95 protein-coding genes, 1 rRNA gene and 1 pseudogene (1 of these 97 running past the window's edge) are annotated in these 115,343 nt (G+C 41.0%); 40 read left to right on the top strand and 57 right to left on the bottom strand.

Annotated features, from left to right (window positions below; genetic code table 11):
• Window positions 1–548, top strand: the end of a protein-coding gene (locus PAUR_RS04585; protein ID WP_192506644.1) for a dipeptidyl-peptidase 3 family protein. Its footprint begins 1,132 nt before the window's first position; the window shows 548 of its 1,680 coding nt (coding positions 1,133–1,680); its start codon lies off the left edge, out of view; it ends in the stop codon at window positions 546–548.
• 33 nt (window positions 549–581) lie between these two features.
• Here PAUR_RS04585 and PAUR_RS04580 read toward each other — a convergent pair whose 3' ends face one another.
• The gene (locus PAUR_RS04580; protein WP_192506643.1) at window positions 582–977 is read right to left on the bottom strand and encodes an HIT domain-containing protein; all 396 of its coding nucleotides are present in this window, start codon (window positions 975–977) and stop codon (window positions 582–584) included.
• Window positions 978–1,087: 110 nt separating this feature from the next.
• On the opposite strand from PAUR_RS04580, the gene PAUR_RS04575 reads away from it, so the two are divergent.
• Together PAUR_RS04575 and PAUR_RS04570 are read left to right on the top strand one after the other, a co-directional pair.
• A complete protein-coding gene (locus PAUR_RS04575; protein ID WP_192506642.1) occupies window positions 1,088–3,310 on the top strand; it encodes a S9 family peptidase in 2,223 nt (740 codons plus the stop codon).
• A 206-nt stretch (window positions 3,311–3,516) separates the two neighbouring features.
• Complete coding sequence (locus tag PAUR_RS04570) at window positions 3,517–5,151, top strand: methyl-accepting chemotaxis protein (RefSeq protein WP_192506641.1); 1,635 nt, start codon at window positions 3,517–3,519, stop codon at window positions 5,149–5,151.
• Window positions 5,152–5,276: 125 nt separating this feature from the next.
• On the opposite strand, the gene PAUR_RS04565 is transcribed toward PAUR_RS04570, so the two are convergent.
• The 3 genes from PAUR_RS04565 to dinB all read right to left on the bottom strand — a co-directional run bounded on the left by PAUR_RS04565 (window position 5,277) and on the right by dinB (window position 9,724).
• Window positions 5,277–6,809 carry a M17 family metallopeptidase gene (locus tag PAUR_RS04565; RefSeq protein ID WP_192506640.1) on the bottom strand — a complete coding sequence of 511 codons (1,533 nt, stop codon included), beginning with the start codon at window positions 6,807–6,809 and terminating at the stop codon, window positions 5,277–5,279.
• A gap of 95 nt (window positions 6,810–6,904) precedes the next feature.
• On the bottom strand, window positions 6,905–8,590 hold the full coding sequence (locus PAUR_RS04560; protein WP_192506639.1) for a carbon starvation CstA family protein: 1,686 nt from the start codon (window positions 8,588–8,590) through the stop codon (window positions 6,905–6,907).
• 72 nt (window positions 8,591–8,662) lie between these two features.
• Complete coding sequence (gene dinB, locus PAUR_RS04555; protein ID WP_192506638.1) at window positions 8,663–9,724, bottom strand: DNA polymerase IV; 1,062 nt, start codon at window positions 9,722–9,724, stop codon at window positions 8,663–8,665.
• 140 nt (window positions 9,725–9,864) lie between these two features.
• Here dinB and PAUR_RS04550 point away from each other — a divergent pair, with 140 nt between their 5' ends.
• From PAUR_RS04550 to PAUR_RS04535, 4 genes are all read left to right on the top strand, one after another.
• The gene (locus PAUR_RS04550; protein ID WP_192506637.1) at window positions 9,865–10,917 is read left to right on the top strand and encodes an aldo/keto reductase; all 1,053 of its coding nucleotides are present in this window, start codon (window positions 9,865–9,867) and stop codon (window positions 10,915–10,917) included.
• A gap of 115 nt (window positions 10,918–11,032) precedes the next feature.
• Complete coding sequence (locus tag PAUR_RS04545) at window positions 11,033–11,557, top strand: NUDIX hydrolase (RefSeq protein WP_192506636.1); 525 nt, start codon at window positions 11,033–11,035, stop codon at window positions 11,555–11,557.
• Between the two features lie 176 nt (window positions 11,558–11,733).
• Window positions 11,734–12,426, top strand: coding sequence for a hypothetical protein (locus PAUR_RS04540; protein WP_192506635.1), 693 nt, complete (start codon window positions 11,734–11,736; stop codon window positions 12,424–12,426).
• A gap of 101 nt (window positions 12,427–12,527) precedes the next feature.
• The gene (locus PAUR_RS04535; RefSeq protein WP_192506634.1) at window positions 12,528–13,340 is read left to right on the top strand and encodes a substrate-binding periplasmic protein; all 813 of its coding nucleotides are present in this window, start codon (window positions 12,528–12,530) and stop codon (window positions 13,338–13,340) included.
• Here PAUR_RS04535 and PAUR_RS04530 read toward each other — a convergent pair.
• Entirely contained in the window at window positions 13,291–14,004 is a 714-nt protein-coding gene (locus PAUR_RS04530; protein ID WP_192506633.1) for an SIMPL domain-containing protein, read from the bottom strand. The genes PAUR_RS04535 and PAUR_RS04530 overlap by 50 nt on opposite strands.
• Before the next feature lie 134 nt (window positions 14,005–14,138).
• Between PAUR_RS04530 and PAUR_RS04525 the strand changes: the two genes are divergently transcribed.
• Both PAUR_RS04525 and PAUR_RS04520 read left to right on the top strand, forming a co-directional pair.
• On the top strand, window positions 14,139–16,814 hold the full coding sequence (locus PAUR_RS04525) for a bifunctional acetate--CoA ligase family protein/GNAT family N-acetyltransferase (RefSeq protein ID WP_192506632.1): 2,676 nt from the start codon (window positions 14,139–14,141) through the stop codon (window positions 16,812–16,814).
• Window positions 16,811–17,758 (top strand): ion transporter, encoded by a 948-nt coding sequence (locus PAUR_RS04520; RefSeq protein WP_404821671.1) that lies wholly within the window; start codon window positions 16,811–16,813, stop codon window positions 17,756–17,758. The genes PAUR_RS04525 and PAUR_RS04520 overlap by 4 nt, the downstream gene beginning before the upstream one ends.
• Here PAUR_RS04520 and PAUR_RS04515 read toward each other — a convergent pair.
• From PAUR_RS04515 to PAUR_RS04505, 3 genes are read right to left on the bottom strand one after another with little or no spacing between them, the layout of a single operon-like run.
• Window positions 17,755–22,242, bottom strand: a complete 4,488-nt coding sequence (locus tag PAUR_RS04515; protein WP_192506631.1) for an EAL domain-containing protein — start codon at window positions 22,240–22,242, stop codon at window positions 17,755–17,757. The genes PAUR_RS04520 and PAUR_RS04515 overlap by 4 nt on opposite strands.
• A gap of 16 nt (window positions 22,243–22,258) precedes the next feature.
• Entirely contained in the window at window positions 22,259–22,666 is a 408-nt protein-coding gene (locus PAUR_RS04510) for a GNAT family N-acetyltransferase (protein WP_192506630.1), read from the bottom strand.
• Between the two features lie 3 nt (window positions 22,667–22,669).
• Window positions 22,670–22,876 (bottom strand): DUF3283 family protein, encoded by a 207-nt coding sequence (locus PAUR_RS04505; protein WP_192506629.1) that lies wholly within the window; start codon window positions 22,874–22,876, stop codon window positions 22,670–22,672.
• 125 nt (window positions 22,877–23,001) lie between these two features.
• Between PAUR_RS04505 and PAUR_RS04500 the strand changes: the two genes are divergently transcribed.
• Entirely contained in the window at window positions 23,002–23,679 is a 678-nt protein-coding gene (locus PAUR_RS04500) for a type 2 periplasmic-binding domain-containing protein (RefSeq protein ID WP_192506628.1), read from the top strand.
• Here PAUR_RS04500 and PAUR_RS04495 read toward each other — a convergent pair.
• From PAUR_RS04495 to zntR, 4 genes are all read right to left on the bottom strand, one after another.
• Window positions 23,676–23,924: a DUF1289 domain-containing protein gene (locus PAUR_RS04495; protein ID WP_192506627.1), complete on the bottom strand. Its 249-nt coding sequence runs from the start codon at window positions 23,922–23,924 to the stop codon at window positions 23,676–23,678. The genes PAUR_RS04500 and PAUR_RS04495 overlap by 4 nt on opposite strands.
• A gap of 207 nt (window positions 23,925–24,131) precedes the next feature.
• A complete protein-coding gene (locus PAUR_RS04490) occupies window positions 24,132–25,226 on the bottom strand; it encodes a 1-acyl-sn-glycerol-3-phosphate acyltransferase (RefSeq protein ID WP_192506626.1) in 1,095 nt (364 codons plus the stop codon).
• Window positions 25,227–25,331: 105 nt separating this feature from the next.
• Complete coding sequence (locus tag PAUR_RS04485; RefSeq protein ID WP_192506625.1) at window positions 25,332–26,444, bottom strand: SO_0444 family Cu/Zn efflux transporter; 1,113 nt, start codon at window positions 26,442–26,444, stop codon at window positions 25,332–25,334.
• The gene (gene zntR, locus PAUR_RS04480) at window positions 26,428–26,841 is read right to left on the bottom strand and encodes a Zn(2+)-responsive transcriptional regulator (protein ID WP_192506624.1); all 414 of its coding nucleotides are present in this window, start codon (window positions 26,839–26,841) and stop codon (window positions 26,428–26,430) included. The genes PAUR_RS04485 and zntR overlap by 17 nt, the downstream gene beginning before the upstream one ends.
• 72 nt (window positions 26,842–26,913) lie before the next feature.
• On the opposite strand from zntR, the gene PAUR_RS04475 reads away from it, so the two are divergent.
• Window positions 26,914–27,861 (top strand): D-2-hydroxyacid dehydrogenase, encoded by a 948-nt coding sequence (locus tag PAUR_RS04475; protein ID WP_192506623.1) that lies wholly within the window; start codon window positions 26,914–26,916, stop codon window positions 27,859–27,861.
• 151 nt (window positions 27,862–28,012) lie between these two features.
• Window positions 28,013–28,393: a DUF3192 domain-containing protein gene (locus PAUR_RS04470; protein ID WP_192506622.1), complete on the top strand. Its 381-nt coding sequence runs from the start codon at window positions 28,013–28,015 to the stop codon at window positions 28,391–28,393.
• 48 nt (window positions 28,394–28,441) lie between these two features.
• On the opposite strand, the gene PAUR_RS04465 is transcribed toward PAUR_RS04470, so the two are convergent.
• From PAUR_RS04465 to PAUR_RS04455, 3 genes are all read right to left on the bottom strand, one after another.
• Entirely contained in the window at window positions 28,442–29,344 is a 903-nt protein-coding gene (locus PAUR_RS04465; RefSeq protein ID WP_192506621.1) for a GGDEF domain-containing response regulator, read from the bottom strand.
• Window positions 29,345–33,064: an ATP-binding protein gene (locus tag PAUR_RS04460; protein ID WP_192506620.1), complete on the bottom strand. Its 3,720-nt coding sequence runs from the start codon at window positions 33,062–33,064 to the stop codon at window positions 29,345–29,347.
• A 135-nt stretch (window positions 33,065–33,199) separates the two neighbouring features.
• Complete coding sequence (locus PAUR_RS04455; RefSeq protein ID WP_192506619.1) at window positions 33,200–34,606, bottom strand: PhoH family protein; 1,407 nt, start codon at window positions 34,604–34,606, stop codon at window positions 33,200–33,202.
• A gap of 280 nt (window positions 34,607–34,886) precedes the next feature.
• Here PAUR_RS04455 and rapA point away from each other — a divergent pair, with 280 nt between their 5' ends.
• Entirely contained in the window at window positions 34,887–37,781 is a 2,895-nt protein-coding gene (rapA, locus tag PAUR_RS04450) for an RNA polymerase-associated protein RapA (RefSeq protein WP_192506618.1), read from the top strand.
• Between the two features lie 93 nt (window positions 37,782–37,874).
• On the opposite strand, the gene PAUR_RS04445 is transcribed toward rapA, so the two are convergent.
• Window positions 37,875–38,936: a hypothetical protein gene (locus tag PAUR_RS04445; RefSeq protein WP_225738288.1), complete on the bottom strand. Its 1,062-nt coding sequence runs from the start codon at window positions 38,934–38,936 to the stop codon at window positions 37,875–37,877.
• Window positions 38,937–39,231: 295 nt separating this feature from the next.
• Between PAUR_RS04445 and PAUR_RS04440 the strand changes: the two genes are divergently transcribed.
• Both PAUR_RS04440 and rluA read left to right on the top strand, forming a co-directional pair.
• A complete protein-coding gene (locus PAUR_RS04440) occupies window positions 39,232–40,368 on the top strand; it encodes a LamG-like jellyroll fold domain-containing protein (protein ID WP_192506616.1) in 1,137 nt (378 codons plus the stop codon).
• 144 nt (window positions 40,369–40,512) lie between these two features.
• Window positions 40,513–41,166: a bifunctional tRNA pseudouridine(32) synthase/23S rRNA pseudouridine(746) synthase RluA gene (rluA, locus tag PAUR_RS04435; protein WP_192506615.1), complete on the top strand. Its 654-nt coding sequence runs from the start codon at window positions 40,513–40,515 to the stop codon at window positions 41,164–41,166.
• 256 nt (window positions 41,167–41,422) lie between these two features.
• Here the strand turns inward: rluA and PAUR_RS04430 are convergent, their stop codons facing one another.
• On the bottom strand, window positions 41,423–42,748 hold the full coding sequence (locus tag PAUR_RS04430; RefSeq protein ID WP_192506614.1) for a M20 metallopeptidase family protein: 1,326 nt from the start codon (window positions 42,746–42,748) through the stop codon (window positions 41,423–41,425).
• A 191-nt stretch (window positions 42,749–42,939) separates the two neighbouring features.
• On the opposite strand from PAUR_RS04430, the gene PAUR_RS04425 reads away from it, so the two are divergent.
• Window positions 42,940–44,868, top strand: coding sequence for a GGDEF domain-containing protein (locus PAUR_RS04425; RefSeq protein ID WP_192506613.1), 1,929 nt, complete (start codon window positions 42,940–42,942; stop codon window positions 44,866–44,868).
• On the opposite strand, the gene PAUR_RS04420 is transcribed toward PAUR_RS04425, so the two are convergent.
• On the bottom strand, window positions 44,855–45,187 hold the full coding sequence (locus tag PAUR_RS04420) for an HIT domain-containing protein (RefSeq protein WP_192506612.1): 333 nt from the start codon (window positions 45,185–45,187) through the stop codon (window positions 44,855–44,857). The genes PAUR_RS04425 and PAUR_RS04420 overlap by 14 nt on opposite strands.
• 62 nt (window positions 45,188–45,249) lie before the next feature.
• A complete protein-coding gene (locus PAUR_RS04415) occupies window positions 45,250–45,975 on the bottom strand; it encodes a helix-turn-helix transcriptional regulator (RefSeq protein ID WP_192506611.1) in 726 nt (241 codons plus the stop codon).
• Between the two features lie 263 nt (window positions 45,976–46,238).
• Here PAUR_RS04415 and PAUR_RS04410 point away from each other — a divergent pair, with 263 nt between their 5' ends.
• From PAUR_RS04410 to PAUR_RS04400, 3 genes are all read left to right on the top strand, one after another.
• A complete protein-coding gene (locus PAUR_RS04410) occupies window positions 46,239–46,487 on the top strand; it encodes a helix-turn-helix domain-containing protein (protein ID WP_192506610.1) in 249 nt (82 codons plus the stop codon).
• 46 nt (window positions 46,488–46,533) lie between these two features.
• A complete protein-coding gene (locus tag PAUR_RS04405) occupies window positions 46,534–47,136 on the top strand; it encodes a 1-acyl-sn-glycerol-3-phosphate acyltransferase (RefSeq protein ID WP_192506609.1) in 603 nt (200 codons plus the stop codon).
• A gap of 88 nt (window positions 47,137–47,224) precedes the next feature.
• On the top strand, window positions 47,225–48,490 hold the full coding sequence (locus tag PAUR_RS04400) for a Xaa-Pro dipeptidase (RefSeq protein ID WP_192506608.1): 1,266 nt from the start codon (window positions 47,225–47,227) through the stop codon (window positions 48,488–48,490).
• Window positions 48,491–48,772: 282 nt separating this feature from the next.
• Here PAUR_RS04400 and PAUR_RS04395 read toward each other — a convergent pair whose 3' ends face one another.
• Window positions 48,773–50,767: a S8 family serine peptidase gene (locus tag PAUR_RS04395; protein ID WP_192506607.1), complete on the bottom strand. Its 1,995-nt coding sequence runs from the start codon at window positions 50,765–50,767 to the stop codon at window positions 48,773–48,775.
• Window positions 50,768–51,209: 442 nt separating this feature from the next.
• Between PAUR_RS04395 and PAUR_RS04390 the strand changes: the two genes are divergently transcribed.
• From PAUR_RS04390 to phaC, 5 genes are all read left to right on the top strand, one after another.
• Window positions 51,210–52,994, top strand: coding sequence for an ABC transporter transmembrane domain-containing protein (locus PAUR_RS04390; RefSeq protein WP_192506606.1), 1,785 nt, complete (start codon window positions 51,210–51,212; stop codon window positions 52,992–52,994).
• A 164-nt stretch (window positions 52,995–53,158) separates the two neighbouring features.
• Window positions 53,159–54,127 (top strand): LNS2 domain-containing protein, encoded by a 969-nt coding sequence (locus PAUR_RS04385; RefSeq protein ID WP_192506605.1) that lies wholly within the window; start codon window positions 53,159–53,161, stop codon window positions 54,125–54,127.
• A gap of 298 nt (window positions 54,128–54,425) precedes the next feature.
• Window positions 54,426–55,175: an acetoacetyl-CoA reductase gene (gene phbB / locus PAUR_RS04380; protein ID WP_192506604.1), complete on the top strand. Its 750-nt coding sequence runs from the start codon at window positions 54,426–54,428 to the stop codon at window positions 55,173–55,175.
• 79 nt (window positions 55,176–55,254) lie between these two features.
• On the top strand, window positions 55,255–55,605 hold the full coding sequence (locus tag PAUR_RS04375; protein WP_192506603.1) for a phasin family protein: 351 nt from the start codon (window positions 55,255–55,257) through the stop codon (window positions 55,603–55,605).
• 156 nt (window positions 55,606–55,761) lie between these two features.
• Window positions 55,762–57,531 (top strand): class I poly(R)-hydroxyalkanoic acid synthase, encoded by a 1,770-nt coding sequence (gene phaC, locus PAUR_RS04370; protein ID WP_192506602.1) that lies wholly within the window; start codon window positions 55,762–55,764, stop codon window positions 57,529–57,531.
• Between the two features lie 269 nt (window positions 57,532–57,800).
• Here the strand turns inward: phaC and PAUR_RS04365 are convergent, their stop codons facing one another.
• The 5 genes from PAUR_RS04365 to PAUR_RS04345 all read right to left on the bottom strand — a co-directional run bounded on the left by PAUR_RS04365 (window position 57,801) and on the right by PAUR_RS04345 (window position 60,885).
• The gene (locus tag PAUR_RS04365; protein WP_192506601.1) at window positions 57,801–58,103 is read right to left on the bottom strand and encodes an AzlD domain-containing protein; all 303 of its coding nucleotides are present in this window, start codon (window positions 58,101–58,103) and stop codon (window positions 57,801–57,803) included.
• The gene (locus PAUR_RS04360) at window positions 58,100–58,846 is read right to left on the bottom strand and encodes an AzlC family ABC transporter permease (RefSeq protein ID WP_225738287.1); all 747 of its coding nucleotides are present in this window, start codon (window positions 58,844–58,846) and stop codon (window positions 58,100–58,102) included. Before PAUR_RS04360 ends, PAUR_RS04365 begins: the two co-directional genes overlap by 4 nt.
• Window positions 58,847–58,888: 42 nt before the next feature.
• Window positions 58,889–59,737 (bottom strand): helix-turn-helix transcriptional regulator, encoded by an 849-nt coding sequence (locus PAUR_RS04355; RefSeq protein WP_192506600.1) that lies wholly within the window; start codon window positions 59,735–59,737, stop codon window positions 58,889–58,891.
• A 373-nt stretch (window positions 59,738–60,110) separates the two neighbouring features.
• Entirely contained in the window at window positions 60,111–60,410 is a 300-nt protein-coding gene (locus PAUR_RS04350; protein ID WP_192506599.1) for a transcriptional regulator, read from the bottom strand.
• The gene (locus tag PAUR_RS04345; protein ID WP_192506598.1) at window positions 60,397–60,885 is read right to left on the bottom strand and encodes a hypothetical protein; all 489 of its coding nucleotides are present in this window, start codon (window positions 60,883–60,885) and stop codon (window positions 60,397–60,399) included. The genes PAUR_RS04350 and PAUR_RS04345 overlap by 14 nt, the downstream gene beginning before the upstream one ends.
• A 250-nt stretch (window positions 60,886–61,135) precedes the next feature.
• Between PAUR_RS04345 and PAUR_RS04340 the strand changes: the two genes are divergently transcribed.
• The gene (locus PAUR_RS04340; protein WP_192506597.1) at window positions 61,136–62,827 is read left to right on the top strand and encodes a hemolysin D; all 1,692 of its coding nucleotides are present in this window, start codon (window positions 61,136–61,138) and stop codon (window positions 62,825–62,827) included.
• 94 nt (window positions 62,828–62,921) lie between these two features.
• Here the strand turns inward: PAUR_RS04340 and PAUR_RS04335 are convergent, their stop codons facing one another.
• Window positions 62,922–64,589: an alpha/beta fold hydrolase gene (locus PAUR_RS04335; protein WP_192506596.1), complete on the bottom strand. Its 1,668-nt coding sequence runs from the start codon at window positions 64,587–64,589 to the stop codon at window positions 62,922–62,924.
• A 156-nt stretch (window positions 64,590–64,745) separates the two neighbouring features.
• The gene (locus tag PAUR_RS04330) at window positions 64,746–65,834 is read right to left on the bottom strand and encodes an MBL fold metallo-hydrolase (RefSeq protein WP_192506595.1); all 1,089 of its coding nucleotides are present in this window, start codon (window positions 65,832–65,834) and stop codon (window positions 64,746–64,748) included.
• 319 nt (window positions 65,835–66,153) lie between these two features.
• Between PAUR_RS04330 and PAUR_RS04325 the strand changes: the two genes are divergently transcribed.
• Window positions 66,154–66,747, top strand: a complete 594-nt coding sequence (locus PAUR_RS04325) for a TetR/AcrR family transcriptional regulator (protein WP_192506594.1) — start codon at window positions 66,154–66,156, stop codon at window positions 66,745–66,747.
• Window positions 66,748–66,976: 229 nt separating this feature from the next.
• On the opposite strand, the gene PAUR_RS04320 is transcribed toward PAUR_RS04325, so the two are convergent.
• Complete coding sequence (locus PAUR_RS04320) at window positions 66,977–69,673, bottom strand: Ig-like domain-containing protein (RefSeq protein WP_192506593.1); 2,697 nt, start codon at window positions 69,671–69,673, stop codon at window positions 66,977–66,979.
• 1,001 nt (window positions 69,674–70,674) lie between these two features.
• Here PAUR_RS04320 and PAUR_RS04315 point away from each other — a divergent pair.
• Complete coding sequence (locus PAUR_RS04315) at window positions 70,675–72,090, top strand: endonuclease/exonuclease/phosphatase family protein (RefSeq protein ID WP_192506592.1); 1,416 nt, start codon at window positions 70,675–70,677, stop codon at window positions 72,088–72,090.
• Window positions 72,091–72,304: 214 nt separating this feature from the next.
• Here PAUR_RS04315 and PAUR_RS04310 read toward each other — a convergent pair whose 3' ends face one another.
• The 6 genes from PAUR_RS04310 to PAUR_RS04285 form a co-directional block, all read right to left on the bottom strand.
• A complete protein-coding gene (locus PAUR_RS04310) occupies window positions 72,305–73,417 on the bottom strand; it encodes an RNA polymerase sigma factor (protein WP_192506591.1) in 1,113 nt (370 codons plus the stop codon).
• Window positions 73,418–73,621: 204 nt separating this feature from the next.
• Window positions 73,622–74,638: a hypothetical protein gene (locus tag PAUR_RS04305; protein ID WP_192506590.1), complete on the bottom strand. Its 1,017-nt coding sequence runs from the start codon at window positions 74,636–74,638 to the stop codon at window positions 73,622–73,624.
• A 205-nt stretch (window positions 74,639–74,843) separates the two neighbouring features.
• Window positions 74,844–75,689, bottom strand: coding sequence for an HDOD domain-containing protein (locus PAUR_RS04300; RefSeq protein ID WP_192506589.1), 846 nt, complete (start codon window positions 75,687–75,689; stop codon window positions 74,844–74,846).
• Window positions 75,690–75,761: 72 nt separating this feature from the next.
• The gene (locus PAUR_RS04295; RefSeq protein WP_192506588.1) at window positions 75,762–76,199 is read right to left on the bottom strand and encodes an SRPBCC family protein; all 438 of its coding nucleotides are present in this window, start codon (window positions 76,197–76,199) and stop codon (window positions 75,762–75,764) included.
• Window positions 76,200–76,306: 107 nt separating this feature from the next.
• A complete protein-coding gene (locus PAUR_RS04290; protein WP_192506587.1) occupies window positions 76,307–76,621 on the bottom strand; it encodes an SRPBCC family protein in 315 nt (104 codons plus the stop codon).
• The gene (locus PAUR_RS04285) at window positions 76,612–78,132 is read right to left on the bottom strand and encodes a CYTH and CHAD domain-containing protein (protein WP_192506586.1); all 1,521 of its coding nucleotides are present in this window, start codon (window positions 78,130–78,132) and stop codon (window positions 76,612–76,614) included. Before PAUR_RS04285 ends, PAUR_RS04290 begins: the two co-directional genes overlap by 10 nt.
• A 164-nt stretch (window positions 78,133–78,296) precedes the next feature.
• On the opposite strand from PAUR_RS04285, the gene PAUR_RS04280 reads away from it, so the two are divergent.
• A complete protein-coding gene (locus tag PAUR_RS04280; protein WP_192506585.1) occupies window positions 78,297–78,932 on the top strand; it encodes a TIGR04211 family SH3 domain-containing protein in 636 nt (211 codons plus the stop codon).
• A 74-nt stretch (window positions 78,933–79,006) separates the two neighbouring features.
• Here the strand turns inward: PAUR_RS04280 and PAUR_RS04275 are convergent, their stop codons facing one another.
• Entirely contained in the window at window positions 79,007–79,486 is a 480-nt protein-coding gene (locus PAUR_RS04275; protein WP_192506584.1) for a winged helix-turn-helix transcriptional regulator, read from the bottom strand.
• Window positions 79,487–79,797: 311 nt separating this feature from the next.
• On the opposite strand from PAUR_RS04275, the gene putA reads away from it, so the two are divergent.
• Together putA and PAUR_RS04265 are read left to right on the top strand one after the other, a co-directional pair.
• On the top strand, window positions 79,798–83,601 hold the full coding sequence (gene putA, locus PAUR_RS04270) for a bifunctional proline dehydrogenase/L-glutamate gamma-semialdehyde dehydrogenase PutA (RefSeq protein WP_192506583.1): 3,804 nt from the start codon (window positions 79,798–79,800) through the stop codon (window positions 83,599–83,601).
• Between the two features lie 148 nt (window positions 83,602–83,749).
• Window positions 83,750–84,958 (top strand): HD-GYP domain-containing protein, encoded by a 1,209-nt coding sequence (locus tag PAUR_RS04265; RefSeq protein WP_192506582.1) that lies wholly within the window; start codon window positions 83,750–83,752, stop codon window positions 84,956–84,958.
• Window positions 84,959–84,985: 27 nt separating this feature from the next.
• Here the strand turns inward: PAUR_RS04265 and PAUR_RS04260 are convergent, their stop codons facing one another.
• Both PAUR_RS04260 and PAUR_RS04255 read right to left on the bottom strand, forming a co-directional pair.
• Window positions 84,986–86,047, bottom strand: coding sequence for a general secretion pathway protein GspB (locus PAUR_RS04260; RefSeq protein ID WP_192506581.1), 1,062 nt, complete (start codon window positions 86,045–86,047; stop codon window positions 84,986–84,988).
• A 9-nt stretch (window positions 86,048–86,056) separates the two neighbouring features.
• Window positions 86,057–86,971, bottom strand: a complete 915-nt coding sequence (locus PAUR_RS04255) for an ExeA family protein (RefSeq protein ID WP_192506580.1) — start codon at window positions 86,969–86,971, stop codon at window positions 86,057–86,059.
• 117 nt (window positions 86,972–87,088) lie between these two features.
• Between PAUR_RS04255 and PAUR_RS04250 the strand changes: the two genes are divergently transcribed.
• Window positions 87,089–88,192 (top strand): tRNA nucleotidyltransferase, encoded by a 1,104-nt coding sequence (locus PAUR_RS04250; RefSeq protein ID WP_192506579.1) that lies wholly within the window; start codon window positions 87,089–87,091, stop codon window positions 88,190–88,192.
• Window positions 88,193–88,630: 438 nt separating this feature from the next.
• The gene (locus PAUR_RS04245) at window positions 88,631–91,534 is read left to right on the top strand and encodes a TonB-dependent receptor domain-containing protein (protein ID WP_192506578.1); all 2,904 of its coding nucleotides are present in this window, start codon (window positions 88,631–88,633) and stop codon (window positions 91,532–91,534) included.
• 256 nt (window positions 91,535–91,790) lie between these two features.
• Here the strand turns inward: PAUR_RS04245 and PAUR_RS04240 are convergent, their stop codons facing one another.
• Genes PAUR_RS04240 through folB form a run of 3 tightly spaced genes read right to left on the bottom strand, consistent with a single transcriptional unit; the run spans window position 91,791 to window position 93,435 of the window.
• Entirely contained in the window at window positions 91,791–92,594 is an 804-nt protein-coding gene (locus PAUR_RS04240) for an undecaprenyl-diphosphate phosphatase (RefSeq protein ID WP_192506577.1), read from the bottom strand.
• Window positions 92,595–92,599: 5 nt separating this feature from the next.
• Window positions 92,600–93,079 (bottom strand): 2-amino-4-hydroxy-6-hydroxymethyldihydropteridine diphosphokinase, encoded by a 480-nt coding sequence (gene folK / locus PAUR_RS04235; RefSeq protein WP_192506576.1) that lies wholly within the window; start codon window positions 93,077–93,079, stop codon window positions 92,600–92,602.
• A 2-nt stretch (window positions 93,080–93,081) separates the two neighbouring features.
• Window positions 93,082–93,435 carry a dihydroneopterin aldolase gene (gene folB, locus PAUR_RS04230; protein WP_192506575.1) on the bottom strand — a complete coding sequence of 118 codons (354 nt, stop codon included), beginning with the start codon at window positions 93,433–93,435 and terminating at the stop codon, window positions 93,082–93,084.
• A 106-nt stretch (window positions 93,436–93,541) separates the two neighbouring features.
• Between folB and plsY the strand changes: the two genes are divergently transcribed.
• Window positions 93,542–94,129, top strand: a complete 588-nt coding sequence (gene plsY, locus PAUR_RS04225) for a glycerol-3-phosphate 1-O-acyltransferase PlsY (RefSeq protein WP_192506574.1) — start codon at window positions 93,542–93,544, stop codon at window positions 94,127–94,129.
• Here plsY and tsaD read toward each other — a convergent pair.
• From tsaD to PAUR_RS04210, 3 genes are all read right to left on the bottom strand, one after another.
• On the bottom strand, window positions 94,126–95,139 hold the full coding sequence (tsaD, locus tag PAUR_RS04220) for a tRNA (adenosine(37)-N6)-threonylcarbamoyltransferase complex transferase subunit TsaD (protein ID WP_192506573.1): 1,014 nt from the start codon (window positions 95,137–95,139) through the stop codon (window positions 94,126–94,128). The two genes, plsY and tsaD, sit on opposite strands and share 4 nt — an antisense overlap.
• Window positions 95,140–95,221: 82 nt before the next feature.
• Window positions 95,222–95,812 (bottom strand): YjaG family protein, encoded by a 591-nt coding sequence (locus tag PAUR_RS04215; RefSeq protein WP_192506572.1) that lies wholly within the window; start codon window positions 95,810–95,812, stop codon window positions 95,222–95,224.
• Complete coding sequence (locus PAUR_RS04210; RefSeq protein WP_192506571.1) at window positions 95,805–96,128, bottom strand: putative signal transducing protein; 324 nt, start codon at window positions 96,126–96,128, stop codon at window positions 95,805–95,807. The genes PAUR_RS04215 and PAUR_RS04210 overlap by 8 nt, the downstream gene beginning before the upstream one ends.
• Before the next feature lie 38 nt (window positions 96,129–96,166).
• On the opposite strand from PAUR_RS04210, the gene PAUR_RS04205 reads away from it, so the two are divergent.
• The 3 genes from PAUR_RS04205 to PAUR_RS04195 all read left to right on the top strand — a co-directional run bounded on the left by PAUR_RS04205 (window position 96,167) and on the right by PAUR_RS04195 (window position 99,160).
• Window positions 96,167–96,562, top strand: a complete 396-nt coding sequence (locus tag PAUR_RS04205; RefSeq protein ID WP_192506570.1) for a DUF2721 domain-containing protein — start codon at window positions 96,167–96,169, stop codon at window positions 96,560–96,562.
• A gap of 64 nt (window positions 96,563–96,626) precedes the next feature.
• Window positions 96,627–98,153, top strand: a complete 1,527-nt coding sequence (locus PAUR_RS04200; protein WP_192506569.1) for a DUF3369 domain-containing protein — start codon at window positions 96,627–96,629, stop codon at window positions 98,151–98,153.
• A 110-nt stretch (window positions 98,154–98,263) separates the two neighbouring features.
• Entirely contained in the window at window positions 98,264–99,160 is an 897-nt protein-coding gene (locus tag PAUR_RS04195; RefSeq protein WP_192506568.1) for a LysR family transcriptional regulator, read from the top strand.
• A gap of 124 nt (window positions 99,161–99,284) precedes the next feature.
• Here the strand turns inward: PAUR_RS04195 and ubiA are convergent, their stop codons facing one another.
• A complete protein-coding gene (ubiA, locus tag PAUR_RS04190; RefSeq protein WP_192506567.1) occupies window positions 99,285–100,157 on the bottom strand; it encodes a 4-hydroxybenzoate octaprenyltransferase in 873 nt (290 codons plus the stop codon).
• 1 nt (window position 100,158) lies between these two features.
• Window positions 100,159–100,686, bottom strand: a complete 528-nt coding sequence (locus PAUR_RS04185; protein ID WP_192506566.1) for a chorismate--pyruvate lyase family protein — start codon at window positions 100,684–100,686, stop codon at window positions 100,159–100,161.
• Between the two features lie 201 nt (window positions 100,687–100,887).
• On the opposite strand from PAUR_RS04185, the gene PAUR_RS04180 reads away from it, so the two are divergent.
• Window positions 100,888–101,256 carry a flagellar basal body-associated protein FliL gene (locus PAUR_RS04180; protein WP_404821670.1) on the top strand — a complete coding sequence of 123 codons (369 nt, stop codon included), beginning with the start codon at window positions 100,888–100,890 and terminating at the stop codon, window positions 101,254–101,256.
• On the opposite strand, the gene glpG is transcribed toward PAUR_RS04180, so the two are convergent.
• The 6 genes from glpG to PAUR_RS04150 form a co-directional block, all read right to left on the bottom strand.
• Window positions 101,237–102,073 (bottom strand): rhomboid family intramembrane serine protease GlpG, encoded by an 837-nt coding sequence (gene glpG / locus PAUR_RS04175; RefSeq protein WP_192506565.1) that lies wholly within the window; start codon window positions 102,071–102,073, stop codon window positions 101,237–101,239. The two genes, PAUR_RS04180 and glpG, sit on opposite strands and share 20 nt — an antisense overlap.
• A complete protein-coding gene (gene glpE / locus PAUR_RS04170) occupies window positions 102,070–102,387 on the bottom strand; it encodes a thiosulfate sulfurtransferase GlpE (RefSeq protein ID WP_192506564.1) in 318 nt (105 codons plus the stop codon). Before glpE ends, glpG begins: the two co-directional genes overlap by 4 nt.
• A gap of 63 nt (window positions 102,388–102,450) precedes the next feature.
• Window positions 102,451–103,476, bottom strand: coding sequence for an L-threonine 3-dehydrogenase (gene tdh, locus PAUR_RS04165; protein WP_192506563.1), 1,026 nt, complete (start codon window positions 103,474–103,476; stop codon window positions 102,451–102,453).
• 44 nt (window positions 103,477–103,520) lie between these two features.
• Entirely contained in the window at window positions 103,521–104,717 is a 1,197-nt protein-coding gene (locus PAUR_RS04160; protein WP_192506562.1) for a glycine C-acetyltransferase, read from the bottom strand.
• A gap of 157 nt (window positions 104,718–104,874) precedes the next feature.
• A complete protein-coding gene (gmhB, locus tag PAUR_RS04155) occupies window positions 104,875–105,432 on the bottom strand; it encodes a D-glycero-beta-D-manno-heptose 1,7-bisphosphate 7-phosphatase (protein WP_192506561.1) in 558 nt (185 codons plus the stop codon).
• A gap of 7 nt (window positions 105,433–105,439) precedes the next feature.
• Window positions 105,440–106,483, bottom strand: coding sequence for a glycosyltransferase family 9 protein (locus PAUR_RS04150; RefSeq protein ID WP_192506560.1), 1,044 nt, complete (start codon window positions 106,481–106,483; stop codon window positions 105,440–105,442).
• Window positions 106,484–106,606: 123 nt separating this feature from the next.
• Here PAUR_RS04150 and PAUR_RS04145 point away from each other — a divergent pair, with 123 nt between their 5' ends.
• Window positions 106,607–107,326, top strand: coding sequence for a 3-deoxy-D-manno-octulosonic acid kinase (locus PAUR_RS04145; RefSeq protein ID WP_192506559.1), 720 nt, complete (start codon window positions 106,607–106,609; stop codon window positions 107,324–107,326).
• A gap of 4 nt (window positions 107,327–107,330) precedes the next feature.
• Here PAUR_RS04145 and hldE read toward each other — a convergent pair whose 3' ends face one another.
• Genes hldE through PAUR_RS04130 form a run of 3 tightly spaced genes read right to left on the bottom strand, consistent with a single transcriptional unit; the run spans window position 107,331 to window position 110,872 of the window.
• The gene (gene hldE, locus PAUR_RS04140) at window positions 107,331–108,776 is read right to left on the bottom strand and encodes a bifunctional D-glycero-beta-D-manno-heptose-7-phosphate kinase/D-glycero-beta-D-manno-heptose 1-phosphate adenylyltransferase HldE (protein WP_192506558.1); all 1,446 of its coding nucleotides are present in this window, start codon (window positions 108,774–108,776) and stop codon (window positions 107,331–107,333) included.
• Window positions 108,776–109,366 carry an SIS domain-containing protein gene (locus PAUR_RS04135; protein ID WP_192506557.1) on the bottom strand — a complete coding sequence of 197 codons (591 nt, stop codon included), beginning with the start codon at window positions 109,364–109,366 and terminating at the stop codon, window positions 108,776–108,778. Before PAUR_RS04135 ends, hldE begins: the two co-directional genes overlap by 1 nt.
• 54 nt (window positions 109,367–109,420) lie before the next feature.
• The gene (locus PAUR_RS04130) at window positions 109,421–110,872 is read right to left on the bottom strand and encodes a capsule assembly Wzi family protein (protein ID WP_192506556.1); all 1,452 of its coding nucleotides are present in this window, start codon (window positions 110,870–110,872) and stop codon (window positions 109,421–109,423) included.
• A 148-nt stretch (window positions 110,873–111,020) separates the two neighbouring features.
• Between PAUR_RS04130 and waaA the strand changes: the two genes are divergently transcribed.
• Both waaA and PAUR_RS04120 read left to right on the top strand, forming a co-directional pair.
• On the top strand, window positions 111,021–112,295 hold the full coding sequence (gene waaA, locus PAUR_RS04125) for a lipid IV(A) 3-deoxy-D-manno-octulosonic acid transferase (protein WP_192506555.1): 1,275 nt from the start codon (window positions 111,021–111,023) through the stop codon (window positions 112,293–112,295).
• Window positions 112,292–112,843 (top strand): DUF1415 domain-containing protein, encoded by a 552-nt coding sequence (locus tag PAUR_RS04120; protein WP_192506554.1) that lies wholly within the window; start codon window positions 112,292–112,294, stop codon window positions 112,841–112,843. Before waaA ends, PAUR_RS04120 begins: the two co-directional genes overlap by 4 nt.
• 261 nt (window positions 112,844–113,104) lie before the next feature.
• On the opposite strand, the pseudogene PAUR_RS23965 reads toward PAUR_RS04120, so the two are convergent.
• The 3 genes and pseudogenes from PAUR_RS23965 to rrf form a co-directional block, all read right to left on the bottom strand.
• Window positions 113,105–113,698 (bottom strand): annotated as a pseudogene (locus PAUR_RS23965) (IS256 family transposase).
• Between the two features lie 216 nt (window positions 113,699–113,914).
• Entirely contained in the window at window positions 113,915–114,061 is a 147-nt protein-coding gene (locus PAUR_RS23960) for a transposase (protein ID WP_404821691.1), read from the bottom strand.
• Window positions 114,062–115,230: 1,169 nt separating this feature from the next.
• Window positions 115,231–115,343, bottom strand: a 5S ribosomal RNA gene (gene rrf / locus PAUR_RS04110); the annotation flags it as partial.

Here is a 115,343-nt window from a genome sequence, read left to right as displayed (position 1 = left end):
TTGCCAATATCATGTTTCATGAAGTCGCACATGGACTGGGAATTAAAAATACCATTACTAATAAAGGTACCGTTCGTCAATCATTACAAGAGCATGCAAGTGCACTAGAAGAAGGCAAAGCAGATATTCTTGGCTTATACATGGTCGAGCAGTTACTTAAAAAAGGTGAGATAACAGACGGGACATTGGAAGACTACTACACCACGTTTATGGCTGGGATTTTCCGCTCTGTACGTTTCGGCGCATCAAGTGCCCATGGCAAAGCCAATATGATCCGCTTTAACTTCTTCAAAGAGCAAGGGGCATTCTCTAAAAATGCACAAGGTCTTTACAAAGTAAACATGGAGGAAATGGCAACTGCGATGCAAAACTTATCACAGTTAATTCTTACTCTACAAGGTGATGGTGACTACGAAAAAGTAAGCCAACTTATTGCAACACATGGAAGTATTAAAGCAGAGTTGAAAGCAGATTTAGCAAAATTGTCTGCAGCCAACATTCCAGTAGATGTCACATTTACGCAAGGTAAAAAAGTGCTCGGTTTGTAATTCGGTACTTTAAATTTAACACCATAATGGGCGCTACAACGCTAGCGCCTTTTTTAGTGATATAAGTTGCTCATTTGAATAAGGCACTGCTGGATGTAAGCCCCAAACTGGATTCGGCCATGCAATATCATTTGTAAACCGTGCAATGTGATGCACATGTAATTGCGGCACCATATTACCTAATGCAGCAATATTTAGCTTATCAGGATTAAATACTTCTCGTAATAACTCACTAAGCTTCGCTGATTCGGACCAAAAAAGGCTTTGTTGAGATTGACTTAAATCAATGATCTCTTTTAAATTATCAACTCTTGGTACTAAAATAAACCACGGGTACTGGCTATCGTTCAGCAATAATACTTTGCATAACTGCCAATCAACTAACTCGATACAATCACGCTTCAATTCTGGGGCGAGCTCAAATGTCATAATTACCTCCACTTACACTTATTATTATGTGAACTCTATCCCAATTTGTTGCCATTGCCTATGCTTGCCTATAACATCCAACCAACAAATCACTTTGATAAGGCCCTCTTGTGCGAGTTACTCTTTCGTCTTTAGCGTTATGTCTGCCGCTTATATTGTGCAGTGCAACCATTGCAGCAAAACCCCTCTCCCTTGAACGTATTTTTGATGACCCAAACTTAGCAGGCAAAGCCCCTGTTAAACTCAAATTTTCTCCTGATGGCAAACGTGTCACGTATTTACAAGGTAAAACAAACGACTATAACCGTTACGACCTTTGGGAGTACAACCTAAAAGACAAATCTAACCGATTGTTAGTTGACTCAGCCGCGCTGTTTTCAGGGCCTGAAACTTTATCTGACGAAGAAAAAGCCCGTCGTGAACGACAACGGGTTTTTGGTCGCGGTATTCTCGAATACACATGGTCAAACGATGGAAAAGCCTTATTGTTTCCTTTAAATGGCGACCTATATCATTATCAAATAGACTCTGGAAAAAGTAACAAACTAACAAATACACCTGCTTTTGAAACCGATGCTCGCTTCTCTCCAAAAGGCAACTATGTCTCATTTATTCGTGAGCAAAATTTATACGCTCTTGAACTTGCCAGTGGTAAAGAAATTGCGCTCAGCACGGATGGCGGCGGCGTCATCAAAAATGGCATGGCTGAATTTGTTGCGCAAGAAGAAATGAGTCGTATGACCGGGTACTGGTGGTCAGGTGATGAGAAAAAAATCGCCTTTACTCGTATCGATGAAAGCCCTGTAGAAGAAGCAATTCGTAACGAAATTTATGCTGATGAAGTTAAACTATTCAATCAGCGTTACCCATTCACAGGTACAAGTAATGTCAAAATAGCCCTAGGTGTAGTTAAGCTGAATAACCAACAGGTTGACTGGATTGACTTAGGTAAAAATGAAGATATTTACATTGCCCGCGCTAAATGGCTTAAAGATGATAAAACACTGTCATATCAATGGCAAAATCGCTCTCAACAAGCATTAGAGCTGCGCTTTTATAATACCAAAACAAAACAGCAAACGGTTGCGCTAACAGAGCAAAGTGATACTTGGGTTAACTTACACTTTGACTTACGCTTCCTAGCCGACAAAAAACACTTTGTGTGGGCCTCTGAACGTGATGGATATAAACATTTATACCTCTATCGAACCAATGGCCAACTCATTCGCCAAATCACCAAAGGGGAGTGGATTGTCGATAGTATAAAAGGTATTGATGAGACTAAAGGGATCATCTATTTTGCTGGTCGTGCAGATACACCTCTAGAACAACATTTATATAGCGCCCCTATATTCACATCAGGCAATACCAAACGCATCACACAAACGGGCAGCTATCATAAAGTCGTTGTCGCCAAAGATGCTAAAACATTTATTGATAATAGCTCCTCAGTTAACAAACCCAACTCTGTCGCGCTACGCAAAGCAAATGGAGAGTTCATTACTTGGCTAGAGCAAAACAAGTTAGACGGTACTCACCCACTTACACCTTATTTGAGTAAGTTGGCGGAACCTGAGTATGGCACCATTAAAGCCGAAGACGGACAAACATTGCATTACCGTATTTTCAAACCTACAAATATGGAAAAAGGTAAAAAGTACCCTGTTATGGTCAATGTATACGGTGGACCACACGCACAGCGGGTTACCAACAGTTGGCGTAGTAAAAACCTTTACTTTCAATACATGGCACAACAAGGGTATGTGATTTTCCAATTAGATAACCGTGGTTCATATAACCGTGGGACAGCCTTTGAAGCGCCAATATATAAAAAGTTAGGTGTTGTCGAAGTAGCTGACCAAATCAAAGGTGTTGAGTTCTTGCGCTCGCTTGATTACGTTGACCCGACAAGAGTTGGTATTTACGGTCACAGTTACGGTGGGTATATGGCACTTATGGCTATGTTTAAAGCTGGTGATTATTTCCAAGCAGGTGTTTCAGGTGCCCCAGTGACTGATTGGGCTTTATACGACACCCATTACACTGAGCGCTACCTAGGGCACCCGCAAAGTAACGCAACAGGCTATGCACAAAGTGCTGTCTTCCCTTTTGCTGATAATTTAAATGGTCCATTGATGATTTATCATGGTATGGCTGATGACAACGTGTTATTTACTCATGCAACTAAACTCTTTAAACAGCTTCAAGACAATGCGAAACCATTCGAGATGATGACATACCCAGGTTCAAAGCACAGCTTACGCGGAAAGAAAGTGCAAACCCATTTACATCAAACGATCACAAACTTTTTTAACCGTCACTTCAACATGTAAATTTAGCCAAAAAGCCCATATTTGTGGGCTTTTTCTTAGACCAAAATCTAATTGTATTCCTTGTTAAACAAAAACAAATAACCCTTTGCTTTTAAAGATAAAAACATCTTAAAAATGTACTGACAGACTCTCTTTATTTCTTTATCTTAAAACCTCGCCCGTTATCTTTATGCACAGGACTGTGTATTTTTAGCAAGGAGATTGATATGCAGATTTTAAGACGATTTACGATTTTTCAACGCCTTATGATGTTACTCATGGTAGTCATATTAGGACTAATTATTCTAAGTCTGACAAATTTAACTCAGCAGTACGCCACTCTAAAAAAACAACAATATGAAAAAACCAAAAACTTGGTCGAAACTGCACACAGCTTACTCTCTGTATATCACCAACGACAAGTAACAGGCCTCTTAACAGAAGCTGCCGCTAAACATGCTGCGTTAACCGCAATCAAAGGGCTTACATATGACAGTGATAACTACTTTTGGGTCAATGATTTCACCCCAACGATGATTATGCACCCACTGAAACCACAGCTCAATGGAAAAAATTTAACGAATAGCAAAGACCCTGACGGGACCCCTTTATTTGTAGAGATGGTGGACAAGGTTGTCAATCACGGGGAAGGGTTTGTGCCTTACAAATGGCCTAAACCTGGCGCAAAAACACCGGTAGATAAAATATCATTTGTTAAAGGATTTCTCCCATGGCAATGGATAGTCGGTTCTGGGGTCTATTTAGATACCATAGATGACGCATTTTCAGAGCTTCGCTGGCGTATGATCATAGATGTTATTATCATCGTTATTGTTTTAGCCATCCTTTGCACCATTATTAGTAACAGCATTTTAAATCCAATTCGCCTGGCAACAAACATGATGAAAGATATCTCTCAAGGCCAAGGAGACTTAACCCAACAGCTGAACGAGCAAGGCAACGACGAAATTTCTCGGCTTTCACGGTACTTCAATTTATATACTGAAAAAATGCGCCAATCCATTTCTCAAGTCGCTGAGAGTGCTGCACATTTGGGCCTCTTTGCTAACCAAGTAAATGAAGCAGGCGCCATAAACTTAACCCACATAGAACTACAAAATGACAATAGTCAGCAGGTTGCTACTGCCGTTGAACAAATGAGTACACAAATAACGGCAGTCAATGAAAATGCTCGCGCTGCTGAAGTCGCAGCCGCTGATGCACTGCTAAATAGTGAGCAGGGTAAGCTAGTTGTTGCAAATACCATTACTGCCATTCAAACTCTGTCAACCCATATCCAAAGCGTAAGTAAAGTATCTGCAATTTTAGCAACCGAGAGTAATAACATTGGTTCTGTACTGGATGTCATTCGTGGTATTTCAGAGCAAACAAATTTACTTGCTCTTAATGCGGCAATTGAAGCAGCCAGAGCCGGAGAACAAGGCCGAGGGTTTGCGGTCGTAGCCGATGAAGTGCGCACCCTAGCAAGTCGCACTGGGCAAAGCACAGACGAAATCCAAAAAATGATTGAAAAGTTGCAAAAAAATGCCCAAGAAACGGTGAAGGCCGTGCAGTTATGCCAAGAAATATCAACCAGTACAGTAAAACAAGCTAGCGGCACTGACCAATCCCTAGATGAAATAGGAAGGTTAATCAAAGTGATAAGTAAAATGAATAGCCATATTGCAAGAGCAACTCAAGAACAAAGCAGTGTTGCGCAAGAGGTCAGTTTACGTATTACCGATTTATCTAAAGCTACCCACCAGTCTCTAGACACAACTCATTCCCTAACGGATGCCAGCCTTGATCTAAAACAATCCAGTCATCATTTGGATGACATCGTGCAGCGATTTAAGATTTAACCTATCCCAAGGTACATTACAACTAGGCAACAAATAATTACATTCGCTGCCTAGTGTAATTTGGAGTAATTGAACAAACCACTGACGAAGTACAGACGTCAGATTAACTGTTCACCACTCAACAGCTATAGGCAATAGCGTGCAAATAGGCTAGATACCGTTGCAGCAGTTGGTTTTCCATGCTGCCAATCTCCCCCTTCAACACCACTTCCTGCAATGTCCATATGAACATATGGAATAGGCTGCTGTGCATCACAGCCGTGTTTATCTAGCCCACCTACTAACGCTAAAAATGCCATTGGAAATTGATGACCCCTCGCAGTGATAGCGGATGGCGCATTATTACTTGAAATAACGTCATCAGCCAAAGTGCGTGGTTTTATAAAGTCATAATCTTCACGACGACTACGCGATAGCTCTGCACCATCAGCCCACAAATCTCCCATATCAGCTAATTGACGAGATATTTTTGCTGTACGTGCCGGGCCGTTTTCAACATAAGCACTATATGGACCCACTGCGCGTGCTGCATGCCCCGTCAGTGTCGCGACTGTAAATAGTTCAGGGTTAACTTGAGATTTAGCCAAATCCTTCATTTCACTCAGTAAGTCGCCCATGGCTAAACGTCCTTCAGCATCGGTATTACCTATCCGAACATTAAGACCTTCACGGCATGTTACAATTTCATCTGGTACAAAACAATCTGAGCCAATTGAGTTACGTACAACGGCTAAGTAAGCAATAACTTTGACGCCTTTAGGTTGATATTCAGCAACGGCTTTCATAAAACCTGCTACAGATGCTGCCCCGCCTTTGTCTCGGCTCATACCAGCCATAAAACCACCCACTTTCAAATCAGCACCACCAGTATCGTATACCAAGCCTTTACCAACAAACATTAGAGTACGGGTTACTTCATCTGTAGGCGTATACTCCAACTTAACAACACGAGGGTGATGACGTTCAACAGCATAAGACGCACGCGCTACCATACCCAGCATGGGGTAGTCATTTTCAATTTTATCAATATCTGATATCACTTCAACGGCCACAGAGGTGTTCACAAATAATGCTTCACAGTAATCAGCAAAACGTGGCGGTGCCATTCTTTCTGGCTCTGTGCCACATAAATCTCTGGCAGCATATTGACCTGCAGCAATCGCATTTAATTGCTTCGTCTGCATTTCAGTCGCCCCGACCATATGTATTACAGTAATAGGCTCAATACTCTCACCACGATATTCACGTGCTTCAAGCGGTTGCCACAATGCTTGACAAGTGCCTAAAAAAGCCACTTCTAATGCGTTTTTGTAGCGCTCATCAGCAGGTAATCCTACAACCATCAATGCTGGGTTTGTTATACCGGCTGCTTTTGCTTCTGTAATCGCCGATTTAGCTGCGTCAAATACGCGGCGTACATCATCATAATCGCGGTGCAATGGTCCAGTAGGCGACACAATCAAACGTTTGCCAGGTAAGTCATTGGCAAGCACTAACGTTGCTTTATTGGCGATACGTTGATCGACCGCCAAATAAGGGGCCAAAGTGGCGTTCAATTGAGTATGACCAAGATCATGCACATTGGCTGTAATTACAATCACTGCATCTGCATCTTGAGTTAAAAAATCATGACAGGGTAACGCGAGAGGGAAAGACATAAAAAGGGCCCTTAAAGAGTAACTTAAGGGCCCAATTATCAGCTATTGAGTGGGGGTTTACCAGTTTGTGCGATAAACCTCAAATTGCGTTTGTATCACTGAGTTTGCTTATGCGTAGCGTTATCTTTCCTAAGCCGAGTTATTACTGACCAAGCTTCTAACATCACTAACACGCTCACAACGAGTACGACAATATCTAAACTCACCAATAACCAATTTCCTTGCTCATAATATTCAACAAGCTTAATTAACCCAGCAAAAAAAGCCATCACCAGCACAAAGCTCATTGGGATCAAAGTAAATTTTGCAGGACGACCCAGCTTAATTAAATATACAGAAATCACCAATAACGTTAAGCTGGCTAATATTTGATTGGTTGAGCCGAATAATGGCCAAATGATCATTCCACCGCTACCTGACGCCCCACCAGCACCAAAAGCGAGTAACAAACAACATGCGACGGCGATAAACGTCGCGATTACACCATTTTTGAGCAATTTCAGTTGATAAATATCCCCCCACTCTTGGATAATGTAACGCTGTAATCTCACCCCTGAATCCATCGTCGTTCCAGCAAACAAAACCACCATCACAGCGAGTAAAGTCGCTGCTATTTCAGCTGAAATCCCCCATCCATTACTGATTAAATTCGACCCCCCAGTAATAAATGCAGACACACTCCCAGCGCCCAAATGACTATATATCTCATGCCACTCTTCAGGTGATACAGCAAGCATCACGCCACTCACAGCAACCAATGTGATCAAAGCCAAACACCCTTCACCTACGGCGCCCAAATACCCGACAAACCGACCATCGGACTCTTTGTTTAATTGCTTTGAACTGGTGCCAGAAGAAACAATGCCGTGAAAGCCAGATACAGCACCACAGGCAATCGTGACAAATAACAAAGGAATGATACTTGGCGTATCAACAACGGTTTGCGTATTAAACGCCGGCGCCGTGATATCTGGCATTACCACAAACACCGCTCCGTACAAGAGCACTAAGCCAACCAAGAGTTGCATACCATTAATAAAATCTCTCGGTTGCAATAGCATCCATACAGGTAGTAAGGACGCCACTGCGGCATAAATAAATAAGATCACAATCCAGTTCGCTTTGTCTGTCAGTCCGAGCAACTCACTTGGCAACGAAATTGGCGCACCTGACCCTATGTAAATTGTTGCATATAAAACAGCCACACCGACTATACATAATGGGACTAAGGGGATTTTTCGCTTCAACAATTGGCCAATCACTAAAGCTACAATAATGGCAGACCAAGCAGGTAATACCGCAGTTGGGTTCGCGACAAATGAATTCGCGATCACCACACCAAATACCGCATTTACCATCAGTAGCACTAAGAATACGACGATCATAAATAATGCGCGCGTGCGTTTACCAATAACCGTTTCTGAGAGTGCGCCCATTGACTTGCCTTTATGGCGCGTACTTGCCCATAAAGCGCCCATATCATGCACGCCAGCAAAGAAAATTGTGCCTAAAACAACCCATAAGACCGCGGGTACCCACCCCCAATACACCGCTATGGCAGGCCCTACGATAGGTGCAGCCCCTGCTACAGACGTAAAGTGATGCCCCCATAAAACAACTTTGTTGGTTGGCACATAATCAACACCATCGTTCAACTCATGGGCTGGAGTGATAAAGCCATCATCCATTTTAAATATTTTTTCAGCAATGAACTTCGAATACACAAACCATCCAAATATCATTCCGGCAATACCAAACAGTACAATCATAATCGATTGCATAGCGGGCTCCTGTTAATTATTATTTTTTGTTAACTTTACGTTATCATAAATACAGCTCACAGCACTTATCTTTTAGTCTAAATCAAATAAACCGAGTTGAGGTTGGCTGTGCTTTGAATCTAATAACCCAATCTGAATACCGATAAGCCGGACGGGTTTGTGTCGATAACGCGCCAGTAACTCATTCAATAAGTTGCACAACACATTGGCATCTAACACATCGAATTGACACTCTTTGCTGACTTGTTGAAAATCGAAAAACTTAACTTTCACCCCCAACTTAGCAATACCCCGCTCTTGAATATGCTTAACAGCCCGACGATTGAGCTCTGGTAGTAAATCATTGACTAAACGCGCTTTTAGTACTTCGAATTCACTCGTATCTTCACTAAATGTGGTTTCTACCCCTACTGATTTTCTTACCCTATGAGTCTCAACTCCACGCTCATCAATCCCCTGACATCGACGCCATAACACACCACCAAATTTACCAAAACGCTGAGTTAAAAAATGCTCTTCACACGCTTTGATATCTTTCCCGTACGCCAACCCCATCGCTTGTAGCTTTTGTTGCGTCACCTTACCAACACCAGGTATTTTTTTAAGCGCAAGCGTATCAATGAAATCGCCCACCTCTGATGGGGTGATCACAAACTGTCCATTGGGTTTATTTTCATCACTGGCTATTTTGGCTAAAAACTTAATTGGGGCAACACCAGCAGAAGCCGTTAATCCGGTTGCATCAAAAATATCTGCACGAATTTTTTCAGCAATTAACGTCGCACTGCCAGCGCAGTGCCGACTGTCAGTCACATCTAAATATGCTTCATCTAACGACAGCGGTTCTATCAAATCTGTATATTTTGAAAACACCGCTCTAATTTGCACCGAAGCCTCTTTATAAACAGGCATTCGCCCCGGCACAATGACTAAGTTTGGACAGAGTTTCTTTGCCTGATAGTTAGACATAGCAGAACGAACACCAAACTCTCTTGCTAAGTAATTTGCCGTTGACAAGACACCTCGATGACTATTTCCACCAATCGCCATAGGCACATTTGCCAGCTCAGGGTTGTCTCGCATTTCCACCGCAGCATAAAAGCAATCCATATCAATGTGTATAAATTTACGCATCACAAACTAAACTGTATTTATATACAGTTATTATGACCCTAAATTTCCTATTTATGCAACTTTTCCTATTCTCTTATTTACACTACAATGTTAACTCTTCTGACTTATCACAGTCACTTCAATAACAACAAGGAGTTAGCATGCAATTTAGTCGTTTAGGTCGCAGCCAACTTAATGTCTCTCGCATCTGTTTAGGCAGCATGACTTGGGGTTTACAAAATAATCAACATGACGCCGATGAACAAATTAACTATGCATTAAGCAGAGGCGTAAATTTTATTGATACTGCTGAGATGTATGCTGTCCCCCCATCACCGCAAACTTATGGTAAAACAGAAGCGATTATTGGTAACTGGTTAACTCGCCACAAAGAGAAGCGTGACCAACTCATCATCGCCACTAAAATCGCAGGCCCTGGGCTCAGCTGGGTTAGAAATGGCGCACCTATCTCTGGCCAGTCTATTATCGAAGCCGTTGATGATTCATTAGCGCGTTTGAATACAGACTACATTGATGTTTACCAACTACATTGGCCCAACCGCAGTACACCCCACTTCGCCAAACACCAACCTGGTGAAATCAACTTTTCAAACGTGAATTCTGAGCAAGAAACTGCCGATATGCTGGATATTTTACAAGGGCTTGCACACTGTATTGAAGCCGGAAAAATTAGGCACTGGGGTCTATCAGATGACACAACATGGGGCATAAATACATACCTTAGACTTGCACGTGAACACAGCTTACCTGCGCCAGTATCTATTCAGAATGAATTTAGCTTATTACATGCTAAAGACTGGCCGTATCTCATTGAAAACTGTGTTCACGAAGATATCGCCTATTTACCATGGTCACCTTTAGCAGCCGGCATGCTGACAGGGAAATACATCGACGGTGCTCGCCCTGCTGGTAGTCGATGGACTTTGATGCAGCGGCAAGGGCTATTTAGAGATACTAAATATAGTAATCAAGCGACGAAACTTTATGTCGATATCGCGAAAAGCCATGGGTTAACGCCGGCTCAATTGGCGCTGGCATGGTGTAACCAAGTCGATGGTGTCACATCGACCATTATCGGTGCAACCAACATGTCACAACTCAAGGAAAACTTAAACGCGTTCGAGCAATCACTGACGAGTGAAGTACTCGAAGAGATAACACAAGTATTTAAACAATACCCAGCACCGTTTTAAACCGCTACACGTCCCGACCAAGGAAAAAACACAACATTGTTTTTTCCTTGGTTTTGTATCTGGCATCATTTTACGTATAATTACGGGCTTTGTGATCATCGGCCCGTCTCTTTTTATGCGTAGTTTAAACTCAACCCCCGTAAAGCCTCTGCTGGGGACCCAATTTACCCGCCAAACAACGCGGGCTATCGTGCTCGATGGTGATAAAATATTACTCTTGTATACGGCTAGGTATGACGACTACACCCTGCCTGGTGGTGGCGTTGACTCTGGTGAATCTATCCAAGATGCGCTACTTAGGGAATTACAAGAAGAAACGGGAGTGAGGCAAATAACCCAGATTGAAGTTTTTGGCAGATATGAAGAGTATCGACCTTGGTACAAAAACGACTTTGATGTGATTCACATTGTTTCAGATTGCTACATATGTGATATTTGCGGTCACTTTGATACACCGAAAATGGAAGACTATGAAACCGCTAACGGTATGTCTCCAATGTGGGTTGATATAAATACGGCAATCGAGCACAACAAAAAAACCCTCGCAAACAGTCAAAAGCAAGGCCTATCACTTATTAGGGAAATCTCTCTACTTGAGCAAATCAAAGATCACTATATGACAAGCAACCATAGCGAATAGTGGTTAACGCCTTAACATAGAAATTCAGCATCGATACTTTATCGACCATAACAAAGGCTGTTTATTCAAGGTTCACAACTATGACTGGTGTAGGTTATGAGTAAAGCCCTTTGTCTAAAAGGAACTTTCTAGATACCTATTTGTCATAACGTCACTATTGATATTGGGGTTTCTACGTGCAACTTACTATAAAAACAGTGCTTTACTCTGCTGTATTACACATTGCCGTTTTATACTTATTCAATTCACAAAACCACATTACGATTCCCCATTCGATAACCCCTGCGCTAAAAACTTATTTAGTTATAGAGACTAACAATAAACTTTATCAAGAAGAAAAAAATATTGATGCTTATCAACATCTTAACACGGAAGCATCAGCACCAATCAAAACAAGTCTCACACCAGATCCGAATAAAACACGTCCCATACCGACATCACTCAAGCCAATATCAGACTCTCAGCCTCATGCCCCAAAAACCACAAAGATACCAACAACAAAATTTGATATTAATCCACGTAAGTTTCTACAACACGTTAAAGCTCAAGGTCTGGCGCATACGACCTCTCTTTCTTCGAGTCCACACAACCGAAAAAATAAACGCATCATCACACACACCCTAAATACACTAAATAAGCAACCAAAAGTCATCGCAAAGAACCACACATTCACTGAATACCAGCATAATAATACGTGCTATAAAGTATTTAATGGTGACGTTAACAATCGCGTTGCAGATTCAGGGTTAACCACGCAATGGCAAAGTTTACCTTATACCTGTAATAACACCAAGGTAACTCAAGCATACGACAAAGTAATGAATAAATGGCTTAAAAAAAGCCATAACACTTGCATTAAAAACAAGTAAACAACTAATAAATAAGAACTTTAAATTAAAAGTAGAATTACCTCTATCCCTTCACGATTAAATTCCCTACAATCAAAAATCAATATTGAGGAGGTAGGTGTATGCGCAGTACTCTTTATATGTTCATTTCCTTGCTTTTTCTCGGGGTAAAGCACGGCTATGCACAACCACTCGTATTTGTTGCTGAAGATTTACCTCCTTACCACTTTTCCGATAAAAATGGTAATGCTGCTGGCGCGCTCGTTGATATCACTAAAGCCGTCTTACATGAAGCGCAATTACAAGGGCAGTTTGAAATTATGCCGATGGCACGGGCTTACCATGAGTTACAAAATAACCCCTTAGCATTAATGATGTCCTTACTTAAAACCTCCTCTCGCGCATCACAATTTACTTGGCTTGGACAACTTTATTTCGCTGATGCTTATCTGGTTAGTTTAAAAGGCTCCCCTCATCATGTTTCTACGCTTAATGATGCACAACAATTTAGGGTCGGCACAATTCGAGGGTATTCTAGTGCGCGATATTTACAAAGTGCAGGCTTTGTAGAAGATAAAAATCTTCTTCTTGCCAGTCACTATCAACAATTATGGCATGTGTTATTTAAGCGCAGAGTTGATTTTGTGATGACAAATACCCTTACACTTGAAAAAGAGTTAAAAAATTCTGGGTATAGTGCCCTCAAGGTCGAAAAAAAGTTACATATTACCCACTTTCCTTCCGCTTTACATTTGGTAGCCAATAAGCAAATACCCAATAATATCTGCCAACGCCTCGCCATAGCACTGCAAAGCATAAAAAAGAAAGGGCTTTATCAACAAATACTGGCTAGGTGGAAACTCAAGGCCCCCCCCAAAAAAATGACTAATCCGCCAAGTAATACTCAACACTTGTTACAACCCGTACCAATTTAATATGTGGTGTATTACTGTCTCTATCACGAATACTAAACTGCCCCTGTCGAGCCGATTTAATTTTTCCTAGTTGAGAGTCTGAGTCTTTCGCAAACTTCAACGCAACTTCTCTCGCTTTTTGTGTCGCCAATTGCACCATCTCAGGTTTAATATCATTGAGCTGGGTAAACATATACTCTACCCTATTTTGATAATCATCCTGGGTAATAGCAATGCCCTGCTTTGCGAGCTGACTTAGCTGAGAAAATGCTGCTTTTACCTTATCTGGCGTATGACTAAATACGGTCATGCCTGCTTTCGCGACATAGCGAAAACCACGTTCACTCTGGTTATATTCTTGTGCATATTTATCAACAATAGAAGGAGCAGACACGCTAATCTCTTCATCATCAAAACCTTGTAGCACTAGAAATGCGCGAATCGCCGAGTTTTTCTCATCAACACGCGCCATTAATTCATCTAGATTATTGTCTGCATCTTTGTAAAATACAGGCCAAATAACAGTATCCGCTGACACTTCCTGCTCGGCTAACCCCTTAACCTGAACCGTTCTTTCCATTGCTTTAATATCAGCAATGGTATTGATGATCAGCCACGTACTCACAATAGCTCCCAAAGCCAGAACTATCGAAGCGCCTATGTGCTTTGTCATATCTACAGGCATGTCACTTTTCCTCTAAAATAAGTTGTCAGATCAAAGTCTAACCTTAATAGGCTAGATCGTCGCTAAAAAAATGATAGAGTGATACCTAACCGATGAGCCTAAGCTGAACTTGAATTATAATAAGGAATTCTTTTATGAGCATGAAACGCATAAGCCTGTTTTTTTCCCCTCGTTCAGTTGCAGTGATTGGTGCCTCAAACAATCCAGGCCGCGCTGGTTATATCGTCATGAGAAATTTATTACAAGGGGGCTTCAAAGGACCTATTATGCCTGTCAGTCCCAAGCATAACGCGGTCCATGGAGTACTCGCTTACCCAAGTATTGAACACTTACCACATGTACCTAGCCTTGCTGTTATTTGCACGAATAAAGCCACGTTAAATACAGTGATCAGAGAGCTTGGCCGCCTTGGCTGTCAACACGCGATCATCATAGCAGCCGGCCTAAATACGCAGCAAAAAATATCTTTAAAGCACACAGCTAAATCAGCGAATGTAACATTACTTGGGTCTAACTGTCTTGGTTTACTAATCCCTCATTTGGGGTTAAACGCAAGTTTTTCTCATACTGTTGCTCAGTCAGGTAGACTCGCGTTTGTTTCACAATCAGCCGCAGTGTGTTCAACGATTTTAGATTGGGCCAGAAACAAGCGTATTGGATTCTCTTACTTTGTCTCTGTTGGGGATTGCATTGACATTGACTTTGACGAGCTGCTCGACTTTTTAGGCCGAGACCCTAAAACCAAAGCAATTCTCTTATACATCGATAATATCGAAGATGTCAGACGGTTTATATCTGCTGCGCGTGCTGCTGCATTTAGTAAACCCGTCATAGTCATTAAAACAGGACGGACTCAAGCTGGTGCAGAAGCCGCTTTCATTCATACTGGGGGCAGCACTTCGGACGACGCAGTCTATGACGCTATGTTTCAGCGCGCGGGTATGCTGAGGGTGAATGACTTGCGAGAACTCTTTGCAGCGACACAAACATTAGCACTTCATCCCAAGCTCTTACAAATCGAACAATTAACCATACTCACCAATGGCGGAGGCCCCGCAATTATGGCCGTTGATACGCTGTTACAACATTCAGGGAAGCTAACTCAGCTGTCTCAACAAACCCGAGATGCACTCAATAAAGTGATCCCACAATCGGACATGACATCAAACCCTGTCGATATTTTCGGAGATTCATCACCACAGCGTTATCAAAAAGCGTTAGATATTTTGCTCAAAGCACCTGAAGTAAAAAACCTACTCATAATACACACGCCTTCAGCTTTAGCGCCTAGTGAAGATTACGCAGAAATAATTGCCACGACACTCGATAAAATACATAAAATGGCTCGACCATATGTCATAACAAACTTTATGGGTGAAGAGGCGGCATACGAAGCACGATATGTATGCGCAGAACACGCTATTCCAACCTATCGGACTCCCGAAGGCGCCGTAGGTGCATTTATGCACTTAGTCAATTATCGTCGTAACCAAAAGCACTTAACACAAACTCCTGAGTCCACCAGCGATGATGATCAAATCGACAGTCAAGCTGCCAAACTACAGGTTGAACATTTCATATCTCAAGGTTTTTCACACCTATCAACCCATTTAGCAAGTCAAATTCTCAGTCATTACGGGGTGCACTGCATTGAAACTCTCATAGCACTCACACCCAGTGAAGCAAAAGAGCAAGCTCAAAAGTTAGGCTTTCCAATTGCACTTAAATTAATCAGTGCCTCGATCCCTTCAAAATCTGAAGTCGGTGGCGTAGTGTTAAACTTAAATGATGCGCATGAGGTAGAGCAAACCGCTTTTGCAATGCTGCTACGCATCAAAGAAACATATCCACATGCCGAAATCGAGGGGTTCTCCTTACAAAGGATGGCACCCAGAGCTGGTGTTCAAGAGTTGAGAATTGCCGTTAAAACAGAGCAAAACTTTGGCCCCGTTATTTTGTTAGGAGAAGCGGGTACTGGGCTCGAGTTTTCTCAAGCTGCCGTTGCACTTCCCCCATTAAACATGAATTTAGCCAAATACCTAATCGCTGCGGCTCACGATAAAGGGGTATTAAAAGAGCGCACATTACCCGATAAAGTTGATAAATATCGCTTATGTGCGCTATTAACCCGAGTCTCACAGCTGGTTGTTGATCAACCTGACATTCACAGTATTGAACTCAATCCCATTTTGGCCAGTTCTGGCCAATTTCTTGTCTTAGATGCTGATATCACACTACGGCCATATCAGCCTAAACTTGGTAAAAAAAGGCTGGCAATTCGCCCTTATCCAAAGGAGTTAGTCACCCAAATCACACTTACTAACAATACCCACGCAATCCTCAGACCGATAAAGCCTGAAGATGAACGCACACACCAAGAATTTGATCAATCCCTCACGAAAGAGGATAGGTATAAACGGTTTTTTGGGGAGTTACCGCAGTTTAACCATGAACAACTCGCGAAGATGACACAAATTGACTATGATCGCGAAATGGCCTTTATAGTTTCTCAGCCTTATAAAAGCACATATAGAACACTGGGCGTTTCGAGAGTATTGATGGATCCAGATAACCACAATGCTGAATTTTCAGTTATCGTTAGGTCTGATTGTCAAGGACTTGGGCTTGGCAGAGTTCTTATGCAAGCGGTGATCAAACATTGCCAATCCATCGGTGTTGAAATGGTTGTAGGTATTACATTACCAGAAAACATCGGTATGATTGAGCTCTCAAAAAAATTAGGCTTTACTGTCACTCGTGATTTTTCTGAGGGTACAGTAGACATGCGATTAGAAATCAGCAAACTATGATGACAACATACAGAGAAAAAGTGGCTGCGCTGCTTGCAGGTCGCCGCCCCTATCAAAAAATGGGGAGATATTTAGATTTTTTTTTAATAGCGCTTATCATGATCAATGTGGTCGCCATTGTTTTAGAGTCGGTACCAGAGCTCACTGCACAGTATTATCACTATTTTTTACTACTTGAAGTCATATCTGTGGGTATTTTTAGCATTGAGTATTTACTGAGGTTATGGTCTTGTGTCGATAATATTGATGCTAAACAACTTAGCGCCTCAAACTTAAAGAAGCGGCTAGCATACATTTTCTCTCCGCTCGCATTGATTGACTTAATGGCTATTTTACCCACTATTTTAATGATGTTCATTAGCTTTGACTTACGCTTTTTAAGGGTGATTCGGCTCTTCCGTATTTTTAAGCTCACTCGCTACTCAAGAGCAATGCAATTATTACTTGCCGCATTTAAAGAGGAAGGTAGTAGCTTACTCGCCGCATTTTTTATCATGTCTGTGGTATTAATAATGGCATCGTGCGGCATTTATTTATTAGAGCATGACGTACAACCTGATAAATTTGGTTCAATCCCTGATTCTATGTGGTGGGCAATGGCAACCCTCACTACCGTTGGCTATGGAGATGTCGTACCAATAACGCCTATTGGTCGCTTTTTTGGTGGTGTAATTACATTATTAAGTATGGGAATGGTCGCCATCCCCACAGGCTTATTAGCGTCAAGTTTTGCTGAACAACTCAGAAAGCGCAGAGATGCATTTAATGAAGCGGTTTTACACAGCCTACATGATGGCGTCTTAGATGAACAAGAGCGACAACATTTAGAAAGCTTAAGAGTGGAGCTTGGGCTCAGCCCAAGTGAAGCCAGCCAAGCAATAAAGCTCATGAGTAGTCAACGCGCTTACGCGACATACTGTCGCCACTGTGGCAACAAACTCTAAAAGCGATGTTGCCAAGTCAAAGTAAGTAAATCTGCGATTTTCTCTCCCAGTATTGGCTCACTAAAATGTGAGCCTTGAAAATAATCACAACCAAGTAAGCGTAAAAACTTCATCTGGGTTTTATTTTCTATACCATCAGCAATGCATTGAATACCTAAGCTATGTGCCAATGACAAAATAGAATGAATGATCACTTCGTGTTCATTATCTACACCTATGTCTTGAATAAAGCCCTTATCAATTTTAAGTACATCAACCGGTAACTTTTTCAAATACGTTAATGAGGCATAACTTGTACCAAAATCATCCATAAACAATCGACACCCTAATACCTTCAACTGGTACATTCGCTCCAACGCGTGAGGAATATCAGTCATCATCACAGGCTCTGAAATCTCAAAAACCACATGCTTCCCATCAACTTGCGTTCTTTTTAACGTATCCCCTATTTTGCTTATTAATTCTGGGTATTGAAAATCTAAAGGTGATAGGTTCACTGAAATATATAATTGCGGAGCGAACAAATGCCACTGTTTCAATTCAATTAATGCACGCTCTAAGGTTTGTAACATCAACTCACTAATTAACCCTGATTGCTCTGCTGCATCGGTCAATTCATCTCGCCGGTAGAGGGCATCTGTAGGCCAGTGTAACATCACCTCAAACCCATCAATGACTTTACTCGTACCATTGATAATAGGTTGGTACAAGTTGCAGAACTCATTCCGTTGATTCGCCAGCTCAAGCATTTTGCTTATTTCAATGCCTTTTTGCACCTGCAGGTTTAGCTCAGTTTGATAAAATTGATAGTGACTACCATAATGTTTCATTGCGTGGTTTAACGCTATTTTTGCTCGGTCACTTAATGTAAACGCATTTAGGGCATCTTCAGGATACATAGCCACGCCAATACTTAACTGTATATTACAACTATGTTCTAGTACTTTAACTGGAGGTTCAAAACGGTTCATCAGACAGTTGATATAGCGGGTAATTTGCGATATATCCTCTATTTGTTCCATTAATACGTAAAACTCTTGGCTCACTCCAATAGCCAAACTATCGTGATCTCGAAAACAGCACTTTAAGGTATTTGCCAATTGCTTAATGAGTACATCATAAAAATCGCTATCGTAGCTATCCTGATAATGTTGTAAACGCTTAAACTTAACCGCCAGTACAGCCACTGGTTGCGTACTATACATTTGCTCTATTGCATGCTCTGTTCTGTCAATAAATAACGCTTTATTCGGTAACCCCGTCAAGGTATCATAATTTGCAAGTTGATATAGCTCTTGCTCCGTTCGTTTTTGTGAAGAAATATCAGTTAAAACAACTACATAGTTATGCAACTCTCCATTCACACCTTCTACCGCACTTATCTTGATCAAAACATGGCAAATTTGACTATTTGCTAAAATCAGTTGATCTTCAGCACTTATGTGCTCACCCATTTTTAAATCGGTCATGCGTCGTAAATAACGCATTCTCGTCTGACGACTTAACCCCAAGTGTAAATTCGTACTCGACTTTGGCTCTGCTTCAATATTAAATGCTTGTTGTAATGCTGTGTTGCACGCTTGAATGCGTAAATTTTTATCTAGTATAAACACCCAATCTCGCGTTTTCTCAAACGCCGCACCAAATAGCCTAGCGCGCTCTTCAAACATACGTTCACGTGTCAAGTTGGTATAGGTACCCGTAACTCGTTCTGGGGTGCCTTCTTGCCACGCCATTACTTTGCCAAAATCTTTATACCAGCGCCAATGTCCCTTCGCATGCTTTAAACGATAAGTACAGTCAAATACACCTTTATTTGTGGAAACAAATTCAAGCCACTCTAATCTAAAAATAGCTCTATCGTTGGGATGGATAAGTTGTAAATAATCATCCAAACAAATATTATTCTGTGCGTATTCCAATTCAGAAAATAGCCTCGGTTGGTAAATTAGTTGGCTGTGCAGGTGCCAATCCCAAACGCCAGAGCCGCTACTTTCTAGCGCAAGTTTTAAACGTGCCTCACTGTTTTGAGTTTCTTTATGGGCAGCAATAATCATTTGTTCAATTCGGCTTTTTCGATAAAGCCAAAGGCCAAAAATAAACAAAACAAGCATCAAGTATATGGCTAAAGCAATAGGAGAACGCCACATCGGATACCTCACACGAATATTCAATTTCGCGGGTTGAGTATAATCACCTGTTAAAGGGTCTTTGGCCCACACTTTCAGCTGGTAATTACCCGGATTAAGTTTAGGGAACGTCACTCGATTATTACCTCGAGTTAAGATTTTCTGACTCCCTGATATTTGATATTCATACACAATACTTTGTTGATAATTGAAGACCATGGCTGAAAAAGCCACCTCCAAACCAATATCATCATGGTTTAACACTATATCCCCAAACGTTTTCAAGCCATATGAATGCAACTTTCGTGACATGAGCTCTACTGAGGTAATATTTATGCGTGATAATAAAGGTTGCTTAGGGCGGTTTTCTCTTGGACTAAAAATAGTAAAGCCCTTCAATGAGCCATATACAACTCGACCATCTGATAACTTGATTGATGATCCGCCATTGAACTCATTAGTAAAAAGGCCATCCTTCGTCGTAAACTGCTGCAAATGCAAATTATCTGGGTCTAACCGCCAAATCCCTTTGTGAGAAGACATCCAAATCATATCCGCTCTGTCTTGGTGCATACCGTACATAGGAGTACCAAGATTAAGCTTTTTTAGATCAATTGTATGGATCACTTCAAACCCATCAAGCGATAAACCCACCAGACCAAAATTAGAAAAAGCCAACCAAAGCACGTTATTTTTATCGACGGTGTAAGTGAGTAATGACACTGGTAAGTTTTCGTTAGCATCTGGCACTGCGTATATTTCTGTTAACTCAGATGTCACTGGATTCAAGCGATATAATACCCCACCGGAGTAATAAAGCGGATATGACGGTTCATCTGGTAAAGGGGCTAGAAACGCATAGGATAAAAATGGATTGCGCGCTGCAATGTCACCTTCAAGTTGTTTAAGTTCTTTATTATCAATATCATAATAATAAAAACCTTCACTGGGATGAATAAAGTACAACCTCCCGTTAGGCATTAGTAACATGCCATATAAATAGTCTTCAATCACTTTTTGGTGAGCTGCGTTTTGCACTTGAGGACGACTGACTTCATACGTATTCGGATCGAATACAAATAAACCTCGGCTCGATTCTAGCCAAATTTTATCTTTATATAAATAAGACCTTGATATGGAAAATTCAGGCATCACAGCCTCCCCCATATACCCTTTTAAATAAGTTTTGGTTTCATTTGTGCTTAAATCATAACTGGTTAATCCGTCATTGGTGCTCGCCCATATTACTCCTTTGTATTCTAACAAAGACCACACCGTTGAATGAGAAAATCCAGTACCTTTTACTGAACCATTGTTTACATTATGAAAATGTGTTTTTCGCTTGGGAATGTAAAAAGCACCATCTCGCTTAGTTGCAACCCACAATGCTCCGTACTTGTCTTCAAGAAAATCAATGATACTATTATCGGTCAACGTATAACGGCTTTTTGAGATCCGCTCATCTCTTGTCAATACACCATCTATGGTATTAAAGTGCATCAAACCTTTATCAGTGCCTAGCAATAATGAATTTGGTTTAACCACAATTTTCCAAATATTTAACTCTTTGATTAAATGCTGATTTTCCCATTGATAATTTTCATCTGTAAGATCACCCAATTGACTAATATCAACTTGATATAGGCCATTTACAGCGCCAATTAATAAAGTATTCTCCCCTTGCAGCGCAAATGATTTAGTATGTAATTGTAAATTGTGCTCTGGTGTATCAACATGGGTTATTCTTTTCAGTATTTTTGAGTCTAAATGATAAACGAACGCGCCTTCTGAGGTTGCAATAAACAAATATTCATTCTTGCGTAACAGCTTTCTAACGTGCCCAGATTGCTTATCTATTGGCAAATGAACCTCAATAGACACCTTACCGGTAGAAATGTCGAGCAATGCAACGTTATCTCCGCGCCCTAACCATAATTGCGTGTCACTTTTGGACAACATTTGATTCACCGACTGCTCAAGCATCTCTTCTTGCGACTGTGCGACTTCCAAATATTTTTGATATTTATCATGCTCGGGATCATAGCTGTAAAGGCCTAATCTACGAGAGGCTATCCAAATCCTATTTAATGGATCTTGATAAATACGATCAATCATCACCTCCTCAAGCTCTCCTTGAGGCCCTTTAACGCGTAAGACTTGATAACCGTCATAACGGTTTAGACCACCTTCGGTAGATAGCCATAAATATCCCTTATTATCAATAACCAAGGTATTAACATAACTTTGAGATAAGCCTTCTGAAGGAGATAATCGCGTAACTTCAGATGCCAATATATTGGAAGGGAAAAAGCTCGAGGATATTAATGTAATTAGGATAAATATCAAATATCTCATAGGTGTTAACGATTGATTATTTATAAATACACATCGCCACAATATCACGTTTTTGTCTAATATAATTAGAGAAACTTACGGATAAGTGATGTGGTAAGTTAGGACTATATTCAAACCCCAACTGGCGATAAAAGCCATCTAGCTTTCTATATGCAAATGTATACAAGACTTCATTTTGAGATTGTAATACGCTTGTGAGCAAGCTCTTTGCAAAGCCCTGAGAACGATATTCAGGGTGAACAAATACCGTTGATAAGAGTAATGCATCGTCTTTACTTTGTATTCGACAGCCAGCAATTATCTCCGTTGATTTAACAACCCAGCACTGATCTTGCTTAGTCGCACGTCCTCGTACAGAGAATTGTTGGTAAAACTTATTTATCAGCGGAACAGACATTGGCGTGAGTTGTTTAACAACATACATTTTCTAACCTGCAAGCATAATACTAAGATAATACTCAAACCGCTGCTTTAAAACTGCCTGTTCAGATACGGGACGACTGTTAATTGTATCATATACCGCCTCTCGAGAACGTTTTCCTCGTTTAATTTGGTATGCCCAAAATGACGATTCATAGTCTAATTGAATTTGATACTTTTCATGTCGAGGTAATTTGCACAGATTAAAACTCATAGGTACATTATTGTGATTGTAAACGTTTGCCTAGTGTAACATAAATTATTAATTTGCTAGACTGACTTGAGCACCTTACTGAGAACTTAATAATTAATAAAACAAACATAGGATCTCCCATAATCATGCCTGTTATATATACGCTATGTTTTTTACTCTTTAGCTCGTTTGCATACAGTAATAATACATTGATATTTAATCGTCCTGCCGACACACCACAATCTAGGTATGTTATTGAGCTAACACGGCTTGTGTATAAAAATATCGGTTATGATATAAAAATTATCGACTTTAACTATCAAAGTGCATTGGTCGCCGCAAATGCAGGTGTCTTAGATGGGCAACTTGGTCGGGTCGATGGCGCGTCACAGCAGTATCCATCACTCATAAAGGTGGACTTCCCGTTACTTTCTTTTAACCTTCAATTCTTGAGTCATTGTCAAACATGCTCAATACTAGACGCCCAATCGATTGTAATACAAGCATCACATTTGGCGCCAAAAGCGTATTTAGGCAAGCAAAATTACTTAGGTGAATTGATTCAAGTAAAAAGTAACTCTACGCAGCTCAATTTACTAACCCAAAAAAAAGTCAGCGCGGCATTAGTAATCGGGTTTCACATTAAAGAATACAAAGAAAAACTCCAGAAGCTCGGGATATTTAGCACAACGCTAGATAAAATTAACTTGTACCACTATTTACATGAAAAGCACGCTCATCTAGTACCACGTATTATGACTTCATTAATTGACTTAGATAAAAAAGGTACAGTATCCATGTTAAAAAATAAATATGGTATTTAAAAGTCCAACTGCTGCTGGTCGTCGGCTCCACTTTTTGGAGGAGTATTTGCAGTCTGCTTTGCCAAATAACGTTTATAACGCTGCTGACATAAAGTAATAACATGCTTTTTTTGTTGCTCTGTCAATTGCCCCCATGCAAAACGCTCCTCCCTGCTGCGGTAACACCCTTTGCAATAACCTCGAATGTTTACTTCACATATGCCTTTACAGGGATTGGGGATCTCAAATATTTCAATTTGTTCCACATTGGCTCACAGTTCATCTAGTCAATTCAGTGCACACATAGCTACATTACTTATTTGAAAGTATAACGATACGTATGTAAAAGGTTTATAGTCTCTGATCAGTATAAACCTATTTTGAAGAACAAATCATCTTCGTGAATTATCGCAAGCCAATAAAAACAAAAAACGCCACTAAATAGTGGCGTTTTTATACTTCAACTCGTTTACCTATAATGCTTTACGTCTGAGCGGCTCTGCATACATAGCTAATACCTGTTGTTTAAGCTCTTCAGGCACTGACTCTAAACGTCCCATGAAATCTTGCTGCTCCTTAGGCGATACCTGTTGCTTATCTCCTGCCGCAATATAATTACTTGGATGTAAGTAATACTGCCCAATAATTTGTTTATCAATGGTTTCCGCTAACATCTCTGGCGAATCACACTCATCGTCTATTGGCTGACCAAAAGAAATATGTACATGGCCTTTATCAGAACGGATCCCTTCTAAAATACTTTTTATGTCTTCACCATCCGCTTTAACATAGCTACCATGAAGCTGTTTATGTACGAGTTCTTTAGCTTTAGCAACGGCACATGGCTCATATTGATATGAAATCGAAACTGGCACTATCTTGAGCTGCTTAACGTACTCATCAAACGAAAGCTTCTGTTTTCGACCATATAATTGTAGCATTTTCAGCAAAGCCGGATCGGTTTGATCGACCCCATCTTTTGCCCGCCCCTCTTTTTGGGCAATCCAAATTGATTGACCTGAGCTCAATGAATCAAAAATATAGCTTGATAAATGTGTTAGAGCTCTTAACATCTCTTTTGGCGCTTTTGCTGAACGCTTAACTATAAAGCTCTTATTGAGTCGCATTAGCTCAGTAATATAAGGCACTTGCAATAAGTTATCACCTATCGCTATACGTACGGTATTCATATTATGACTATGCAAGCCCCAGTTCATTAAAGCGGGGTCCAACACGATGTCTCTGTGGTTTGAAATAAACAAATAGGCCGATTCTTTATCAAGTGTCTCCAAGCCTGAGTAGGTCACTTTACTCGTCGTTTTTTTTACTAGCATATCAAGGTAACGTGCGACTTCGTCTTGCACCTGCTTAACAGAATTAAAACGACCCCATTTTCGACGTAACTTATAACGTACAAATGGACGGCATAACATAGACCATTTACTCAGCCACTCTGGCAAAGTGTATTTTACAATCACATCAATGAAGCTATTGTCAGCTACTAATCGACCTAAGGCCGACGCAACTTCTTCATCATTGTACGGTCTTATATCTGCGTATTTATCCACTAAACTGCTCTTTTTGTTAAAAATTAAACGAAATAACGGGACTATTTTATCGCGCTATTGACTGTTAAGCTAAGATTAACAAGTCTGACCACCCTGCTACTAACATTAAGCGATTGATGCTTTAAGCTTTTTGCTAATATCAAGCAGCACTAATCGTAACATCAATAAACACAATAATACGCCACTGAGAGTTGATATCCAAGTCGGTAATATATCGTGCTGCATTGCCACCGCCGTCTTCACATTAAAGTCATACGCCATAACTAAGTAATCTGTTAAATAACCGAATAGGATCGCAACCCCTATCACACCGATTAAATAAGCAATCACCGCTCGTCGACCTAGCTCTTTGCCAACGACCCCTAATGTCGCAATATTCGTCGCAGGTCCAGCTAACATAAAGACCAACACAGCTCCTGGAGAAACGCCCGCCATCAACAAACCCGCAGCAATAGGCGTTGAGGCGGTAGCACAAATATACATAGGGATACTTACAAGAATCACAGCCACCATTGCCATCATGCCGCCGCCCCATTGGCTTAAAAATGATGTAGGTACAAAGGTCTGCACAAGTGCAGCAAAAAACAACCCTATTATCAGCCACAACATTGTATCTGATAACAGTTTATTACAACTAAATTTAATTGCCTGCCACACTTTACCTAAAAATTGCATTTTTTCTGGTTTTGATGAAGCACAACAGGTACTTTTCTTTTCGGTCTGTGCCTGCTTAGGCGCACAACAACTATCATGCACATGTTGTTGTGTGTCATGACAGTGTGATGAGTTAGACGGCTCATGCAAAGGAGGTGCAATATCTGACTTATCTCTTCCAACTAGTACGCCTGCAACAACCGCACTGCACACAGCTGCAACAGGCCTAACAATAGCCATAAATGGCCCCAATAGAACGTACGAAATAGATACTGAATCAACCCCAGTTTCCGGCGTTGATACCAAAAATGCGGTCGTTGCACTTTTTGATGCACCAGCGCGTCTAAGACCTATCGCTGCGGGTATTACACCACATGAACAAAGCGGCATGGGGGCACCAATGAGGGCTGCCTTCACAGTTGTCCAAAACCCTTCTTTTCCTAAATGACGCTGTAGAAAACCTGTCGGAATAAACACATTTAATATTCCAGCAAGCAATAAACCAAGCATCAGCCAGGGCGCTGATACCAGAAATAATGTCCAAAAGTTATTTATAAGTAACATCTATATCCTCCAATGCTGTCAATATAGAACAATAGTCCGCACTCTCTTTACCGCCACAGCAACGATTTGCCAGTATTGTGAGCGACTGCTCAAAGCATTGTAAGTCTGAAATTTTTTGTCGTACCAAGTCACGTTTTTGTAGTGTAATCGCTTTTACTTCTTCACAACGGCGCTGCTGTTTTTCAATTTTTATTTGCAGCAGCTCCTGAATTTCTCGCAAACTAAATCCGACTTCTTTAGCGCGTAGGATAAAGTGCATTTGCTTTAGGTGGGTCTCATCGTACAAACGATACCCAGCGTCGTTTCGAGAAGAAGGCGTTAACAAACCATGCGTTTCGTAATAACGTAACGTGTCTGTCGTTACGCCTAATGCGTTAGATAATTGACCTATTCTCATATCTTTCTCCTTACTGTGGTACAGTATAAACCTTAGAGTAAACCCCAAGGTCAAGCATAGCAAAGGTCGTTTATGAAAATTGTGCTATTAGATGCGAAAACACTCGCAAATAACTCTCTGTTACCGCTAACGGTGCTCGGTGAATTAGTGACTTACCAGAACACGCTACACGAACAAATAATTACCCGCTGCATTGACGCAGATGTGATAGTCAGTAATAAGGTTGTCATCAACAGTAAGGTACTCGCCTCACTGCCTAAATTAAAGTTAATTTGCGTTGCCGCCACTGGCACTAACAACATAGATTTACGTGCAGCCAAAAAGCAAGGCATCGCGGTGTGTAATGTTGCTGGGTATTCAACTTCGGCGGTTGTCCAACACACATTTACACTGCTGGGCAATTTAATGGGTAATATGCATCGATATATTGCTGATTGTAAAAATGGACAATGGCAAAGCAGTGATATATTTTGTCGTTTAGACTATCCAATAAAAGAAATCGCAGCCAAGAACTTCGCTATTATTGGCTATGGTACACTGGGCAAAGCCGTTGCAAACGTGGCTCAGGCTTTTGGTGCACACGTGATCATAGCTGAACGACCCAATGCGCGTTCAATCCGAGCGGGCAGAGTGGCATTCAAAGACGCCATTAAATCTGCTGATATCATTTCGATTCACTGTCCTCTCAATGATGAAACGAAAGATCTATTTAACGCATCCGTGTTGGCACAACTAAAACCTTCCGCCGTACTTATTAATACAGCTCGCGGTGGCATAGTAAATGAACTCGCATTAGTCAGTGCCTTAAATGAACAGCAACTTGCTGGTGCTGCGCTAGATGTACTATCCATTGAGCCCGCCCAAAAGAATAACCCGCTATTTGAATATTCAGGTCATAACCTACTACTAACGCCGCATAATGCGTGGGCTGCTGAAGAGTCTATTGATAGATTGATCCATTCTCTTGCTAACAATATCAAGTGCTTTTTAAATGGTGAACATATCAACCGTGTAGTATAAAACACTAATAAATCATCAAATTAACCATTTTTTGATTTCTATATAAATTCCTTTTAATAAAGAAAACTATAAACCTTTGATTTTTAATGTGAAAATAATTGGCAAATTATTTGCAATTAAAAAAACACTATCTATCCAGGAACAAATAAAAATGAAGAAATTACTTATAGCCGCACTACTAACAACACCTTTCTTAAGTGGCTGTATTGTCGCAGTCTCAGATGGCGAAGCTGAACACAGCTGGGCTTCTGACTATAGCGGTTCTGGTTGGCAAAAACATCAGAAGTCTAATAGAGATAAAATTACCGGGTTAAAGAATGGCGTTGCATATCAAACGGTTCTGCAAGAGTTCGATACGCCTGAATTTTCTGATTTAGTTAATAAAGGTGATAACGTGTATCAAGTCTTGTATTTCGCCACAAACAGCAAACATTCAGACGGTAAAATTACCAAAGATGAATGCACGCCATTGGTATTTAAAAATGGCAAGCTGGTTGGGTACGGCGCAAGTGCGGTGTCTGAATATCTTTAACTGGGCGTCAAATAAAGCCTTGAATACGATTAATCAATAGGTGAGGATTTACCTATTGATTAATACTATACGTTCTTGATGTTGATGCGCCTGTTGTAAGGCGCTATCCGCTAACTTAAATACTTGCTGTTCATTGTCATTAAAGTTTGTGGTGATATGTACAATGCCGATACTTATACTTAAGTGAGCACAAATGGGCGACGTACTATGGGTTATTAACAGGCTATCAACTGCATCATGCATCTGAGATGCAACTTTTTCGGCGCTGTCACTGGTACTTTCTGTAAGTATGGCCGCAAATCGAACGCCATCATAGCGCGCCACAAACCCTAGGTGCTCAATAGTCACATGCTCAAGTGCGCGTGCTACTTTAACCAAACACTCATCACCTGCAGAATAACCATAAAATTCATTAAACTCTTTGAAATAATCAATATCAATTAACAATAAGCTCAGCGTTTTTTCATATTCCGCACACATCTGGCAGTTTCTAGCCAGTGTTTCATCCAATAAACGTCTATTCGGAATCTCTGTCAAACCATCAATCGATGCTAACTTTTCAAGTAAATCATTCTTCTGCTTAATCGCTAGGTGGTTTTTCACCCTTGCTTTAACGATAAGTGGGCTGAATGGTTTAGTAATATAATCCATTGCCCCCATTTGTAAGCCTTTTGCTTCATCATTATAGCTATTACTTGCAGAAATAATAATGACTGGAATTGCGTAAGTATGTTGCTGTGTTTTTAGCTTTTCTAATAAATCATAACCAGACATCCCTGGCATCCGAATATCTGAAATAATGAGATCTACCTCATGACTAGATAGAAACGCCAGCGCCTGCTCTGCACTTTCACATTGTGATATTTGATAATCTTCAGATAGCGTGTTGTCTAGAACCACGCGATTAAGTGGATCATCATCAACAATCAAAATACGAGCAATCTTTGGCATTTAATCCCCTAGACTTCCTATCGTTAAAAATAACTCAACTTGCTGTAATCTCATTTTTAGATCTGTAACAAGCACCTCATCTGGTGTTTTATTCGAGGTTTTTATATGTAATTCTAGTACCTTAGCTGCCTCGGCTAATCGGCAAAACCCCAACCCTGCAGCTGCGCCTTTGATACTATGAGCTAATAATGAAACCTCTTTATGACTTTCACAATTATCTAACTGATGTAAATACTCTGTACTTAGCTTAGCAAACTTTTCTAACATTGTGATTAAAAACGGTTCTTTACCCATCACTTGCTCAAGCGCAAATGCGCGATCAAAAAACCGAATTTCTGCGGTGACATACAGAGCTAATGTCTCACTTAATAACCCTTTTTCAACGGGTTTAATTAAGTAATCATTCATGCCAACACTCAGCGCTTTATTGACTTCACCAACATTATCATTGGCGGTTAATGCAATAATTGCTACAGGTTGCTCTGGCAACGCTTTGCGCAATAGCTCTGTTGCTTGGTAGCCATCTAATTCTGGCATTTGTACATCCATTAGAATCACATCTGGCTGTAATTTGGATACTATTTCAACAATATTTTGCGCGCCATTCAATCGTACGATATTTACACACACCTGTTGTAACAAATTGCTTGTGATATCTAAATTTAGTTCATTATCATCAACAATTAAACATAAGCTACCCGTTACATTGACATCTTGACATCTTGATTGTGGCTGTTGCTTCAACTGCTGTTCAATATCTTTTGATATTCTCTGAGCATAGCCAACATGAGGAAACTGCTTAATCTTATTGCTGATCACTTTAAGATTCTCTATCGGTGTGCTTTCTGGTACATAGACACTAACAAGCTTATCGAGCCAACCCTGCCCACAGTGCACACCTAGCATATCAAGTTGCAGCGCGCTCTCGCAAACTAGATATGAAGCTGGTTGATCATTTAGATGTTGTAACACCCTTATTTTATCCTGCTCTATACATACATTGAGATCAGAACAAACGAACCTCATACTATTACCCGTAAACCAAAGAACGTCGGTCTTTCTAGAAAGTAATGGCACCACTTCCAATGGTAATGAGAAGTAAAATTCACTGCCTTGTCCATATTGACTGTTCAGCTGAATTTCTCCACCTAGTAATGCAACTTCTTGCTTTACTATGGCAAGGCCAAGCCCGATCCCGTCATGTTTACGAGACAAGGATTCATCAACTTGAGTAAACGCATCGAACAGCCGCTCTTGATCCACCTCTTTTATCCCTTGTCCTGTATCTATAACACTGAATTTAGTACGTTGCTCGCCGCTATTTTGCTGCTCTTGAATAATGGCCAATACAACTTTCCCTCTTTGGGTATACTTTATGGCATTGCTCAATAAGTTAATTAAGATTTGTTTTATTTTTTGCATATCACCTTTGAACGTGGGCGGCACCGAGTGTTTCAGCTCAATAGTGAGTTGTAAGCCCTTTTGAGCACATAACGGCGCCATCAATTTATAGCAATCATCAATGAGTGTTACTATCTCAAATTCATGAACTCTTACGCTCTCTTGGTGCCTTTCCACTTTAGCAAATGCTAAAATACTGTTCAGCATATCGAGTAATTGCTGAGCCGCGTAACTCACTTGACCCATTTGTACACTTTGGGTTTCATTTAAGCCTTGCTCTTTGACTATATCAACCAGTCCAAGTACGACGTTAATTGGCGTGCGAATTTCATGACTGATATTCGCAATAAAGCGACTTTTTGCTAAAGTAGCTCGCTCCGCATCGAGTTTAGCCCTTGTTAACTGAGTAATGTTTTGTAGATGAATAACAAAGTATTTTGGCTGTCGCTGCTTATCCCACACCAAAGAAATACTTAATTGTAGCCACATGTAAGGCCCTGACTGAGGCATCGTAAGTTCAGCCGCCTTTTTATTTTGCTCTAGTAATACCGCAAATGTTTCAGCTAACGCCTTGTAGCTTTGCTCATCAAATAATCTGGATAACAAGGATCCCACTTTCGGTTGATGCTCTGTTAAATACCGTTTTGCTGCTTTATTTAAACTCAACACTTTTCCATCAATCGAGGCTAAGATCACACCATTTGGTGCATACTCCATTGCCGCTTTAAAGTTCTCTTCTGAGGTCTGCAATGATTTAAGCACTTGCTGTTGTTCGGTGACGTCCCGAGCTACTCCAAAGCTACCTATTAATCTATGTTGTTCATTGTAAAATGGCGCCACGGTAAACATGTAGCTCTTATCTTGCAAAAGCAATGTTTCTGTCAACGAGTGCCGTTGCTCCCGCATACATTGCTCTAGCATGGTCAATTCTGCAAATCTATCTGTGACCTCGTGCAGCTCTTTGCCAACCAGTTCACTTTTATTAACTTTAAGAAATGCTTCAAAAGCTGCATTACACCCAATAAATGACCCATCGATATTTTTAAAGTAAATTAAATCTGGAATGTTATCTAACATGGTATTCAGTAAAGCTGCTTGACGCTCTTTTATATCAAGCGAGCGCGCAAGCTGTTTCTTCTGCGTTTGCACTTGCTCATCTAAAACATCATTATGCTGCTTTAATTGCTCGAGTAATTCTTGCTTTTGCGTCACTACCCGTTTAATTTTTGCAAACCAAGGCTGCCAGTCCTCAGGAATTATATAATCGAACGTTGTTTTTGGTGCGTGCTCTTGCAGCGTAAGGTACCGTACAAAATGACTTACCGGACGAATAAATATCCGATTACTCAGCCACGTAACTGCTAGGAATGTAGCTCCTATAAAGCTGGCCAAAAAAAGTAACTCTAGTGCTATCTCATATAGAATTGGCGTTCTAAAATCTTGCTCTGTTTGCTTAAACGCTAAATCAATTGGTCTTGTTGATTTTTCACTATAAAGGTGAATTCCACCTAACCACGGTGCAACCCGCTCGCGCTGTTGCTGGAATTCAGTTAAAAACTCATGGTGGGTCAGTAAGTTTTGCTGGTGTTTATTTAATAGTGTAGCAACCGTTTTAGGTAAGCCGACTTGATTCAACCACGCCAGCACTTTTTGCGTATTGTAAACCAACAAAACATGCTCATTTGACGTACTTGAACGACGCTGTCCTATCGCAAAATAGGTTCTACCGTTAATTTCTACTACACCAGTACTACTATACATTTTCTCAGAAAAGTCAGGTGACAACTTCCCCTCAAGTAATGCCGTCAATAAATGACTTTCGTTGTGATAACGGCGCTTTACAAATGCAAAGCCATTATCTTTGACGTAAGCGAGTGCATCTACCGGTAAGATTAACGCTAACGTTGTATTAAAAGCTGGCCCTAGTGCCATAACCTGTTGCCATTGTCGATAAGCTTGAGGGTTATTTAAAAAGCGTCCCTGGCCTATCACCTCACCTGCACCATGCGGCAATTTTCGATAATAGTAATCTGCCCGTTGATCAATTGTCGCCATGATAAATGGATCAAAATGATAACTGAGCGGTTGCTCAAGGCTAATAAAGACACTTTGAAATACAGTTTCAGCCGCAGACATAGCTTGATCTAACTGCCCATTTAAACGCTGAAAATGCACAACCTTGTCATTATAACTTCGCTCAAGTTTAATATGGTACAAGTGCAGGCATAAAATTGCGGCCACAAGCATCGCGATACTTAAGGTAACAGCAATCGCTTGATAATATTTTTTTAAAGGTAAGAACGCTTGATCAAAGTCCATAAAGGATAGCTAAATGATTCCCTATGCCCAACACAATAACGAGCAAGGTAATGATAAGCAAGGCTCAACAGTGAAACACCTTGCTTTTGGTAAAATAAAAGGCCACCACCTTTCCGTGGCCTAAGACTGCAAGAACTATAGATTTTCCTCAGCGAAAGACGCCAATCTACTACGTACAACCCCATTTAAATTAATTGTTGCGCTGCCTTCAAAGTGTTTAAAACGCTCAACAATGTAGGTCAAGCCAGATGTGAGAGGTGTTAAATAATTACTGTCTATTTGGGCTAAGTTACCCGTGCATATTAATTTGGTCCCTTCTCCACAACGCGTAATAATCGTTTTTAACTGCGATGCGGTTAAGTTCTGGCTTTCATCTAAAATCACTACGGCGTTTTGAATACTGCGACCACGCATAAAATTGACCGATTTAAACTGAATATTGGCTTTCTCCATTATATAATTACGACTTGAAATAGGACTTTCATCATTTTTATGAAGCACTTCAAGTGTGTCCGTGATCGCAGCAAGCCATGGGGCCATTTTCTCTTCTTCGGTACCTGGTAAAAACCCGATACTCTCTGCGATTTCAGGCGTATTTCTCGTAACGATAACCTTATCATACACCCCTTTTTCAATGATCATTTCCAGCGCACTGGCAAGTGCTAACAGAGTTTTCCCACACCCGGCTGGGCCTGTTAATATGACCAATTCAATGTTTGGATCAAGCAATGCATCCATTGCCATACCTTGATACACATTTTTTGGTTGCACGCCCCAAGCACTTTGATGCATTAACCGCTCTACCCCCAAGTCCTTAAAGGTAATGTTCGTCTCATCGTAATGGGTGATCCGTGCCGCAAAGTGCTCACTGTCATCGACTAAATATTCATTACAAAAAACATCTGGTAACAAACTTTTAGGCACATGGTGCAACGTATATCGGCCTTGCTGCTCTGATGTGCAAGCTCCTACACTTTGCCAAAAGTCGCCCGTGAATTTTTTATACCCTAAACTCAATAACTTAATGTCATCAATCAATTGATCCGTTCGGTAATCTTCTACAAACTGCAGCCCAGCACCTTTGGCCTTGAGACGCATATTAATATCTTTGGTGACTAAAACCACCTTAGTGTGTGCATGTTGTTTTTGTAATCTGACGGCGCAATTTATAATAATGTGGTCATTCTCATTACCTGGCAGGCCTGAAATGCTATCTGGGAATAAATGATCATTAACAATAATCAATTTTCCACGCGACAAAGGCCCAGACTCATTACTCGATTGTACGCTTGGTAAACGTACACCATCTAACATTTCCTCTGGGGATGCATCTTTGAGTACACCATCTAAACTACGAATTGCAATTCTAGCGTCACGACTCACGTCGCGCTTTCTGTCTTTGATATGATCTAGCTCTTCAAGTACTGTCATTGGTATGACAACATCATGTTCTTGAAAAGATAGATAAGCGAGGGGTTCATGAAGCAGCACGTTGGTGTCAAGTACGTACATTTTTTTGTCGAGTTCTTGATCTTTTCCCATAGCGTCATCCTATCGTTTGCAAATATTCATGCTATACCCAATACTCTTGATGAAATATCAAACGTACTGACTATAACCCAAGTTTAGTCTATTTGTCATAAAAGTCCGTTTTATGACAAACCGAAAGTGAATTTATGTTCTTATTACAAATAGATCTCAATAATTTATAAGAACTGTAAAAAGAATAGAGATAGGCACATTCGCAATGAATAAACAAGATTGAACAAGCTTAAATGAACGGGTAACATAGCCGCCTTTTTTCGGGTTAAACGAGACGAACATGAATTTTTCCTTAGGTCAGCGCTGGATAAGTGACACTGAGTCAGATTTAGGCTTAGGTACCATCGTGGCATTAGAAGGCCGCCAAGTGACAATATTATTCCCCGCCAGTGGAGAAAACCGCGTTTACTCAATGCAAGAAGCACCTGTAACGCGTGTGGTATTCAATCCAGGTGATATTATTCGCAGTGCCGATGAGTGGGAGCTACAAGTCGAAACAATTGAACCTGTTGGTGAATTGTTGTGTTACCACGGTATTCGTCTTGATACCGAAGAAAAAACGACTTTAAAAGAAACGTTTCTTGATCACTTTATTAAATTTAATAAACCACAAGACCGTTTATTTGCAGGCCAGGTCGACCGATTTGACCGCTACACGTTACGATACCAAACGTGGCAACATCAGTTTGCACGCCAACAGTCACATTTAAAAGGCGTTGTAGGCCAACGAGCCAGCTTGATCCCACACCAACTTTACATTGCAGATGAAGTGGGCAAACGCTTTGCTCCCCGCGTATTACTCTCTGACGAAGTTGGTTTAGGTAAAACCATCGAAGCTGGTATGATTTTACATCAGCAACTCCTGACCGGGCGTGCAAATCGCGTCTTGATTGTTGTGCCTGAAAATTTACAACACCAATGGTTAGTAGAAATGCTTCGTCGCTTTAATTTACGCTTCTCAATTTTTGATGAAGAGCGATGCGATGAAGCCTTTGCTGATTCTCCAAACGTATTCGAAACTGAGCAGCTCGTACTGGTGAGCTTGGAGTTCATTGCAAAAAAACGTCGCTGGTTTGAACAAGCAACCTTAGCCGATTGGGATTTACTCGTCATTGATGAAGCACATCATTTAACAATCGAGAATAATAAGCCCAGTACTGAATATGCTCGTATGGCTGAACTTGCCCAAGATATTCCAGGCCTCATCCTACTCACGGCAACGCCTGACCAATTAGGTCACCGAAGCCACTTTGCTCGATTACAGTTGTTAGACCCTGATAGATTCTACGATTACGACGCATTCGTTGCGGAAGAAAGCCAATACAAAGAAGTGGCTGAGGCGGCCAATCAACTGTTACAAGATGGGGCGCTAGACGACCAAGCAGAAGCAACCCTTGTTAACTTGCTACAAGAAACCGATATCAGTACCCTATTGATCAACGCACAATCTGGTGATGAGCAAGCTAAACAAGAAGTTCTATCAATGTTGTTAGATCGCCACGGCACAGGGCGAATTTTATTCCGTAACAGTCGCAGCGGTATTGATGGATATCCGGGTCGAAAGTTACACAGTTACCCTGTTGAAATTCCGAAGCAATACAAAACAGCGATGTCGGTCCTTGGGAATATGGGTGGTATCCAAAGTGCTGAAAAATCCGCATTAAGGGCTTTGTTCCCAGAAAAGATTTTTCAGGAGTTCGAAGGTGAAGGGAGTGGCTGGACCGCCTTTGACCCGCGCGTCGACTGGTTAATTGACACTCTAAAGTCACTTAAACATGAAAAAGTTTTGTTGATCTGTGCTGAAGCACAAACTGCAATCAGTCTTGAACAAACCCTACGTGAACGAGAAGCCATTAAAGCTGCGGTGTTCCATGAGGGCATGTCTATTGTTGAACGTGACCGTGCTGCGGCGTTTTTCGCTGATGAATACGACTCAGCGCAAATATTGTTGTGTTCTGAAATAGGCTCTGAGGGTCGTAACTTCCAGTTTTCACATCATTTGGTGTTGTTTGATTTACCCCTCAACCCTGACTTACTCGAACAACGTATTGGACGATTAGATCGTATTGGCCAAAAATACGATGTGAATATCCACGTACCTTACTTTGAAAATACAGCACAAGAAGTCTTACTCCGCTGGTATAACGAAGGGTTAGATGCGTTTGAAACTACCAGTACGACAGGGCAAATGCTCTATAAAGAGTTTAGCGAAGACTTGCTTGAATTTATTGGTGGGCATAACTGTGATGAAGAGGAGCTTGATCCACTTCTTGAACAAGCCGCCAAACAAAACCAAGTATTACGTGCTCAAATGGAGCAAGGTCGTGACCGACTGCTTGAACTTCACTCCAGCGGTCAGGGGCGCGCTGACTCTTTGGTTGCTGAAATTGAAAAACTGGATAATGGCGTGATCTTACCAGGGTACATGATCAACGTATTCGACACCTTTGGTGTAAACCAAGAAGATAAAGGTGAAAACACCATCATCCTTAAGCCGACTGAACATATGCTCAACCCCTCTTTCCCATGTTTAAAAGAGGATGGTATTACCGTCACATTTGATCGAAATACTTCTTTGTCGCAAGAGGATGCGCACTTTATCAGCTGGGATCACCCAATGGTACAGGGTGCCATGGATATGATCTGTGATGATGACTTTGGTTGTGCATCTGTCGCCTTGCTGAAAAATAAGAAATTACCAGCTGGGACTTTTTTCGTTGAGCTTATCTATATTGCCGAAGCATCAGCGCCTAAAGTGCTGCAGGTTGGTCGCTTTTTACCGCCAACACCAGTGCGTGTATTACTCGATAAAGCAGGTAACAACCTGGCTGAAAATGTTGCGTTCGATGCTTTTAATAGTCAATTATCTGCTGTTGGTCGTCAAACAGCAAGTAAACTGGCTAATGCATTGCAAAGTGCCATTCACCCACTCATTACGCAAGCGACTGAATTAGCAAATGTTCAGTTAGATACCCTGAGGAGAGATGCAATAACAAAAATGCACGCGACTATGAGTGAAGAGCAATCTCGTTTAGCGGCATTAAAAGCGATTAACCCTAATATCCGCGATGAAGAAGTTCAAGTCTTTGAAAAGCAAAGAACCGAACTTGGCGTTTACATTGAAAAAGCACAATTAAAACTTGACGCTATACGCTTAATCGTTGTGTCTCATTAAAACGCATTCATAATGTAAAACCACTATTAATAAAAAGTCACGTCATTAATGACGTGACTTTTTGCACTTTGTTAATTACTGCGCTGTCATGATTTAAAATTTCATAATGTTGTCCCAACGCTCCCATAACTTGAAAACAGCCGTACACTCAAACACGGTCATATCATCTAACGACGAAACATGCTTAACCTGCAATAACCCGTATTCAAACATAAAACTTGATGCTTCAAGATAAGTATGGGCTACTTCCATGGAGATAATCGGTGTAGACAATAATATCGCTTTCAATTCGTGCCAGCCGGCAGGCATTGTTTTAGATTGCAGTATGGCATCAAAGTCATCATTAAAGGCCTGTAAAGCATGATGAATGTATCGCTGCTTATCCGCTAACCATTCAAATTTTACTTCCCATCGTGAAATCAGGTTTCCAAGATCACTAAAACCATCTTCTGTTGTACTGTGGCACCCATTTAGATAGTAAAATTTTGGACTCAGCCAGTAACTTTTTTCTGCCCGCAAATCGCTCAGCCTTGCTTCCAAAAATACGTTTTCCAATAATGTACAGCCACCTGCGGGATTTCGGATCATGCATAATTGTTCATAAGATATGAGCGTACGTTCTATACCCTGTGATTTATTGACATAGTCAAACCAATCATCTAGCCAATTAGGATCAATACTACAGTCATGCTCTCGTTCAGTAACGGGCCATGAACTCGCATTTTCAACGGCAAATTTATCACCTTGGTGCAAAAGCCATTCTAAATGACGAATTATTCCATGCTCCCACCCTGAATGAGATTTCCCCTTTCGCTTCGCCCACTCTATTGCTCGATAATTTTGCTGTACTTGAGACCATTGGTTTTTAATATCAAGCTGTTGTGAAGGCACACCAATCGCATGCAGTGCTAACGCTTTATGAAAATCATGATGATATTCAGCAACGTCTAACTCTGATTGAAAGTAGCGTAAGAAAAATAGTTGATGATTGATGTGAATTGAATACTTATTTAACTGTAATAACGCACTTTGTAAGCGTGGTGAGGCTTTTAGCTTTTCGTGTTTGATACTTTCTAAAACACTACTTCTGTCTAAGTTGAGACCAAATTTCGGTACTAAAACATCATAAGTTTCCATATTTTTTATTTGTGCCATAACACTGTTTGGCACTGCCTCCTCATCCATTTGTAAGCATAACGCTAAATCTTTTACCAGCTACTAAAATGTCGGTAGCCTCTTCCATTAAGTTGTATATTTTTCAATAACCCATCAACAAGGTACGGTATGTTGTTAATGGGCTGAATATTAACTTTTACATAAAACAGCGTGATCAGCGAGTAAAAGATGGTAAAAGTTAAAGTAAAAAAGGAAAATAACCTAGCTACTCTGGTAAATTTGCTAAAAAAATAGGTAACATTGCTATATTAAAAAAAATTACACGTAAAAGTACATGAATGATCGCGCCAAACAACTAGCCCCAGCAAATGTAATAGATCAAATATATCGAGGTGTCTGGATATCTGATTTATTTATTTGTTTTGAAACGCGTAAAGTGTACCGTGATAAATATGATCTAAATCTTTCTGAACTATCTTATAAGCTACTGATTTGTTTAATTAATAATTCACCAAACCCTATTCCAACAAATCGACTACTTACACTTGTTTGGGGTGATGTTGTCACTGGCGATGAAAACGTCAAACAACGAATAAGTATTTTGAGAAAGCAATTAGAGCACCCACAGCAGTATGATTATATAAAAAATAGGCGAGGTCAGGGCTACTTTATAGACTTACCTCTAAAGTACAAAAAAAAGCCAATTTATCAAAGGTTTAATTTAGTAAAAACACAAAAAAGCTCATTTTTACTATTGCTACTAATGATGTTCATGCTCGCCCTATACTGGAAAGGTAGTAGCAACACGGCAATACCCACGTCATATATTTCAAAAATTACGGATAGTAGTATTCATCTGGCTACCCCCACTGATAACTTAGCGTTTTGTTTAGATGGATACGATGATTATGTGGAATTACCTGACCAAGATATTTTAGACGTCTCCCAAGGAGATTTCTCTATCTCGACATGGGTCAAAACGCGTTCACTTGGTCAGCACCTGATAATAGATAAACGTTTTGAGAATCAAATTGATAATGTTCATGGCTACGCATTTTATATTGATGATGGATACCTAGCGCTACAATTGGCTGACGGTGGAGGCACATGGTATTGTCAAAAACCCAATTCATCCTGTACCTTTTACGACTCAAGTGCGTTCGTTGCGACTAATGAATGGCAACATATTGCGGTTTCAATCGACAGAGATGCTGCTCAAGGGATCCGCTTTTACCGCAACGGCAGTTATATTGATAGTCACAACCCTACCGACCGTCAGGGCTCACTAGCCAATGATATGCCGTTGCGTATTGGTAGCCGTTCATCATACTTATCAGGATTATTCCAAGGTGCTATTGGAGAGGTTTCACTACACCACAAAGTGCTGACCTCTGAAGACATACGGGCGGATTATTTAAAAGGCAACCCTCGTCATTGCTACAACATTGCGCATAAGGGTGGCAAGCTCTAACCTTGTTGGTGATTAAAAGAACCCCCTTATTCAACTTTAATCAACTTTAATCAACTTTAATCAACTATCGATGCATTAAACACTATGTAATCCCCTAAAAGGTCGCTAAAATGGCGCGCTTAATTTTATCTGGGGTAATAAACTGTGCTTTTGAACTATGCGCCACCACTGGAGCCATATTTAGAAATTCTATATCAAGATGATCACATGCTCGTCATTAATAAGCCAAGCGGTTTATTAACAGTACCTGGTAAAGATCCTAAACATGCCGACTGTGCTATTACTCGCGTAAACACCGTTTTTCCGACGGCACGAATTGTTCATCGTTTAGATATGGCGACATCTGGCGTATTGTGTTTAGCAATGAGTAAAGAAGCCCACCGCTTTCTCAGTATTCAATTTCAAGATAGGCTCACAAACAAGCATTATATTGCACGCGTGCATGGTGCAATGAAACACGCCACCGGCTCTGTTGATTTGCCCTTGATATGTGATTGGCCGAATAGGCCAAAACAAATGGTATGTCATGACAAAGGCAAACCATCTCTAACCCATTATGAAGTCCTCAAAAATGAGCATAACGTAACCCGTGTCAAACTAATCCCTATTACGGGTCGTTCTCATCAATTGCGGGTACACATGTTGTCACTTGGCAATGTGATACTTGGTGATCGACTTTATGCAAAAGGTGACGCGCTGGCCGCTGCTGAGCGGTTGCAATTACATGCTGAAATGCTACAGATTTGCCACCCTCTTACCGAACAGTTAATGACATTTGAAGCTCCTGCACCTTTCTAGTAAAAGCCCTAAGTAACCTCAGGTTTGGATAAGGGTTTTGAAATAGAAGATGTTTTATAAACAAACTTACGTACAATCCAATGATGATATTTTGTTCAATATCAAGGCGCTTTCATTTGTAATAGCGGGCTATTAGAAATGAAAGCAACGCCGAGAGTGAGAAAAATAGCTTTATTGGGCAAATTCGCTTATCCAGAGCTGAGGTTAAGTACTCTAATAAGTATACTGAGTATTTAAAGAGTACTTTAGCGTTTTATTATTTACTTGTAGATTGATTAAATAAATCCAGAGCACTGGCTGTCATTGCCCGCACACCCGTTGTAATGGTCAATGGGTAATCTGGTGCAAATTGACTTGAGTGCAATGAAGGTAAGGTGTCGCCATTTTTAACGCTTGTTGCGTAAGATCGAGGCTCAACACCACCTAGCCAAAAGATAGTGATTGGTAAGTTCTCATCGGTACGGCCATACATCCCAAAATCTTCACCCGCCATAACTGGTTCAGCTTTTACTACATTCTCCTCACCCAGCTCCGCTTTTATACTAGCCGTCATCACATTGGCTAATTCTGGATTGTTGTAAGTCGATGGAATAGTTTCGTCTTTATGCACATATACCTCGGGGGCTAATGCCTTTGGTAACCCTGCACTTAACGCTATCCCCTGTGTTAATCGTTTTATTGCAGCAATTTGTTGTGTTCTCACTTTTGGATTATACGAGCGTAGCGTCAACTGTAATGTGACTTCGTTTGAGATGATATTGTGCTTTGAACCGCCATGTATGGAGCCAACCGTGATCACAGAAGGTTCCAACGGGGAAATTTCTCTACTGGCTATGGTTTGTAAAGCAAGTACAATCCTTGACGCAATGACCACTGGGTCTATGGTCGTATGAGGATATGCCCCATGCCCGCCTTTACCTTTGACTGTGATATCGACCGAATCGACATTGGCCAGCGCGTAACCTGGGGCTATTGCGACTTTACCGGCTGGGAGTGATGCGCTGACATGTAAACCAAGCACATGATCTGGCTGTGCAAAGCGACTAAACAACCCCTCTTTGAGCATTGCCTTGGCCCCTCCCCCCACTTCCTCTGCGGGTTGAGCAACCATCATTAAAGTACCTTGCCACTGCGCCTTATGCATCACCAACTGTTGTGCTGTACCTATAAAGCTGGTCATGTGGATATCATGACCACACCCGTGCATTACGCCCACTTCATTATTATTAGCATCAAGTGTTTTTACCTTTGAGGCGTAAGGTTTGCCTGTTTGCTCTATAATCGGTAAACCATCAGTATCTGAACGGATCATAATAGTAGGACCAATGCCATTCTCTAGCATACCAACAACACCAAATCCGCCGACGCCCTCGGTCACGGTGAAACCCAAAGCGGTTAACTCTTTTGCTAAACGTTGTCCTGTTTTCTGCTCTTTATATGAGAGTTCAGGGTGTTGATGTAAGTGCAAATATAACGATTCTAAGTCAGGCAATTGCTTTAACACTGATTTAGATAAATCAATATCATGTGCGTTAACTTGACTTGCAAGTATTAAAAGTAAGCTTGAAGTGAATAATTTCATTATCGTAATTATAGTTGTTGTAAGAACCATCAAGGTAGCAACTTCATTGATGAGCAGCAATGACTATTCAAATCCAACGGCCGTATTTTTAATTGGCACAGCATATTTTATTTTTGTATTTATGCTAGAATGGCACGCTTGCTGGCACACGGAAGCGCTTAAACGTATTCAACTAACTTGTGCTGCTATTTATGAAAGTTTTATTCTTTTTCCTATGTATTGTCATCAGCTTATTACCTCTGAGCACGCAAGCATCTATCCCTAACTGGTTCAGTCAATACGAACAAACTCTCAGCCAATCACCACAAGACACTCTTGAAACACTCGTGCAACAACACCGTACAATGCAACCAGGGTTAGAGCGAATATACTTAACAACGGTTGCTGCAAAACTCGCCGAGCAATTGTCAAAGCCACTATTAATTCACCTTGAGCCACACTCCCCGCTTACTGAGGTAGAGCAACGCTTGTTACACGCAATACAAGCATCAATGCAGAATAAGCACCAACTCAGTGAAAGTAAGTTCAAGGAAGTGCAAAGCCTCATCAATGAAAAAACGCATCAAGAATTAGCGTCACTAGTATTGCAACACATAGTTTGGGATCACATTAAAAAAGGCAACTATCATAGTATTACGCGACATCTTGACAAAATGAATGCCTTAGCTGAAGCGATAGATAAACCGATAATAGATCCAAAGTATCGTTGGAACTTATCTGCGATTGTTGCGAATCACCATGGGTATCACAATAAAGCGTTAACCTTGTACAAAAAAATCTTAGGCACTCGCCCTAACCCTTCAAGGCAAGCGGTCACCTTTAATAATATAGGGTTAACTTTAATGGATATGGGGCAATATGATAATGCAATCACGCACTTTAAAAATGCATTAGAGTTACGCACATTAGCGAATAACCAACAAAAAATAGCACTCACCCAATTAAATCTTGGTATTGCGTATCGGAAAAACTTAGCTTTTGAGCAAGCTTCATCTCTACTACTCAGCGCTCAACGCACATTTACGAACCTAAACAACAGTTATGGTGTAGCCAATAGTAATATCCAATTAGCAAAATTACACTTAGCGTACGAAGAACCAAGCCAAGCATTAACCTTGCTAATCGACACATTGAATATACTTGATGCAGAACAGCACGCTACATTGCTATTTGATACCCACTTAACACTCGCCAAAACACATCTACAATTGCAACAGTATGACTGGGCATTAAAAGCCGCGACATGGTCACTACAGTTAATTAAAAAAGAGAATGACATTACACATCAATTGAGTGCCCTTGGGGTGATCATACAAATTCATGCCAAACTGAACCAGTTCGAGCAAGCTTACTTATTTCAAGAGAAATACATTGCTTTGGAACAAACACATGCTAAAAGCCAAAATCAGCAAGCATTAATTGCCGTTCAAACAGAACTAAAAATGTCAAAAGCTGAATTGAAAACGATTCGCCTTGAACAAAAGAACCTACAACAAACACATAAAATACAGCAGTTGCAATACAATCAATATCGGCTCTGGCTGACGATAGCTTGTATTACTTTAATTGTCATATTTGTCTGGCGTTCACGTAATAAACAGCGCTACTTAGCAGAACACGATACCTTAACTGGCGCGCTCAACCGTGCAGCCATGTATAAAGCACTGTCTAAATATGATGCACCTATCGAGTCAGAATACGCTCACGCACTAATACTACTCGATTTAGACCACTTCAAAAGAATTAATGACACATATGGACACCCAGCAGGTGACCAAACTTTAATTCAGTGTTGTCACACTATAAAAAGGGCCATCACACAACCTCACTTTATTTCTAGGATAGGTGGAGAGGAGTTCGTTATCTTTATTCCACACATTAAAAAAATGAACATTTTGAATATCGTTGAAAGTGCAAGGCGGACGCTAAGTAGTCAACCTGTCACATTAGCTGATCATACTTCCATTACAGTCACTGCAAGTTTCGCTTACTATGCAACTAATGGACTTGAGCATACCAAATTTACTTCAATTTATAGCGCACTCGATATCGGGCTATATCAAGCAAAAAAACAAGGCAGGAACTGCGCGGTTGAAGTCATTGATATCAACGTGTCGTAATGGGTTCTCCATAATTAACATGAAAATGTAAATGCTTTGAATCTTGGTAGTTACCTAAATTCGTTAATACTCGACATGCACCGTGCTGCGCCTCAACTTGCTGAGCGACTTGCGTTACCACAGCCATAATTTTGTGAACAATCGATACGTCGTGCTCACCTAAATCGGTTAAAGATGGCACATGAGCTTTGGGTATAACCACGATATGTACCGGCCAAAATGCCCGAGTATGGTGGAACGCCAGCACATCACTCGTTTCCATGACAATATCAACGGATACTTTATTACTCAGTACTTGTTCACAATAAAAATCGTCCATACCATTTTCTCCTTCATAATACACTTTTGAATAAGATATATATTCGCCTGCGGCTACTCGCGCTACGCTAAATCCTTCCCAATCCAAACCACCTTGCCAATGATCTCTAGCTGATCGAGTTCATGCGCTTGCACATGTTGCTCAACATATTCTTTGTTATCACTAATAAGGCGTACAGAGCCATCAATATATTGCTGCAAACGTTTCGCATAAAGCTCTTCACCCAAGCGCACCACATAAATAAGCCCTTCACTAAGTTTCTTGTCTGATAGATCAACCAAAATTGTGTTGTTGTTATGTATGGTCGGCTCCATAGAGTCACCTTTTGCAAACACAACGGCTAATTGACTCTTATCTAGGTTTTTATAATCAATCCACTTCTTACGAAAAGCTAAGTGTCGCTCAACTAACGCTGCATCGTTAAATGCACCATATCCAGTACTGACTGAAATATGATAACCCGGAACCAGTACAAACTTTTCTTGGAACTCATCAACATTCACGACACTTTGACTTAATAATGGAGAAGCCAAACTATCTTGACTTTGCTCGCCCTCACCTTTTACTAACCATAGGAAGTCTGTGTTTGATTCTCGCGCAATACGTTCGGTAATACTTAACTTAGGGTCTTCCCCCTTTAATATTCTACGCAGAGTACCTTCCGAAACACCTATTTTTGACGCAAACGTGCGTATACTATCAGGTTTGATGGCTTGCTCGACACGCGTGGCAAATGACGCATGCAAATGCTCATCACCACAGCTATTTTCATTATAATTTTCAGTCATGTAAGTTAGGCCTTCTAAAAAATAAAATACCAAAAAATGAATTTATATGCCTATAAGAAAGAAATAAGGCTCAAAAAATTAAAAATAACATTTGTAATGCGTAATTTTTAAAACTATAATTTAAAAAAATACGCAGCAAATTGATATTTACATAAAGATAGTAACGACTAGGTGCGTATTTAATGCTGCATTATACACCTATTTATAGCAACTTTCATACTATAAATACATTAATGCGTAATAAATGAAGGAGAATATAAATTATGCAAAAAAGTGCACCAGCAAGAATTAATCGTACACCTCGCGGATCAGATATCCTTAAGTTTGCTCGTAAAAGTAGAGGCTATACCCAAGCCGAATCTGCCGCAAACTACGGCATTGAAGAACGCACTTTACGCCGTTGGGAAAATAATGAGTTCAACCCTCGTTGGAATGATGTCATTGGGTTAGTTGAAGATGTCTATTTACTTGATATTACCAACATTATCATTGGTATGAAAAAACCCAATTAATAAGGTTTGGTATTATGCTACAGTGCAAAGAAAAGAAGGTTGCAATATGCAGCACCCACTCAGACAACATCAGATCCCGAAAGAAGTCCCTCGCACTAATAACCGTTTTGGGCAGTTAATTGGTTCGCTCATATTAAAAGCTTTTGGCTGGCAAGTGACTGGGGAGTTTCCACAGTCAGCAAAATTTATTGCTGCGGTTGCGCCTCATACTTCTAATTGGGATTTTGTCATAGCCATTGCAGTTAAATTTAAATTCGGACTCCAAGTGAAATTCCTTGGAAAACACAGTATTTTTATTGGACCAATTGGCTATATTCTAAAAAGAATGGGTGGGATCCCTGTTGATAGAAGCGCGACCAATGGTATCGTTAATCAAGTTACCCGCATTTTTCATGAACAAGATGCATTAATCTTAGGCTTAGCCCCTGAAGGGACTCGTAAATATACCCAACAATGGAAAACGGGGTTTATTTACATGGCACATTCAGCCAACGTCCCCATTGTGCCTATGCTCATTGACTATCGTTCAAAAGCATTTGTGGTGCTCCCTGCTGTGACGGTAACAGATGATGTGCCGGCTGAATTAATACGAATAAAACAACAATACCCCAAAAGCGCGGCGAAATATCCAGCCCAAGTATCCGATTAATCTGGGCATTTAACGTGTACCCTTTGGCTTGGTATTTTGACTTACTCTATACTGTTAAAAAGTAGACAACCCAATAAGAAAAAATACCATGAAATCAACATACGCCATACTTGCATGTGCCCTCGCCTATGCATCATCAGCTTACGCTCAAACCACCTTATTAACCGCGAAAGCTTACCTCGATGTACACACTGGGCAACTCATTAATAACCCCACATTACTTATTAAAGACGACAAAATTGTACGCATCACAACAAACGGACAGCTGCGCCCACCAAAAGGTGCGCAGACCATCAACCTACCAAATAAAATTTTGGTACCGGGCTTGATGGATATGCATGTTCATCTTACTTCAGATGCTGCCGATAACTTTTTAGCTTCTCGAAATTACTCCATTCCACGCCAAACAGTTAAAGCCGTCAAAAATGCGAAAACCACATTACTAGCCGGGTTTACAACGGTACGTAATTTGGGCGCGTCAGGATATAGCGTCATTGCAACGCGTGATGGGATCAACGCGAAAGAGATCCCTGGCCCACGTATTTTTAGCGCCGGGCATTCTATTTCAATTACAGGGGGGCACTGTGATGATAATTTTAGTGCCCCTGAAAAAAAATCTCTCTCCGCAGGCGTTGCCGATGGCCCTTGGGCTGTGCGTGCGAAAGTACGAGAAAATATTAAATATGGCGCTAATACAATAAAAATTTGTGCAACAGGTGGAGTATTTTCAAAAGGCACTAAGGTTGGCGTACAACAGTTTAGCGAACAAGAACTTAAAGCTGCGGCTGACGAAGCACATTTGAGAGGTCTAGTGATCGCAGCACATGCTCATGGCACCAGTGGTATCAAAGCCGCTATCCGTGCAGGCATAGACAGTATAGAACATTGTAGCTTTATGGATAAAGAAGCCATTCAGTTAGCACTTAAACATGGCACTTATTTATCCTGTGACATTTACAACACCGAATATACACTGGCATTTGGTGAAGCCAATGGTGTTCCACAAGAGAATATTAATAAAGAGAAACTTGTCTCAAAAGCACAACGCGAGAGTTTTACGAAAGCTGTCAACGCAGGTGTAAAAATGGTGTTTGGCTCAGATGCTGCAATTTACCCTCATGGCGACAATGCCCAACAATTTTCACGCATGGTTAAATTTGGCATGACCCCATTGCAAGCAATTCAGTCGTCAACAATTCATAGTGCTGCTTTGCTTAAGCTCAATAATGTAGGGCAAATCAAAACCGGTTTTATTGCTGATATTATCGCTGTAGATGATAACCCACTTCGCGATATCAGCACGCTTGAAAACGTCCGCTTTGTAATGAAAGAAGGCACCGTTTTTAAAAACTAAATAACCTCAGGTTTGGATAAAGGTTTTGGAATAGAAAATATTTTGCAAACAAACTTACGTACAACGCAATGATGCTATTTTGTTCAATATCAAGGCGCTTTTATGCAGTAAATAGCGGGCTATTACAAATGAAAGCAACGCCGAGAGTGAGAAAAATAGCTTTATTGGGCAAATTCGCTTACCCGGAGCTGAGGTTAAATACATATTGTGATCAAAAAAGCCTTTATGGGTCTACCATAAAGGCTTTGATTAACAATAAAGTCGATACTAAAAAATCATCGCTTATTTACATAGACCTAAATCTGTCCACACTTTCCAATTATTACCCACATTAGAGTTTTGCTCTGGGTTCTTATTGCTGTGCCACCAGTTGTTGCTATATTTTTTACCATTATATGAAACCAGTGTGCCAGCCTTAGTGTATGTTTTATTAGCTGACCAAGCCGTAATACCATTACACCCTTCACTCACATTTCCCTCTGTTACGGTCACCGCTTTATTAAAGTTGGCTGTCGCACCCTCATTATCTGTCACTGTCAGTTTAACCGAGTAAGTACCAGCTTGGGGGAAAGTATAAGTGGCTTGCTTGCCTACCACATTTTGACCATTAATAATCCAATCAAAACGTGATATTGTGCCATCAGTATCTCGGCTGCCACTTGCATCAAATGAACAACTTAAACCTGTACATTGGCTATTAAACTGCGCAATTGGCACTTGGTTTTGAACTGTTCCCGCACAGCCATTTTGCGTTAAATAATCTGCTGCGGCCTTCGCTTGCACTAAACCATAACCAAATAAATGATCTCGTCCTGCATCACCTAAATCAATGGCCGTGGCATTCAGTGCGTTTCTAATTTCAACGTTAGTACATTGACTATGATTACTCCAAACAAGCGCTGCGACACCCGCGACATGTGGGCTTGCCATTGAAGTACCTGATTTAACATCGTAATCTGAAATACTCTCTAGCTGAGCCGTAACTTGTTTTGAGAGGTGGGTTTTTAAACTGTTGCCTGTTACTTGCGTCAACGCTAGCACGGGGATTGTCACACCGTGATTAGCATCGCCTAATGTTCCACCAAAAGATCCTGCGGCGTTATTGTATACCAGTGCTGCAACACCACCACCAGCTTCACAATTTTGCGCTTTTTTCGCGAATGTAGCTCCACCCCGTTCAATCAAGCAAATTTTTGCAGGCGCTGTACAGGTCGTAAGCGCTTGGCCACAATCAGCCAATTCAGCGCTCAGTTTCCCCTCAACTGAATGCGTCATACCCGCCGCTTCGAACGCGCCAGCGCCTTGAACTGTGACACCCGCAACGATACCAGTACCCCTTGGTACTGTAGATAAAACATCCGTACCTGGACCTGAAATTTCTACTTGTGCATTAAATTGTGATGAATCGTTTTTATTGCGGTCTTTATCGATATTGGCCACCGATACAACGCTATCATAACTTGCTGGATAACTTAAGGTCGCATCACCACCGTTACCTGCTGCTGCAATAATCAACACACCTTGATCATAGGCCGCATTTAGACGTTCTTCCAAGTATTGGCTTTTTGATGCGCCACCTAGACTCATATTAATGACATTCGCACCGTGTTCTACACAGTTATCTACTGCGCGACCAATTCGAGAGTTAAGGCCCTGTTTGCCTTCATCATCAAATACTCGAACCGCGTGAATACCCACTTTGTCACTTGGTAACACACCAATAACACCCACACTATTATTAATAGCAGCGATAGATCCAGCAACATGGGTGCCATGTCCAGATCCATCTTTGTACCATAAGCCAACCGCAGCATCCGCAAAGCCAGTTGCATTTTGCGGTAAATCAGGGTGGCCTAAGTCATAACCTGAGTCGATAACACATACTTTCACCTGATCAGCATTTGCGTCAGATACCAAATTTGCTTGTACTTGGCCAATACCATATGGGCTTATTTGAGTTGAGGAGAAAGGTGTGTATTCAAAGTCTTCTTCAATATAAACAAATTGATCTGAGGCTGTCATCAATGCAACTTGCTCTTCACTCAATACCATAGTAACAACTTGCTCTGAAACGGTTGAGACTAACGTTTCAACAACATTATTACTAATAGCATCATTAATACGGTGTTGTGACTGACTTGATATATTCTGATTATGCGTTTGTAACCCGGTATTCATTTTGACGATATAGGTCTGTTCTGCATACGCTAGACTTGACACACTGCTGGCTGCTATTAGTGATAATGCCACTGCGCTGATTTTAAACTTGTTACTCATTATGAACTTCCTTCGTGCAAATTATTATTGTTATGGCGCATCCGCTGTGCAGGAGGTGGTCCTTTTTCTTGCCCTTTCTATATTTTTATCTAAATAAGGAACATCTATTTCAGGTACAACCTATCGTAAGGAAACTTGCTTTGCAATAAAAATTTAACCTTAAAGAATAATTATTTAAACATTGAATACGATTGCGCATCATATTTACCCATTTTAATTACTAGGAATGCCAGTATTTTGTATTTTTCTCGTTGTCAAAAAAACCATCAAATGTGTAAGGCGTCCAATATGTTGACGACATTATAAAATGTTACAGAAAATCAAGGTTGTCTCAGTTGCACTCTCGCCATAAAGTTTCTATAAAGGGCATTACAACAACCCGCAAATATACGAGCAGGCTGTATTACGCCTAAACTCCCTCCCTAATTTTAGGAAAGCACACGTGCAAACTGATCCACTTACAGACAACAGCAAAAAATCAAGCAATAAAAAGCTCTCTATTTTGCTAGAATTAAAACGTTTTGTTCGCCCTTATTTCGCGCGCGTAGCCTTAGCAGCAGCGGCACTTATTCTCACTGCTGGGTTGACACTATCAATTGGCCAAGGCGTGAGAATGTTAATCGATCAAGGTTTTGCGGAGCAGTCGCTAGAACAACTGGAACGCGCCGTACAATTTATCTTAATCATCACCGTATTAATTTCAGCAGGCACCTATCTACGCTTTTATTTAGTTTCTTGGATCGGTGAGAGAGTCAGTGCTGACATTCGCTTGGCGGTGTTTAATCATGTTATTTCGTTACATCCCAGCTATTTTGAAACCACCAAAAGCGGCGACATTATGTCGCGTTTAACCACAGATACAACTCTACTACAAAGTATTATTGGCTCGTCGTTATCAATGGCTATTCGCAGTGCTTTAATGCTGATTGGCGCGTTATTTATGCTATTCGCCACAAATATTAAATTAACCCTTGTGGTATTGTGCGCAGTCCCTTTCATTCTCATCCCTATTTTGTTTTATGGGAGAAAAGTACGAACGCTATCTAGGCAAAGTCAAGACTCAATGTCTGATGTTGGCAGCTATGCAGGTGAAGCCATTGAACATATCAAGACAGTACAAAGCTACACTCAAGAACCGCAAGAAAAACAATCATTTAAAGATGAAGTTGAACAAGCTTTTACCATTGGTCGCCGTCGTATTCAGCAACGAGCAACGCTCATTGCCGGCGTCATTGTTATCGTCTTTGGCGCGATCACCTGTATGCTGTGGGTCGGCGGTAGTGATGTGATTGCAGGTCATATGACTGGTGGCGATCTTGGTGCTTTTGTTTTCTATGCCATTTTAGTTGCATCATCTTTAGCCACCATTTCTGAAGTGATTGGTGAATTACAGCGCGCCGCAGGCGCGACCGAGCGTTTGATAGAGATCTTACAAGCAAAAAGCCTAATTCAGGCACCAACAAATCACCATGTCATTGCAGCGTCTTTACCTGCGCAACTCACCCTGAAAGAGGTCAGCTTCCATTACCCATCTCGTCCCAATCAGGCCGCTGCCGATAAATTGAATTTAATCATTGAACAAGGCAAGGTATTAGCACTCGTAGGGCCCTCTGGAGCTGGTAAAAGTACATTATTTGAGCTCATTCAGCGCTTCTATGACCCACAATCAGGGGAGATCTTGCTAGGAGGTGTCGATATTCGAAGCCTTACACCACAAGACTTACGACAGCAAATGGCCATAGTGCCACAACAACCCGCACTCTTTAGCAGCGATGTTATGCATAATATTCGTTATGGCAACCCTCTCGCCAGTGATGAGCAAGTAATCGAAGCAGCAAAAAAAGCCCACGCACATGATTTTATTATGGAATTACCTGATGGATATCGTAGCTTTTTAGGCGAACGTGGCGTGCGATTATCGGGCGGTCAAAAACAACGTATTGCGATTGCCAGAGCAATTCTAAAAGACCCACATATCCTACTGCTAGATGAAGCAACCAGTGCTCTCGACAGTGAAAGTGAATATCATGTACAGCAAGCATTAGATACGCTAATGCATAATCGCACAACAGTTATCATCGCCCATCGCCTTTCAACTATCCAGCATGCCGATAAAATAGCCGTATTAGGGGCCGGAAAGCTTGTAGAGATAGGCAGTCATCATGAGTTAATGCAAAGCTGTGAACTTTATCAGCGACTAGTTCAATTGCAATTCAAATCTGTTTAAGCTCTTGGTCCTTGGAGAATGACTGAATCTTCATTCATTCTCCGTATTTGAACACGATAAAGAATTTGCCTATCAATTTAGTTTAAAAACATCAAAAAATAACAAAATTGCAACATTGAGTATTTATTCTAAACTTTATTTCCCAGTAAAATAAAGGAAGAATAATGAAAAGAATATGCCTTCTAAGTACATTGATCCTTAGCTCAATGTCAGCACATGCTCTCCCTAAATGCCCACAGCCTGAGATCATGGAGCACATTATTGCCCCGCCAAGCTTTGATCGTGCCCCTTATCAAAACACATTAAATCGTTTTATCACCTGGCTACCAAACTATCATATGATCCATGATGAAATTGCTGCATATGGCCAACCTATTACGGTGACTGCTAAGTTCGATTACGGCAGCATTGCTCATAAAGACTTAGAGTTTGAAACAGTTAACTTTTATTTGCGAGGTGAGCATGATTCGGCTTGGCAATTTATAACTCAAGCAACAACAAACCGAGATGGAAAAGCCAGTATCACTATACCACCCCTTACTGCAGGTCAGTATCGCATATATGCTGCGGTCCCCGCCGATGGCACTGGCACACAAGGCTTTATTACCGTTGTTGAACCAAATACCCCTGCGATATTATTTGACATAGATGGGACATTAACTGAGTCTGACGCAGAACAAATCGGCGACTATACAGGCATTAAGTACGCGGACCCAAAAGAAGCAGCTTATGCCCTAGTCCGTCGATACATAGACCTTGGCTATCAACCTGTTTATTTAACTGCACGCGTATATTGGTATGCCAAAGGCACACGCAGTTGGCTATCTTGGATGAATTTGCCCCAAGGGTATCTGCGTACCTCGTTAACCAACGAAACCAGCCTGTTTCGTACCGCTGAATATAAAACACAACAAATCAATCAGCTAAAGGCTAAAGGGCTCAACATTGTTAGGGCCTATGGCAATGCTAAAACGGATGCGCAAGCCTTTATAAATTCGGGATTAAATCCGTTGCAAAGCTTCACTATCGGCGAGGATGCAGGTCATTATGGTACCACTGCAATTAACGGCAACAGCTATCAAATTCATATCAATGAACAAGTAGATAACTTCCCTGCTGCACAATGTGAATAATTACGCCCAAGTCTAACCGACACGTTAGACTTTTTATTCCAAAAACAAAACTTACAAATAATTAACATTTATATCAATCATAAGTTTGCCGAATAGTGTATTTTTCCTGATTTGGATTACGTTTATAGGCAGTTAAAGCTACGTGTATAAAAAATGACATCCTTTTGTTACTTGAGCGTCATACTCAAGGTGAACAATGGCGGTATCACTTTAAACCTTTCTGATTTTGCTTAAGGCGGATTAGAAAACGTAGTGAAGGTTTGCAGTTAATTTGCTACAACAGATACGGAGTATCACTATGGAAAACCAACAAACAGCCATCGTCACAGGCGCATTTGGCGGCATTGGAACCGCTATTGCTAAACAGCTCGCTAACGCCAATTATTTTGTCATCGCAGTCGCAAGTGAACGTCGCTCGCAGGCTGACTATGATGCTTGGTTAAATCAAACTCAGATTAATCCTAATCAGGTCAAAGCACTTTTTTTAGATGTGACCAATGTACAAGCATGTGAAACACAACTTACAGAAGTCATTGTTGAACGTGGCCGTATTGATGTATTGGTTAACAACGCAGGGATCACCCGCGACACCTCATTTAAAAAAATGTCACATACACAGTGGAGTGAAGTAATTAACACGAACCTCAATGCACTCTTTAATATGACGCACCCATTATTTGCACACATGTGTGCCAATAAATATGGCCGAATAATCAACATCTCCAGTGTTAATGGGCAAAAAGGCCAATTTGGTCAAGCAAATTACGCCGCGGCAAAAGCCGGCATGATCGGATTTAGCAAGTCATTAGCCTATGAAGGCGCCAGAGCTGGCGTGACCGTAAACGTGGTCGCACCGGGTTATACCGAAACGCCTATGGTTGCAGCAATGCGTCAAGACGTATTAGATAACATTAAAGCACAAGTCCCAATGCAGCGTCTGGCTTCTCCCGATGAAGTCGCTCATGCTGTTGTATATTTAGCATCAGAAAAAGCAGCTTATATTACCGGTGAAACGCTTGCGCTTAACGGCGGTTTATACATGAACTAATTCTCGGTGAAGCCAAAAATGGCCTCACGCAGATAACACATGCAGTATCAATTAATGAACGTTAAAAGGACCAGCAATCATGTACACAGATCTACTTAAAACATTTTCAGAGCAAAACGAAAAGTTCCTTTCACCTGTACTTAAGTTCAACCAACTGGTTGCACAAAACATTGAACAACTTGCAAATATTCAAGTTAATGCAGTACAAAACTTTTCGAACACGTCAGTGGCACAAGTTAAAGCAGCGGCCGATGTAAAAGATGCAAAATCTTTGGTTGATTTTAATGCAAGCCAAGTTACCGTATTGAATAACATCAGTCAGCAAATGATTGAAGATGGCCAAAAATTATCGCAACTAGGTCAAGAGTTCAAAGATAACCTAGAAACGTTGACTAAAGAAAACCTTCAAGCGGCTCAAACGCCAGCTTAAGCATTCATCGAGTAATTACACAACACAGTGATACCGTGGAATTATTCGACAACTTGAGGTGCGTATAACACTGTTGTTGAGTTATAACATCTAACTCAAAAGCGCACCTACTCCTTGTTGTTATTGATATTAACCAATGCCATTAGGATGACCGTAATGGATACCCAAGATAAAGATCTAAACCAAACCCTGAATGCGTGGTGGCAATACAATCAAGACATGTATACTGCATTCAATAGTTCATTGTTTAATGATAATCCTGTGCAAAAAGCACTCTCAGAGCAAAGTAACCGTGATTTCGGCGCATGGTTAGACGCCATAATAAAAAAACCTGAAGCCATGCAACAAAACCAGCTAGATTGGTGGCAAAACCAGCTACAGATCATTCAGCAAACGTTCGCATCTACAGAAATGGCTGACACCAAAGACTCCGTTACCGAAGAGCGTGGAGATCGACGCTTTAAAGCCGATGAATGGCAAGAAAACCCTTGGTTTAATTATATTAAACAAAGCTATTTACTATTCGGACAATCGCTACTGAGCTCTATTCGCGAAACTCCTGGACTTGACGATAAATTAAAAGAGCGGTTAGAGTTTTTTGCGCGTCAAACGGTCAACTCATTGTCGCCTTCCAACTTCATTTCGACGAATCCCGAGCTACTAAAACTCACCCTTGATTCTAACGGTCAAAACCTCATTGATGGCTTCGAGTTATTCAAAAAAGATTTAGAAAAAGGTGGGGACATGCTGCGGATCAGCATGACGGATGAAAGCGCTTTTGAGCTGGGTACAGACTTGGCGACAACGCCTGGGCGTGTTGTTTTCCAAAATCATTTATTTGAGCTCATTCAATACAACGCCAGCAGCGACGACGTATACCAAGTCCCACTCTTGTTCGTACCGCCCTTTGTTAACAAATACTATATTCTCGACCTACAAAGTAATAACTCAATGGTCAAATGGGCCGTTGATCAAGGTCACACCGTCTTCATGATGTCGTGGAAAAATCCAGATGTTAGTATGAAAGATATTGGCTTCGAAGATTATGTTGTAGATGGGGTCATCGCTGCGGTCGATGCGGTTGAAAAACACACAGGCGAAAGTGATATAAATGCTATTGGCTATTGTATTGGCGGTACTTTGTTAGCCACAGCCATGGCCTACTTCGTATCAAAACGCATGAAACAAAGAATAAAAAGTGCCACCTTGCTGACCACGTTATTAGACTTTTCTCAACCAGGTGAACTCGGGGTTTTTGTCAACGAACCTACCGTTACAGCATTAGAAGCATACAACATACAAAATGGTATTATGCACGGACACATGCTGGGTGCTTCTTTCAGTATGCTCAGAGAAAATAGTTTGTATTGGAATTATTACGTTAATAATTACCTCAAGGGCAAAGCCCCCATGAGTATGGACTTACTGTATTGGAATAGCGATAGCACCAACCTCACCGCTAAAAGCCACAACTTTATGCTCCGAGAGTTATATTTAGAAAATAAGCTTATTGGTGAAAAGCAAGTCAGTATTCGTGGTACTAAAATCGACTTAAGCAAAATTAAACAACCACTTTATGTGCTATCGACCAGAGACGACCATATTGCACTGTGGCAAGGTACCTTTAAAGGCGCACAACAAACCAGCAAAAATATCACCTTTGTTCTGGGTGAATCCGGTCATATTGCTGGAGTAATTAACCCACCACAAGCAAATAAGTATGGTTATTGGTTTGGTCCCGACGTATCGGGCGAGCCTCAACAGTGGTTTGATAAAGCAAAGCACAACAAAGGCTCTTGGTGGACTCATTGGCAAAAATGGGTAACCAGCCACAACAGTGAGAAAGTCCCCGCAAGAATAACACATACCCAAGATACCCCTGGAATTTATGATGCCCCAGGTGAATATGTAAAAGTAAAATTGTAAATAACCTCAGGTTTGGATAAGGGTTTTGGAATAGGAAATATTTTGTAAACAAACTTACGTACAATCCAATGATGATATTTTGTTCAATATCAAGGCGCTTTTATGCAGTAATAGCAGGCTATTACAAATGAAAGCAACGCCGAGAGTGAGAAAAACAGCTTTATTGGGCAAATTCGCTTATCCAGAGCTGAGGTTAAATAGACAATAAGCTGCTACACAGTATTGTAGCAGCTCATTGCTATGCTACTTTTTCACCTTTGTCGTGATAGTTACAAAACTAAGAAAAACAATCCCATACTAACAAGCACGGTTAATAAAGTATTACGCGTCACCACTATCAATAAGCAAGCAATTATCGCCCCAACAAAATAACGATTTTGAAAACCAATGTGTAATTGTTCACCCTCAATAAAAATTAACGGTGCAACAATCGCACTTAATACCGCAGGTGCTGAATATGTGAGTAACCTTTGTAAATGAGGGCCAAGTACCATAGGTAATTTAGGCTCCAAAAAAACATAGCGACTCATAAAGATAATCACAGCCATACCCAACAATACAAACCAACTCATAATGCCTCCTTGGTATCACCGCCGTATAAACATTCAGTCATATATCCAGCAAGCATGCCTAATACGGCTGATAATAATAAACCGACTTGCCATTGCCAAAGCGCAAAAAGCATTGCGGTATACGTTGCCACAGACACACATACCAACACGGCTGGCGTTTTAATACTGGGCACTATTAACGCAATAAAAGTAGCGACAATTGCAAAGTCTAAGCCTAAAGTGTGCAGCTGTGGCATTGACGAGCCAAGTACAATACCGAGCGCCGTTGCGAGATTCCATGACAGGTAAAAAAACCCTCCTGCTCCTAAAGCAAACCAAGGATCCGCTTTTAACGCTTTAAACTTATCTGACATAACAATGGCAAACAATTCATCGGTCAATAAAAAACCAAGTGTAATACGCCAACGCATCGGCAACACGTGCCATGTTGGGCGTAATGACAAGCTATATAATACATGTCGAGAGGTGATCAAAATCGTCGTAAGTAAAACCCCAACAGCACCAATGCCTGATGCTATTAAACCTAATGCCGCAAGTTGTGCAGCTCCGGCAAAAACAAAAGCCGACATAGCCTGCGCTGTATACCAAGTTAAACCCACTTCAATAGCGTATGAGCCTGCGAGTATACCCCAGGGCACTACCGCCAGTGCCAACGGGAAAACAGCCAATGCGCCACGAAAAAGGGCATTATAATGGCCTGTGCTTGATGATATTCGAATTGTAGACCCTACTCTATGCATCATTATTTACCTGAAAAAAATCATGTAAATATCCTAAAGCAGTTGCTAACAAATAACTTGTACGTTATTGCTCGCAACCGCCTTGGCATAATGGCCTGGTGTCACGCCCATCATCCGCTTAAAATGCCGATGAAAATGGCTTTGATCATGAAAACCACATGTTAGTGCAACATCCAGTTGATTGCGGCCCTGCCGTAAGAGTCTTTTTGCCATTCTAAGCCGCGCTTGAATTTGATACTTGTGTGGCGGCAAACCAAACTGTTTTTGAAACGCTCTTAACAAATGGCACGCACTCACTCCTGCTAACCCCGACAGTTCTCGTAAAGATACATCTGAGTCAGGATGCTCATCTAAGAACTGCTTTACCAGTCCCAATGACACGTTTGCACGGCTCAGCGGTAACCCCTTATCGAGTGATTTACTGTGCCTAACTACCAACTTAATGAGTGACGAATAAATCAAAGATTCTCTCACCAAACGATTATCCGATTCACCTAGCGTGGTAAACATGGCTCTCAATAAATTTGCTAAATAAGGGTCATAAACGACCGCATCTGGAAAGTAAGGTGCCCCACGGGCAGTACCTAACTCTTCACTGATGGCTTCAAAAACATGCGGTGTTGGATACATTGCTTGATACGCCCAACCAGACTCAGTGGCGGAGCAACCATTGTGCACTTCATCAGCATTCACTAAAATAATACTGTGTTGAGGTGCAATATGATTGCCGCCCGTGCGATAAAACTGTTGCGCTCCTGATTCAATCACCCCAATTGTATACCCTTCATGGCTGTGACGAGAAAAGTTCTGTTTTTGGTATTGTGCATTAAGCAATTCAATACCACCTAATTCAGAAGCATATGCAAAATCAGCAATTTCAGTGCGCTTTTTCATTGTGATTTCTCATTATGATACCTAACTGCCCCATTGACGCGTTAAAATTTCGCCTCGATTAACATATGTGATCGACGAACCTATGGCACATACCACAGTGCCGTTATTAACTTTAACCTCAGATCTGATAAGCGAATTTGCCCAATAAAGCTATTTTTCTCACTCTCGGCGTTGCTTTCATTTGTAATAGCCCGCTATTTACTGCATAAAAGCGCCTTGATATTGAACAAAATATCATCATTGGATTGTACGTGAGTTTGTTTGCAAAACATTTTCTATTCCAAAACCCTTATCCAAACTTGAGGTTACTTTAGCGTAAATTAAGTACTCGGCTTTGTACAAAAACGGCATATTCCAGTAATTTAATATCGCATTAATGACTTATATTGCCTATTAATGCATGTAATGCGGCTTTATGCCCTTGATATGCACTTCGACCTAGTACCGTCAAAGATACCCAAGTCCGTTTATACCCAGTTTCAGCTCGTTGTTTAGAGATACGAATATAATCAGACTCCTCTAATACTTTCAGCTGTTTGGATAATACCGAATCACTGACCTCCAATTGTGCTTTTAGTGGTTGAAACTCCATTTCATTTACATTGGCAAGTAATGCACAAATTTGTAAACGCTTCGGCGCGTGGATAACCGTGTCAAACTCAATCCGACTCATTGCAACCTCGTGTTACACTGACTTCATTTAATGGGTAACAATATTGAGCTACCGCCATTAACATCATATTTGCAGCACTCCCCACATAAGCAGACCACATCACCCCTTCTAGAAAATAAGCTCTAGAGAGTGTGATGATGACGCCGAACGTCACCCCCAACCCAATAAAGTAAACGCCACCTAATGTAGACCTTGGTAACATTAATAATTTGATGCCTCTACGCTTCAAGTAATTTATGCCGAAATAACCTGCAGCCAAAAATACCGCAAAAAACATCATCGCCGCTAATACCCATTCGTTATCATGGGCCATATTGGCATAAGCAAATGTAAACAAACCATAACTTATCGAACATAGCAAAATAAGCCATATTGGAAATCGTACTAAGGTTTCTAAACGCTGCTCTGTTGCTTCAATTAAGGCCAATGCTTCTTTCGCTTTACTGACACCTGTATTTTCCAATTCCATTTTCATACTCACTTTAGTTGCTCAACTTTCTTTCCACACTGGAAACTAAATTAACCCTAGCATATACTTTCCAATATGGAAAGTACATTTAAACCCAGATAAATTACTCAAATTTGCGTAGTTGATAACATTTATTTTCATAAAAACGTAATAAATTTGTAAAATACAGATAAATAAATTAACTTACCTGCTGTTTTTATGTGACAACAATAAAAGTACTTACAGCGTCTGACGCTGAATATTTCAAAGGAATAGTATGAAAATCAAAAACCTCAGTGCATGTCTGATCTTGCTCTGCACCTCAACCGCAAGTGCATTTACGCAATTAGGTGGTGGCGGCATTATGCCAATGGGACACGAATGGTTAACCCGTACAGCTGCATTAGAAGTCTTAGATGCGGAACACATTATTAATGTAGACCCAAATGATCCTCGTCAACATTGGCAGCAAGGCCTCGCTAAAAATATAGATATCAGCAACGCGTTAGAAGAAATCAGCCGAATTCAAGCCTCTGCTAATCACAATACCAGTTACCAACCAAAATATGATGATGTTTACTCAGCAATAGTGGGCGAACGATGGGTCGATATTGCAGGCTTTAATGTCACCAACGCAAGTACCGATCCCACAGGCCCAAATTGTTTCAATGCTGTTTCACAAGAGCCGGCTGATTTACAACAAGACCATTTCATGCGTCGTTATGATGATATTGGTGGCCAAGGCGGGGTTAATGCCGCATACAGGGCACAAGCACGTTTTATCAATCATTTTGTTAATGCGGCGATGGCCAATGATAAGCGTATGAAAGTGTGGGATGGGGGCGGTACCTCAGCCAATACGGAAGTTGATCATAATTACTTTTTATTTGGTCGCGCAGTGCATTTATTTCAAGATTCATTTAGTCCGGAACATACCGTTCGTTTAGCGGATGATAATTACGAAAAAGTATGGCAAGTAAAAGCGTACTTGTGCTCACAAGGTGCTGAACAACATACCCATAATACTTCTGATGTTTTAAATTTCAGTAGTGGTGATGTTATTTGGAAAGAGCAAACGCTGGGGCAATCTGGCTGGGACTCTTATAAAGCCAGTAACATGAAGCACGTTGCTTTAGTTGCACTAGAGGCCAGTAAAGACTTATGGGCTGCGTTCATTCGAACGATGGCGGTCGATATGTCACAACGCGAAAGTCATGCAAAACTCGAAGCACAACAGTTGGCTAATAACTGGCTATCGTTTGATGAGCAAGCCATGTTGTCGTGGTATCAAAATCAACAACACCGAGATCATACCTATGTTTTAGCGCCCAATGATAGTGGTAAAGGCAAAACCCTCGCGGCATGCATGGCCGAACTCAATGTGGGAACTACTGACCAAAGTGCACGGGTAGCACAACTTGATGAAGAGCGTCGTCAGTGTTTATTTAATATTGAAGCGCAGCCAGGTTACAGTGATTTAAATGACCCTTATATGAGTATGCCGTATCACTGGCGCTGGAAATCGTTGACTTGGAAAACCCCGCCAAGCAACTGGCAGGCACCCAACATATCCGCTGATATAGGAAAAATCGTAACCATTCGTTCGGCCAGTGCGGGACGCGCAATGGCAAGTCAAAACTTAACCAATAATGCGCCTCTAACAGGTCACGCTACATCCGAGGTTACTTGGGTAAAAGTCCCAGCAAACGACAACGCTTATTACTTTCGAAGCCAACAAGCGCCTAGCTTATTTCTCAGTTATAGCAGCGCTTCTTCGGGATATGCCAAGTTATGGGATTCACCAAATCAAGCAGCGTACGAGCTCATCTATCAAGGAGGGGTTTGGAACATCAAAAATACCTATTGGCAACAATATATTTGGTATAACTCAGATGAAAGTAGACCACAATTAACACGCGCAGGTGCGCCACATAAAGCACATTCTAAATGGATAATTACTGAGCGTTAATACCTTGCTTGAGCGCTTTATTTTCCCGCCCTGCATTTAACATAGAATACTCCCAACCAGACCTAAAGGCTCATGACGAGCCTTTATTTCATGTTTACCGAACATAAGGGATCATTAACTGTCCTTCACGGCCATTGCCATATTCAATATCTATATAGTAACTATGCCTATTAGGCTTTTTATATTGTGGGTCTTGTGTATCTATGGCTAAAACCACACGATGTCCCGCTGGTACGTCATACGCAGTTGTCGCCATTTCAAATTCGAGTTTCGTCACCCCTCCAGCCGCTGCTTTTGGCAATGTGTACACACCATGGGTGATTAGCTTTGCAACGCCAAACACATTCATATCGTACAAATAGGCGACTACTTGCGCCTGAGTTGTATGTGGTTGCACATAGATGCTTAACGCTGGGTTCCCCCTGATCTTCATTGTTTTAGCTGCCTTTGGCGATTGATAGTAAATGCTGCGAATATCTGATGCAGCATAGATATTACTGTAAATTGGGACTTCTAATTGCTCCAATAGTTGCGAGAGCACAGGAATACTGGTGGTAAATAGCGTGCCCGCCCATGCATTTAAAGTATTATCTTTACTGTTTTCTGCACCATATGGCGTAACCTCCAAGTCACCATTATCAAACCAAGTACGGGGATGTAAAAAATACTGCTGAGTCTCAATTTCTGAACTTGATAGAGAAGTAAATTGATCGGTATTATCGCTAAACTTCACTTTCATATTGATGGGTTTATCACTGGGTAACTGACTTGGTAATTGCTTTAAATGTATGTCAAACCAATGATATACATTTTCCCACACTCGGTTTTCTCCTATGCCCAATAGATCGGGTAAAATCTCCGCTGTACCATGCGTGCCTGGCAGCAAGTCAATATATTTTGGTGTCGTTAATTGCTCAAATAGGGTCATTAAACTATTTGGCTGAAACAAATTATCGCCATAGCTTTTCGCTAAATAGATGGCTGTGCCATTGGCGTTTAACTTATCAATATATTCAGAGGGCGAGCGCACTAATGCCCAATCAATGACCTCCGGTAAGGTACTTTCATCGTGAGACTTTATTGCCTCCCAGTAACGTGGCACATTGGCATCAAGATTGCCAGTTAACTGACCAGACAGGGTTAATATTTCTCCCCAAGCCAGCCTCGGTGACTGATTGCCATACAATGAATCAACCAGACTGCCCCAACTACTCAACGCAGCCACTGCTTTGACCCGACTGTCGTGCGCTGCACCGATTAAACTAATGCCTGAACCATACGAAATACCACCAGTGCCAATCGCATTTTCATTGACGGGATAGTTATCAATGAGGAAATCAATTGCCCTGCTGTAATCTGCAATATCGTTGGGTCCTGCGGTATCCACCACGCCTTCAGAGCCACCAAAGCCACGCGTTGCGTAGCTCAGTACAATATATCCACGTTCAGCCAAATAGGCGGCTTGCTTAATATACTGATATTCATTGAGCGCCCAACTATTAATAAATATCACCGCAGGGGCTTTTTCATCTAATTGGGTCGGTACAAATATATTGGCTTTTAGGTTTAACCCATCTGCCGTTGCGATCTCAATAGAATCGTCAATGGTGAAATGTTCTGAGCGAGGCAGGAGTATCTCTTGTGGCTTACTTAACCAATCAAGTATAGGTAAGTGTGAAGCCGCAATGGCGTTGTTACACACCAATAATACGCTAAGCTGCGTAATCAATAATATCGTAAATATGTGAGTCGTTATTTTCATTATCTGTCCTTAACTGTTGTCAATGAATTGCAACTAGTGCAAAAACACCACTAGTTACAATTAATTTACTTTAGTAGGACATGCTGAAGTTGCAAACTTTCTGATAATCGTTGTACTTGTCACACTGCGCTCAAACATTCAATTCAGTCAGCGTTTTTACAAACTATGCCACCAGCGGCTCTCTTGTGGCTCACAACACCCCACGGTGGTCACCTCTCCCACAATCGGTGTATTTAGCACAACTGACTGTTTGTCCGCGGCACTCAGTGCTCGCTCTAATGGTTCATACCAAGCATGAAATGCCAAGTCGAAGGTGCTATTGTGAATAGGGATCATTACCTTTCCTTGCAAATCAATATGCGCTTGTACTGATTGTTCTGGGGTCATGTGTACGTCCGCCCAATCCTCATCATAAGCACCTGCTTCAATTAAAGTATAATCAAATGGACCATATTTATCACCGATGGTTTTAAACCCTGGAAAATACCCAGAGTCGCCGCTAAAATAGAGACTTTCATTATCCGTTTTTATAACCCACGACCCCCATAGCGTGGTGTTTGCATCACTCAGGCCGCGTCCTGAAAAATGCTGCGTTGGCGTAAATGCGACTAAGGTGTCTTTTGTCTCTAGCTCTTGCCACCAATCAAACGCCACTATCTTCTGCTTATCAATTCCCCATGCAGCTAAGTCACCTTCGACCCCTAGCGGCACCAAAAACTGAGCGGTTTTATGTGCCAACGCACGAACCGCCGCCTTATCTAAGTGATCATAATGATTATGCGAAATAATAACTTTATCTATATTCGGTAATGCGGCTATGGATATCGGCGCTGGTTGAAAGCGCTTTGGCCCCAAAAAACTAAAGGGTGACGCTCGCTCTGAAAATACCGGATCTAATAACCAGTATTTACCTTTCACCTTCAGTAAAATCGAAGAATGACCAAGTTTGATAATATGTACTTTATCGTTACTGAGCGCTGCCAACGAACCCGTTGTAATCGCTGCCATAGGGAGGCGACTTGTCGGTTCCGTATCGACTCTGTTTTCAGTGATGTAGCGTTTTACGATCCCAAGGGTTTTACCGATTGATTGTGGTGCAATAGTCACTAAGTTATTGAACTGTTTACCATCGTACTGAGCCGATTTGCGCTCTACCTCGACATTCGCGACCAAATTACTATTCACACTATACCCTCCTATCACCGCACATATTATTATGCTCAGTCCAATCCACAACATTCTCATATCACCACACCAAAAGTAAACTATACGGTGTAGTTTTTCACTAAAATAAATAAAAGTAAACTAATTAGTGCACTTTTTTAGTGGCTTGATAAAATATCTAACAATAGAGTTAAGGTATGTAACCTCAGCTCTGGATAAGCGAGTTTGCCCAATAAAGCTATTTTTCTCACTCTCGGCGTTGTTTTCATTTGTAATAGCCCGCTATTACTGCATAAAAGCGCCTTGATATTGAACAAAATATCATCCTTGGATTGTACGTAAGTTTGTTTACAAAACATCTTCTATTCCAAAACCTTTATCCAAACCTGAGGTTAAGTACATGAAACTATCAGACAAAAAACGATTGCAAATATTAGATGCGGCACAAGGTTTGTTTTATCAATACGGACTAGACCAAACCAGTATGGATACGGTGTCGAGTCATGCTGGGGTATCTAAGCGCACCGTCTATAATCATTTTTCCTCAAAAGAGGTACTGTTTCATGCGATTTTAGACCGCATGCTCGAAAAGGTCGCCAATGTCAGTATCATTGAGTTTGATAGTACATGCCCGATACAAGCCCAATTAACCGATATTGCCACGCAAGAAGTGGCCTTACTTACTTCAAGCGAATTTTTAAAAATCGGTAAAATTGCCTTTATGCAAATGCTGCAACAGCCTGAACTGGCCAAATCACTCTCAGCTAATTCTATCGGCTGCATGACATATTTTAGTGAGTTTTTAATGCAAGCCTCTGCCGCTGGAGCACTCAAAATCACAGATGCTGACTACGCAGCAAAGCAGTTTGTGTATCAATTAAAATCATTCACTTTTTATCCACTACTTTACGGCTTTGAAGAGGTCAGTGACATAGCAATGAACCGAGCAATTGAAGAAACGGTGATGATGTTTATTGCACGGTATCAAACTTAAAGGTAATAAGTAAGCGCTAACTTTAGCCTCTAACAACTCGCTTTTTAATGAATTTTATTACCCGTTAACAGCGTAATATAAGTAAAATAATAAGCTAGGCTCGATTTTATTTTTTGACAATAGCGTCAAAAAAGGCATTGATTGGCCTGCCAGCAAAGTCAGTGGCAAGCCAAAATAAAAGCGTAATTCAGACCTCGGCTTTAAGCCTGAATTACTACTCAACATTAAATTAAAGTGTATAGCGTCGTTGCATACCAACGAGCAATAATCCAAGTAAATAAAACCAGCTTACCGTGCCGCCGCTACTGTCATTACTGTTACCCGTCGCATCCGTTGCAATTGGCTGAGTGGAAATAGTCACATTGACTTTTTTACTTGCCGTCACCCCTACTGCATCAGATACCATCACAACAAAGCTATCTGTACCTGCGGTGCTGGTGTTAGGTGCATATGTTACAACGCCCTGGCTATCAACATCGGCACTACCTAGCGTAGCTTGATCGGTAATTTCAAAGGTTAACTTATCACCATCGACATCTGTCACATCAAGTGCAACACGCTTAGTTTGGCCTAATCCAACTAACAGAGTGACAGGTTGGTCATTAAATAAAGGTGCATCATTGATGGGCTTTATATTGATTGTTAAGTTAAATTCACTCGCGCCACCGTGAGCATCCGTTACCAATAGCTTTGCGGTATCGGTACCATTGGCGTTACCTGCACCTACATAGCTTAGCGTGGTATTGTCTTGAATTGTAACAGTACCCTTTGTTGGCTCATCAAGAATACTAAACGTGACACTATCGTTTTCATTATCTGATGGCGAAAGGGCAGTCATCGTTTGACCATCTTCATCTAAATTCAGCGTCAAATCACCTTGCTTTGGCGCGAAGTTTATTTGAGAACGTTGTAAACGCCCTGCGCTATTCATAGGTACCGTAAACAAATTATTCTCAAAACCGGCGCCAATACCATTGGTACTGATATCAAAATTCTCATCAACCAGCGCTGGCTTTTCAGGTACAGAAATATCGAGTAAAGAACCGACGAAGCCGACAACTATCAAGTAATTGCCATCAATGTGTAATGTGGCAGCATATGTAGTGCTACCCACTTCAACACTAGGTAATTCAACGGGCTCAGCTGGGTTACTTATATTATAAGGCGTGATTAAAAAGCGCCCATTCTCAAGAGCTACTGGAACATAAAGATAATTACCTTTAACAGCAACATTGCCATATATTGTATTATTACGCTTAATGCGGGTGAGCTCAGTTACGTTTGATAAATCTGACGTATCATACACAGCAACTTCACTAGGGTACCCCGTAGATACAAATAGCACATGCTCAGACGCGACCATTCCCACTTCAGTGTAAGAGCCTAATGGACTTGTTATGGTCGACACTATATTTTTTGACTCATCAATGAAGCTTAACTGACCATACGTTGCAGCTGCATAGCCATTTTTAAGTTTGATAATCTGGCCATAGCGGCCTTGGCTACCCAAGCTGCCATGACGTGTGCCGACATTGATATTGTTTTTTAAATTTTCAACCAAATGAGACTCTAAGTGAGCACCATCATTAATAACCATTTCACCCCGCTCCCATACAACGCCTTTTAGGCTATATCCACCATGGTACGTTGCATTGTACGTTGCATTGAGCGACGCAGAATCGGTATCGCCCACGTCCCAAAAATACATACGTTCAAAAGCGGCGACCGCAAGTTCATTGCCCTGCATAGCAATGTCTCTTACAACACCCGATTGAGAGAAACTGTGTAAATTGGTTAACGTTGTGTTATCTTCAATTTTTAAAGAAGAAATGCCTTCCAAGCCCTGTGTAATAAATAATGTATCATCAACAATGAGCATATCACGGTTGAATCCATAATCTGATAGCGTTGATGTGAACCTATGCGAAATCGTTTTGTCATGACCTATTTGAAAAATATCCACGTCTCCAAAAGTGTCTAAACCAAAAATTAAGTTACCTTTTACTTCAAGGGCGCTGTACGAAGCACTTTCATGTTCAAAGATAACTTGTAACGCATTGCCTTTCAGTTGTGCAACCTGAAAGCCCCACATATGATCAGACAATAGCCACAAATCTCCAGACATTTTAGAAAGGCGATAGTCCGACTTTGCGTTTTTAAGTGTCAGCTCGACGGCCGCTTGCGGTGAGCCATCATCTGCCAACGGCAGCTTATATAGCCCTGCTGGGGTGTCATCTTCATTACTTGAAAGGTATAAGGCCTGATTGTCGTAAGAAACGCTGAAGCGATCAGATCCATATGGTTTATTGGATCTAATACCAAAATTGACTGCGCTGTTGTGTTTTATTGCGCCATTATCTTCAATGTTAAAGTGGATTACTGACAATTCATCTATCGGATTCACTGGCTCCACTGAAACCCAGTCATCACTCACAACATACAAATTACCGCGGTTACCGGAAACAAGCTGAGCATGACGATTAAAAATAAAATCACTTAACTCATTAACAATAAAAAGCTTTCCATTTTTCAATGTTGCAGAGACGAGATGACTACCGACACTATTTTCAGCAAGTATCACCCAATACCCATTGACATAACTTAAGCCGAGAATACCCTGATAAGAGAAGCCTTCTTTTGGGCTAATTAATGGCATTTGGCTGATAAGGTCAAACCCTTTGTCGCTATACCGCAACACATCAATAGTGCCACTTTTTACGTCGCTGCCGCCTTCGCGTGCAAGCCCAGATACGAGCAACACACCATCGTGGTAAGCCATTTTATGGTAAGGATCTGAACCAAAGGTCTCTTTTAGTATTAATGAAGCCGCTTTTTCTTGTGCATTACCCGCGAACGCGATTAAAAAGAGTGTGGTTATTAAGAACGTATTTCTCATTATTAAAGAAATACTTTTGTATATACTCATGAGTTTTCCATGTATTTATTATCATCGATATCCAATCAGGTATTTCCTAAACTACAAGTCTGTAGTCTGTAGTCTGTAGTCTGTAGTCTGTAGTCTGTAGTCTGTAGTCTGTAGTCTGTAGTCTGTAGTCTGTAGTCTGTAGTCTGTAGTCTGTAGTCTGTAGTCTGTAGTCTGTAGTCTGTAGTCTGTAGTCTGTAGTCTGTAGTCTGTAGTCTGTAGTCTGTAGTCTGTAGTCTGTAGTCTGTAGTCTGTAGTCTGTAGTCTGTAGTCTGTAGTCTGTAGTCTGTAGTCTGTAGTCTGTAGTCTGTAGTCTGTAGTCTGTAGTCTGTAGTCTGTAGTCTGTAGTCTGTAGTCTGTAGTCTGTAGTCTGTAGTCTGTAGTCTGTAGTCTGTAGTCTGTAGTCTGTAGTCTGTAGTCTGTAGTCTGTAGTCTGTAGTCTGTAGTCTGTAGTCTGTAGTCTGTAGTCTGTAGTCTGTAGTCTGTAGTCTGTAGTCTGTAGTCTGTAGTCTGTAGTCTGTAGTCTGTAGTCTGTAGTCTGTAGTCTGTAGTCTGTAGTCTGTAGTCTGTAGTCTGTAGTCTGTAGTCTGTAGTCTGTAGTCTGTAGTCTGTAGTCTGTTAGTCATGTATGTTACCTGTGGTAAGAACGCGGAATTATAATCAACTGCTAACTTTGTTTCAATAAACTCAACAAAAAATCAAAGTGCGCTCTGATCTCAGATAATAAATATCGCATACCGAACCCGCCCGAAAAAGCAACCAGTCGCTAAAATAATGCGCTCCTCTTATCAAATAAAAAGTGTCAAATGACCGATTCAATTACATCTAAACGACCTGTAGCTCACACCAAAAACCCACATTATATTGCCGCCCATTTGTAATTCTCACTTTAAAGCCATATGGCTGTGTAAAATAACTGTAAAATCACTTTAATCTGGACTATACCAGATTGTCATTTTTATTTATTAACTTGGTTATGCTCTTTTAATAACCAAGTTAATATTATGAACAAGACACTCAAAGCAAGCTTAGCCACTTTATTATTTGTACCGACGCTTTATGCACAACCTGCGTGTGATACGACCCAAAATCAATTTACCTTAATTAACTGGAACGCATGGGAGATGGGTAACAACACTCGCTACCCGTTTTCAGCGGTTAGGCAAAAGCTGCTTCAATACAATCCAGATGTGATCACACTGCAAGAAGTTAAGCATTGCGGTAATGGCTTTTATTCTTTATTTCAACCTAACGTTGATTTTAATTATGCCAATATGTGGTGTGCACAAGCTCAAGCATATCCTGGTACTGGTGCAGGTTCAGCGGGAAGTTATGGGATTGGAATTGCCAGTATTTATTCAAGTATTTCGGATAAAGTACTCCATGAGATTAATGGTAGAACCATATTAGGTGCAAAGTATCAAATTAATGGTAAAGCAATTTGGGTATGGTCGGCGCACACCGCGTTTGTAACAAGCGAAACCGATAAAAAACGACTGCAAAACTTTAATACGATAAACGCCGTAATTAATAACCATGTATTACCCAATGAAGCCGTTATATTAACCGGTGACTTTAATGCTAATCTAGACGACCCTTGGGGAAGTAATGACCCTGAGCGAGGTGAAATGCAAGTTTTTTGGGACAATGGTTTTGAAGACCTGTGGCGCCAGCAACACCCTGATATCAACGATAGCCCAGGCTACACATACTACAATATAAGTCGAATTGACTACATTTTAGCGAGAAACCTGCCTGAGCATTGGCATATAGATGCCTTAGAGGTACTCAATAATGTGTGGTGCCAGTTAGGCTTAAATAATGAAGGGGAATCGATAAGTTGTGGTGCGAATGGAAGCATAGATCACGACCCCATACTACTGCGATTTGATACCAGTAATCATGCAAACCAAAAAACACGTGTCGCACTACTAAAAAACACAGGAGCAGAACAAGGCACTGCACACTGGAGTGGTGATATAGAGTCGCTCAACAGCAATGCATGTGATTCCGTACCCGCAGCACACGGCTCGAAGCTTTTCGCTGTTGGGGGAGTATGTACCAATGAAAGTGCGTTAGGCCACGCATCACAGCATGTTGATTTAAATGATTACGCTGCTGATATCCAGCGGGGTAATACAACATTATATTGGGGTGGCCTGCTTCGTAATTATAATGGCACAGATGTGCCTAGCATGACGGTTTCATTTCATGATGCACAAGGCAACACCCTAGCCTCTCATCCAGCAAGAGGATCACTGAGGTCGTCTTGGACTTTACAATCAAATAAAGCGTTAGTACCTGAAACCACCAGTTACGCGGTCATACATTTAACGGGGACTCGTCATGGCGGAACAGATAATGATAGCTATTTCGATGAAGTATTTTTAGACATTGAAGTGGCCAGTGGCTGTGAGTAACTTAGCCAGTTTTTACAAAATATTTCCTATTCCAAAACCCTTATCCAAACCTGAGGTTATGTAAATTTAAAGTCTTAGGCGTTTAATTATAAGCGCCTAAACAAACAGAACTATCAACTCGGTTGATGCGCCTCATCTCTCACTATCGTTAATTTGTTCTGAAGGTTAACCCAGCGCCATAACACTATCCAGCCTGCTATCACATCGTATTCTTTTACATTAAATAAGCTAAGCGGCCACTGTTCTCAAGACCAAAATACAGTCCTGCGCCGCCTCCTATAGCCCCAAAAATAAGGCCTAATAACCCTCCAATATACTGTACTCTTTGCTGGCTTTTAGTGGCCCCCGCACACAGCTTGTGGGTAATCTTGTTAAGATGCAATGTGCTCCAAACGAGCCAACCCACGATGACCATAAAACCCAATACAGGAATTAGCCAACCTTGTGTAAACCCGTAACCTAGGCTCATGACGCCAGCCCCGATACCAACTGCAATAAAATTATGATTTCTTATTTGTGTTACTGCTTGCCTATCGCGTTCATTATCTAACTTATTTGAAACTAAGCGGGAACTCCACCATATCGCAAACATCGCTGCTAGTGCGCCAATACCAGCCCCACCTAGCATCATCAACAACTTACTGTACCAAGGTGTTGGCGCAGCAGCGGCACCAATCGACGCCGCAACAGGGGTTGATGATATGCTTATGGCACTAAGACTCGCCAGTTCTATTGGTGCATTGGCTAAAATAACACGGCCATAGTCGTTTAATATTTGCGACTTAATTTTTTCTCGAACTCGTTGTAAACGCTTTCTGACTGTTGCAGGTTCAAGGTCGAGCAAACGTGCCACGGCATCGCAACTTTGTTCTTCGCGATAATACAGTAAAGTAATCTCTCGGGATTCATCTGGAAGCTGCTCAACCAAATGCGCGATGAGCTGTCTCTGCTCTGCTTGCTGCAGTGTCATTTCTAAATCAGCCTCGTCACAAGCTAACTTTGCCAATAGCTTTGCGGCAGACTCCACATCTAATTCAACGTTTACTTTATTGCGGCGTAAGCTATTCATGGCGGTATATCGCGTAATTTGACGAACCCAAGGTAAAAAGCGGCTCGGTTCTTTAAGTTGGTTTATATCTGACCACACCTTGATATACACCTTTTGCATCACATCTTTAGCTGCATCAATATCACGAACAATGCCTATTGCAATACACTCAACAACGTTGCGAGAGTATTTTATTAACAACGTAAAAGCATCAACATTACCCATTTGTGCCCGTAATACCTGAGTGTTTAATTCAGTCCCTGTAAGCATGTCTGTCATCTATTTTCTCTTATTAAAGTAAGCTTACTAACAAGACACCACCCAGACACACCGTGTGACCAAAATACGCATATTTTTATTTCTATTCATTTATTTACCCTTACTTTAAGCCCATACGTTTCAAGTCCGGTTTTTAGAACCGAAAAAATTAAACCCTAATCACGTCAATGCACGACAAGGGTTTAAATTGACGAACTTATCCCTTTATGGCTCACTGCCATCTTGTCCGGCCCACGTCCAAGATGGGTATAACGTGCCATTTACTGTGGCATTGTTTCCCACTAAAATAGACTGCGGTTTATTTACTTTGACCCAATTACTGGCTGTTGAATGCTCAAGTTCAAACACCACATTACCATACAAAAAATATGGCCCCGTGATAGACGAATTCCGATATGCCGCAAACAACGTTTGCCCCCCCATTTGCAACTGGCCCACTGAGCTTTCGCGATTCACATCAACCGCGGCCTTGCTCCAGATCATCAAAGAATCGATGTGTGTTTTATTATCTGCTAAAAAATAACCATTGCCCGACACTTGCACTGCTAAAAATCGGTTTGCCGTATTTGAACGTGCCATAGAGGTATCTAATACATCGACCATATTGTCTTCATTGTCGGCATCAAATTGTGCAACCGAACTGCCTGATATCGCAAAACCAGACTTTGAGAATTGTGAAATATACGCGGTACTATTATCAGTGATAACAAAAGGATAAAGTACATCGCTGGTAGAAGATTTAGCATTAGACGTGATATTTTGTAACGTAGCAACACTGTTCTGAGTTACGGTTATGGCACGCGTATTACTGTCGACTTGAATATTGAAGTCTTTCAAAACAACAGTGCTGTTCGCAATTCTTAGTGCTTCTTGTGCCTCAACGCCCGTACCCAGTACAATCGAGCCACTTTGCTCTGCGTCGTTGCTAATTTCGATATTCCGTTGCGCAATAATAACGGGCCCAGAGCACGCACCGCTCACTGTAAATCTGCGCGGCTGTATCGTCCAACGACTGTAAGATATGGCTTTATTCAGTGCTTCAGGGTCGGTGTTACAGTTTACGCGTGTTGCCCATTGCGGTGAATGAATTAACGCAGCGTCCTGCTGTTGAATTTCACGGTATTGATCATCATTGATGTTATTATGCGCGAGTGCGTGCTTAACAGCGAATAGGCTTGTTATCACCCCAACGCATATTATGATCCGCTTATGATTGGTCATTAAACTATCCTTTTTACATGTTATTGTTTCTTGTCGATTTTTCGTACAAGTTGCAAAGGCTCATCTCAGTCGTAAATAACTGAAAATAATATACGTTTGCAAATACAAACCATAATGTAACTAGGTAGTCGGCGCAATTGATGGTATAAAAAACAAACATGAAAAAACATCAGGTGTAAACCTATTGCCCATGTCAGGTATTAATTTAGTGAATAAAGAACTCTTCAACATCTTCTTTGATATCGGTGTACTCATCGTCACTGAGCTCTAGCGCAATCATCACATCATCTCTAAAGGCGTGCCAATCAGCACAAGAGCGAAAGCTTTTTGCTTCAAAAGCCAAGTTCTCAGCTAATTTCAACGCAGCAAACGTGGCTTTATCGACTTTGTCTTGATCACTATTTAAATAATCACAGTCATGATGGCGTAGAATCATTTGGCATATTGATTTAGGTAGGTGCCATGATGTTGCCAAGAAGTACCCCACAACCGTATGGTTTGTTGGATATACATGCTCTTCATACATCACCAATGTTTTTTCTGGCCGTTCGGCCGCTTTCGTTAGTAGCTGCGCATAATTATCGTATTTCATCGCCATAGCGGGAATGCCTGCATCATGAAATAAGCCAACTAACTGCAAGTTTTCGATGGGGATAGTCGGCTTAACTTGACGACCAATTAACATCGCTATTTGTGAAATATCAGATGCATTATCCCAAAATCGTTCTAATGAAATACTGCAATCATTTTGGCTAAACGCACTTTTTAGCAAATGCCCTGTCACCAACTGCGTTATACAATTTACGCCCAAAAACATGACGGCCTGTTTAATATCAGTCACAGTTCTTGACATACCATAAGCTGGTGAATTAATGACTTTCAAAACGGCTGCTGACGTTGCAACATCTTCTAAAATAATTTTTGCGATTGTGCCAAGCTCGGGCTCATCTTGGTTTAATTCTACTTGTAACTTTTGCAATATTTCAGGCTTTGCAGGCAGGCTAAACCCTGAGCGTAAGTCGTCCAATACTTTGTCGTCAATATCAATCATAATACTTAACTACGAAAAAAGGATTTATTGAGTGTAGTTGAACAATAGCGAGCTGTCTTGGCAAAATCACCGTTAAAAATCGGTGCACGCACCGCCAGATATTGTCATTTTACTGACTGCGTATTTTTTATTTTTGAGCTGTGACCTTATCGCAATGAGTGTGTACCGAATACTTTTCAAGGTTTGCTTATTCACGAGCCACTTCGGCAGTGCACCATTTGGGTTGGCATAAGCCACATACTCAATTCTAAGATCACTGCCTTGTTGATAAAGCTGCCAAGTCGCTTTCACAGGTGCGACACGTATTGCTTTACTGTGTACTTGCCAAAGCTGCGTATCTTTTACTTGTAACTGATAATGCGTGGTGCTCACTTGGGTAAAGCATGAATGGGTGAGCATGTCTCTATCTGAAATAGGCCATGGAGCACTGAAATATGTATGTAACCTCAGCTCTGGATAAGCGAATTTGCCCAATAAAGCTATTTTTCTCACTCTCGGCGTTGCTTTCATTTGTAATAGCCCGCTATTACTGCATAAAAGCGCCTTGATATTGAACTAAATATCATCATTGGATTGTACGTAAGTTGGTTTACAAAATATTTTCTATTTCAAAACCCTCATCCAAACCTGAGGTTATGTACAATGCGCTCAGACGGTGTAGGGCTTGCAACCAAAGATACTTGCTGACTAGCACTCAACCAATTAGGCACATTCTCTGTGTCATGCAGTAAATTAATAAAACTCCTAACGCTCGTATTTACATACAACGCAGACGCTTTAACATGAATTAAACCTTTCTCTGCGGGCTTATGGTAGATGCTTAACTCCCCTTTCTCATACCACTTATACCATGACTCGGTATACCCTTGCGGTGATACAATACCGATTGCAACCCAAAACGGTAGCAATCGATATGATGGGGCTATCGCCAATATGGCAACCCATTCACTGAAACGTCTCGACTTTGCTCCATCGCACTGACCAAGAAATCAGCTTTTTTCTCTAGCCAAGTTTGAATATCTCGTAATGCTTCGCTATCTTGCCCCCGACACAACTGCATCAAATATGACAGTGTGTCTAGTTCATAAATACCATAAACAATGTCAATCCAAGGCGTTCTAAATTCCTGGCGCAGTTCTTTATCATACAGTTTACCCAAACAATTGCCGCTCAATAGCGTATTTTCCAATTGATGACGTAACCGTAAGTAATCCGTTTTTGTGAGTGCCTTGTTCTTGGGTAATAAAGCTCTTAAGTCTTGCCAATCTTTATCGAAAAAACCTTTTGCCACTTCATGAACCGGTTGCTCAGCCGCATTAAGTGCCTTTTGGTCCCAATGTTGACGCCATTCTCTATCAACTAACCAACGGGTCAATGTTAAAATAAGACGGTTGTATCGCGCACAATGAAACAAGTCTTCAATATCTGTCGCTGTAGGCTGCACATCTTTTAAATCACTAATCACTTGAGATAACTCAGGTGCACTATTGATTTTTTTGTAATAGGCATGGCGTTTTGAAGTATAGGTTTTTAAATAAATTGCATTTTCTACCCACACCAGCTCATCAAGTAACCACTTAAACTCCCCCCGTAACTGTTCTGTTGTTTCTTTATCAACAATGTCAGAGAACAACCTAAATGTATGGCGAATAAGTGTCACACCATCAATAATGCGTTTCAGTGTTTTTAAGCTTGGCTTGTTGAAATAACATTGTTCATGCTTTTGCACAAACTGAATACCATAATTAATTGAAGCAACGAGCGCCTGCTCTTGGGTGGCTCCAGGCTGCAATGGCACAAAGCCAATAAACTTATTTGGCTCAAGCGGCTTATTATCCGCTAATCGGTATCCTCTGGCCGCTTTAGAATAGAGCCCTAAACGCAACCCTGATAGATTGATTAAGTGATCGGCCAGTAAAAATAAATCATGACGTGTCCCTTCAACCAATTCAATCTCAAGCTCTGAAATTGGCTCTACTTGCCCTTGTGCAACCACTTCTCCTTTATCTAATACCACTTCAATTTTGCTGCCCTGCTCAGTTTCAATTAACCACGTCCTGCGGATGAAATTAGTACTGAAGATCGGGAATAAATTTTCGTTAATACTGCCCACTTGCATACCATGAGGCCAAATTATTGGATCAAAAGCCAGCAAATCTGGTCGAACCGAATTCAGCGGTAAGTTATATTCAGGCCGTTGATGCAATCCCCCAACAACTTCTCCCGCCAACTTAATTGTTTGTTCACAGTCACTATCACAACAGCGGGTGCGCAGACCAATATCAAGTGCGCGCAATTCTCGGTTAGGCGTGTCGTAATATGCGTTTTTTAAATTCCGAGCGGGTTGGTTTTTGACGGTTTTTGCGAATTGAGTGATGAGTCCTGGTATAAGAGGAACTTCATTGTCTGAAAGTAAAAACTTCAGTTCTATTTCAGTGTCCATTAGGGCAAGTTATTACCTATATAATTATCGAACGCCCAAAATATACAATGCACCTACAGTTTGCAATCTTTTTACCATATGTTCTCGGAAGTTTTAGCTATCTCTTGCTATTGATCAGCTAAATCCATACTATTTGAAAAAATTAATAAATCTTGGGTCTAGGGATGTTAAAACGAATAATATTACCCAGTGTACTTGCGCTTATTTCCCACTTTTCAATTGCAGAAGAAGTTGAGCAAACACAATTAGCAGCAACGTCAGTGGCGGCAGTCGACAATACAACTGCAAACGCTGGATTTATCGTTGATAATCTATTTTTATATGCGCACTCTGGTCCGGGGAAAAACTATCGAATTCTTGGTTCTATAGATGCTGGAACTCAGATCCAAATTATTGCCGAACCGCAAAACGGTTACATTCAAATCATTGATGATAAAGGCCGTGAAGTGTGGGTTGAAGAAAAGTTTATATCCATGCAACCTGGTTTAAAGCAGCAATTGAACAAAGCCAGCGAAACACTTAGTACAATGCAAAGCCAATTGGACGATGCACAAGCACAGCTGCCGTTATTACAACAAAGCAATGATGATCTCAGTAGTGAAAATGCCTTACTACAAAAAAGTATTTTAGATTTACAAACGCAGTTAGCAACGCAAAAACAAGAAAATGCGCTTAAAAAGCAAAGCGAGCAGCACACATTACTCGCTTATGGCGGCGGTATTGCTTTTGCTGGACTATTATTAGGGGTGATTTTGACAATCTTCTTATCGCGCCGTAAACGCTATGATGGATGGGCATAATTCCACAGTGATAATCAACGTTCGGGCCGATAGCGCTCCCTCAGCCTGAACGTGATTCATGCTATATAATCGTGTTACAAAATGGTCAAGCCACTGTCTGACTTAATGTGTTCAATCACCATATAAGTATGGTTCGTACTCACGCCTGGTGTTTCTACAATTTTACCTAATACTTCTCGATATTGTGCCATATCCGCAACACGAATTGTGACAAGGTAATCAAAGCCACCAGCGACCATATCACAACTCACTACTTGCGGTATTTTAACAATATGCTCCCTAAAGAGCGAAAATACCGCCTCTGTAGAGCTTTTTAACGTTATTTCTACATGTGCGACCAATGCTTGCCCTAGCTTCGCGGAATTTAAACGCGCAGAGTAACCCTCTATATACCCTTCAGACTCGAGTTTTTTTACTCTGTCTAAACATGGGCTCGGGCTTAAATTTACTTCTTTTGCCAAATTAACATTAGATATTCGACCATTCCTTTGCAATACGTCTAATATTGCTAAATCAATACGGTCTAATACACGAGTTCTAATCGAAGTTGTCATGCAGCATTTAATTCTGTTTCTGAGTGAGTTATCCCCTTAATTTACCGTATTTTCCCAAAATAAGACAGCATATACTGCTTATTCTCAGATAGAATGCCTGAAAAATTTGATACTAAACACAATGCATCTAGGCTAAATTTTAAACACCTTTTAAGTGTGATACTGTTTAGTCTCGCGCAATGCATTAATTAACTATGTTGTAATTAATTAGGCGCTGTTTGTGCCACTATGCAGTCTGACCCAACTTACCCCTGTCTGACTTAATATGTGTTAATTACGTGTGTTTTTGACTCCTTTTCAGAGGGTTCCTTATGCTTTACAACGGTGATTTAATTACTAACTGTCCTATCAGACAAAAAATCCGTGACTTCTATCGTATTGATGAAGAGCAAGTTATTGACCATATTTTGCCACTTGCTGAAGTAGGCGTGACGGCTCGAAGCCGTGCATGGGAACGCGCACGCCAGATTGTGGTAAACATCCGTAAAGATCAAGACGGTCAAAATGGCGTGGATGCACTATTAAATGAATTCTCACTTTCTTCAGAAGAAGGGGTGGTATTGATGTGTTTAGCCGAGGCGTTGCTACGAGTACCTGATAAGGAAACCCAAGATAACCTCATTCGTGACAAATTAGCCAATGGTGATTGGAGCTCGCATTTAGGTAGCAGCGACTCTTTGTTTGTTAACGCATCTAGCTGGGGCTTACTGGTTACCGGTAAAATGGTGAACTACACAGACAAAAATAAAGATCAACAGTTTGGTGTTTTGAAAAAGACCATAGGCCGCTTAGGTGAACCAGTGATCCGTAAGTCTGTAAACTTTGCCATGAAAATCATGGGAAAGCAGTTTGTTATGGGTCAAAACATCGACGAAGCAATTGAAAGAGCTGCTGAAAAAGAGCAAAAAGGCTATGTATATTCATACGATATGCTAGGCGAAGGCGCACGTACTATGGAAGATGCCCAGCGCTACTTTAATAGTTACATGAATGCGATTCACTCTATAGGTAAAGCAGCAAACGGCAGAGGTCCAATAAAAAGCCCTGGTATCTCAGTTAAATTATCAGCAATACACCCACGTTATGAGTTCAGCCATCGGGAACGCGTACTCACTGAAATAGTGCCTAAGCTAAAAGAGCTGGCATTAGCAGCAAAAAAATATGACATTGGTTTCACCGTTGATGCTGAAGAAGCAGACCGATTAGACATCTCTTTAGATGTCATTGAAGCGGTTTTCTCTGACGATGAGCTTGGTGATTGGCAAGGGTTTGGTCTTGCTGTACAAGCCTATCAAAAACGAGCGATTTTCGTAGTTGAGTGGTTAACAGACTTAGCCCGCCGTGTCGGTCGTAAACTTATGGTCCGTTTAGTCAAAGGCGCGTACTGGGATACAGAAATTAAAACCACACAGCAAGATGGCTTAGATCACTTCCCTGTATTTACCCGTAAAGCAACAACAGATGTATCTTACAAAGCATGTGCCATTAAATTACTTGAAGCACGTGATGCGTTATTCCCACAGTTTGCAACACATAATGCTTACACGGCGGCAACTATCTTAGAAGTCGCCAAGGGTAATAACCAAGGTTTTGAATTCCAGCGTCTGCATGGTATGGGTGAATCGTTATTCGATCAAATCGTAGAAAAAGACAACGTACAGTGCCGCGTGTATGCACCGGTTGGTCAACATGAAGACTTGTTGGCCTACCTCGTTCGACGTTTACTTGAAAATGGTGCGAATTCATCATTTGTAAATGCCATTGTTGACGTCACTAAACCTGTTGAGTCTTTATTGCCAGACCCGGTTGAAACATTGCAAAGCTTACGCAATAAATTTAATACCCAAATTACTTTGCCTATTGAGCTTTATGGTGCTGAACGAGCCAATTCAAAAGGCATGGATTTAACAGACATCAATGTTATTTCTCCATTAAAAGACAATCTAGACAAATGGTTTGAAGATAACCGTATCTCTGCAGCGGATGTGAAAGAGGGCTTCCTAGCTGTGCGCAACCCAGCAAATCACACTGAAATCGTCGGTCAAGTGCCGCTTCATCAAAGTGATAAAATGCACTCGATGCTCGCAAACGCTGATAGTGCATTTGAAAGCTGGTCAGAAACACCGGTATCTGAACGTGCAGAACTATTACGCCGCATTGCCGATATATTAGAGCGTCACCATGATGAGCTGGTGGCTATCTGTATTAAAGAAGCCGGAAAAATTACCCAAGACAGCATTGATGAAGTACGCGAAGCTGTCGACTTTTGCCGTTATTATGCTGCACGTGCAGAAGAGTTATCTGAAGATGAACGTTTTGAAGCGCGTGGGGTTATTTTATGTATTAGTCCTTGGAACTTCCCACTGGCTATATTTCTAGGTCAAGTTGCCGCAGCCATAGTAACGGGTAATACCGTTATTGCGAAACCGGCAGAACAAACCAGTATGATTGCACTGCGTTGTATCGAGCTAATGCAGATTGTGGGTTTACCCGAACATGTTGTACAAGCGGTAATCGCGCGAGGCAGTGAAGTCGGTAAACACATAGTACCAGATGAGCGTATTCAAGCTGTGATGTTCACCGGTTCGACTGAAACAGGTACGTTAATCTCACAGATTCTTGCTGAACGAAATGACATTCAAGTGCCTCTTATTGCCGAAACCGGCGGTCAAAACTGTATGATCGTTGATTCAACGGCCTTACCAGAGCAAGTGGTTGATGATGTTATTTCATCGGGTTTCCAAAGTGCAGGTCAACGCTGTTCGGCACTACGGGTTTTATTCTTACAAGAAGATGTGGCCGATGGCATTATTAAAATGCTAAAAGGCGCTTTACAAGAATTACACATCGGCGACCCAGCTCAACTAGATACCGATGTTGGCCCAGTTATTGACGAAAAAGCACTCAATACACTTAGTGCACATGTTGAATACTTAAAAACCAATGGCAAGCTGTTGTTTGAATCGCCAATTCCTGATAATTCAGAAAATGGTGCTTATTTCTTTGCCCCTCGTTTATATGAAATTTCTGATTTATCCGTATTGAAACGTGAAGTATTTGGTCCTGTCGTGCACGTTATTCGTTATAAAGCCAGCGAGCTAGACAATGTGATTGACCAAATCAATAACACCGGTTATGGCTTAACAATGGGCGTTCACTCACGTATAGAAGAGCGTTGCCGCTATTTAGCTAAAATGTCTAGAGCAGGTAATGTTTACGTCAACCGCAATATGATTGGCGCGATTGTTGGAGTGCAACCTTTTGGTGGTCGAGGTTTGTCGGGGACTGGTCCTAAAGCTGGTGGCCCAAACTATTTGTATCGTTTGGTAAAAGAAAAGGCGTCACCTGAAAACGTACAAATGACTAACTTAACCGCTGATGAGTTAGAAACTCACAACTTCCCAGGAGCAACAGAGCAAGTTGATCGCTTGATGCGTAATTCAATGCGTGATGAAAAGATCTGGCGCGCAACACCGTTAAACGATCGAGTTTCTGCTGTTCGTCAATTGTTAGCCAAAATTGCCACCGTTGAAATTATTGATGACTTAGCAGACGATTTAGCAAAAACACTTGCTGATGCACGTACTCAGTTGAACCGTTTAGAAAAACGTATGCGTACACATACGACCTTACCTGGACCAACTGGTGAATCAAACACGCTTCATTTAGAAGCACGTGGTTGTGTTGTATGTTACGCCGATAAAAGTACCTCATTTAACTTTTGGGCAATTTCTATTATTACTGCATTAGCTGCGGGTAATACGGTTATTACAGTTGCATCTGAGATTTTCTATGATGAAGCCCAAGCGTTTAGAGATAAATTTATCTCGACAGGCATCGCCGAAGGAGTATTCCAGGTTGCAAAACCGAATCAACTACACGCTGTTTTAACGCACCCTCACCTTGCGGGTGCAGTTGTTGCTGCACGCTCATCACGCTTAGGGTACTTCAGCCAGCAATTGGCCGCGCGTAGTGGTGCCATTTTACCAGTTATCAGTGCTGAGTATTATGATACTTTGATCAGTCGTTTAGTTACGGAAAAAACCATCAGTATAGATACCACCGCATCAGGGGGTAACACTTCTCTAATGACGTTGGTTGAAGATGACGAATAAAGATTAATAATCTCAACGGGCATAAGCCAGCAGCTTATGCCCATTTCATTTTTAATCGCTCGCCAGTAAATCTCCCCCCTCTTTAGTACTACCGCTTTTGTTAATCTTTGCTAGTCTTATAAGTCTCACTTTATGTTTAGGGCTCAAGATGAAAATAATAAATATCAAGGACTTGAAACCTGGCATGTATGTCGCTGGCGTAATAAAGCAAACTGGCCACATAAAGATTAAAAGTCAAGGTTGGGTAAAGACGCAAAAGAGCATTGATAAGTTAGTATCAACAGGTGTACTTGAAGTAGAGATAGACCCAGATAAAACCATCCAGAATGGACAACAACAACAACAACAACAACCCCCTCCTCCCATTGATGAATCAATCCCTGAAACCGTATTTAATCCATGGCACAAATCCGCCAGTATCGAGTCGGAACTAACGCAAGCAACCAAACTGTATGATGAAGCCAAAACGCTGCAACAAAAAGCTTTTGTAGACTTACAATCGGGTGGGCCAATCAATATTTCCGCTTTTAAAGAAACTGCTCATGGATTGATTGATTCCGTATTTAGAAATCAAGATGCCTTAGCGTGTATTGCACGTATCCGAGAAAAAGATACCTATCTGTTAGAACATTCTATTAATGTCTCAATACTTATTAGCATTTTTGCCAAACATATGGGCATTGAACGCCCTATAATAGAGCAAATGGCGACGGGAGCGCTACTGCACGATATTGGTAAAGTACACATTCCAGATTCTATTTTACAAAAGCCATCCCAGCTAACAAAAGATGAATTTGAAGTAATGAAAAGCCATGCTAAATACAGCTTTGACATTGTATTACAGGCTCAGCTGGGTAAAATCGCTACTGAAATAGCGGGTTATCATCATGAACGGCTCGATGGGTCGGGATACCCATATGGATATAAAACGGATGAGCTGTCTCAGTACGTCAAAATGGCAGCCATTGTAGATGTATATGATGCACTGACCGCTGAGCGAATTTACAAAGTCGGCATGACACCAGTCAAAGCATTCAAAATACTTAAAGAAGGCACCCCGCATCACTACGACACCGAGCTCCTAAATATATTCATTAATGCCATTGGGGTTTACCCAGTTGGCACGCTCGTCAAGCTCACCAGCCAAAGAGTCGGTATTGTTTGTGCAAGTAACCCTGAGGCGCCTTTGAAACCGACAGTTAAAGTATTCTACCACGCAAAGCATATGCATTATGTCGAAGTAAAAGACGTCGACCTATCTAACAAGCGAGTTGATGATAGTTTGGAGGCGGCGATAAAGCCGGAAGAATTTAGCTTAGACTTGTTAAAGTTCTTCCGCCATTCAATGCTGCCATAACACCAACGTAGCCAATATATCACGGTGTTAAAGCGGCCAATCTTGCATTGCTTTTAAGGTAAACTCATAACCGTCAAAATCAAACAATGCCTGTTCAGGCGTGATCTCTAATAGCTGCAATACACCTATACTATCTCCTTCATACAGATCGCGATTATTCAACTTTATCCAGCGCTTATCCGCTTCAGTAGCATAAATATGTGCCTGATACCGTAATCGTGGAATACTGTTTTGCAGATCTATGGGTAATAGCTCGATGGGCGTCGCCCTTGCAGAGTCTTTACTCGTTGCTATTACTTCGCTCTCTTGACTGCCTTCAGTATCAGCAACCGCCTGAGCAAAGGCATCTTTGAGCTCATCTGACACTTTATCTAGCTCAGGATCATGATAACTCGCTTGCTCATTCAACGGCTTACCAAGTACGCGATATTGGCTCATATCGATACTTGATGCGTCACCTAGCTTCGGGGGTTGTGCTGTGATAACGGGTTGCCTGGTATTTTGTTGGGCTAGGATATTGGGCTGCGTCAAACTTTGTAGCCCCGTGTTACGTTGAACAAATTGCGGCTGAACAATATTTGCTTGATTAACAACCGCCTGTTGATTAGCGACTGGCACTAAACGTTGTTCATATACCGCTTGACCAGATACATCAACGCCAATTTGCACCGATGCCCATTGATACTGAACGCTCGGCTGTATTGGATTCACCACTGGGTTTACTACCGTTTGTGGTTGCGCTATCGGGTTTTGGTTTACCGCACTACTGACTATCGACTGCTCCACAGGGGTCGAATTAGCCTGCGAATTACTTTTCGGCACACCTTTAACCGCAGGTTGTTGTACTTGTTGATTATTTTTTTGCGCAACAACAGCGTTACTAGTCAACGTAACTTGCGATGATGATTGTATAAACTTACCGGCTGCATATCCTGCGACAAGTGCACCACCAAACACTAAGACACCGCCCAACCCAAGTGAAAGCCGACGATAAAACTTCAATTGCTTCTCATGTTGATAAGACAAATGCGCCTGCTCTGAGGTTGCTGTGTGTTCTGATTGTTTTAAAGCATTAAATAAATAAGACATTTTATTTCACTATACAATATATGACAGGCCAAAGCCTGAGATAAATAACAAGGCACACGTGGCTGAAACCTGCCATTGCAAACTGATTTTTTGAGCCACTTCTTGCGGGACTAAATCAAGTGGTAGCGCTTCTTGTGCTGCTTGTTGTGCAATGGTTTTATTAACAACCATCTTCTGGGCTGAAAAAGCGCCGAGTAAGCACCTATCTGCCAACAAATTTAATAATCTGGGTATTCCCGCCGTTGCTTTATGCATAAAAGCAATTGCGTCATGGTCAAATAACGATGCCTCACAACCCGCTTTATTCAAACGATGCTGAATATATGCAAAGACCTGTGCTTCAGTTAATGGCAATAAGTGGTAACGCGCCGTGATCCGCTGTGCTAACTGTCGTAACTCATTCCGCTGTAACAGTTGTTGTAACTCAGGCTGGCCAACTAATACAATTTGCAATAGCTTTTTATGATCTGTCTCTAAATTTGTCAGTAGTCGTAATTGCTCAAGGACTTCAGGCGCTAAATGCTGTGCTTCATCAATGATCAACATGGTATGACCGCCCTGCTCATGATTACTGAGCAAGCGGGCTTTGATAATATCAGTTAAACGCTTTAGCGTTGCGTTATCGGCATCGTATTCTATGTTTAACTCATCACATATACTGGCCAATAGTTCCATTTCAGACAAAGCAGGGTTCAAAATAAAAGCAACTTGAGTGCTGTTTGGTAATTGAGCGAGCATACTGCGTGTCACAGTCGTTTTTCCAGTCCCTACCTCTCCTGTTAGTAATACAAAGCCACCTGCATCACCTAAACCGTATGTTAAGTGCGCGAGCGCTTCTTTATGTCTGTCACTCAAAAACAAGTATTCTGGATTTGGCGCAATTGAAAAGGGTTTTTCATTCAACCCAAAGTAGCGTAAATACACGATGCGTCTCTTTATTGTTATGATGCAGCCTATAATGGCAAAAAAAGCCAACAAGTTAAAACCTTGTTTCTAATTTTATGAAATTAGTTTATTCCGTTAGACAAGATTGAGGCCAAAATGAAAATATATTTAGTGGGCGGTGCAGTACGCGATGAATTGTTAGGTCGCCCTATTGTCGAAAGAGATTACGTTGTTGTCGGGGCAACGCCAGCAATAATGATCAAGCAGGGCTATAAACAAGTTGGCAAAGACTTTCCGGTCTTTTTACACCCCGAGACTCATGACGAATATGCGCTCGCGCGTACAGAGCGAAAAAGTGGTCAAGGTTATGGTGGATTTATCTGTGATTTTGAACAAAGTATTACACTCGAGCAAGATTTATTTAGACGGGACCTCACAGTTAATGCAATAGCAAAAGCAAATGATGGTCAATTAATAGACCCGTACCACGGCCAAGATGACTTGAATAACCGTATTTTACGTCATGTAGGACCCGCATTCAGTGAAGATCCTTTACGTATTCTACGTGTTGCACGCTTCGCAGCACGGTATGATCACTTAGGTTTTACCATTGCTGATAGCACAATGAAAATGATGGAAAACATGGTTAGTCGAGGTGAATTAAAAACGCTGACGCAAGAACGTATATGGCTAGAAATTGAAAAATGCTTAGCTGACGGTGCGATTGAACACTTTACCACGACTCTGGACCAGCTTGGGGCGCTGACAGATGTGCAACCATTATTGATAGATTGGAACGTTCAGGAGCGCACTCAACTTAAAAAATTGCTCATGCGCCTACCTCACTCTCATCCACATAATAAAATAATTCAATTTTGTCTATGGCTATACGATACACCCAGTGATAAGTTAAAAGCCCTCGAGCAAACTCTAAAAATTCCTTCTCGCTATGCAGTCGCATTGAGAGATTTTTGTGAACATAAAGCATGTTTTATACCGTCAGTGAGCGCACAACAGCTGTTAACCCTGTTTGATCGTATCGATTTATGGCGAAGACCTGAGCGGTTTGACTTATTACTCGAGATCATCACTTTTTCACAGTATAACAATCCTTCTCTCATTGCGCTGATTAAAGAGGCGGCTGCCAACACTCGGGCTATCGATGTGCAAGCCATTATTGCCGCAGGTTTCTGCGGGGCCCAAATTAAAACCCAATTAACACAACAACGTTTATCTACTCTGAAAACGACCTTCAATTAATCATTATTATCAGGTGGGGAGTACCTCACCTGCATAAAAAGTTCCCTTTTGATATAAAAAAAATCAACCGCCTAAAAAAACGCCGCCAAAATTAAACGTTCGCTAACATCACAACCACATAAAAGCTGCTTAATCATACTAAAACTTTGAATATTCTTTTCCATTTAGAAAAAGCCATTCACATAACATGCAACATAAAAGTAAATACACACTCACCGTAAAGGCTTCGTTACACAAGGCACCTTCCTACAAGTACTGATAATAAAGGCAGAGTACAAAATGACAAACCATCGTAAACAGAAAATACAAATTAGAAACAAACATTACAACCGCCAAACAGCCGCTTGTAACATTTAGATATGCTAAAAATGCTGCATAAATATAACCGCACTTATAAAAGTAAGGGCGGCCCTTAACAACAACTTAAAGAAAGGTCTTATGTTGAAGAAGTTAAATCTATTGACTGTCGGTATTAAAGCTGCGTTATTAACTAGCGCCGTATCAGGTTCAGCTGTCATGGCAAACGAAACTGGAGAAGTTAAAAAAGTTGAGCGTATTCAGGTTACTGGATCAAAAATAAAACGTTTTAACCTTACTTCCCCCACCCCTGTAACGGTTATTGGCGGTGTTGAACTCGAAAACCAAGGTATTACCAATGTAAACGATTTACTTGCGTCAATGCCACAAGCTTCGGTAGGCCTTTCTCCTGAAACAACCACAAACTTAATATTCTCATCCGGATTAAACACCACCGATCTACGCGGCCTAGGTTCTGAGCGTACATTAGTTTTAGTGAATGGTCGCCGTTATGTCCCAGGTTCTGTTGGTGGTACTGCTGTCGATTTAAACAACATTCCAACATCTATGATTGAGCGTATTGAAATTGCCACAGGTGGTGCAGCAGCTGTATACGGCGCTGATGCAGTTGCCGGTGTTGTTAATATCATTACTAAAAAATCAATGGACGGTATTGAGGTTGACGTATCAACCGTTCGACCTGAACAAAGTGGTGGAGAAGAAAACTTTTTCTCAATCACAGGTGGTATGGAAGGAGACAAACTTTCATTCATCGCTTCATTGAATTACACAGAAAACAAAAGCTACACACAACTCAGTCGCGACTTTGTACGTACCCCAGTTAATAGCTATGCTAACCCTGCAAACACCAGTGGCACTGACGGCATTCCTGATCGCATCGTATTGGGCCATCCAACAGCATTGGCTTACTACTCAGAAGGAGGAGACTTCTTCACTCAAAGTGGCTTTGATGATAATGCTTTCAATAACCACCATTATACATTCGATGCAAATGGTAATGTTCGTGCATTTGACTACGGACTAGGCCGCTTACCTAACCCTGGAGTTGGTAACGCTTCTCGTAGCTATTTACAAGGTGGAGACCAGCAAGGTGATGGCGTATTTGGTCACGGTTACAAAGACTTTTTCCAGACGCCTCTTGAACGCATCATCGCGTCTGCTTACGGTACTTATCAACTAAATGATGAACACGCACTAACATTTGATTTTACCTATTCAAATACCGATGCAACAACTGAAAGTGGCCCAGCTTTCTTCCGCCACACAATTCGTCGTGACAATGCATATATGAAAGATGATATGGCTAAGTTACTCGATGATAATGGCTTAACCGAGGTGACATTACGCCAAGCAAATGAACACCTTTGGGGTAACCGTTCATATGGGCAAGAGCGTGAAGTTTTCCGTACCTCAATCGGTGCTGAAGGTTTTTTAAATGATGATTGGGGATACAGCACCTATGTTCAGTACGGCCGTATTGAGCAAGACACAATTTGGGAAGGTGAGATTTTAACTCAAAACCAAATGAATGCAATCGATGCCGTTGAGTACAATGGTCAAATTGTATGCGCTGACCGCGATGCAAACGATAATGTCGTAGGTGCCTTAGCTGGCTGTACCCCATTTAATACAATGGGTGCAACATCAGTCACTCAAGAACAATTAGACTACATAGGGACCACTGCAACCCGATTCGCCAAGCATGACCAAGTTGTGTTTGCTTTAACTGTTGATGGCACTTTATTTGAACTACCTGCAGGGTATGTTGCTGCTGCATTTACAGCAGAGCACCGTCGTGAATCTGTAACGACAACCCCGTCTGATAATATGGCCAAAGGGTTAATCTTCGGCAACTCTAGCTTACCTATGAGTGGCGAAATTGAAGTAGATGAACTCTCTGCAGAAATTTCAGTCCCCCTTGTTGAAGATAAGTTCTTAGTACAAGATTTAACACTTGAAACAGCGTACCGCTATATGGATTACTCTGTTACTGGTGGTGATGATGCATGGAAAATCGCGTTAAACTGGGGCGTAAGCGATGAACTTCGCGTTCGTATTAACCGCTCTAAGTCAGTAAGAGCGCCAAGCTTAGGTGATTTATTTACACCAAATTCAAAAACTTTTGATTCCGGTCGTGCCGATATTTGTCGCGCCGATAGCATTGAAGCATCTGGCAGTGAGTTTAAAGACAATGTAATTCGTAACTGTGCGGCTGACAATATGCCGGCGGGTTGGATGCCGACCGATGAATGGTTAGCCGGTGGAAGCTTACCAGGTTACATTCGCGGTAATGAGCACCTAAATAATGAAGTATCAAATGACCATACTATCGGTGTTATTTATACCCCTTCATTCGTTGAAGGTCTAGATTTCACATTAGACTACTGGGCATTTGAAATCGATGGTGCGATTGAGTACTTCGATAGAGACACAGTACAATATTGTTACGAGTCTAGCTCGCTAGATAATCCATTCTGTGCAAATGTGGTACGTAATGAACAAACGCGTGATATCGAGTACTTCATTGATAAACCAATCAATGCAGCTCAGTTTGCAAGAAAAGGGTTTGATTTCGAATCAGCATACCGTACCGATATTCTAAATGGCTTTCTTTCACTTAAATTCACTGCAACGTATTTAACTGAAGCGACTGAAAATACAACGGGCCGCTCTGATGGGCTACGCGTTAAATTAGGTGAAATGAAGTCGCCACGCGTTAAAGCTCGCTTTACTGCTTCTTATACACATGATGACTCTTCATACGTATTAACAACTAACTATCGCCACTCAACGGTAGAAAGTAATACGTGGACAATAGAAGACAACAATTATAATGATATCCCGTCATACACAACGTTCGACTTTATGTACAAAACATACTTGTTAGATGAGCTACAATTACGTGTAGGTGTTAACAACTTACTTGATAAAGCACCACCACGTAACCCATTTGCATTTGATGAGGGTGAGTTCTTTGATGTAAAAGGTCGACGCCTTTCTTTAGGTGCTAAATACTCATTCTAATTGAGCTATAAGTATCTATACGCACGCGTCGATTGCTAATCGACGCGTTTTTATCTCTACAATACATTCACAGTAACTCCTAGCACCACTTTCCGACGCGTGCCCTAATCTATAAACTCGTCGTCATATATATTTACAATGAGCAACCCGCCTATCCTTTGCGAAGAGTTAGTCATTACCACAGACAAATATGGCAGAAGAAAAAACAGTAAGCACAAAAAAAGCGCCCTAAGCGCTTTTTTAAGTCAGATGAGACTTACAATAATAAATAAGCAAACAGTCCCATGCCGAGTAAAAGTCGATATATCACAAATGGCATCATGCCCATACGCTCTATTACTTTCAAGAAAAAATAAATACATGCATAAGCTGACATAAACGACAATACAGAACCCATTACAATAGCCTGCCAATCAATCAATTCATCTGCTGAAATCAACTTATAAATGTAATATGAGCCAGCTGCAGCTATCACGGGTATAGACATTAAAAAAGAAAAACGCGCAGCACTTTGTTTATTTAAACCAATTAATAAACCAACAGTCATGGTGATCCCTGAGCGAGAAGTACCAGGAAATACCATAGCGACCACCTGAGACAATCCGATAAGTAAAGCGCTCATCCAGTTGAGCTGATAAATCGTTTTAATTTGTTTTGCTTTTGCATCGGCATACCACAGCAATAAACCAAATACGATCGTTGTCGTCGCAATGATATAGGCATTACGTGAGTAGCTCTCAACAAAGTCTTTAAAAAAGTAACCGATGATCAGTGATGGGATTGTGGCAATTAAAATCCACCAGCCAAGCTGGCTGTCATCTGTTTTTCCCTGTGCTGAAAATGATTTAAACCAAGCGCTTAAAATTGCCACTACTTCTTTACGAAAGTATATAATAACGGCGATTAAAGTGCCGACATGTACCGCTACATCAAATGCAGTTCCTTGATCTTGCCAACCCAAAATCTGTGAAGGTAAAATTAAGTGTGCCGAGCTTGAAATGGGTAAAAATTCCGTTAGACCTTGAACTAAGGCAAGTACAATAATTTCGATAATACTCATAAATATTATAACTCCACCTTCCATAGTTTTTGCTGCGGATTATGATATTCCCGCCAAATTTCATCAATTGTTTTTGCCACTACTGGGTGATAAAAATCTGCGGCAACCTCATGCAATGGCTGTAGCACAAAAGCATTTTTTACAACTTCATCTCGCGGCAGTTGAGCTGGGCTCTCACAAATTACATCGTCATAAAACAATAGATCTAAATCTAATGTTCGTGGGCTAAACTTTTTATCCTGATGCGTTCGGCCATTATCTAGTTCTATCTCTTTTAGTACTCGACACACATCCGCTAATGACATCGCTGTTTGTGCGCCCAGCACTGAGTTATAAAAATTACGACCTGCAAAACCTACCGCTTCACTTTCATAGACACTTGAATGAATACTATCAGGGAAATGGGTTAACAAGGCTTTTAGCCCTGCTGCTAAGTAATGCTCTTTGTTAACATTTGAGCCTAAGCTAATATAAATTTGTGCCATTGCTAGTGTTTTACCCGTGTTATTTCTACACCCACGGTTTTTGCTGCAGATACTGCCGCTGGTTTGCTAACTCGAAGCATCACTTGTGTCACATTAAACTCATTCAAAATAATCTCGGCTAATTGTTCAACTAAAGTCTCTAATAACTCTACCGGTTGGCCTGTTGTATGCACCGAAATACGTTCGCTCACCTTTGCATAATCCACCGCCAAATGTATATCATCTGACTGAGCTGCGGCCGAAATATCGGTCAACATCTCAATATCAAAGTATAAGCTTTGTTTACTTTCCTTCTCAAAGTCGTAAACTCCTATTATGGTTTCGACATGTAGTTGTGAGATATAAACCTTATCCATTACTGCTCCATTGGTACGTAGCTCAAACTTGAGAGTGTTTTCTCAAAAAATCTATTACAACTGTCGATCATAGCCCAAAACTTAATAAGACAAAATAAGGAAACGTGTGTTAGTTAGTTTAATCTGTATATGCGCCTATTTAATTGGCTCAATTTCATCCGCAGTTTTGGTATGTCAAGTATTTGGCTTGCCCGATCCTCGCTTTGCAGGTTCTAACAACCCCGGAGCTACCAATGTACTGAGGTTAGGGGGAAAAGTTCCCGCGGTACTCGTGCTTATCTTTGACATATTAAAAGGCACTATCCCTGTATGGGGGGCATATTTCCTACAAATCGAACCGGTTTGGCTAGGCGCGGTCGCTGTTGCTGCATGTTTAGGTCATATTTACCCCATCTTTTTTCATTTCAATGGTGGAAAGGCGGTCGCCACAGCTTTTGGTGCATTACTGCCTATTGGGTTGTCATTGGGAGGAATGCTCATTGCAACTTGGTTGTGTGTTTTATGGTTAACACGATACGCTTCATTAGCAGCAATTGTGACCGTCACCGCAGCACCGATATATACTTGGCTAATAAAACCAATTTATACCATTCCAGTCAGTTTTTTAACGGCCTTAATTATATTTCGACATCGTTCAAATATAGCTAGGCTCTTGAAAGGGCAAGAGCCTAAAATTGGCAAAAAAAAGTCTTAAAGTGGTTTTAAGCTATCAAGTGGCCAACGCGGTTGTGTTTTCATATCTAGAGGCGCATATTGCTTAGCCTTTAAACGCTGCATACCAGCAAAAGCAATCATCGCTCCATTATCTGTACAAAACTCGGTTCGTGGGTAATATACTTTGCCTTGCATGCCTTGCATCACACGCGCTAACTTACCTCTAAGCTCTGTATTTGCACTCACCCCTCCAGCAATTACCAAGCGTTTTATACCCGTCTGTTTTAATGCTCTTTTGCATTTTATCGCCAAAGTATCGATCACTGCCGTTTGAAAAGCATGGGCAATATCCGCTTTCGTTTGTACATCATCGCCTTCAGTTCGAATTGTGTTAGCTGCTGCCGTTTTTAAACCGCTAAAGCTAAAATCAAGTCCTGGCTTATCTGTCATAGGTCTGGGAAAGACAAACTTCTTTGCAACTCCCTGTTCAGCAAGTTTCGCCAAACGTGGCCCACCAGGATAATCCAATCCTAAAAGTTTAGCTGTCTTATCAAATGCTTCGCCTGCAGCATCATCAACCGATTCTCCAAGCACTTCATATTCACCAATTCCAGTGACTTTTACCATCATGGTATGGCCACCTGATACTAACAACGCAATAAATGGAAAATCAGGCTGCTCATCTTCAAGCATAGGCGCTAATAAATGCCCCTCCATATGGTGCACTGCAACAGCTGGTAATCCCCAGCCAAACGCCAAAGAACGTCCTATTGATGTACCAACCAATAATGCGCCAACTAGACCAGGCCCTGCAGTATATGCCACACCATCTAAAGACTCAGGCCCACACCCAGCTTCTTTGAACGCAGCTTCAATCAAAGGAATCGTTTTTCTAACATGATCACGAGAAGCTAGCTCAGGTACCACACCACCATAATCAGCATGTACTTTAACCTGACTATATAACTGATGTGCAAGTAATCCTTGTTCATCATCATAAATAGCAATGCCAGTTTCATCACAGGATGATTCAATACCTAATATGCGCAATTTACCTCTCCCGCCTTACATTAAAAATATGAAGATTTTACCTTGAGCTGGTTTTACTCAGCAAGAAAAACTAACGCCCACTTTAAATGGCGATACCAATATTCGTTTGCCCATCAGCAACAGCATGTTGCTTTAATGCTTTAACACTGTCGCTTGTGATGCGCCCCATCTGTTCAACAAAGTCAATAAGTCCAGCTAACACGTCTATTTCATATTGCATTATTTCATGTTCACGTACTAGTGTATTGTCCGGTTCAATGCCTTCATTTTCCAATACAAACTCAACATAGCGTGCAACCGTAGCTTGCGATATTTTCGCAATATCAATGAATTCTTGATCATCTTTGGCCATAAGCCCATGGATCAGTCCTAATAACGCCGTCGCTGTATCAATTGCAGGGTAAGTCCCAAACATATCGAATTGCGATAACTCAGGGACATTCGGTTCTATTTTGTCTACTTGTTTTTCAAGGTTGATTTTACTTTTGGGTAACACGATAATTTCCCAACAGACATTCAACGCACTCTTCATAATTGCCGCATCACCAAACTCTGTTGCTTCACTAAACAACGTATAATTAGGTAACATACGTTCAATAATTGCAGCCGACAACACTGCTTTTTGAAGGTAATTTAAGTCTCTGATACGTTGAAAGTTATTTGCTTTACTCATGTTGTTTCCCACATTGCCAGCAATATTGAAAAGCTGGACCATTTATCTCATTGCATTGCACACAGCACCAATCATCATGCTTCTGCGTTTGTGCGTAGTTTAACAAAATTTGCTCCGCATCGCGTAGCTTTATCTCGTACACATAAACACTTAATTTAGCCTGTTCATTAGGTATCTCCCCTATTGCGCCTTGCAACGCACTTCCGCCTAAATGAGATTGTATTTTGGCTTGCGTTAATAAGCCTTGAATAATATGTGCTTCAATCATATTGTCCGTTGTAAAAGCACACCTCCACTTGAAGCTATTATCTGTCATACTTACTTACCTGTTTAAAACTATCAGTTCGAGGCTTTATGACACTCACGACCCCAGGTTTACTCTTCCCCGCAATATCACTACTACTGCTAGCGTACACTAATCGATTTCTTGTTCTTGCGCAGCTTATACGTGAACTTAATGCACGAGAAGGCGATACATTACGCCCTCTCGTTAGAGCCCAAATTGATAATCTAAGAAAACGCATTAAACTCATTCGGTTCATGCAAGTTTGGGGGGTAATTGCATTTTTGTTATGTACTCTGTCTATGTTTGCATTATTCATTGATGTCGCACTAACTGGCATTGTTTTGTTTGGAGCAAGTCTTTGTTGCTTAACACTTTCGCTCATTATCTCTTTATATGAAATTCATATCTCTTGTGATGCCATAGAAATAGAATTGCAAAATATCGAAAAAAAGCCATCTTCGTAATTAAGCATAGCCCTTTTTCTACGACTATACTCATTAATGAAAGTAGTCTTAAAAGGGCCTGCGAGTGAATAGTTTTCTTTTTTCTAATGAAACACTAGATGAACCAAGTAACCAAGAGCAAAGGAGCGGGTTTTGGGATATTCTCGTTGTCGATGACGAAGAGGACATACATCAAGTAACAAAATTGGTGCTGTCTGATTTTAAGTTTGAAGATAAAGCCCTGCGTTTTCATCATGCATATTCGGCACAGCAAGCCATGGAGATACTCCAAGGGGAAGATGATATTTCGGTTGGTTTAATCGACGTTGTAATGGAAAGTAACCATGCTGGCCTTGACCTAATTAAGTACATTCGCAACGATATTGCTAATCATGATATTAGATTGATATTGAGAACGGGCCAACCAGGTGAGGCTCCTGAAGAATCTGTCATTCGAGATTATGATATTAATGATTACAAAAACAAAACGGAGCTAACCGCCGTTAAACTGAAGACTCTGCTTTATTCAGCACTACGCTCCCACCGTGATATTCAAACAATTGAAAGACATAAGCTTGGTCTAGAGCGTATAATCAACGCATCTTCTTCTTTTTTACAATGTGACAGTGTCAGAGATTTTGCGTCAACGATTCTAGCTCATGTGTCTGATGTATTAGGACTCCAAGACAATGATATTTACTGCGCTGCCGCCGTCAATAACCAAAAGCAATCTGCTACAAAGTTTAAATTACTTGCAGCGTCTGGAGAAGGAGTTGAACCAAACTCAGATGTGATCCCTGAAAGTGTTAAGAACCTATTTATTGAATCTCATAATCGTAAGACATCCTGTAAAACACATCATGAATATATTGGTTATTTTCCATCTCGATGCGGTGGTGAAACAATGCTATATGTGAGTAAAGAGTCTGCTTTACAGCATACTGACTTTCAGTTACTTGAATTCTTTTCAAACAATATTGCTTTAGCATATGACAACTTAAAGTTAAGAGAAACGGTAAAAGAGTCACAAAAAGAACTATCGTATATTTTAGGTGAAGCCGTTGAAAAGCGTTCGAAAGAAACCGGTTCGCACGTAAGACGAGTAGCTCACTATAGTATGCTACTCGCCCAACTTTATGGATTAGGTGATTACCATTCTGAGATTATTAAGCTGGCTTCCCCACTACATGATATTGGAAAAATTAGTATTCCAGACAATATTTTAAATAAACCAGCGAAGCTCACCGCAGATGAGTGGCAAATAATGAAAACTCATGCTGAAATTGGACACGAAATTTTACAAAATTCTGCCAATGAAATTTTACAATGTGGTGCTACAATTGCTCATCAGCATCACGAAAAATGGGATGGTAGTGGTTACCCTCAAGGTTTAATTGGCGAAAATATTAACATTGTTGGTAGAATTACCGCACTGGCAGATGTATTTGATGCATTAGGTAGTAACAGATGTTACAAAGCAGCCTGGCCTTTGGAAAAGGTATTAGCGTTAATACAATCTGAAAAAGCAAAACAGTTTGATCCTAAGCTTGTTGATTTATTCATGCAAAATATTGACCAGTTTATTGCGATAAGAGATAGTTATCCTGATTGATTTTTGTAAGCAAAATGTAAAAATTTCACTTTAGTTTTCTCTATATTTGTATTAGTATTAGGGAAAATCACACAAATTCTGTGTATTGATGAAATTAAAAGGAATTTCGAATGAGATTTGAACAACTTGAACAGTTTGTTGCGCTCGGTAGTCTTCGTCACTTTAGGCAAGCTGCGGAACAAACACGGATCAGTACTTCGGCACTGACTCGTAGCATCCAAACTTTAGAAGATGAAATTGGCTGTGAATTAGTTAAGCGCTCGACTCGCTCTGTGAAGTTAACTGAGCAAGGTGAGTTATTTCTAAATTACTGTAAAGCCACACTTTCAGAGTTGGAACTAACTAAGAAAACAATTAAACAGAGTTTATTTGGCCGAGATCAACAAAAGCTAGTTGTTGGTTATACGAATAAAGCGAGTGCGATTGTTCCCATGTCTTGCGGTAAATTTTTAGCTGATTACCCTAATGTTAAAGTAGAAATGCAGCTGCAAGACGAAAATGAGTTAACAAGGAAATTACAATTAGGGGAAATTGATATTAGTGTTTATCTGCAAAGCGCTAGTAACGTTATGAGCGATATACACCTGCCTGATCAGCTTATTTTGTTTGTCGCAAAACATCACCCGTTGGCATCTAAAGATAGTTTGAGGCGTTCGGAATTGTCAGAATACCCGATGTATGGCTGTTTCTCTCAGCTCAAACAAGTTCAAACTATGCTAAATGAAGCGGTTGAAGGCTTAAATAAGTCGACTAGTATGAAAATTGGTAATATAGACCAAGTCATCGAAGGTCTAAAAAGCTCAAACCACTTTGCAATAGCAAGTATTGAGCATTCTAAAACAATTGCACAAGATCCTAATTTAGTATTACTTAAAACAAATAAGGATGTGGACCACGAACAGCTAGTGGTTCAAACGAATCATCACGTAAGTGGAGACAGCCATATTAAGCACTTACTAGAGCTAATAGAACAAACCGCTCAGGCTCAATCTTGTACTACGCAATAATGGCATTGTAATGAACACAAGAGAGCTATATCGGCTCTTGTTGTGTTCATTAATAATATAGATGCATAAATGAAAGGGTATCTCAGAATAACCTGAGTAGCATAAAACAACTCAACGTACGATGTTACACTGCCATAGAAGTGGCGAGGCCAACAAAAATTGCCATGCCTACATAATTATTATTTAAAAACGACTTAAAACAAGCAGTACGGTCACGCCCCGTGATTTTTCTTTGCTGATTAACAAGCAAGACGCCCGCCAAGAACAAACCGACCCAATACGCCAAACTCAGCGCTTGTGTATAACCAACATATCCCATGATAGCGACATAACAACTATTTAACATTGCGATCCAATGCCTATCTAACGAACCAAATAGAATAGCTGTTGATTTAACACCTATTTTAACATCGTCATCTCTATCAACCATGGCATACATTGTATCGTAAGCTACTGTCCACACTAAATTGGCAATAAATAGTAACCAAGCTAACGTCGGTACGACATCGTTAGTCGCCATAAAAGCCATTGGAATTGAGAAGCTATAGGCCGCACCTAATACAACTTGTGGTAAATGCGTGAATCGTTTCATAAACGGGTAACAAGAAGCCAATGCTAGCGCAACCAGAGACAATGCAACGGTCTTAAGATTCAACTGTATTACCAGTAAAAATGCAATAAATATCAGACCCGTAAATAGAGTAAGCGCCTCCCCTGCTTTTATAGCCTTCCTCGCTAACGGCCGACCTGAAGTTCTTTGCACAGCGCCATCTACTTTTCGGTCCGCAAAATCATTAATAACACAGCCCGCACTGCGCATTACAAACACCCCTAAAGTAAATATAATAAGCAATGACCACTGTGGTATGCCATTATTTGCAATCCAAAGTGCACACAGTGTTGGCCATAACAATAATAGTGTACCAATGGGTTTATCTAACCGCATTAGTTGCTTATATTCCGGTATATTTTTTACTTTGAGTACATTGAATTGCATCTTATTCTCCCGGTAAAAAGATTTCACATACCATTACTTGCGCGTCACTTTTAGTAAATACTCTACGTCGCGCATAAAGTTGCTCTGCCGCCTCATTATGCACTCTTGATAAGGTAGAAAATGTACTTCCACTTTGAAAAGTACAGACATCTAACTGAGACCGTAGCCAGCTATCATCGCAAAAAAGTACTTCACCCAACGGCGTTTCACCTAACCCACTTACGCCCACCTGATAAGCTGCTTGCGTTATCCAGCTTTGTGCATACACTTTCGGCATATCGTCACAATACAATAACACTTCACGACACAATACCTTCTGCACGTCACCGTTAAATATCGCAATATGACTCTTTGTAGCAGGTACCCACTTTTCAGAAAGCACCTTGACACGAAATTGCTGACATTGCTGTTTTAGTAATGAAGTCAATGAACCTTGATCAAATAGCAAGTTTGCGATTGAGGGCGGCACACATTGTAATTCAGCAGCACTTTGCCAAAAATAATCTATGGAAAAAGGATATTCAAACACAATAAATCTTAGCCTAATATACGACGGGCGATATCATACCACTGAGCGCTGAAGCAACAAAGAGAGTTAGTTTTTTAGAGTGATATTTACCACATATCTGTAAATATCTCTTAAATAAGTATACACTTACACCTCGAAAATAGATTAATTGAACTTCTGGGATTTTAAATCGTTATGAAGATGTATGCTTGTTTCGTTTTTATGTTCACACTCCTACTTAGCCCAATCAGTGCTAAAGCAGAGTCCACTGTGGGATACTTTGGCTTCGAGCCGGACATAATAACCAATTATATTGGCCAATCAAACAAAAAGCTGGGTTATGTGAGGGTGACCGTCGACCTTATGCTAAACGACGTATCAAATATTGCGATTGTTGAACATCACACACCATTATTGCGAGACGCTATTGTTCAAATATTAAGTAAAGAACCAGAAGAAACTATAAAATCACTCACTGGCCGGGAAGAGATCCGTATGCGTTGCGCTGAAAAGTTAAAAGGCCTGCTGAATGATGAAACAGGGCAAGAAATTGTCAGAGAAGTTTTATTTACTAAATATCTTTATCATTAGTAACTTCATTTTTATTTATATTAAAGAGTATTGCTAATAACATTCCCGTTAACATGCCAAACAAATGTGCCCAGTTAGCCATATTAACAAACAATAGATCTGTAAACCCAAGTGCCATCCAAATAAGCATAAAGCCCACTACAGGCTTTTCGACCAACGCAGCTTGAGAGGGGTTACGTTGGCTATATATCCATGCGTAGCCTAGCAAAGCATAGACAACACCACTTAATCCACCAAAATTCTGATCAACAAACAAATATTGTGCCCAGTTACTTATTATTGCACTCGCTATCGAAATAGAGACTACTTGCAAAGGTCCAACGCGGTTAATCAGCTTATCACCCAGATGCAGCCACCAACCCAAGTTAAATACAAGGTGCACTATACCAATGTGAATTAAGGCAGGAGAAAGCCAAGTCATTGGTGAGCTAGGATCAAATTGAAGAAGCTGAAAAACAAAGTGAGTATCAAAAATATGAAAGCTAATAAAAATAGCAATGCAAACTACAAAGACGGATTTTAAACAACAATGTAATTGATGAAAACGTCTAATGAGGTTAAGTGAGCCCCCCTTGTACATGAATTGTGTATCAGTATCACCTGTGTGCCACGATGCTGTGAGGTATTTTTCATCATACGGATTATCAATAAAGTCTTGCCACAAAGCTTGCGCTTGCTCATGTTGGGCCTTTGGCACCCAAACTTGAACGTACCGACCATCATGGCTTTCTAAAACAACAGCAACCCCCTGGCTTTTAAAGTAATCGGCCGCGCCTTGTACCGCTCGAGGGTTATCTGAAGTACCTATTAGAATCATTTTTTCACAACATCTGGGAGATCAGCGGCCCACTGAGTAAAACCACCATCCATGCTATAAACATCTTCAAACCCTTGCTCTACCAAATAGTTGGCAGCGCCTTGAGAGCTCACGCCGTGATAGCATACAACAATAATTGGCTGCTCAAATTCTTTCTCTTGCATAAAGTGGCCAATATTTGCGTTAGACAAATGCTCTGATCCTGGTATATGGCCATTCTCATAACTATTTGAGTCCCGAATATCTGCCACAATGACATCATCACGTTTAAGCATTTCGTGGGTTTGCGCAACTGAAATATTTTTAAATGACATACATTACTTCTCTAAACTTAAAAAGACGACCAAAGCCGTCTATAACTCATGGTATGACGTACATCACGTCCAATTTAAAATAACTTTCCCAGACTGACCAGATATCATCGTATCGAAGCCTGTTTGGAATTCATCAATATGAAATTGATGTGTAATAATTGGATTTAAATCTAAGCCAGACTGGATCAGACTGGCCATTTTATACCATGTCTCAAACATTTCTCGGCCATAAATCCCTTTAATTACAAGCCCTTTAAAAATAACTTGATTCCAGTCTACTGCCATATCTGACGGTGGAATACCCAGCATCGCGATTTTTCCACCATGATTCATATTATTGAGCATGCTGTTAAATGCAATAGGCACACCTGACATTTCTAAGCCAATATCAAAGCCTTCTGTCATACCCAGTTCTGACATGACATCTTCTAGCTTTTCTGTGGCGACATTGACTGCTCGGGTTGCGCCCATTTTCCTTGCCAGCTCCAGACGATATTCATTTACATCCGTAATGACCACATGACGAGCACCCACATGCTTAGCAACTGCCGCAGCCATTATCCCAATTGGTCCAGCTCCTGTAATTAATACATCTTCACCCACTAAATCAAACGATAATGCGGTGTGTACTGCATTACCAAATGGGTCGAAAATCGCAGCCAATTCATCCGAAATATTATCTGGGATTTTAAATGCGTTGAAGGCAGGGATCACCAAATACTCAGCAAAAGACCCTTCTCGGTTTACTCCCACGCCCGTTGTATTGCGACATAGATGTACTCTACCTGCACGGCAATTACGACAGTGTCCACACGTAATATGCCCTTCACCCGATACGCGGTCACCAACTTGGAAACCACGAACCTCTTGACCCATCTCCACAACTTCACCAACATACTCATGGCCAACAACCATTGGCGTTGGAATAGTATTTTGAGCCCACTCATCCCATTTATAAATGTGAACATCCGTACCACATATCGCAGTTTTACGGATTTTTATTAATAGGTCGTTGTGGCCAACTTCTGGTTTTGGCGCATCTGTCATCCAGATCCCAGGTTCAGCCTTCAATTTCGATAACGCTTTCATACTTTTCGCTCGTTAAAGAGGAAGCATTCGCCTCCCCAATAGGTTTAAATAACGTCCAATTCTTTACCAATACGAATAAACGCATTAATTGCGGTGTCTAGCTGCTCTTTAGTATGCGCGGCTGATATTTGCGTTCGAATACGCGCCTGACCTTTCGGTACAACTGGGAATGAGAATCCAGTGACATAAATACCCTCATTAAGCAATTTATCGGCCATCGCAGCAGCTATTTTCGCATCCCCCAACATCACAGGGATTATTGCATGATCCTTACCCGCACACGTGAAACCAGCCGCTTCCATTTTCTCTCGAAAATAGGCTGCATTGCTCCAAAGTGTATCACGTAACGCTTGACCATCTTTAAGCATATCTAATACTGCGATAGACGCTGTAACAATCGATGGCGCGAGTGAGTTTGAAAACAAATATGGGCGTGAACGCTGACGTAACCAATCAACCATTTCTTTCTTACCCGCTGTATAACCACCAGAAGCACCACCAAGTGCCTTCCCTAGTGTTCCGGTTATAATATCAACCCGGTCTAATACTCCGCAATACTCTGGCGTACCACGGCCATTTTCGCCAACAAAACCTACCGCATGTGAATCATCAACCATCACTAACGCGTCATATTTATCCGCTAGATCACACACCGCCGCTAAATTACAAATAACCCCATCCATTGAGAAAACACCATCTGTTGCAATCAACTTTGTTTTTGCACCAGCCTCGGTAGCTGCAATTAACTGCTCTTCAAGCGCCGCCATATCATTATTGGCATAACGGAAACGTTTTGCTTTACACAAACGAACACCGTCAATAATCGATGCGTGATTAAGTGCATCAGAGATAATTGCGTCCTCTGGACCTAGAATTGTTTCAAACAGTCCAGCATTCGCATCAAAACACGAAGAATACAAAATGGTGTCTTCTGTTTGTAAAAACTCACTGATTTTAGCTTCTAGTGTTTTGTGAATATCTTGTGTCCCACAGATAAAACGCACTGATGCTACACCAAAACCATGGGCATCTAGGCCTTGTTTTGCCGCTTCGATTAGGCTTGAGCTATTTGCTAGGCCCAAGTAGTTGTTCGCACAAAAATTAATGACTGAATCACCTGATGATACAGCTATTTCAGCTTGTTGAGAGGATGTGATCACTCGTTCATTTTTGTATAAACCTTCAGCTTTAACTTCTTCAAGTTGCTGCTCTAACTGGCTATAAAAGGCCGATGCTCTCATTTAGAGTCTCCATTGGTTGCACGGGTTACCCATAATGAATCAACTTGGTGTTTGCTTAATTCACTACAGCTAATATCAAATAGGGATGTATTGTAAAAGTTTCAGAGCGTAATTGCACGAAGTGTGATTATCGTCCACCGTTCAGTAAAGTAAATATTTATGAGATGGAAGACAGAATACTGGGCACTTTATCCAATGATGAACATACAAAGTCAGCTGTTTCCATGGTTGCTTTATCAAACGCTTGACCTGACTCAACCAATATGGCAGTTTTTACTCCAGCGCTGCGAGCAGCTTGTATATCAGAGACTTTATCCCCCACCATAACACTGTTTTCAACCTTAATATCAAACTCATTAATCGCCTGCATCAGCATGCCTGCCCGAGGTTTTCTGCATTGACAATCAACCAAGTACTCTGGTTCAGCTTTACTGGGATGATGTGGACAAAAATACACTTTACTGATTGCCACACCATGCTTAGCAAACTCCCCACACATCCACTGACTTAATACATTAAATTGAGCTTCGGTATAATAACCGCGACCAATCCCTGATTGATTAGTCACAACAACAATAATATAGCCTTGCGCAATGAAATACTGACATGCCTCAAAGACCCCTTCAATAAACTGAAAATCTTCTCTTTTATGTACATACGCATGATCAATATTAATAACACCATCACGATCTAAAAAAATAGCTTTTTGACTCATAACACCCTTATAACCTTTCAGTATTTACAACATGGTCAAACATGGTAACAACCTGTTCAGTGCTGATCTGTGACATTAAGTCAGCGCCTTTAACTCTTGTGCCCCATGGCAGTTGCTTCGCAGTTTTCTTTTTTTGCTTAAATAAATTGTTGTGATAAACCTCAACAACATAGTCTAAATATAAATAAGGCCCGGTACGTTGTGGATTCGAATGTGCGTATAACCCAATCACTGGTGTCTGAACTGTCACCGCCATATGAGCAGGTCCAGTATCTGGCGCCAAAACTAGTTTTGCTTGCTTCAAAACACACAATAATTGCTTTAACTGCGTTTTTCCGACTAAATTAAGAATAGGACAACATGCTTGACTGACTATTTTATCTGCCAAAGTCTGCTCCAATGTCGTTGGACCACCAGTGACTACCACACTAAACCCTTGCTTGTGTGCGTGTTCAGCAACTTTTGCGTAGCGCTCAGGTAACCAATTTCTTTCTTCTTTACTTGCCGCAGGTGCAATCACAAAAACTCTACCTAACTCGCATAAAAGCTGACTTGCCACACTTTCATCCTCCACCGAGTAAGGCATTTCCCAACTCGGGATACCGCATTTTGCACCAATTGCTCGAGCAAAATTCTGAAAGCCTTCTAAAACATGAGGCTCGCTTTGTGCTTGTATTCGTTTATTAATAAATAAGCCGTGTAACTCTTTGCTACGATGTTTATCAAAGCCAATTTTCTTCTTAGCTGGAATGCATCTGGCTACCAAATTAGCCCGTAGGGCAACTTGCATATGCAGCAATACATCAAATTTTCGGCCTTTAAAACACGCTTTCAACTGGTTATACGCGGCTTTCCCTTGCTTCTTATCAAAAATAACAAACTCGATACCTGGCAAGCCCGATAGCAACATGGCTTCAACCTTTCCTATTATCCAAGTAATTTTTGCATGTGGGTGAGCCGCTTGAATATCTTGAACTGCGGAGACTGCATGGCAAACGTCACCGATAGCCGATAATCTTAAAATACAAATTGAATTATATTGATCTGTCACACTTTTCCCGCAAGATAAACCTCATTTAGAATCCGATCTTAAATTATTCACATTGCTTTGCAAGTTTATAGCGAGGTAAAAACGCGATACACTACCTCCATCTAAGTTTACTTTACCGCTGATATGCACATTAATGATACAAAACAGGGGTATATATTAAGCCCTGAATACGTTGAGCCCTCTTTCCCTGCTAAATACTTTGATGCGAGTTATTGGCAACAAAAAAACGCGATTGTAGGCACCAAAGAAGGACGCGCTACTGCTTGGTTTTTTAAGCATAACGACACCGTTAATGTGCTCAAACATTATTGGCGAGGCGGTATCATAGGCAAAATATTATCTGACCAATATATTTATACGGGGTTAAAAAATTCTCGTGTTTATCGCGAATTTTTACTTATGTGTGAACTACAAAAACGTGGTTTAGCAGTTCCTCAACCAATCGCAGCCAGAGTAACGAAATCTCTATTAATATATCGTGGAGATTTAATTACTTCCGCCATACCTGGTGCGATTAGTTTATGCGAGTTGCTACAGACACAGCCGCTTACAGATCAAAATCTTAGTGATGTTGCTTTAACTATCGCCGAGTTTCATAACGCAGGGGTTTACCATGCAGATTTGAATATCAACAATATCCTCTTTGATGATAAGGGGAAGGTGTATCTTATCGATTTTGATCGCGGTGAATTAAGAAAACCAGCTTTAGACTGGCAGAACAGTAATATAGAACGGTTACAGCGCTCTCTGCACAAAGAGGCCGGCAAATGGCCGACCTTCTACTTCACTCCTGATAACTGGGTATCATTTCACACCCATTATATGGATGCCCGACATCCATAAACTCTTATTGAGTTGACTGCGCTTTCTTAATAATATTTGAAGTAGAGCAACCATTTAAGAAATCAAGCACCTCAACTTTTCCTCCGGTACTCAGCACATGATCGGCACCAGCGATTTCAGATACCTTATAATCACCACCTTTGACCAAAACATCAGGGCTGAGTCGTGCAATCAGTTCTGCTGGCGTATCTCCTTGTGCTTCACTGCCAAAAGGGATTACCCAATCAACCGAAGCCAATGCAGATAGTACCATAGCCCGCTCATCTAAAGGGTTTATTGGCCTATCTGAACCTTTAAGACGTGATATAGACTCGTCATTATTCAAACCGACAACTAGCCTATCACCCATCGCTTTAGCTTGTGCCAAATATTTTACATGTCCCGCATGTAATATATCAAAACACCCATTGGTAAACACAATACGCTCACCATTTTTTTGTGCGAGTGCAATATGTTGATGCACATCATCATAAGGAGTTTGATAGTGCTCGCCATTCTCAATTAAGTACTGCCCTAGCTTGCGACTTAACTCTTCGGGCGTTACAGTGGCAGCTCCGAGTTTACTCACTGCAATGCCTGCAGCAATATTTGCAACTTCCACTGCATCTTTCGCAATCATACCGGCCCCCAACATCGTTGTCAGGGTTGCAATTACTGTATCACCGGCACCAGTTACATCACTCACTTCTCTTACTTGAGCTGAGAAATGATGTTTTTCTGAAGCACTAATCAATGACATGCCTTGTTCTGAACGAGTTAGCAACATTGCTTCAATGCCTGCTTCTTGTAGTAGCTTACGAGCGCTCTCAGTTAATGTCTCTTCAGAATCAACAATGCCCCCAGCTAGTTTAAATTCATTAAGATTGGGTGTAATGAAGTCTGCACCGCGATATAAAGCAAAATCAGATGACTTAGGGTCAACAAGCACTGTTTTTCCTGCGGATTTTGCAACGGCTATCATTTCTTGAATAGCCGACAACGCCCCCTTATTATAATCTGAAAATAAAATATAATCATATTCATCAATGACTTCCTTCAGTTTACTCAACAGAAAACGACTATGTGTATTTGTAAATGTCTCTTCTAAGTCTAACCTTACAACTTGTTGATGCCGGCTGATGACTCGCATTTTAGCGATCGTTGGCAGCGCATCAATACTCACTAACTGCGAATGTATATTTTCAAATTGCAAAATACGCTCTAGAGTTTGACCATTGTCATCCTTACCTATCAACCCGAGTAATCCCACTTTTCCATCTAAATGTGCCACATTCTTAGCAACGTTTGCAGCGCCCCCAGCTTTGTCTTCTAGGCGACTCACTTTAACAACGGGTACAGGGGCTTCAGGGGAAATTCTACCGGTATCTCCTAGCCAATAACGATCAAGCATGACATCCCCAACGACTAGAACACGTGCTTTATTCAGATGTTGTAAGTTGGCTAAATTCATTATTGCAACTCCGCAACCAACATATCCACAGCTTCACATAACCAATGACCAATAAACATATGAGCTTCTTGAATACGCGCTGTTTCATCATTACGAATTATAATTGGTAACTTCGCAATACTTTTTACTTCACCACCATCTCGCCCCGTCAATGCCACAGTGAACGCACCTAACTCATTGGCTGCTGCCAGCGCCAAATTAATATTGGCGCTCGTACCGGATGTTGTTAAACCAATCACTAAATCTTCTTTTTTACACAAAGCTTGAACTTGACGCTCAAATACCGTATCGAAGTGGTAGTCATTGCTATGCGCAGTTAAAATAGACGTATCTGTGGTTAGCGCTATTGATGCCAGCGGCCCCCGCTCCAGCTTATATCGAACGACAAATTCGGCAGCCAAATGTTGCGCGTCTGCCGCACTACCACCGTTGCCGAACCAAATAACTTTACCACCTCGAGCCAAAGCACTTTGGCATGCATTCAATAGTTGCATCACTTCTTGATGATAATCAGCCATTGTATTGAAAACATCTTGATGACGTTGCAAAGAAGCTAAATAACTTTGTTCAACATGTTGATTTTTCGACATATGAGTTCCTAAATCACCGCTATTGGGCTTAATTCTGTAAATAATATCCGTGAACTACCAGTATACATTGACTGATAACCAAGTATAGCTCTGTCCAAATACATCCTTACCTACAGCCAAAGTAGTCTCAACCTGCTTTTTGGCAATGCTACGACTATTGCTAATTTGCAACTCTTGACCCACTTCATAATCCTCCCCTTGTTGACCAAGCTCATTTAAATAACCACTTTTATTTTCAATTCTAGTGTATTTCGCTCGCCACAAAGAAGTGAAGGATTCACTATAAGTAACATCAATAACATGAGCTTGAGATGGTGCTGCATCGCCAAACTTTCGTTGATCACCAATAAAACTCCCCATGACAGCTCCACCAATTGAATTCCCGTAAGTCGGATATATTTCATTCACATACCAAAGGCTGTGCTGATTTGAATACTCATAACGCAACGTACTTTGAGCTGTTAATTTTGGAAGATAAAAACCAAGATTGGTCGCGGTGTTACCAAATTGGTAGTTTTTGTGGCCTTTAGTATCCTCTCCTCCATATTCTATATACCACTCAACTGGCAATACTGTCGTTGTCCGTAATGTACTTGTAAAAGTTACCCATTGGTCTCCTAATTCTGCATCCCTACTACCAGTAAGACCCGAATTATCATTTCCTGCTGGGTCAAAATAAGCTTTTAATACATCCTTAACATTAACTTCGCGAGGTCCACCTCCGAATTGCATCATTCGATTTAAGCCAATTTTCCAACCATCTATCGGCTCTAGGCTAAAGTGTGTACCAGCCAGCTTTGGTCTGCCACTATGTAGCTTTCCTTCATATAAGATGCCATTTTCTACATGTTCCGACTCAGCATAAAAAAGCTCAAAGTCAAAGTTCCACCAATTTTTCAATGGTGCAATTAACCCAATAGATACAGAAGGTAGCGGTTTTGCATTGTTAGAGTAAACTTGGGCAAAGCTTTTAAACGGTGAAAACCAATGTTCTTTATATCCTAAATTGAGCTGAAAAGTCTCACCGCCTAACGCGTAAAAGGTATTATACGGGATCAAATCTCCTGCTTCGACTCGGTAATCAATGCCGACTTGTAATAGCGAACTTTCACTGCCTCGCCAAATACCTTCTAGTGACAGTTCCGCATATTCACTAGAGGTATTACTTCTCTCATTAGCTAATTTAACTTTTTCTCCAGAATCAACTCTCAATTTGACACCCTGACGGGTAATGTCATCTTTACTTGAGTAGGGCTTCAAACGCTTCTGAATAACATTATATAATGCTCTATCAAGACTATAGAGTTTTCGCAGCGCAGAATGTATTTCGCTTAAACGATATGGTTTTGCCATTGGTGTACCATGTGTTAAAGCAAACATCTGGTCAATTTGATACTCTAAAATGACATCTTTCCCAATTGGTAAATATGCCGTTGGTGCTGAAAATGCATAGGTAGAGAGGAAAAATAATATACCAGCAAAGAAATACGTACTTTTAGACTTCATCTTTTATCAGTGTTTTTTGAAATATACCTATATGGTAACAAAGTTATTTTGTGGGAGCACGACTCTAAAGTGTGTAAATTTGTTATTAGATTTTAATTCTTACACAATTCACAGTAAAATGAGTTTTTATATTTACCATATGTGACTCATGATACGCCTTTTATACAGCTGCTTCCTTTATATACTCAGCCCATTTATAGTCATTTATCTATACCTAATAAGAGGGCATAAAACTCCTACTTATCGGCTGTTTTTTTTAGAGCGCTTTGCTCTTTCTTTGAAGTCTTTACCAAGAAATGCCGTCATTTTCCACTGCGCATCAGTAGGTGAGGTGCTCGCAGCGACGCCATTAATAAAAGCATATATAAAACGCCACCCGAACGACTACATTGTAATTACCTGCAACACGCCTACTGGTCGCCAACAAGCTACTGATAGCCTTGGGCAACATGCAAATATTTGTTATTTGCCATTTGATTTTTGGCATTGTAGTAAACGCTTTATCAAAACCTTACAACCAAAACTACTGATCATATTAGAAACTGAACTTTGGCTAAACCTATTAGCACAAGCTAACAAACAAGCATGCCCGACTGTTATTATCAATGCGCGTTTGTCTGAGAAATCGTTGAAAGGCTATCAAAGAGTCTCTCCCCTCGCCAAACGACTTATGAAAAGCATAGATCACTTAGCATGCCATAATGAGGAAGATGCAAAGCGTTTTATTACTCTGGGTCTTGCTAGGCAGAAAGTAACCGTAACAGGGTCAATAAAGTTTGACATCCAAATAGATTTTGATGTTCAGTTAAATGCTAACGCCTTAAAAGCACAGCTTGCGGACAGACCTGTATGGGTTGCAGGTTCAACTCACCCAAAAGAACATGAAAAAGTACTTTTTGCCCATCAACAATTATTAAAGAAAAACCCAAATGCTTTGTTAATTATTGCACCTCGACACCCAGAACAGTTTCAATTTGTTGCAGACATACTCAATCAACAAGCATTCTCTTTTACTAAACGTAGTGAGGCTTTAGAGCCTACAAAACAGGTTTTGCTGGCCGATACTTTGGGTGAGCTAAAAATGCTCTATGGCTGTGCGGATATTGCTTACATAGGTGGTAGTCTTATTGAAAGAGGTGGGCATAACCCGCTTGAAGCAGCGGCTTTCGCAGTTGGTGTACTTACAGGGCCTTCAACTTACAACTTTTCTCACATCTACCCAGACCTACTCTCCAACAAAGGTGCACTACAAATTGATCATGAACAACAGCTTAGTGAAGTTTTAATTAAGCTATTCGATGATTTCGATACTCGAACGTTGCTGGGTCAAAATGCACATGCATGCCTACAGAAAAATCAGGGCGCAATTCCTAAATCTCTTGATTTATTAACTTCATTACGCACATCAGAGGAATTAACATGACCACACCTATTAATGCCATGCAGAACTGGGTCAGCTCTGTTATCGTTAAATTCAACTTTTGTCCATTTGCAAGACAAGAAGTTGAGCAGAATAAAATTTACTACCAACCATCGAGCAGTATAAGTCATGATGATGCTGTCATGGATATGCTTGAGCACTGCGTTCAACTAACACAAAACCCAGAAAGAGAAACAACCTTGTTGTTTTTTACACAAGGGTTTCAAAACTTTGATGATTTCTTGAATCTAGTCGATTTAGCGAATGCTATGTTATGTGTACAAGGTTATGAAGGTATTTATCAAATTGCTAACTTTCACCCTAATTATGTATTTGCAGACAGCGAAGATGATGACCCTGCAAACTATACTAATAGGGCTCCCTACCCAACTTTGCACCTAATTCGAGAACTTAGTATGGAGCACGCGCTTGATAATTACGATGATCCGGAAAGTATTCCTGAAAACAATATAAAACTCACACGCAGAAAAGGAAAGAGCTTCTGGCAGAACTTGCTCACCGATTGCCATAATAAAGGTGTAAGCAAGTGACCATATAGGCCACTTATTACTGCTTGTAGTACAAGGTAATTTGCTTGTACTATGATTCTCTTTCGAAAAGTACTCGTGTTGTAAACTTACTATTCCTGCGAAGTGCACTAATTACACTCAGCGAAATAAATTGTAGCCTAGCTATAATAATTGCCATTTCATTGATATGTATTTCGAGGCGTTCCTCGAACTCAATAATAAGACGAATCACCGCCTGACGTCAGTTTTGAATCGGCATTTTCCATTTCTTGCTGGCATCTTTTATCGCAAGAAAAAGCATTTTTCTCGCTGAATTATCGCTAGGAAATATTTTACGCTTTTTGATCTCTTTCTGATTACACTATTGAACAATTCAATCGCGTTAGCTGTGTAGATAGCCCTGCGGATATCTTCAGGGTAGTTAAACAGCGTATTCAGATTCTGCCAATAGTTATGCCATGACTTTGCAATTTGCGAATATTGGCTGTCCCAGATGTTGCCGAAGCGCTCCAGTTCACGTAAGGCTTCATCCTCTGTAACTGAACGATAAACACGCTTTAAGTCAGCGGTGACTGCCTTGTAATCTTTCCACAAGACATATTTCGACAAATTGCGAACCATGTGTACAATACGCAGCTGGATGTTAGTTTGAGGAAAACGGTATTGATAGCATCAGGGAAACATTTAAGGTCATCAGAATATGTCTTCCATCCCACGCTGTTGAAGTTTTTTCAGTACGTTTAACCAGAACTTAGCACCTTAGTTCTCGGCGATCCACATACTCGTCAGCTCTTTATGGCCTTCGATATTGATACCCAGTACTAAAATAATCGACTTGTTGATAACCCTTTTGTCTTGACGAATTTTAACGACAATACAACTCAGGTAAACAATAGAATATATCGTATCCAGTGGGCGTGATTGCCACTCGATAACTTATTCGATAACCGCATACGAGAAACAAGTGTCGGCGATATCCCAGAACCATACCATTCATCAAAAGCATTAACGATGTCACGAATGCCCACCTTGTGCGTACAGCTAGAGGATTTTATCGGCCATAGACGTGAAACGGGTTTGGTGCTTTTTGACCTATTTGGGTTCAAAAGAGCTTTCGCAGTCGTGAGGGGTATCGAGTTCAAAGTCGCCACCTTCAGTTTTAACCCGTTTGCTGTTCTTGCCATTGCGACTAACAGTCGATGTAGATTGCCTATGTTTTTCGTAGCCTAGGTGTTTTATCCATTTCAGCGCTCAGTGCCACTTCGACAATGTTCTTTTTCAACATCTGACTAGTTTCGTTTAAGTCCTCAGGAGTTTTAATACCTTTGGCCGCTGCCTATCCTTAACTCACAATAGAGTATGTGATGATAAACAGTTACACAAAATTAGTTACCGTCCCCAAGACGGGGTTAAAGGTCTATAAATACACCTCTTTCTTGCCCACTTTTATAGATCCTGACCTGCGTCAGGAAGACAATAAGGTCGGATTACCGTGGGACTCATCTTCCTAAACGGGTTTCAGGGTCTATAAATATGTTTCTCTTTCTTTCTTACTTTTATGGTTCCTAAGCTGCATGTTCAATCACTCTGTATTAATAAAAAATGTGAAGCGTTCAAGACCAAGTAACTACCTTATCAATTGCCCTACGAGTGACAATATAATTATCAGTAGGGCACATCCACCCGCACGCCAAATATAAACAACGTTAATTTCTTTCTTAACCCAATAATCATAGAGAAAACGCGAAAAGTAAGTTGCCGACACCCCAAATAAAGCAAAAGTCACTAATAGTAGTAATAGATAGTACGGCACATCAACCCTTACATATACCTAATCAAGCCATCATCATAAAGCCATTAGCGCTACGATGTACATACTTAGATGTGGATACTTACTCTATATTAGATAAATTGTTAGCCTGTATCACCGCGACATTTCGGTGTTTTATAGACATGCAGAGTTCTCAATCTGCGACAGAAAATCGCGAGTATCGTTTTTGGGGGAGTTATACCTTGAACAAATACGCAGTAATATATGATTTTAAGCCTCGGGGTAGCACCCACCGCACATTCTCACGATAAAATATCATCTTTGTAATTTATGAAGAACGGTGCCTAGTACGTAACTTATATATCAGTCGTAATATTTCACGATTTATTTAAACGAGATTCCAGCCAAGTGATCATGACCTGCGTCAGGAGGACAATAAGGTGTGAGTAATAAAACCCCCGTCTCTAAATACAAAGCTTCGTCTCCCTGAATTCATTTCAGGGTCTGTGGCTTTTACAGCATGCTATTCATAGTGACCTAAAACCCCCTTTCTAACTTCTGCTCTCCAAGTCACTTTTCCTAAACCCCAAACGCAAAAAACCCGTCGCATCTCTGCAACGGGTTTCTCTAATTTAATGCCTGGCAATGTTCTACTTTCACATGGCAACTGCCACACTATCATCGACGCTGTTTCGTTTCACTTCTGAGTTCGGCATGGGGTCAGGTGGGTCCAAAACGCTATTGTCACCA

This window comes from Pseudoalteromonas aurantia 208, from assembly GCF_014858725.1.
Lineage (GTDB): Bacteria > Pseudomonadota > Gammaproteobacteria > Enterobacterales > Alteromonadaceae > Pseudoalteromonas > Pseudoalteromonas aurantia.
This window is presented reverse-complemented; position numbering and strand designations above follow the sequence as displayed.

Bases quoted from the DNA above. Each gene is read 5' to 3' on its own strand.
- PAUR_RS04475 (WP_192506623.1), top strand. From the start codon at position 26,914: ATGAAAATTGTGCTATTAGATGCGAAAACACTCGCAAATAACTCTCTG.
- PAUR_RS04245 (WP_192506578.1), top strand. From the start codon at position 88,631: ATGTTGAAGAAGTTAAATCTATTGACTGTCGGTATTAAAGCTGCGTTA.
- PAUR_RS04580 (WP_192506643.1), bottom strand. From the start codon at position 977: ATGACATTTGAGCTCGCCCCAGAATTGAAGCGTGATTGTATCGAGTTA.
- folB (WP_192506575.1), bottom strand. From the start codon at position 93,435: ATGGATAAGGTTTATATCTCACAACTACATGTCGAAACCATAATAGGA.
- PAUR_RS04345 (WP_192506598.1), bottom strand. From the start codon at position 60,885: ATGAAAATGGAATTGGAAAATACAGGTGTCAGTAAAGCGAAAGAAGCA.
- folK (WP_192506576.1), bottom strand. From the start codon at position 93,079: ATGGCACAAATTTATATTAGCTTAGGCTCAAATGTTAACAAAGAGCAT.
- ubiA (WP_192506567.1), bottom strand. From the start codon at position 100,157: ATGCAATTCAATGTACTCAAAGTAAAAAATATACCGGAATATAAGCAA.
- waaA (WP_192506555.1), top strand. From the start codon at position 111,021: ATGATACGCCTTTTATACAGCTGCTTCCTTTATATACTCAGCCCATTT.
- glpE (WP_192506564.1), bottom strand. From the start codon at position 102,387: ATGTCATTTAAAAATATTTCAGTTGCGCAAACCCACGAAATGCTTAAA.
- PAUR_RS04310 (WP_192506591.1), bottom strand. From the start codon at position 73,417: ATGACAGACATGCTTACAGGGACTGAATTAAACACTCAGGTATTACGG.
- PAUR_RS04325 (WP_192506594.1), top strand. From the start codon at position 66,154: ATGAAACTATCAGACAAAAAACGATTGCAAATATTAGATGCGGCACAA.
- glpG (WP_192506565.1), bottom strand. From the start codon at position 102,073: ATGATTCTAATAGGTACTTCAGATAACCCTCGAGCGGTACAAGGCGCG.
- PAUR_RS04395 (WP_192506607.1), bottom strand. From the start codon at position 50,767: ATGAGTAACAAGTTTAAAATCAGCGCAGTGGCATTATCACTAATAGCA.
- PAUR_RS04215 (WP_192506572.1), bottom strand. From the start codon at position 95,812: ATGAGTAAAGCAAATAACTTTCAACGTATCAGAGACTTAAATTACCTT.
- PAUR_RS04240 (WP_192506577.1), bottom strand. From the start codon at position 92,594: ATGAGTATTATCGAAATTATTGTACTTGCCTTAGTTCAAGGTCTAACG.
- PAUR_RS04120 (WP_192506554.1), top strand. From the start codon at position 112,292: ATGACCACACCTATTAATGCCATGCAGAACTGGGTCAGCTCTGTTATC.
- PAUR_RS04460 (WP_192506620.1), bottom strand. From the start codon at position 33,064: ATGGACTTTGATCAAGCGTTCTTACCTTTAAAAAAATATTATCAAGCG.
- putA (WP_192506583.1), top strand. From the start codon at position 79,798: ATGCTTTACAACGGTGATTTAATTACTAACTGTCCTATCAGACAAAAA.
- PAUR_RS04400 (WP_192506608.1), top strand. From the start codon at position 47,225: ATGAAATCAACATACGCCATACTTGCATGTGCCCTCGCCTATGCATCA.
- PAUR_RS04570 (WP_192506641.1), top strand. From the start codon at position 3,517: ATGCAGATTTTAAGACGATTTACGATTTTTCAACGCCTTATGATGTTA.
- PAUR_RS04565 (WP_192506640.1), bottom strand. From the start codon at position 6,809: ATGTCTTTCCCTCTCGCGTTACCCTGTCATGATTTTTTAACTCAAGAT.
- rapA (WP_192506618.1), top strand. From the start codon at position 34,887: ATGAATTTTTCCTTAGGTCAGCGCTGGATAAGTGACACTGAGTCAGAT.
- PAUR_RS04130 (WP_192506556.1), bottom strand. From the start codon at position 110,872: ATGAAGTCTAAAAGTACGTATTTCTTTGCTGGTATATTATTTTTCCTC.
- PAUR_RS04535 (WP_192506634.1), top strand. From the start codon at position 12,528: ATGCGCAGTACTCTTTATATGTTCATTTCCTTGCTTTTTCTCGGGGTA.
- zntR (WP_192506624.1), bottom strand. From the start codon at position 26,841: ATGAGAATAGGTCAATTATCTAACGCATTAGGCGTAACGACAGACACG.
- PAUR_RS04485 (WP_192506625.1), bottom strand. From the start codon at position 26,444: ATGTTACTTATAAATAACTTTTGGACATTATTTCTGGTATCAGCGCCC.
- PAUR_RS04445 (WP_225738288.1), bottom strand. From the start codon at position 38,936: ATGGCACAAATAAAAAATATGGAAACTTATGATGTTTTAGTACCGAAA.
- PAUR_RS04525 (WP_192506632.1), top strand. From the start codon at position 14,139: ATGAGCATGAAACGCATAAGCCTGTTTTTTTCCCCTCGTTCAGTTGCA.
- PAUR_RS04510 (WP_192506630.1), bottom strand. From the start codon at position 22,666: ATGTATGTTGTTAAACAACTCACGCCAATGTCTGTTCCGCTGATAAAT.
- PAUR_RS04515 (WP_192506631.1), bottom strand. From the start codon at position 22,242: ATGAGATATTTGATATTTATCCTAATTACATTAATATCCTCGAGCTTT.
- PAUR_RS04205 (WP_192506570.1), top strand. From the start codon at position 96,167: ATGACACTCACGACCCCAGGTTTACTCTTCCCCGCAATATCACTACTA.
- PAUR_RS04365 (WP_192506601.1), bottom strand. From the start codon at position 58,103: ATGAGTTGGTTTGTATTGTTGGGTATGGCTGTGATTATCTTTATGAGT.
- gmhB (WP_192506561.1), bottom strand. From the start codon at position 105,432: ATGAGTCAAAAAGCTATTTTTTTAGATCGTGATGGTGTTATTAATATT.
- PAUR_RS04330 (WP_192506595.1), bottom strand. From the start codon at position 65,834: ATGAGAATGTTGTGGATTGGACTGAGCATAATAATATGTGCGGTGATA.
- PAUR_RS04360 (WP_225738287.1), bottom strand. From the start codon at position 58,846: ATGATGCATAGAGTAGGGTCTACAATTCGAATATCATCAAGCACAGGC.
- PAUR_RS04315 (WP_192506592.1), top strand. From the start codon at position 70,675: ATGAACAAGACACTCAAAGCAAGCTTAGCCACTTTATTATTTGTACCG.
- PAUR_RS04260 (WP_192506581.1), bottom strand. From the start codon at position 86,047: ATGTCTTATTTATTTAATGCTTTAAAACAATCAGAACACACAGCAACC.
- dinB (WP_192506638.1), bottom strand. From the start codon at position 9,724: ATGCGTAAATTTATACACATTGATATGGATTGCTTTTATGCTGCGGTG.
- PAUR_RS04420 (WP_192506612.1), bottom strand. From the start codon at position 45,187: ATGGACGATTTTTATTGTGAACAAGTACTGAGTAATAAAGTATCCGTT.
- PAUR_RS04340 (WP_192506597.1), top strand. From the start codon at position 61,136: ATGAAAATCAAAAACCTCAGTGCATGTCTGATCTTGCTCTGCACCTCA.
- tdh (WP_192506563.1), bottom strand. From the start codon at position 103,476: ATGAAAGCGTTATCGAAATTGAAGGCTGAACCTGGGATCTGGATGACA.
- PAUR_RS04350 (WP_192506599.1), bottom strand. From the start codon at position 60,410: ATGAGTCGGATTGAGTTTGACACGGTTATCCACGCGCCGAAGCGTTTA.
- PAUR_RS04265 (WP_192506582.1), top strand. From the start codon at position 83,750: ATGAAAATAATAAATATCAAGGACTTGAAACCTGGCATGTATGTCGCT.
- PAUR_RS04410 (WP_192506610.1), top strand. From the start codon at position 46,239: ATGCAAAAAAGTGCACCAGCAAGAATTAATCGTACACCTCGCGGATCA.
- PAUR_RS04320 (WP_192506593.1), bottom strand. From the start codon at position 69,673: ATGAGTATATACAAAAGTATTTCTTTAATAATGAGAAATACGTTCTTA.
- PAUR_RS04300 (WP_192506589.1), bottom strand. From the start codon at position 75,689: ATGATTGATATTGACGACAAAGTATTGGACGACTTACGCTCAGGGTTT.
- PAUR_RS04440 (WP_192506616.1), top strand. From the start codon at position 39,232: ATGAATGATCGCGCCAAACAACTAGCCCCAGCAAATGTAATAGATCAA.
- PAUR_RS04415 (WP_192506611.1), bottom strand. From the start codon at position 45,975: ATGACTGAAAATTATAATGAAAATAGCTGTGGTGATGAGCATTTGCAT.
- PAUR_RS04430 (WP_192506614.1), bottom strand. From the start codon at position 42,748: ATGAAATTATTCACTTCAAGCTTACTTTTAATACTTGCAAGTCAAGTT.
- PAUR_RS04145 (WP_192506559.1), top strand. From the start codon at position 106,607: ATGCACATTAATGATACAAAACAGGGGTATATATTAAGCCCTGAATAC.
- PAUR_RS04470 (WP_192506622.1), top strand. From the start codon at position 28,013: ATGAAGAAATTACTTATAGCCGCACTACTAACAACACCTTTCTTAAGT.
- PAUR_RS04160 (WP_192506562.1), bottom strand. From the start codon at position 104,717: ATGAGAGCATCGGCCTTTTATAGCCAGTTAGAGCAGCAACTTGAAGAA.
- PAUR_RS04355 (WP_192506600.1), bottom strand. From the start codon at position 59,737: ATGAAAAAGCGCACTGAAATTGCTGATTTTGCATATGCTTCTGAATTA.
- PAUR_RS04335 (WP_192506596.1), bottom strand. From the start codon at position 64,589: ATGAAAATAACGACTCACATATTTACGATATTATTGATTACGCAGCTT.
- PAUR_RS04250 (WP_192506579.1), top strand. From the start codon at position 87,089: ATGAAAATATATTTAGTGGGCGGTGCAGTACGCGATGAATTGTTAGGT.
- PAUR_RS04425 (WP_192506613.1), top strand. From the start codon at position 42,940: ATGAAAGTTTTATTCTTTTTCCTATGTATTGTCATCAGCTTATTACCT.
- PAUR_RS04305 (WP_192506590.1), bottom strand. From the start codon at position 74,638: ATGACCAATCATAAGCGGATCATAATATGCGTTGGGGTGATAACAAGC.
- PAUR_RS04530 (WP_192506633.1), bottom strand. From the start codon at position 14,004: ATGCCTGTAGATATGACAAAGCACATAGGCGCTTCGATAGTTCTGGCT.
- PAUR_RS04560 (WP_192506639.1), bottom strand. From the start codon at position 8,590: ATGCAATCGATTATGATTGTACTGTTTGGTATTGCCGGAATGATATTT.
- PAUR_RS04180 (WP_404821670.1), top strand. From the start codon at position 100,888: ATGTTCACACTCCTACTTAGCCCAATCAGTGCTAAAGCAGAGTCCACT.
- PAUR_RS04280 (WP_192506585.1), top strand. From the start codon at position 78,297: ATGTTAAAACGAATAATATTACCCAGTGTACTTGCGCTTATTTCCCAC.
- PAUR_RS04295 (WP_192506588.1), bottom strand. From the start codon at position 76,199: ATGAAAGCAACGCCGAGAGTGAGAAAAATAGCTTTATTGGGCAAATTC.
- PAUR_RS04375 (WP_192506603.1), top strand. From the start codon at position 55,255: ATGTACACAGATCTACTTAAAACATTTTCAGAGCAAAACGAAAAGTTC.
- PAUR_RS04195 (WP_192506568.1), top strand. From the start codon at position 98,264: ATGAGATTTGAACAACTTGAACAGTTTGTTGCGCTCGGTAGTCTTCGT.
- PAUR_RS04520 (WP_404821671.1), top strand. From the start codon at position 16,811: ATGATGACAACATACAGAGAAAAAGTGGCTGCGCTGCTTGCAGGTCGC.
- PAUR_RS04285 (WP_192506586.1), bottom strand. From the start codon at position 78,132: ATGGACACTGAAATAGAACTGAAGTTTTTACTTTCAGACAATGAAGTT.
- PAUR_RS04135 (WP_192506557.1), bottom strand. From the start codon at position 109,366: ATGTCGAAAAATCAACATGTTGAACAAAGTTATTTAGCTTCTTTGCAA.
- PAUR_RS04500 (WP_192506628.1), top strand. From the start codon at position 23,002: ATGCCTGTTATATATACGCTATGTTTTTTACTCTTTAGCTCGTTTGCA.
- phbB (WP_192506604.1), top strand. From the start codon at position 54,426: ATGGAAAACCAACAAACAGCCATCGTCACAGGCGCATTTGGCGGCATT.
- phaC (WP_192506602.1), top strand. From the start codon at position 55,762: ATGGATACCCAAGATAAAGATCTAAACCAAACCCTGAATGCGTGGTGG.
- hldE (WP_192506558.1), bottom strand. From the start codon at position 108,776: ATGAATTTAGCCAACTTACAACATCTGAATAAAGCACGTGTTCTAGTC.
- PAUR_RS04210 (WP_192506571.1), bottom strand. From the start codon at position 96,128: ATGACAGATAATAGCTTCAAGTGGAGGTGTGCTTTTACAACGGACAAT.
- PAUR_RS04465 (WP_192506621.1), bottom strand. From the start codon at position 29,344: ATGCCAAAGATTGCTCGTATTTTGATTGTTGATGATGATCCACTTAAT.
- PAUR_RS04505 (WP_192506629.1), bottom strand. From the start codon at position 22,876: ATGAGTTTTAATCTGTGCAAATTACCTCGACATGAAAAGTATCAAATT.
- PAUR_RS04545 (WP_192506636.1), top strand. From the start codon at position 11,033: ATGCGTAGTTTAAACTCAACCCCCGTAAAGCCTCTGCTGGGGACCCAA.
- PAUR_RS04550 (WP_192506637.1), top strand. From the start codon at position 9,865: ATGCAATTTAGTCGTTTAGGTCGCAGCCAACTTAATGTCTCTCGCATC.
- PAUR_RS04385 (WP_192506605.1), top strand. From the start codon at position 53,159: ATGAAAAGAATATGCCTTCTAAGTACATTGATCCTTAGCTCAATGTCA.
- PAUR_RS04455 (WP_192506619.1), bottom strand. From the start codon at position 34,606: ATGGGAAAAGATCAAGAACTCGACAAAAAAATGTACGTACTTGACACC.
- PAUR_RS04275 (WP_192506584.1), bottom strand. From the start codon at position 79,486: ATGACAACTTCGATTAGAACTCGTGTATTAGACCGTATTGATTTAGCA.
- PAUR_RS04405 (WP_192506609.1), top strand. From the start codon at position 46,534: ATGCAGCACCCACTCAGACAACATCAGATCCCGAAAGAAGTCCCTCGC.